Genomic DNA, 113543 nt, shown 5'->3' on the forward strand with positions numbered 1-113543 from the left:
TTTGCACCGCTTTGAGCGCGGGCGGAAGTTCATCGAAACGAGGCGTGGACATGGTGTTCACCTTGGAGGCTGGTCACGTTGAGAGCGGGTTTTGCAACGGCGCAACGAGCATCACGCCGCCGTCCGACCGCCGTTCACGCGCAGGATTTCGCCCGTCATGAAGCTGGCCTGGTCGGAGCCGACGAAGCGGATCGCGTCGGCGATTTCCTCGGGGTTGCCGGCGCGCTTGAGCGGCACGCCCGCGAGCGCGGCCGCCTTGCGCGCCGGGTCGGGCATGAAGCGGTCGAGCATGGCGGTCTGCACGGGGCCGGGCGCCACGGCGTTCACGCGCACGCCGAACGGCGCCGCTTCGAGCGCGGCCGACTTCGTGAGGCCTTCCACGGCGTGCTTGCTCGCCACGTAGAGCGCGACGTTGGGCGCGCCGCGCGAGCCCATGGTCGACGAAACGTTGACGATGCTGCCGCTGCCCTGCGCCGTCATGGCGAGCAGTTCGTGCTTCATCGCGAGCAGCGTGCCGAGCACGTTCGCGTCGAACACAGCCGCGTAGCGCTCGGGCGTTTGCTCGGTGACGGGGCCAGGCTCGCCTTCGAGGCCGGCTGAGTTGACGGCGATATCGATGCGGCCGAAACGTTCGATGGTGCGCTCGACCAGCGCGCGTACCTCGTCTTCCTTGCTGACGTCGGCGCGGATGTATTCGGCTTGCGCACCGAGTTCGCGAAGTTCGTCCGCCAGTGCGCGGCCGGGTTCGTCGCGGCGGCCGGAAACCACCACGCTTGCCTTGTCGCGCGCGTAGGCGAGCGCGGTGGCGCGGCCGATGCCGGTCAACGCGCCGGTAATCAAAACTACAGGTTGGGTGCTCGTGCTCATGGTATGGCTCCAGTAGACGTGTGCGGGTATGGTGGGGGTTCTGCGAGTTTGATGCTGTTCGTATTCACTTTGGATGCCTTATTATTTTGCATTATTTGGTGCGTTGATGTTCGAGCGCCGTCTCAGAGCCGCGAGCCGCCGTCCACGCGCAGCGTGTCACCGGTGATCCAGCGGGCCGCGTCGGAGGCGAGGAACGTGACGGCATCGGCAATGTCCTCCGGTTGCGCGATGCGCTTGAACGCCTGCATACCCAGCGCCGTCGCGCGGCCCGTTTCGGTTTTCGTGAAGCTCGACATGTCGGTGGCCACCACGCCTGGGGCGACAGCGTTCACGCGGATGCCGCGCGAACCGAGCGCGGCGGCGAAATGGGCGACGAGCGTATCGACCGCGCCCTTGCTCGCCGCATAGGCGGAAATCGCGCCAACGGCCGTGCGCGCGGCCAGCGAGGAAAGCAGCACGATGCTGCTGCCCTTGCACATGGTAGGCAGGAGTTGCTGGACCAGAAAGTACGGCGCCCGCACGTTCACGGCGAAAAGCTCGTCGAAGTCGTCGACGGTCGTGTCTTCGAGCGGCGCCGACTTCGAGATGCCCGCATTGGCGACGAGGATATCGAGCCGGTCGCCGATGATCGCCCGCACGCGTTTGGCCAGTTGATGCGGGCCATTGGCGTCGCGCAGGTTCGCGCCCACTTTCTGGGCCTTGCCACCCGCTGCGCGAATTTCAGCGACGACTGCGTCGGCGGCATCTTCGGCGTTGCCGTAGTGCACGAGCACCTGCGCGCCGGCGCTGGCGAGCGAGAGCGCGATGGAGCGGCCGATGCCGCGCGAGGCGCCCGTAACGAGCGCGGTCTTGCCGGTGAGCTGGGACATCGCGAATCTCCTGATCAATGGTTGGAGCCATACCCGCGAGCGATGACTCTCGGGCAGGCGATACTATGAGCCCGCGCCGGCTGTTGCTCGATTGCTGCCGTGCGCGCTGCCATGTGTCGAACTCTAGAGGGCGCTTGCGCGGCGGGAAAAGACTTTGTAGGCTTGCCGGCATACTTGCGAGGCATGGCCAGACTGGAGAGCGCGATGGAATTGCGGCATCTGCGGTATTTCGTGGCCGTGGCCGAAACGGGCAGCCTGACCGTGGCCGCGGAGCAGCGGCTCTTCACGTCGCAGCCGTCGCTAAGCCGCCAGATCCGCGATCTGGAGGACCAGGTGGGCGTGGAGCTGTTCATTCGCAGCGCGCGGGGCGTGGAGCTGACGACCGCGGGCAAGGCGTTTCTGGACCATGCGCGGCTCGCGCTCGCGCAGGTGGACGCCGCTGCCGAGGCAGCGCGCCGCGCGGCGCTGCCCGAGCGCAAGGTGTTCGCGCTGGGCTTTCTCACGGGCCAGGAAATGACGTGGCTGCCGCGCGCGATGAGCGTACTGCGCGACGAACTGCCCAATATCGACGTGACCGTCTCGAGCTACTACTCGCCGGACGTTGCCGACGCGCTCGCACGCGGCAAGCTCGATCTTGGCTTTCTGCGCGCGGAGCCCGGCTACGACCTCGAGTACCGCGTGGTGAACCGCGAGCGGCTCGTCGTGCTGATGCCTAGCGATCACCCGCTCACGGCGAAATCCGCCATCTGTGCGCATGACATTGCCGGCGAGCCGTTCGTCATGGCGTCCAACAAGGCGCGCGTGCTGCACGAGGTGATCGTGGGCTTTCTGCAGGCGCAAGGCGTGGAGGTGGCCACCGAGCACCGCGTGGACAACCTCGCGATGGCCATGTCGCTCGTGGCTTCCACGCGCGGCCTCGCACTCTTGCCCGAGTATGCGAACAACCTGCTGCCATGGTCTGTCGTGAGCCGGCCGTTGGAGGGAGAGGCGCCGACGGTCGACCTCGTGGTGGGGTACAGCCGCGCGAATGCGTCGCCTACCTTGCAGCTATTTCTTTCAAGGCTCGACGAGCTCGTCCTTCCCTGATCCCCAGGCGGCGAAAGCCGCCAAGGCACGCGCCTGCCAGTCATGCCCGCGAGGCATGCCCCCCTTCCCAGAAGGTCTTTTTACTTTGCGTCGCGAATCGCTAGATTGTCCATCAGACGGCGACGCGACGAAGCGGAGCTCCTGAAGGACGGTGCGGGATCGCGTATCCCCCATGCCTGGAGCCGATATCGACAGCTTGCGTGCCGGCCACTTTGTCACTCTCAAGGAAAGACCATGGCACACCTGTTCAACGCTACCAAGCTCGGCGCCTATTCCCTGTCGCATCGCGTCGTTCTGGCGCCGATGACCCGCCTGCGCACCACCCAGCCCGGCGATATTCCGAGCCCGATGATGGCCGACTTCTACGGCCAGCGCGCGTCCGCTGGCGGCCTCGAGATCGTGGAAGGCGTCAGCATTTCCGTGACGGCCCGTTCGTATCTCGGGGCGGCGAGTTTCTATCACGACGGCCAGGTCGCGGGCTGGAAAGCCATCGCCGATGCGGTTCACGCGAAGGGCGGCCGCGTGTTCATGCAACTGATCCACGGCGGCCGCCAAAGCCATGTCGAAATGACGGGGGGCGTCGCGCCGGTAGCACCTTCGGTCGTGCCCTTCGAAGGCGTAGCGTTGACGAAAGACGGTTTCGTGCCGGTCTCGCCCCACCGTGCGCTCGGGATCGAAGAGATTCCTGGCATCGTCGAGGAATTCCGCGTCGCGGCGCAACGCGCGCTCGATGCAGGATTCGATGGCGTCGAACTGCACGGCGCGAATGGCTATCTCGTCGACCAGTTCATCCAGGACGGCACCAACCAACGCACGGACGCCTACGGCGGCCCGATCGAAAATCGCGTGCGCTTCCTGCGCGAAGTGGTCGAAGCGCTGATTTCGGTGTGGGGCGCGGATCGCATCGGCGTACGCATCTCGCCGTCGGGCGAATGGGGCGGCATCTCCGACAGCAATCCGGAAGCAACGTTCAGCCACGTCGCCAAGGTGCTCGATGAATACAAGATCGCATACCTTCATGTGATCGAACCGCGCGTCAAAGGTGACGACACGCTTCACGAAGGGCACGCGCCCGTCGCAGTGAAATACCTGCGCGAGCACTTCACCGGGCCGATCATCGCCGCTGGCGGCTTCAACGGCGAAAGCGCGGAAGCGATCGTGGCGTCCGGCGACGCGGATCTCGTTGCGTTCGGCAGGCATTTCTCGTCGAACCCGGACTTGCCGTATCGTCTGAAGCACAAGTTGCCGCTTACGCCCTATGTGCGCGCAGCGTTCTGGGGCGGCGACGAAAAGCACTACTCGGATTTCCCGATTCATCAGTCGAACTCACAGACCGCAGCGGCCTTGTGAGACGTTCATTGCTTCATCATCAATCGAAACAGGAGTTAGTCATGTCACGGACTGTCAGGTTTGCAGAAGCAGGTGGCCCGGAAGTGCTGAAATTCGTGGACGAATCGGTACGCGCTCCCGGTCCCGGCGAGGTTCGCATCACGGTGAAAGCCATTGGTCTGAATCGCGCGGAATCGATGTGGCGCACTGATCAGTACATCGAGCCGGTCCGCTTTCCGGCGGGCCTCGGCTACGAAGCGGCCGGCATTGTCGACGCCGTGGGCGAGGGCGTAGCGGACTTCGCAGCGGGAGACGAAGTCAACGTGATCCCGTCGTTCTCGATGAATCAGTACTTCACCTACGGAGAAAGCATCGTCGTGCCTGACTACGCAGTCGTCAGGCATCCTGAATCACTTTCGTTTGCTGAGGCCGCATCGGTCTGGATGATGTTCGTCACCGCCTACGGCGCGCTGATCGAAGATGCAAAGGTGGGCGCTGGCGACTATGTCGTCGTGCCTGCGGCGTCGAGCAGTGTCGGACTTGCGGCAATCCAGATTGCGAACTACGCGGGTGCGACTTCGATCGCACTCACGCGCCACGCCGGGAAGAAGCAGCAGCTGCTCGATGCGGGCGCGGCGCACGTGGTCGTGACCGACGAGACGGACCTTGTCGACGAGATCATGCGGATCACCGGCGGCAAAGGGGCTCGCGTCGCTTTCGATCCGGTTGGCGGTCCTAACTTCGCGAAACTGATCTCGGCGCTGTCTTTCCAGGGGATCGCGTTTCTCTACGGCGCGCTCGATGAACGCGCCACGACGCTACCCGTGCTGGAGATGATCGCGAAGGTCATCAGCGTGAAGGCCCACAACATCTGGCTCACCAGCGGCGACCCCGAGCGCAGAAAGGCTGCGGTGGAATACGTGCTCAAGGGACTCGAAAGCGGCGCGCTCAAGCCCGTTATCGACCGTACCTTTACGTTCGAAGAAATGGTGGATGCGCACCGCTACCTCGAAACCAACGGGCAGTTCGGCAAGATCGTGGTGACCGTGTAATACGCCGATACGCGGCGCTCGACACCGGCAATCGCTATTAGCAATACCCGGTGCGGAGCGCCGCTTCCCAGTCGGGGCGGCCATTGGCGGCAGCGAGTTCGGCGGCTGCGTGCCAGTCGTACTCCACGGCGCGAAACGCTACCTCCCAGCCGTTTGTCCTTCTCGTGACGCTCGCGTAGCGGGCATGGGGAGTCCTCGCTTCCATGCGATGCGCAAAGGGGTGCTTGTCCTCGTACGCTGGCAGGCCGACACTGCCTGGGTTCACGATGAAGCGGCCGTCCGCGAGTTGCATCGAACGCGCGAGATGCGTATGGCCGCACAGAATCAACGTTGCCTCGACTTCGGCTGCGCGGCGTCTGACCTCGCCATGCGTCGCGGTTCGGCATCCATCTGCCGTGACGGTTTCGAGGAAATAGGAGAGGTCGTCCTGCGGCGTGCCGTGCACGAGCAGCACGTCGCTATCGAGCCATAGCGTGGCAGGCAATGCGCTGACCCACGCGAGGTGTGCTTCACTCAGGGCCTCGCGCGCGAAGCGGTCCGATGGCCCCATGCGGGTGCGATCCGCGCCAAGAAGCTGTCTTTCGTGATTGCCGCGAATCGTGGGCAAGCCGAGTTGCATCAACCGGTCCGCCGTTTGCGACGGATAAAGCGGGCCAGAGAGGATGTCGCCGAGATTGACGATGACATCCGCCCCTTGCCGCTCGATATCGTCGAGCACCGCTTCGAGAGCGGGCAAATTGCCGTGAATGTCGGAAAGCGCCGCGATTTTCATATGCGAACCCGGGCTGGCCGCGAAAGTCGTGAATTGGGCGATTCTGGACGATTCGTCGTCCGGTGTCCACGGCCGATCGTTCGTGTTTGCGTTTTGGGTCGATTGCTGCGAACACTTCGGAAAGCTTGACATCGCCGTTGTCAACGCGGGCATTCTCATGCTCGGCGATATCGCGACGGTGGGCGTCGAAGATCTCGAGCCTCACCATCGACGGCGGCATGGCGCTTTAAGTGCTGCGGCCGTGCGGCGCGTTCAAAGCTTCATGCGCTGCAGCACACGATCGTTGAGCACGAAACGATGAAAGAGCGCTGCGGCCACATGGAGGCAGATGAGCGCAAACAGCACCCACGCGAGCACGCTGTGAACGTCGCCCATGGCGTGCCCGAACGATGACCCCGCAGGGGAGAGCGCGGGCAGGGGGATGGCGCCGAACAGCGTGACATTCCACGCGCGCGACGAGGCGTTGATCCACCCGAGCACGGGCACCGCGATGAGCAGGGCGTACAGGCCGAGATGCGTGAGGGCCGCCACGGCGCGCATGAGCGGGGCCTGGTTGTCGGGCGGTGGGCGATGGGTCGCGCGCCAGACCAGACGGCAGGCCATCGCGGCAAGGAGCGCCGTGCCGACGCCCAGATGCCAGGCGATTTCGCCAACGGGGCGCGTGTCGCGGTGCACATCGGGCATCGTCCAGCCGATCACGAACTGCGCCGCCACGAGTGCGACGACGAGCCAGTGCAGCAGACGCGCAACGAGGTCGTAGCGCGAGTCGGCGGTGATTTGCATGGACGCTCCTTGTGCAGAAATGATCAGTTAAAGACCGCGATTCTAGATCGCCGAGATTAACGGATCATTAACTGCGCCGCTTGCGCGCGCCCTCAAAGCCACGTTCCGCCCTGCCGCTCGTTCGGCTCCTGCGCAAGCGCGTCGAAATCATGAATCCAGTCCAGATGATTCAGCACGCCGGCTCGCGAGCCGAGCCGGGCATTGCGCTCCTCGGCAGCGGGGCCATCGGGCAGATGCAGGACGTCCGCCGTGGTGATCGAAGCGTACTGCACCTTGCGCGTGCGGCCCCGGCGCAGGCGCTCGTAGGCTTCCTGCGCTTCGCGCCAGTTGCCCGGCCCCGCCTTCGCCAATTGGTCGGCCAACACCACGGCATCTTCGATCGACTGGTTCGCACCCTGGCCGTGGTGCGGCACGAGCGCATGCGCGGCGTCGCCGATCAGCGTGATGCGGCCCTTGCTCCAGCGGCCGAGCGGCGGACGGTGGAACAGACCCCAGCGCTGGCTGATCGGCACGGCAGTGATCATCTGTACGACGGCAGGGTGCCAGTTCCTGAAAAGGCGCAGTTGCTCGCCTTCCTCGGCAGGCATGACCCACTCGCGCGACGGCCACGGCGAAGGATGGCGCTCCACCAGCAGGAAGTTCTGGTCGCCCTTGTCGCCAATCGGGTAGTGCAGCAGATGGCCGCCCGGCCCGACCCAGAACTGGATGGTCTCGGGATCGGGCAACAGGTCCATGAGTCCGGCCGGCACCACGCCGCGAAAGCCGGAGCAGCCCGAATACAGCGCGTCGTCGTAGCCCAGCATCCAGCGTCGCGTGATTGAGCGCGCGCCATCGGCGCCGATCACGAGATCGGCATCGACGCGTTCACCGTTGGCGAACGTCAGGCTCACGCGATCGGGATGCTGCGCGAGATCGACGAGCCGATGGCTCAGCTTGATGCGCTCGAGCCCGACCGCGCTCGACAACACGGCTTGCAGGTCGGCGCGATGCACGCCCCAGTACGAGCCGCCGAATTGCCCGCGATAGTCTGGCGCGCCGCGATGGTGGCCGATCACATCGCCGCTGCGTCCGTCACGATAGACGAGCCCCGGCACTTCCGCGCACACTTTCTCGAAGGCCGGGCGCAGGCCCATGCGTTCGTAAAAGCGCGTGGCGTTGGCCGAGAGCGCGACGGCCGCGCCGACTTCGCGCAGTTCGTCGGTCTGCTCAAAGAGCTGCGCGTCGATGCCGTGCTCGCGCAGTGCGAGCGCAAGCGTGAGGCCGCCGATCCCGGCGCCGACAATCGCAATCTTCAGATCACGCTGTTTCATGACTATGTCTCCGATATTCAGATTTATGGGGTCGGCTAGCGTGGGTACGTCACGCACACACCGTGTCCGTATTCTCAGCAGTCGCTGCTCATTCCACAATAAAATGGAATGAATCTGCTTCATCACTGGATTGAATGAATGGAACTGGGCGATATCGACCTCAACCTGCTGTTGCTCTTTCATCGGCTCATGCGGGAGCGGCGCGTGGCGAGCGTGGCCGAGCAGATGAACATGAGCCAGCCCGGCGTGAGCAACGCGCTCGCCAAGCTGCGCCGCCTGCTGGGCGATCCGCTCTTCGTGCGGGGGCCCGGCGGCGTGGTGCCCACGCCGTTCGCGCTGCGTCTTGCGGACCCGGTCGCGCAGGCGCTCGCCACACTGCACGGCGCGCTCAATCCGGTGACCGGCTTCGATCCGTTGCGCGCCACGCGCACCATCACGATCGGCATGACCGATATCGGCGAGGTCGTGTTTCTGCCTGACCTGCTCGAGCGCCTTTCGCGTGTGGCGCCAGGCGTCGCGCTCAATACCGTGCGCAATACGGGCGTCAATCTGAGCGACGAGATGGCAGACGGCCGCGTCGATCTCGCCATCGGCTTGCTGCCGCAGCTCAAGGGCGGCTTCTACCAGCGGCGACTCTTCGATCAGCGCTATGTGTGCCTTTTCAGGCGCGGTCATCCGCTGGAGAGCGCGCCGCTCACGCTCGCGGCGTGGCGCGAGGCCGAGCATCTGGTGGTGGTGTCGGCCGGCACGGGGCATGGCCAGGTCGATGAATGGCTCAAGCGCCGCGGCGTGAAGCGCCAGGTGCGGCTCACCGTGCCGCACTTCATGAGCGTGGGCTATATCCTCGAACGCACTGACCTGATCGCCACGGTGCCGGAGCGGCTTGCACTGCAGCTCGCCAAGCCGTTTTCGCTGAGCTTGAGCGCGCTGCCCATGAAGCTGCCCGCCGCGCCCATTCATCTGCTCTGGCACGCGCGCGTGCAGCACGACGAAGGCAACCGCTGGCTGCGCGAACTCGTGATCGAACTCTTCGCCGATGGGGGCGGCAGAACGGCGCGCTCTTCTCCTTTGCCGACACGTGCACGCTGATCCCGGCATCACCAGTTACATCATAATGTGATATAAAGTGCAGAGGATGTTACTGACCGATCTTGAGCGGCAAGAGGAACCATGAGCAATCACAACGGCGACAGAGGCGATTTCGCAACCGATGTCCGGCTTCTGCGCATTAGCTTCATTGCAGCCGCTTGCGGCGCGCTGAGCACCGTCGCGGCAGACTTTCTCCTGCACCTCATCCGGTTTTTCACAAACCTCTTTTTCTTCCAGTCGTTTTCCACGGCGAATCATTCGCCGGCGCAGAACACGCTCGGCGTGCTCGTGGTCGCGATGCCCGTGATCGGCGGCCTGATCGTGGGGCTGATCGCGCGCTACGGCTCCGAACAGATTCGCGGCCACGGGATTCCCGAGGCAATCGAAGCCATTTTGTTCGGCAAAAGCAAGATGTCGCCGAAAGTGGCCGTGCTCAAGCCGCTCGCCTCCGCGATTGCGATCGGCAGCGGCGGCCCGTTCGGGGCCGAAGGCCCGATCATCATGACGGGCGGCGCGATCGGCTCGCTCATCGCGCAGTTTTTCCATCTCTCGGGGGCCGAGCGCAAGGCGCTGCTCGTGGCGGGCGCGGTGGCGGGCATGACGGCGGTGTTCGGCACGCCGGTCGCCGCCGTGCTGCTCGCCATCGAACTGCTGTTGTTCGAGTTGCGGCCCCGCAGCCTGCTTCCCGTTGCAATCGCCTGCGTCGTGGCGGGGTTCACGCGTCCGCTGCTGCTCGGCAGCGGACCGCTCTTCCCGCTGCAAACCATGCCGCTCGGGGCCGTCGGCATCGTGTCGTCCTGCATTGCCGGGGTCGTTGCGGGCACGTTGTCGTGGGGCCTTTCCACGTGGCTCTACAAGGTCGAGGACCTGTTCGGCAAGCTGCCGATCCACTGGATGTGGTGGCCCGCGCTCGGCGCCATCGCAGTGGGCGTTGGCGGCTATTTTCAGCCGCGCACACTCGGCGTGGGCTACGACGTGATCGGTGACCTGCTGCACAACCACCTCGCCATGCAGGCCGTGATCGGCATCGTGGTGGTCAAGGCCATCATCTGGGTCATTGCGCTCGCCTCCGGCACTTCGGGCGGCGTGCTCGCACCGTTGCTGATGATGGGCGCGGGCGTGGGCGCGCTAGTCGGCCCGTACATGCCTGGCCACGAGAGCGCGGTGTGGCCGCTCATTTTCATGGCGGCAGCGCTTGGCGGCATGATGCGCGCGCCGGTCATGGCCGCCGTGTTCGCGTTCGAACTCACGGGCGACGCCAACGCGTTGCTGCCACTTCTCGCTTCGGCGGCGGTCGCGTACGGATTTACGGTGCTGCTCATGCGTCGCTCGATTCTCACCGAGAAGATCGCGCGCCGCGGCTATCACATCTACCGCGAATACAGCATCGACCCGCTGGAGCGGCACTACGTGGAAGAAGTCATGACCAAGGGCGTGCAGTCGATCGACGCCCGCACGACGGTCGCCGACGTGCTGCGTACCCACTTCGGCGCGCAGCAGAAGTTCCGCGCGTTCCCGGTGGTCGACAACGGTGTGCTCGTCGGCATGGCCGATCGCGCATTGCTCGACCGTGCGTTGTCCAGTTCGGGGGATGCGCCCATTGGCGCGCTCTTCTGCGCTGCGCTGCCCGAAATCGCGCTGCCCGGCGAGACCTGCAGGAACGTGGCCGCGCGCCTGGCCATTACGGGCCTCGACCGCGTTCCGGTCGTGGCCGACGAAAACACCCGCCGTCTGCTCGGCATCGTTTCGCGGCACGATCTCGTCAAGCCTTCGCTTTCGGTGTTCACGGAAGAGCGCGAGCGCGAACGGTTCCGCCGCGTGTGGGTGCCGCGTAGCGAGCGCTTCGCACCCATCAGCAAGCGAGCGGGCATGACGGACGAGCGCGCCGAAGCCAAACACTGAGCGAGTCTGCAGAGTGACGAATAGCGCGCCGGCTTAGCCCGCTACCTGAATTTTCCCGCGCGCTGCGTAGCCGCAGGCAACTGCCGGGTTTCGCGCACCGAGCGCGGGTGCCACAAACGCGCGCCGCCCTCGATGCCGCGATCGTTCGGAACGGTCGCCACGTTCGGCGGCAGGTCGAACGTGAGGCGAGCCGCGTTGCCGCCGCCTATCCACAGCTTGTCGTAATGCACGAGCGATTCGAGTATGCCGATGATCTTCTCGACGCGCGCGTTCCATCGCTTGTTGCCCGCCTTGCTGCGCGCGGCGTCGCCGATGTACTCGTCGTATGCGCGCTTCTTGCTGACCGGATGATGCGCGAGTTCGAGGTGTGGCATCAATTCGCCGTCACGGAACATGGCCGTGCCCACGCCGGTGCCGAGCGTCATCACGAATTCGAGGCCTTGTCCTTCGATGGCGGCGAGGCCCTGCATTTCCGCGTCGTTGATCATGCGCACCGAGGCAATCGAGAGGCGCTCGCCCAGCATCTGCGCGAGCGGCACGTCGTTCCAGTCATCGAGGCCGAGATGCGGCGCCGTGATCACATGATTGTTGCGCACGAAACCAGGGAAGCCGATCGAAACGTGCGTTGACGGATACTGCTTGAGCAGCGGATCGACGAGCGTCGCGAGCGTATCGACCAGCAAGGCGGGCGGGCACGGATGCGGCGTCGCCACGCGCACGCGTTCCGTGCGCATGGTGCCGTCCGCGTCGACGATCGCCGCCTTCAGGCCCGTTCCGCCTACGTCGATGGCGAGAATGTTTTCGATGCCCTGCGAGGGGTGCGTCGCGGTTGCCGCGCGCTTCACAGGACTCTTCACAGGACTCTTCACAGCGCTTTTCTTGACCGTCTTTTCGATTTTGGCCATACGTTCTCCTTAGCTGTCTGGTTCACTTCTTCTTCGTTTGCGGCTGCGCGAGCGCGCGCCACGCGCGGCCGTCGCGCGCGAGCAGCGCATCGGCTTGTGCCGGGCCTTCGCTGCCTGCGGCGTAGTCGTACACGGCAAGCGCGGCGTCGAGTTCCGGGTGCAGCACACCATCCACCGTCGACCATGCCGACTCTATGCCGTCTGCGCGTTGAAAGAGCGTCTGGTCGCCGAGCATGCAATCGTAGAGCAGCGTTTCGTAGCCGACGTTGGCGCGTTCCGCGAAAAAGTCGTCGTAATCGAACGACGACTGCACCGGGCCGATCTGCACGAGCGGCCCCGGCGTTTTTACGTTGAAGTCGAAGCTCGTGCCATGCGACGGATCGATACGCAGCGTCAGCACGTTGGGCGTGAGCGTATCGACTGGCGTGTCGCGAAAGAGGAGAAACGGCACGCTCTTCAACTGCACCGAAATCTCCGTGCGCCGCGCGGCCAACCGCTTGCCGGTACGCAGATAAAACGGCACGCCCGCCCAGCGCCAATTGTCGATCTGCACGCGCGCGGCGGCATAGGTTTCGGTGCGGCTGTCTTTGGCCACGTCCGGTTCGTCGCGGTAGCCCACACCTGCCGGGCCTTTTGCGTATTGCCCGAACACCACGTCGTCGGGCGTGAGCGGCTTGAGCGCGTCGAAGATTTCGGCTTTCTTGTTGCGCACCGCTTCGGCGTCGAACGAATTGGGCGGCTCCATGGCGACCATGCCGAGCAGTTGAAAGAGGTGATTGGGCACCATGTCGCGAAATGCGCCGGTCTGCTCGTAGAACTTGCCGCGGCCTTCCACGCCGATCACTTCCGAAGCCGTGATCTGCACGCTGTCGATGTACTCGCGCCGCCAGACGGGCTCGAACATGGCATTGGCGAAACGCAGCGCGAGAATGCTCTGCACCGTGTCCTTGCCGAGGAAATGGTCGATGCGATAGATCTGCGATTCTTTCGCGACACTGAGCAGGTGCTGGTTCAAGTCGCGCGCCGAAGCGAGATCGGCGCCGAAGGGCTTTTCGATCACGATGCGGCGGAACGCGCCGTTGCCGTCGTCGCCCTCGTCGAGCAATCCGGCTTTGCCGAGACGCTCGATAATCGGCTTGAAGAAGCGCGCGCCGACCGCGAGATAGAACACGACGTTGCCGCGCGACTTGCCGTTCAGTTGCTGGGCGAGACGCTGAAATGCGGTGTCGTCCTCGAATTCGCCCGCCATGTACGTGAGGCGCTGCGCGACCCAGTCCCACGCTGTGTCGTCGAGCTTGCCGGCGTGGAAGGTGCTCGCCTTGTCGGCGGCGAATTTTTGCAGCGCGGCGTGCAGATCGTCGGACCATGCGCGGGTTTCGCGCTCGCCGTGATTCACGCCGATGATCTTCATGCCGTCGTCGAGCAGACGGTCGACGGCGAGGTTATAAAGCGCCGGCATCAAAAGGCGCTGGGTCAGATCGCCGCCCGCGCCGAAGATCACGAGCGTGCAGGGCGGCGCGGGCTGCTTGCCGGCAGGCGAGGCGGGGGCGGCCTGCGCGCCCTGCGGATGCGCAGGCACTTTTGCGCTGGGGGCCGCGCGGGAAGCTTCGCTGGAAGAATCGGGTTGGGTCTGTTTGGTCGACATGATTTCGCTTCAGTGGGCTGAAATGAACACGGCAAGCAAATCCGGTACCTTGACTGACCGAGTTTGCGCGCATTCGGTTCAATCCGCCATTGAAGGTGATTTGTAATATCGTGAGCGAAGGTCCGCGCTCCACCTCGCGCATTGCGCGATTCGCAGTACCCTTACCGGCGACCGCGCTTTGACCAATCTGAACCGACCCGAGGATGGTGGCTATGTCCGAGAAGCACTCCCCCGATGAAGAGAATGCCCCTGATCCCCAGGGCATGCGTGGCGGACTGACGAACTACGGCGACACGGGCTTCTCGCTATTCCTGCGCAAGGCCTTCATCAAGGGCGCCGGATATACCGACGATGCGCTGCAGCGTCCCGTAATCGGCATCACCAATACGGGCAGCGCGTACAACCCGTGCCATGGCAACGTGCCCCAACTGCTCGAGGCGCTCAAGCGCGGCATTCTGCTGGCGGGCGGACTGCCGATGGAATTCCCGACCATTTCCATCCACGAGAGCTTTTCGCAGCCAACGAGCATGTTCATGCGAAACCTCATGTCGATGGATACGGAGGAGATGATTCGCGCACAGCCCATGGACGCGGTCGTGCTCATCGGCGGCTGCGACAAGACGGTGCCCGCGCAGTTGATGGGCGCCGCATCGGCGGGCATTCCCGCCATTCAGCTGATTACCGGGTCCATGGTGACGGGCGTGCATCGCGGCGAACGCGTCGGCGCGTGCACGGATTGCCGCCGCTATTGGGGCAAGTTTCGCGCGGGCGAAGTCACGGAGCAGGAGATCGCCGAGGTGAATGACCGCCTCGTGGCGAGCGTCGGCACCTGTGCCGTCATGGGCACGGCCAGCACGATGGCTTGTGTGGCGGAAGCCATGGGCATGACGATGCCGGGCGGCGCCACGCCGCCTGCCGTGACGTCGGACCGCATGCGCGTGGCCGAGCAGACCGGCGCGCAGGCTGTGGAGATGGCGAGGCGTCGGCTCTCGATCGACCAGGTGCTCAGTGCCGCGTCGATCGAGAACGGCTTGCGGGTGCTGCTGGCCATTGGCGGATCGACGAACGGCATCGTGCATCTTGCCGCCATTGCCGGACGGCTCGGCTTCGACATCGATCTGGACGCAGTGGACCGTATGGGCCGCGAAACACCGGTACTGCTCGATCTGAAGCCGTCGGGCGAGCACTACATGGAAGATTTTCATCGGGCTGGCGGCATGGCCACGCTGCTTCATGAACTCAAGCCCTTGCTTCATCTCGACGCGATGACCGTGACTGGCCGCACGTTGGGCGAGGAAATGGAGCGCGCCGGGCCGCGCTTCGCGCAAGACGTGGTGAAACCGCTCAGCGCGCCCGTCTATCCGCAAGGGGGCCTGGCCGTTCTGCGCGGCAATCTTGCGCCGGGTGGCGCGATCATCAAGCAATCGGCGGCTTGCGCAGCGCTGATGGAGCACGAGGGCCGCGCGGTCGTGTTCGAAGACGCCAGCGATATGGCAAACCGCATCGACACCGACGACCTCGACGTGCACGCCGATGACGTCATCGTCCTCAAGCGCATTGGGCCGAAAGGTGCGCCGGGCATGCCCGAGGCCGGCTACATTCCCATCCCGAAGAAACTCGCCCGTGCAGGGGTGAAAGACATGGTGCGGATTTCGGATGGACGGATGAGCGGCACGGCATTCGGGACGATCGTGCTGCACGTCACGCCAGAAGCCGCCATCGGCGGCCCGCTTGCCCATGTGCGTAACGGCGACCGCATCCGCTTGAGCGTGGCCAACCGCGAGATCAACTTGCTCGTGGACGACGAAGAACTGCGGCGCCGGGCGCAGGCGGAGCCGGTTACCGTGCCCACGGCGAGCCGCGGTTATCACAAGCTGTTCCTGGACACCGTGACCCAGGCGGACAAGGGCGCCGACTTCGATTTCCTCAGGGCGACCGAATCGCGAGGCGCAGTCCCGAGGAAGTAGCGTGCGGGCCCGAAATCCGGGCACGAAGTTGCTGGCCCCGCACTTCTTGCCCGGCGGCCTGATTCCGGTATAATGAAAGCTCGTTCGGAATATCGAACAAGAGAATCAAGCATCCAGAGTCGGAGTGACCGACGCCAACCTGCCCTCCCGGGCAAGGTGGAAGCCCTAGAGGCGATGCGGCCGATTTACGGCAACGAAACGGGAGCAGCGTAGCTGGCACCGGTTCGATCAACCTTCATCCGGAGCCACTATGCGTCAAGATATCCCCGCTTCTTCGTCCTCGGTCTGTGAAGACTTTTCGCACTGTCTTCCCGGCTTCACGCTCACGCATACCGTTCATCTGGTGTCCGGCCTGGATCTCGGCGTCGTTTCGACAGCCGCTGGCGTGCTCGAAGGCGAACAGGTGGTCGTCGACCGATGGGCGGTTACCCGCTGCGGCGACGTGCTCGAGCAAAAAATCGTATTTGGCGAAATGACCGAAAGGCGAGCCGTGCGGCTGCGCGAACAACTCGCGGCCGTCGACGGCGTGGTGCGTGCAAAGATAGAGCATCATTTCGTTCGCGCCCGCTGAACCCGCAGGCTGGCGTCGCACAGGCACGGATAGAGGAGCCAGGGGTGCCAGACACCAGCGTTGATTCAGGGCCATACCCGCAACCCCCACGCGTCTTTGTCGCGGACATCGGCGGCTCATACGTCAGGCTCGGTGTATCCGACAGTCCGGGTAGCGTGCGCCTGCTCGAAAGCGTGCCGACGCCGGTCGACAGTTGGGAGGCGTTTGGCGCGACTCTCCAATCCCTCGCGGACCGTCATATTGGGCAGACCCGCTCGCCTCTCGTAATCTCGATGGCCGGTGCGATCGATCCCGCAAGCGGGGTGATTTGCTCGTCCAACGTCCCATGCGTCTCGGGCCGCGTGCTTGGCGCGGAGTTGACCGACCGGCTTCAGCGACGCGTGCGCATTGCCAACGACGCCGACTGCCTCGCATTGGCAGAGGCCGTCGAGGGCGCGGGTGCGGGCCACGATGTCGTGTTTTGCGTGGTCCTCGGCTCCGGTGTCGGCGGCGGGCTCGTGGTGGGGGGCCGCGTAGCCGGCGGCGCGCGCGGCATATCGGGAGAGTGGGGCCACGGGCTGCCTGTGAACACGCACGTCGACTTCAATGGCTCAGGCCACGCGGAGCCATTGAGCGCACTGCGTTGCGGTTGCGGCCGCATGGGCTGCGTCGACACCGTCGGCGGGGCACGTGGCATGGAACGGCTCAACGCGGTCCTGAACGGCGAACAGAAAGACAGCCACACAATTCTCGACGACTGGCGGCAAGGCCGCGATCGCGCGCAGCGCACCGTTTCCGCGTGGCTCGCCCTCGTATCGGAACCGCTCGCAGCTGTCATCAACATTACGGGCGCTTCAATCGTCCCGGCATGCGGCGGACTTTCCAATGTCTCCTCACTCATCGATGCGCTGGATGCCGCCGTGCGCAAGCGCACGCTGCGGGAATTTCGCGAACGCGTAGTCGTTCCCGGAGCGTTCCGGCGTGACGGCGGGCTTATTGGCGCGGCCATCATTGCGAGGCAGGACGATTGTCGGCAGCCGTAATGCGCCGTGAAACGCGCACAGGAAAAATGGGCTTGCGACGCCTAAACTGATCTATGTAGCCAACCGGCTATCGATGGTTATCGGTCAGCGGCTATCGGGGTGAGCATCATGAAAGGGCGTGAATTGTGCAGACTCCTGCTCGTGCTCGTGGCGCTATGCATCAGCGCCGGGGCGAGCGCGGGTAGAGGCGGCGGCTGGGTGCACGGCGGCGGCGGTTACGGCGGTGGCTGGGGCGGCGGCGGTGGCGGTGGTTACGGTGGCGGCTGGGGCGGCTACGGCGGCGTGAATCACAGCAGCGGCTGGAGCGGTGGCTACCACGGCAACTATAGCGGCGGCGGTTATTACCATGGCGGTTATTACCACGGCTATGGCTGGTATCGGGGCGGCTACTATCACGGCTACTATCACGGCTGGTATGGCTGCTGCGGTTCGGTCGGCTTCTACTACGGCCCTGGTTTCATCTACGGCTATCCGTTCTATCCGTACTACTATCCGACGTACATCGGGAGCGTCTATTACCCCTACGTTTCAGGCGACTTCTCGCAGCCCACGCAGTGGATCGAAGAGGGTCAGGGCCAAGCCCAGCAAGCGCCCCAGTACGGCGGCGCCAATATGTACGATCAAAGCGGGCAGTATGGGCAAGGCGGCGGCCAAGGTGGGCAGGGTGGCGAGGCCCCATACGGCGTCTGGTACTACTGCGTAGCGTCGCAGACTTATTATCCGTACGTGCAAACCTGCGCCGGCGGCTGGCAGCAGGTTCCCGCGCGGCCACCTGATAGTTGAATGACGGCGCGTTACCCCACCGCGTAGCGTTCGGCGTCGGCGTGCCGCGTCATTGAGCTAGTGAACGCCGGTGAAGCCGAACGCGCCGATCTCGACCACACCCTTCGCGCCTCTCAAGTGATTAGCGTGTAAGGGTCCGCTTCGAGCGCGACGCCCGCACCGCGAATCACCTGCAAGTAAGCAAACGTGTCGCCCACGGCAGCACTGGCCTGCTCGGCGAGACTGTGTGCGTTCGCCGATTTTTCGGCGCTCGCCATCATGGATTCGAGTGCGTCCGCATGCACGAACCCGTGAGCCGCCGCCGCACTGAGAACCGCATCCAGAACGCGCCGGGCTGCCGCCCGGGCATCGACCGAAGCGAGTGGGGCGCGGTAGGCGAGAAAGCCCGCCATCAGCAGGAATTCGGCCGGGCTGATATGGTGACCATTGCCAACCGGCACGCCTTCCGGCATGTCGTGATATCGCGACATACAGCGCCTCCCGCTTTGGAGTGCTATGAATGCTGCTACGGATGCCCCAGAAAATATAGTACAGAAAGCATCCCGCATGCCGATGAATGCGGCATCAACTGGCGCCGGCTTTTGTAATTGGGTGTTTCGATAGGCGGGCACAGACGCTTTTTTCGCCGTGCCACGACGGCAAGTCGTAGTATTCTTGACCCGGGCAAAGCAGCCCTCCAGCAAGTGTCATGTTTTTGTAGGCTTCGAGACAAATTCACGGTTTTTCTCCGAGGGCATTCATGAAAACGCTGTTTCTGCAGGCACCTTCCTTTGAGGGCTTCGATGGCGGCGCTGGCTCACGTTTCCAAACAAAGCGCGAGATCCGGTCGTTCTGGTATCCAACGTGGCTCGTCCAGCCCGCAGCGTTGGTCGAAGGCAGCCGCGTGGTAGATGCCCCCGCAGACGAGCTTTCACTGGAAGCGACCCTGGATATCGCTCAGGAATACGAACTGGTTATCATTCACACGAGTTCGCCCTCGTTCCAGAGTGACGTTCAGTTTGCCGGACATTTGAAGCGGCGCAAGAGCACGATCCTCATCGGCATGATCGGCGCGAAAGTGGCGGTCGATCCTCATGGTTCGCTTACCGCGAGTGACGCGCTCGATTTCGTATGCCGCGAAGAATTCGACTTCACGTGCCGCGAAATTGCACAGGGTCTTCCGTTCGAATCGATCCTGGGCCTGAGCTATCGCCTGCCCGACGGCGGGATCGTGCACAACGACGCCCGGCCGATTCTCGAGGACATGGACCAGCTTCCATTCGTCTCGCCGATCTACAAGCGCGACCTCACGCCCGAGCATTATTTCAGCGGCTATCTCAAGCATCCGTATCTCTCGCTCTACACGGGCCGCGGCTGCAAATCCCGCTGCACGTTCTGCCTTTGGCCGCATACGGTTGGGGGGCACCGCTATCGCACGCGCTCGGTCGAACATGTGCTGGAAGAAGTGAAGTGGATTCGGGACAACATGCCCGAAATCAAGGAGATCATGTTCGACGACGACACCTTCACGGACCTGAGGCCGCGAGCCGAGGAGATCGCGCGAGGGCTGGGCAAGCTAGGCGTGACGTGGTCGTGCAATGCCAAGGCGAACGTGCCGTACTCGACGCTCAAGGTGATGAAGGACAACGGATTGCGGCTCTTGCTCGTGGGCTACGAATCCGGCGACGACAAGATTCTCGTGAACGTCAAAAAGGGCTTGCGTACCGATATGGCGCGCCAGTTCAGTGAAGATTGCCACAAGCTTGGTATCAAGATCCACGGGACGTTCATCCTCGGTCTGCCGGGCGAGACGCACGAGACGATCCAGAAGACCATTCAGTACGCGAAAGAGATCAATCCCCATACCATTCAGGTGTCGCTCGCCGCGCCTTACCCGGGCACGGTGCTTCATAAACAGGCCGTTGAAAATGGGTGGCTGAACGATACCAAGGTCATCACGCTCATCAATTCGGCGGGCACGCAGGCTTCGACGATTGGCTATCCGCATCTCTCGCGCGAAGAGATTTACCTTGGCGTCGAAGAGTTCTACAAACGCTTTTATTTCCGGCCATCGAAGATCTGGGAAATCGTCCGCGAGATGTTGATGAGCTGGGAGATGATGAAGCGGCGCCTGCAGGAGGGCGCGGAGTTCTTCCGGTATCTCCGGGCACGCAAGGTCTGAGACGCCCGCCCTAAAGAAAAAGCCCGGGATTCCGGGCTTTTTTTCACTCTTTTTTCACTCACTTGTCACGCCTGTAACGCGCCCATGTTTGCCTCCTTCTCACATCAGGGCCGGCGCGTCGAGGCGAGCAGCTGGCAGGGTTCGTTACACAACAGCGCAGGCCGATCTGGTTGACGGTTCGAACCCTGTTGCGGTTGCGCTTATGCCAGCGCGATCACTCCAGATCGCGCGTTTCCAGTTCCACGGACTGGCCCCCGTTTTTCTCCAGCGCGTGGCGCGCGGCCAGCTCGATGCTTGGGCGGTTCGCCTCGAAGGCGCTCAATAGCGCATGCGCCGATGTGCCGGTATTGCCAAAGCGATCGTTCAGCGCGTCGAGCGACACGCTGCACCATACCGGCCGGTTGTCCACGTTGGCTTCGAACGCTACGCGCGCGGCAGCCACGGCGTGCCGGCGACTCGTGAATTCGATTCTCATTCTGATCCTCCGTGAGTTTCACTGTTACAGGGTAGAGCCTGGCGCGGCCGATGTTGAGTTCTTTTTGCAGCTATTTCGCTTGAGCGCCGCTCGCGGGGTCGCTGCGCATCATCTTGTCATGAGTGGCGGGCCCCTTGGGCTTTTTCACCGGCATGTTGTCGGGATTGGATGCGCTCGCGCCGCCTGGGGCCGCTGCCGGCGGCTTCACCATCGGCGGGGCAGGTGTATGCGCGGCCGTTTGTGCCTGCGCGCTGGCGGGCAGCCAGAAGGCCGCTAGCGGCACGCAGGCGATCGCGCCCCAGACGAGAGCATGAGGTGCCTTCATGGCTTCTCCGTTTGTTTTCGTCGACATGATTCTGCAAGTGTCGCGAATCGCATGCCCGCAAGCGTGCGCTTGCGGCCAACGTCCGCAGTGACACAGCGCCGATGTCGTCGCGGCGCGTAAAACTGACTGCAAGTAGCGCAAGGGGCGGCTTCACGCGGATGCGCTGTCATGACTCTCTTGCGAGCAGGGTCTTTCGCATCGGGCGTTCCTGCTTCGCGTTTCATGCGCTCCAGTTAAACACTCCCCATGCCAGGGTTATGACAGGAGTCCTAGAATGAAGTTGTGAGTGTAAAGGAGACCGTAATAACGTCATGGATACACAAGCGAAAACATTCGAGGAATTGCTGCGGCGGGAGTATCGGCACGGGTTCGTTTCGGACGTGCAGTCGGATACGTTGCCGCGCGGTTTATCCGAGGACGTGATCCGTCTTATCTCGGAGCGCAAAGAGGAGCCGGACTTCATGCTCGAATGGCGGCTCACCGCCTACCGGCATTGGCTCACGATGACCGAACCGCATTGGGCGAGCATCGTACACCCGCCGATCGACTTCCAGGACATTGCCTACTATTCGGCGCCGCACACGCAGACGGGGCGCCCGAAGAGCCTCGACGAAGTCGACCCGGAACTCCTTCGCACTTACGAAAAGCTCGGCGTGCCGCTGCAAGAGCGCGAGATGCTCGCGGGCGTGGCCGTGGACGCGGTATTCGACAGCGTGTCCGTTGCCACGACGTTTCGCCGGCAGTTGGGCGAGCTTGGCATTGTGTTCTGTTCGTTCTCGGAAGCGGTGCGCGACCATCCGGACCTCGTGCGTCAGTATCTCGGCTCGGTCGTGCCGTACACCGACAACTTCTTCGCAACGCTCAACTCTGCGGTATTCAGCGACGGTTCGTTTTGCTATATCCCGCCGGGCGTGCGCTGCCCGATGGAGTTGTCCACGTACTTCCGCATCAACGCACGCAACACGGGCCAGTTCGAGCGCACGCTCATCGTGGCTGACAAGGGCGCTTACGTGAGCTACCTGGAAGGCTGCACGGCGCCGATGCGTGACGAAAACCAACTGCACGCCGCCGTTGTGGAACTCGTAGCCCTGGAGGGCGCGCAAATCCGCTATTCGACGGTGCAGAACTGGTACCCGGGCGACGCGCAGGGACGCGGCGGCATCTACAACTTCGTGACGAAGCGCGGCGACTGCCGCGAGGCGAACGCCAGGATTTCGTGGACACAAGTCGAAACCGGCTCCGCGATTACGTGGAAATATCCGAGCGTCATTTTGCAGGGCGATAACTCGATCGGCGAGTTCTATTCGGCGGCGCTCACCAACCACTATCAGCAGGCCGATACCGGCACGAAGATGGTTCATATCGGGCGCAATACGCGCAGCACGATTCTCTCGAAGGGGATCTCGGCTGGCCGGGGCAAGAACGCTTATCGCGGGCTCGTGAAAATGGCGCGCTCGGCTGAGAACGCCCGCAATTACACCCAGTGCGATTCGCTCTTGCTCGGCGATCGATGCAGCGCCTTCACATTTCCCTATATCGAGGTGAAGAACCCGAGCGCGAAGGTCGAACACGAAGCCTCGACGTCGCGCATTGGCGAAGACCAGTTGTTCTATTGCCGGCAGCGCGGGCTAACTGAGGAGGACGCGGTGTCGATGATCGTCAACGGTTTTTGCAAGGACGTGCTCAAGGAATTGCCGATGGAATTCGCCGTGGAAGCGCAAAAGCTTCTGGGCGTGAGCCTGGAAGGCAGCGTAGGTTGAGAGGGAGAGCAGTATGCTGGAAATCCGCAATCTGAATGTCGAAGTAGAAAGCAAGCCGATTCTGCGCGGTGTGGATTTGCGCGTGAATACGGGCGAGGTTCACGCGATCATGGGGCCGAACGGCTCCGGCAAAAGCACGCTCGCCCATGTGCTGGCGGGGCGCGAGCAATACGTGGTCACGGGAGGCAGCGTGCAGTACGACGGCTGCGACCTGCTCGCGCTTGCGCCCGATGAGCGCGCGCGACGCGGGCTCTTTCTCGCGTTTCAGTATCCGGTGGAAATACCGGGCGTGAGCAATATCTATCTGCTCAAGGCCGCGCTCAATGCGCTGCGCAGACATCGTGGTGAGTCGGAACTCGACGCCATGGATTTTCTCGCGCTAGTGAAGCAGAAAATGGCGGCCATGGAGATGAAGGAGGACCTTTTGTACCGCGGCGTGAACGAAGGGTTTTCGGGCGGCGAGAAAAAGCGCAACGAGGTGCTGCAAATGACAGTGCTGGAACCGCGTCTCGCGATTCTCGACGAGACCGACTCCGGGCTCGATATCGACGCGCTGCAACTCGTCGCGCGCGGCGTGAACCAGATGCGCAGCGCGGACCGCGCGATCGTGCTGGTGACGCACTACCAGCGCCTGCTCGACTACATCGTGCCGGACCATGTGCACGTGCTTTCGCAGGGGCGCATCGTGCGATCGGGTTCGCATGAGCTCGCGCTCGAACTGGAGCGCAAGGGCTACGGTTGGCTCGGCGAGCCGGATAGCGACGGACCGGCAGGTGGGCCGGCCCCTGGCACGCAACACACGGCAGCCGTCAGGGAGCAACGATGAGCGAATCAATGCGCGAGCATTACCGCGACGCCTTCCGCACGATGGCGGGAACATTGGCCGGCGTCGAGCTGCCCTGGCTGCGCAAGGCGAGGCGGCACGCGTTCGAACGGTTCGAAACGTTGGGCTTTCCGGGCACGCAGCTGGAAGCGTGGAAATACACCAATGTGACGCCCATTGCGAAGCCGCTTTGGCATTTCATGCCTTCGGACGGTGAGCCAACGGACTATGCCCGCCTGATCGACGACCTCGTGCCCGCCGACGCTGGCGGCCGTATCGTGTTCGTGAACGGCCGGCACGCGCCGAAGCTCTCGTCACTGCCGCCTTTACCGGAAGGCGCGTTCGTTGGCACGCTCGCACAGGCGATGCGAAGGATTCCTGATCGGGTAGAGTCCATCATGGCGCGCCGCGCGCCCGAGGACGGCTTTGCGGCGCTCAACGGCGCATTTCGCAGCGACGGCTATGTGGTCGTACTGCCGCCAGGCTGCGCGCTGGACTGGCCGCTGCATGTGTTGTTCTTTAGCAGCGAGGCCGCGCTCGCCATGCATCCCTTCAACGCGGTGGTGGCGGAGCGAGGCGCGCGGTGCTCGATCGTCGAACAGTTCGCGGGCATTACCGACGAAGCCTATTTCGTCAACACCGTCACGGAGATCGTCGCCGATGAAGAGGCTGACGTTCAGCACTGCCGTATCCAGCAGGAGGCACGCAGCGCGTTTCATATCGCGCACGTAGGCGTTTCGCAGCGGCGCGCCAGTCACTTCACCTCGCACTCGTTTGCGTTTGGCGGCGCATTGTCACGCACGCAGATCGATACGCGGCTCGACGCGGAAGACGCCCAGGCCGATCTGAACGGCCTGTATTTCGTGAGCGCGAGGCAGCACGTGGATCATCACACGCGTATCGACCATGAGATGCCGCGCGGCACGAGTCGCGAATACTATCGCGGCGTGCTCGACGGCGCCTCGCATGGCGTGTTCGATGGCCGCGTGATCGTGCACCAGAATGCGCAGCAGACCAACGCACACCAGGGTAACGACAATCTGCTGCTCTCGCGCAACGCCGAGATCGACACGAAGCCGCAACTGGAAATTCACGCCGACGACGTGAAGTGCACGCACGGCGCGACCGTCGGCCAACTCGACGAGAGTCCGCTTTTTTACCTGCGCTCGCGCGGCATTGACGAGCGCATGGCGCGCGCGCTCCTCGTATGGTCGTTCGCGCGCGTGAGCGTGGATCGCGTGGAAAGCGCCGCGCTGCGCAGCCGGCTCACGCAACAACTGCTCGCGCGCTTGCCCGGCGGCGAATATCTGCGAGGACTGTCATGAATCTGATCGAACCGGTGAGTATTCCCGACGCCGAAACAGTGATGGGTTGGCGCCGCGACTTTCCGATTCTGCGCGAAAGCGTGCATGGCAAGCCGCTCGTGTATCTCGACAACGCCGCGACCACGCAGAAGCCCGCGAGCGTGATCGCCGCCGAGCAGGCCTATTACGAGCATGACAACGCCAACGTGCATCGCGGCGTGCATTTGCTGTCGCAACGCGCGACCGACGCCTATGAAGGCGCTCGCGCACGCATTGCGCGTTTCCTGCATGCGGCGCATGAGAACGAGATCGTGTACACGCGCGGCACGACGGAAGCGATCAATCTGGTGGCGCAAAGCTACGCGCGGCCGCGACTTCGGCCCGGTGACGAAGTGCTCATCACCGCGATGGAGCATCACTCGAACATCGTGCCCTGGCAACTCGTCTGTGCGCAGACGGGCGCTCTGCTGAAGGTGGTGCCGATCGACGACGACGGCACGCTCGACCTCGACGCCTACGAACGCCTGCTCGGCGCACGCACGCGTATGGTGGCCGTGGCGCATGCGTCGAACGCGCTGGGAACCGTCAATCCGGTTGCGCGGATGATCGAGCTTGCGCACGCGCGTGGCGTACCGGTGCTGGTGGATGGCGCGCAGGCGATTGCGCATCTTCCCGTGGACGTGGCCGCGATCGGTTGCGACTTCTATGCGTTCTCGGGTCACAAGATCTACGGCCCCACTGGCATTGGCGCGCTGTATGCAACATCTGCGTTGCTGGAGGCCATGCCGCCATGGCAGGGCGGTGGCGACATGATCCGCTCCGTGACGTTCGAGAAGACCGAGTACAACGTGATTCCGTGGCGGTTCGAAGCGGGCACGCCGAATATCGCGGGCGCGATCGGTCTGGCGGCAGCGCTCGACTACGTGAGCGCGATTGGCCTGGAAGTGGCACAGCGGCACGAGACTGATCTGCTCGCTTATGCGGACGCTGCCCTGCGTGGTATGTCCAACGTGAGAATGATTGGAACTGCGAAGGAAAAGCTGGGCATTGTCTCGTTCGTCATGGAGAATGCACACGCTCACGACATCGGCACGATCCTCGATCAGTGCGGCGTGGCGGTGCGTACGGGCCATCATTGTGCGATGCCGGTGATGGAGCGCTACGGCGTGCCGGCCACGGTGCGCGCTTCGTTTGCGCTGTACAACACACGTTCCGAAGTCGACGCGCTGATGGACGGTCTCGCGCGCGTAGAAGAGGTGTTTCCGCTATGAGCGACCTGCGCGACCTATACCAGGAAACGATCTTCGACCACTACAGGCGGCCGCGAAACTGTCACGCCTTGCCCGGTGCGACGCATAGCGCCGAAGGATATAACCCGTTGTGCGGCGACCGCGTCACGCTGTATCTGCGTATCGAAGACGGAGTGGTCAAGGACGCCGGCTTCGAGGGCGCGGGCTGCGCGATCGCAACGGCTTCGGCTTCGTTGATGACGGAGGCGCTCAAGGGCCGCACGCAAGCGGAAGTCGAAGCGCTGTTCGAACGCTTTCACGCGATGGCGACGGCGCCTTCGGATCGGCCGGTCTCGTCCGAAGGGCTCGGCAAACTCACGGTGCTCGCGGGCGTGCGCGAATTTCCGGCGCGCATCAAATGCGCGACGCTCGCGTGGCACACGCTGCACGCCGCGTTGCGCGACGAGCGCGGCACTGTTTCAACCGAATGAGGCTGCGCGTGCCTGGAGGCAAATGACAATGAATACGCAAACGGCGAGCAGCGACCTGCGCGAACGCGTGATCGACGCGCTACGCTCGGTGTTCGATCCGGAGATACCGGTCAACATCTACGATCTGGGGCTCGTCTATCAACTGGACGTGGACGCCGAAACGGGCCACGTGACGATTCACATGACGCTGACCGCGCCCGGTTGTCCGGTTGCGCAAACCTTCCCGGGCACGGTCGAAGAATGCGTGAATGATGTGGAGGGCGTGAGCGCGGCGCATGTGGAACTGGTCTGGGATCCCCCGTGGACGAGAGAGCGCATGTCCGAAGCGGCGCTCCTGCAACTGGGGATGCTTTGACATGGCCGATTGGGTGGACGTGGCGCCATACGGCGAGTTTCAACCGGGTTCCGTGCGCAGCGTCGACGTGGACGGCACGCAGGTCGCCGTATTCAATCTCGAAGGGACCTGCTATGCAATCGAGAACACCTGTCCGCACGATGGCGGCGTGCTCACGGGTGGCGACGTGGAGGGCGACGAGGTGATCTGCCCGCGGCACGGCGCGCGCTTTTGCATCAAGACCGGCAAAGTCCTCGCGCCGCCCGCCTATGAGGACCTCGCGGTGTTCGCGGTGCGTGTGGAAGCGGGCATGGTGCAAGTGCGGGATACGCGCTGGGACGAGGGCTTTTCCTGAGCGCGCAAACCACGCCGTCGCCTCTCGCGCAGTTGTCAGCGGCATAATGGATGCGCGGATTGGCGCAGTGGTGCCTTGTACCGTTCACGCCGGTCTTTGCGCTTTGCATGCGTTGCAACTATCGAGAGGCATCCATGAAGGCTCTGTTCCATCTTGCAGCGGCCGCCGCGGCAGGCACGCTCGTCATGTTCTACCTGGACCCGGTTTCCGGCCCCCGGCGCCGCGCGCGGCTGCGCACCACGCCGTTTTCGCGCCATGGCGGCCGCGCGAGCGTTCACGGCCACGCAACTGAGCTTGGCGTGGACGGCGAACTGGCGGGCCCGGGCGGCGGCATTGGCACCGCGCCGTGAGCGTGTCCGGCGGCCGCCTTGTGCGGAGAGCGGGCATGTAATGGGCGCATATGGCGAAGCGCATCGCAGAAGGAGTCCGCATGTCCGCACTTTTACCTGACCTGAATAACCGCGTTGCGCTCGTGACGGGCGGCTCGCGCGGAATCGGCCGCGCCATTGCCATTGCGCTCGCTTCGGCTGGCGCGGCGGTTGCCGTGAATTACCGGCAGCGCGCTGACGAAGCCGAGCAGGTCGTCGCGCAGATCGAAAACGCAGGTGGCCGCGCGCTCGCGGTGCGCGCCGACGTGTCGGCGGCCAGCGAGGTGACCGGCATGATCGGCGAGATCGAGCGCGGCCTCGGCGCGGTCGACGTGCTCGTGAACAACGCGGGTACGGGCACGTTCAGCGACATCGAGTCGCTTACGGAAGCTGAATTCGACCACACGCTCGCCGTCAACCTCAAGTCGGCGTTTCTCTGCACGCAAGCGGTGTTGCCCGGCATGCGCGCGCGGCGCTGGGGCCGCATCGTCAATCTTTCGTCGGCCGCCGCGCGCGGCGCAGGTCTCGTCGGCGTTCACTACAACGCTTCGAAAGCGGGCCTCGAAGGCTTGACACGCGGCTACGCCTCGCGCGTGGCGCGAGAAGGGGTGACCGTGAACGCCGTGGCGCCAGGGCCCATCGATACCGAAATGGCCGCGCCGCTGAAAGCCGCGAACGTTGCCGAACGGCTGCCCGTTGGTCGGCTGGGTGAAGCCAACGAGGTTGCACAGGTCGTGCTGATGGTGGTCGGCAATGGCTTCGTCACGGGGCAGACCATTGCTGTAAACGGCGGCGTCAGTTTCATCTAAGCCAGCTGTTCAATTCCAGGGCCGCCACGGCGCGGTCCATTTCCATTAGTTCACCTTGTTTGCTAACCGGCGCGTGAGTGCTGGTCAATCTTCATACCTGAATTCAAGGCAGATTTCGTCGATTCAGCGCCCATTCAGTGCCACGCCAGCCTCAAACTTACCAATCGAAAATATTTCGTAAGGAGTCTGACGCTGAGCATTCATACCCCGATGCTCTAATCCTCATGCCGTGTAGCCTCCGCATTCCGCTGGCATGAGCGCGACGATGCGGGCTGCATAACGCCTTTTACCCGGCTTCACGGTCATCCCGACAATACGAAACCAACCAGGAGCCGAATATGCAATGGCGTCACGTCGCAGTTGGTTCGCTCACAGCCGCAGCATTCGCATCGACAGTTGCGTGGAGTGCTGGTGACGATCACGACAAGAATCATCCGGAACACGGTCACACTGCCACCCCGATCAAGCACCTGGTCGTGATTTATGGCGAGAACGTTTCGTTCGACCATTACTTCGCGACTTATCCGCATGCGGCCAACCCGTCCGGCGAGCCTGCATTCAAGGCGCAACCCGGCACGCCCGAAGTGAACGGGCTGACTGGCACGCTGCTGACCAAAAACCCGAACTTCACGAATCCGGGCAATGGCGCGGGCGCGGCCAATCCGTTCCGTCTGGATCGCACGCAGGCGGCCACGGCCGACCAGAACCACGCCTATACGGCCGAGCAGCAAGCGTACGACGACGGCCGGGCCGACCTCTTCCCGGAGTACACGGGGAATGGTACGAGCGGCGGCGCCGGCGCGTTCGGCACGAAGGGCCAGGTGATGGGCTATTACGACGGCAACACGGTCACGGCGTTGTGGAACTACGCGCAGCACTTCGCGATGAGCGATAACGCGTATACGTCGACCTATGGTCCGTCGACGCCCGGCGCGCTCGAAGTGGTCTCGGGGCAGACCAACGGCATGAAGGTTGTGCTCACAACGAAGCAGCCTTCGACCGCCGGTTCATATTATGTGAACGACGGGCAGGGCGGCTTCACGATGATCAATGACGTCGATCCGGCCTACGACCTCTGTTCGAGCGCGACCGACACGGCGCAGATGACCGGCAAGAATATCGGCGACCTGCTGAATGCGCGCGATGTCTCGTGGGGCGGCTTCATGGGCGGCTTCAACCTCGCGACGACGAACAGCAACGGCACGACCGGCTGCAAGCGCAGCACGCTGTCGCCGGTGGTCGGCGCGGCGACGGCCGACTATATTCCGCACCACAACTGGTTCCAGTACTACGCTTCGACCTCGAACCCGCAGCATCTGCGTCCGGGTTCGCTCGCCGCAATCGGGCACACCGCGGGCAAGAATGGGAACCCCGACCCGGCGAATCACCAGTACGATACCGACGACTTCTTCAATGCTGTGAAAGCGGGCAATTTCCCTTCGGTGAGCTTCCTCAAGGCTCCGGCCTATCAGGATGGCCACGCGGGTTATTCGGATCCGCTCGACGAGCAGGCTTTCGTCGCGAAGGTCGTGAATTTCCTGCAGGAGCAGCATGACTGGGAAGATACGGCCGTTATCGTGGCGTGGGATGACTCGGACGGCTGGTACGACCATGCGTACACGCAGCCCACTAGCGCTTCGTACGATAGCGTTGCCGACCAGTTGACGGCGGCCGGCATCTGCGGCACGGGTTCGGCGCCGGCTGGCTTGAGCGGCAAGCCCGTGAACGGCCGCTGCGGTCCGGGCACGCGCACCCCGTTCGTCGTGATCTCGCCGTGGGCCAGGGAGAATTACGTCGACCATACGCTGATCGACCAGGCTTCCGTGGTGCGTTTCATCGAAGACAACTGGCTTGATGGTCAGCGCATCGGCGGCGGTTCGTTCGATGCGACGGCAGGCAGCGTCATGGGCATGTTCGACTTCGACCGTCGCGGTCGCGGCCACGAAGATCGCAGGGTGTTCCTCGACCCGACGACGGGCGTGGTGGTCGACAAGGCGCCGAAGATTTGACAGCTTAGGATAGCTGATCGTTGAGGCGTGAGAGAAGAAGCGCGCTCCTGCAAGATTCGTCAAGCAGGGGCGCGCCTGGTTTTTCAGCAGTTGATCAGGCGGGGTGAGAAGCGTGCCCGTGATCGCCAAGTCCGTGCTTATCGTCGTATTCGCGTGAAATATCCTTGTTCGTGTAATCGCCCATGCGCCAGGCGGCAAGCAGACTGATCACCGCGCACACGGCGATATAAATCGCAATCGCGTAGCCTGTGCGGTAATACGCGAATAGCGCAGTGGCGATCAACGGCGCCGGGCCGCCCGCAATCACGGAAGCCAGCTGATATCCGAGCGAGGCGCCGCTATAGCGCAGCCGCCCTGTGAACGATTCAGCGATGAACGCAGCCTGCGGACCGTAAAGCATGGCGTGCGGCACGAGCGAAAGCACCACGGCCGTGACAATCAACGCCGGGCTTCTCGTATCGACCATCCTGAAGTAGATAAAGCCGAAAATGCCCACGGCCACCGCGCCGATCATGTACATGCGCTTGCGCCCGATCAGGTCGGACACGTGCCCAAAGAGCGGAATGGTGACGAACTGCAGCACAGCCGCCGCCAGCACCGCGCTGAGCATGAGGTCGCGCGAAACGTGCAGCGTCTTCACGCCATACGTAAAGACGAAGGCCGTGTAGAGGTAGAACGGCGCCTGTTCGGCCATGCGCGCCAACGCCGAGAGGAGAATGTCCTTGGGCTGGCGGCGAATGACTTCGAGCATCGGCGTTTTCTCGATCCTGTTCTCGGCTAGCAGCTTCGCGAAGATCGGCGTTTCAAGAATGTTCAGGCGGATATACAGGCCGATCGCGACGAGCACGATGCTCAGCAAGAACGGCACTCGCCATCCCCACGTCATGAAGCTGTCTCCGGAGAACTGGCTGACGGCGAGCACCACGAGATTGGCGATAAAAAGTCCTGCCGGCACGCCGAATTGCGGCCAGGAAGCGACGAAGCCGCGGTGCGAATTGGTGCGCGCCCATTCCATCGACATCAGGACGGACCCGCCCCACTCGCCGCCCACGCCCACACCCTGGATGAAGCGCAGCACCGTGAGTAAAACGGCGCCCCAGATGCCGATCGACGCATAGGTCGGAACAAAGGCCACGGCGAACGTGGCGAGCCCCATGAGCAGCAAGGTGACGATCAGGGTGGCCTTGCGGCCGACGCGATCGCCGTAGTGGCCGAATATAGCCGCGCCAACCGGCCGGGCGATGAAGCCCACGGCATAGATGAGAAAGGCCTGCAGGGTGCCAACGAGCGGGTCGGATTCAGGAAAGTACAGCTTCGCGAAGATAAGACCGGTGACTGTACTGTAGAGAAAGAAGTCGTACCATTCGATCGTCGTGCCGATAGTGCTGGCAATCACAGCGCGGCGCAACTGGCGATGAGCGTCTTCCTCCGAAAGGGGCGTGGCGCCCGGTTGATCGGCATTCATTTCGCACCCCCAAGGCAAGCGCGATATGGCCCATGCAAAACGCATGGCCAGGGCTCCCGGTGGTGCGCAAAAAACGTACCCCAATTGACCGGGATGATGACTTCGCCGGATCAGGTGGAAGTGATACGTCCCTCGCTATCGCTCCATCCATGATTGGCATGGGTTTAGACGTTCTTATACAAGTGGATGGTATATCACGTTGTGAGGCAATGCGTGCGTTTTGAATAAAATCGCCATGCGGCAGTGCATCACACACGACGGAGACGCGATGACCTTTTATCTATCCTCGCAGGCGCTCAGCCCTTCGGACTATATTGCGCGGCATCTGCAGAATTTCGCCTCGTCTACGCCGACTTCGGCGATTGGGGGAGGACATCCGCAATGGATCGTGGGCAATGAGGGCGCATTCGTGGTCGCGGGCGCTCTGTTCGTTGTCCTCGCATGCATTGGCGCGCGCCGGGACAAGTGGGCGCTGTTTACGCTAATCCCAGGTGTGTCGTTCGGCCGGCGTCTTTACGTCTGGTGGTCCTGCGCCTGGCGTCAGTGGCTCGCGAGCACGCTGCTGTTCGTGGTGGGTTTCTTCGTGTTGCGTCTCTCGCTCGGGAAGATCGCGACGCCGCTCATGGCGTTCGCCGCGAATGGGGTTCCGCACGACATCGCGCAGTCATCGCCCGCATTTTCGCTTGCGATTGCCGGCATGCCTCTCATCGTGCCCGCGCTGGTTTATGTTCTGCTCAGCCTGCCGCTCGCGGGGTATATGGTGCGTCGCGGGTTGGCCGCGCACGCTATGCCCGCGCCCCGGCATTTCGGTTTCTGGCGCGCAACGCTGCTCGGCTTGACTACGTATGCGTGGACCTTGCCGGGTAGCCTGGCCATTGCCAATGTTGGGATTTCCTCTTCGCATCCACTCGCAGACGCACTGCGCGCGATCCTGCTCGTGGCCTGGGGCATGTATATCGTGCTGCCGCGCCAGGCGCGTAGCGTCGCGCGCCTGGCCTCCCTTGCGTAGCGGGCACTTCAGGCCGCCAGATCGACTACCGCTTTCAACGGTATCAGTCGCCATGCTTCGGCGGTCGCGAAAGCGATGATCTGCGAGAACGTGGCGGGCGCGTTTTTGAAAATTTCTGCGTCGAGCACAGGCGCGCTGCCGCTGCGATTGATGATCGAATCCGGGTCCTCGTCCAGCAGCCCGTAGAACACTTCGACGACGATGCGGCCACCCACTGGACCGAGACGCGTGAGTGCGCCGACGCCGGGCTTGTCGTCCTGCGTGCCGAGCATGGCGTCCTCGCTGAACGTCACGCCAATGGGCGCAAGCTTGAGCACCGGAAGTTGCGCTTCGGCGAGGATATAGAACCATAACGGCGTGTCATTCTTGAAGGTGTCGCCAAGCGCTGGGCTCTCGCCATCCGCATTGAGCGACGCGATGCGATCGAAGCGGTACGTCTTCGACGGATCACCCGAAACCTGCGTGCGGACCACGAGTTCGTCGGGCCCGAGCGGCGTTACGCCGAGGGCACTCGCCACCGTCTCGCCACTCGGCAGGCCATAGGCGTTGCCGCGCAACAAGTTGAGCATGGCCAGCGAACGATAGCCCTTTGCCGATGCGAGTTTGTTTGCCGCGTCGGGAATCGGCACATCGGACACGCTGTGCGGCAATTTCGAAAGGGGATCGACGAGCGATGGATCGAGCTTGTAGGCGTATTGCAAACGCTTGACGTCATTCGACGCATTGTCGGCAACACCGGCCGCGGCTTTGTTCGCGCCATCGAGTCCGGGGCCGCCTTTCTCACGCGGCAGCGGATGCTCGCTCGGGAAGAAGCGTTGCCAGTCGTCGATCACGTGTGTTTCGGGCAGCCGGTCGAAACCGACGAGGCTATGCTTGCTCGCATTCGTGCCGTCGAATATCGGTGCGCTGAAATTGTCGTTCAGCACATAGCCGTTGCGCACGCCCGAGTGGCCATACCGGTACGCGGCCCCGCTGAATTCGCGCGGCAGGTTGCGTCTCGCGGGACCTGGACCGTAGAGCTTGTAGGCATGCGCACGGTCCTGATCGTGGCCGCTCACGAATGCGTCGATAACGGACGAATCGACGATCCGATGCAGGAAGTCTTCGACCAGCACGCGCTGATACGCCCAGCGTACCTGCGCGCGTGCCGCGTCGAACAGATCGCTGCCGCGCAGCGTGTCGTCGGCTTTCGCGAGCCGCGCGACGACGCGGTTATGAAAGCGCAGGAAAAGCATCTGGATCTGGCAGACGATCGAATTTTCATCGTTGCGCTTGTCGCCGATTATCGCGCGAGCGTTGTAGGCATTCTCGGTTCGAGGCAGATCGTCGTGACCTTCGATCAACGAGGCACCCTGATAAATTCCCTTTTTCGGATGAGTTTCGTCCGCATACATGTAGGGCGCATCGTCGGGTCCGGGGCCGTACACGTTGTCCAGGTCGAAGCGCGGCGTGCGCAGGTTCGTCGGAATCTGGCCAGTCGCGCGCGCCTGGATCAAGGTCAGCTGCGACGTGGTGTCGAGCGTCAGGTCGTGATCGATGAACTGGCCGAAATACGTGTATCCGGCCGGTACATAAAGGTTCTCTTCCGGGTCGGGATCGTTCGACACGGTATCCGCCGCTGACTGCATGCCTCGCGCGAGTACGGCGAGGCTCCCGGGGTCGTAGTGGTTGAAGCGCGGCGGGAAAATCGAAGTCAACTCTTCGTTCAGGCGGCTCATTCCCGCATGTTCTTCGACGAGGTTGCGCGGTGTACCTTGGGGATTCATCATCGTTCTCCTAAGTGATTCATCGCAGAAAAGACACTTCGCAAGCTAGCTTGCGAAGGACCCCGTTCGATTTCAGACTGAATGGATTATTGTTAGGTGCTGGAGGAGACGATCGCCGCAGACGGAACGAGCGGATTGACAGGAAGCAGGTTTAATCTTTCTGAAAGCTTTGAATGTGCGGTAACGCACGCGTGGGCGGTGCTTCGATTTGCGAACGTTCGAAAACGCGTGTAGCCGGTTACGTCAATTGGGCCGAAGCAGCCCGGTCGACTTTTACGTTACGGTGTTCGCGTGTTGCGCGCCGAACTGCAGCGCCGCGAGCTGCGCATAAAGCGGCGAACTCTGCAGCAGTTCCGCGTGACGGCCTTGCGCCACGATACGGCCTTGTTCCATGACGACAATGCGGTCGGCTTGCTGCACGGTGGCGAGACGATGCGCGATGACGAGCGTCGTGCGGTTTTGCGCGGCGTTGTCCAGCGCCGTTTGCACGAGGCGCTCGCTTGCGGCGTCGAGCGCGCTGGTGGCTTCGTCGAGCAGCAGAATCGGCGGGTTCTTGAGGATCGCGCGCGCGATGGCAATGCGCTGACGTTGACCGCCTGAAAGGCGCACGCCACGTTCACCGAGAAAGGTGTCGTAGCCCTGCGGCAGTTGCTCGATAAAGCCGGCCGCAGCGGCCATTTCGGCGGCGTGCTGGACGGCTTCGAGCGTGGCGTCGGGCGAGCCATAGCGAATGTTGTCGAGCACGCTGCCCGAAAAGATCACGGACTCTTGCAGCACGACGCCGATCGCGTGGCGCAGCGCCGCGAGCGACACCTGCTGCGTTGGCACGCCGTTGATGCTGAGGCCGCCCGACTGCGGATCGTAAAAGCGCAGCAGCAATTGAAAGAGCGTGGTTTTGCCCGCGCCGGACGGACCGACGAGCGCGACATGTTCTCCGGGGCGCACGTCGAGCGAGAAGGCGTCGAGCGCAGCGATGCCGGGGCGCGAAGGGTAGGAGAAGCAAACGTTGTCGAACCGGATGCCTGTGCCGTGTGCCGGCAGCGGCACGGTTGCCGCCGCCTGCTCCACGGGCGAGCGCACGGCGAGCAATTGCAGCAGCCGTTCGGTGGCGCCCGCGGCCCGTTGCAGATCGCCCCACACTTCGGCAACGGCGCCCACGGCGCCAGCCGTGAACACCGCGTAGAGAATGAACTGGGAGAGCTGGCCGGCGCTCATCTGCCCGGCGAGTACCGCCTGCGCGCCGAGCCACAGCACGAACACGACAGCGGCGAACACGAAGACGATCACCACGGCCGTCAATCCGGCGCGCGCCCGAATGCGTTTGAGCGCCGTTTCAAAGGCCGTTTCCACCGCGCCGCCGAAGCGCCTCGCCTCGAACGACTCCTGCGCATACGACTGAACGGTGGGCATCGCATTGAGCACTTCTCCCGCCAAAGCGCTTGCGTTCGCAACCTTGTCCTGGCTCGCGCGCGAAAGCCGCCGCACACGCCGCCCGAAGACGACGATAGGTGCGACCACAACGACCAGTGTCGCGATGATGTAGCCGGACAGCACGGGGCTCGTCGTGACGAGCATTGCCACGCCACCGACCGTGAGCAGTAAATTGCGCAGGCCCAGTGAGAGGCTGGTGCCCACCACGGTCTGGATCAGGGTTGTGTCGGTGGTGAGCCGCGAGAGCACTTCGCCCGATTGCGTGGTCTCGAAGAACTGGGGGCTCATCCGTATCACGTGGTCGTACACGGCGCGCCGCAAGTCGGCCGTCACCCGTTCGCCCAGCCACGAGACCCAGTAGAAGCGCAGCGCCGTGGCGGCGGCCAGGACCAGCGAAACCACGAAGAGCGCGATGAAATAGCGATCGATATGCGTGCGATCGCCGCTCGCGAAGCCACGGTCGATCAGGTACTTGAACGCCACCGGCAGCGCGAGTGTTGCGCCCGCCGAGGTCAGCAGCGCGAGGAATGCGAGCGCCCAGCGCCCCGCATAGGGGCGCAGGAAGGGCAGAAGGGCGAAGAGGGGCGCGACGCGTGACGGTCGGGCGGCGGCATCTGGCATGGAACGTCCTGGCGGATCGACGATAGTTGAATTGTGCCAGCCCGCGGCGGGGCGAGGCTGGCCAAGGGCGGTTATGGCGAAGGCGGCGTCGCTCCCGGGGCTGCCCCGCGCCGGAATTGCTCGCGCTCTTCCGGCGTCATGTGTTGCCACTGTTGCCACTGGTGCCAGTGCATGCGTCTGCGGCAGCCGCCATGCCCACGGAATCCACCGAACAGAATCCGGCAAAGCACCAGCAGGCCTATTGCGCGCGGATAGTCGATGGCATGCGCACCCGCCACGATTGCCGGCGCGATCCAGTTCCACAGGCCCATGACGATTGCGCCCAGCAGCGCGATGACCGCCACCATCAGCAGCGCCTTGGCGAACATTTTGCGGCGAAACTTCATTTCATTCTCCTTCGGTTCAAATTTCGAAGTCGTCCCATGACGCGCGCAAACGTTCGCGCAGATGCAGCACCGCATAACGTTTGCGCGCCAGCAGCGTGTTCACGCCCACCCCGCTCGCGGCCGACATTTCCTTGAAACTGCGCCCGTCCAGTTCGTGCGCGATGAACACCTCGCGCTGGCTCGCCGGCAATTCGTCGAGCGCGGCGCGCAGTGCGTCGAGCATTGCCGCGCGCGCGTAGGCGGCCTCGGGGCCAGCATCCGGCGAGGGCAGTGCGAGGTCGAGGCGATACTCGCTCCCGGCCTCTTCCGGTTCGGTGAGCGGCACTTCCTTGCGTTTGCGAAACCGGTCGACGATGCGATTTCGCGCCACGCGAAAGAGCCACGCGCCCACTTGCTCGATGGGCTGAGGCAGCCGCCATGCTTGAACCAGTTCTTCGAATACGTCCTGAAGAATGTCCTCGGCTTCATCCTGGTCGATCACGCGGCGACGGATGAAATTGCGCAGCCTCGGGCGCTCGCGGGCGACGGTGTCGGCGATTTCGCGGTCCTGCGCGGTGAGCGGACTAGGGGTGGGCGGCGTTTCCATACCCGTGTAGACGATTCAGAAAGAGAAATATTGTGGCGCGTAATCTCCGGCTTTATGTGGCATGAATATTTCGTTAAACAAGGCCGGAGATAGGCGGCATTTTTTATTGACATCAGTCACTATATTTCGGTCACAATGCTGCCAACGAACAAAACCAACAAATTCACACGCTATCGGTCATGCACATTCACGAGCCTGGCAGCGGTACCGCGTCGAAAACTCTAGAACGCCTCGCGGACCCTGGGCAATTGCCTCTGGAAACACCACTGCCATTGGCGGTGTTTCACCATGACGGAACGATGCTGCTGCCGCAAGGCGGGGTGCTGAACTGCGAGCAGCGCGACTTCCTCTTCGCGCACTTCCAGCCTTATCGCAACACGGCAGAGGCGGCGAGTCTCACGAACGCGCAAGAAGGCCCTGGCGATCGTGCCGATCGGGGAAAAGTGCCGTTGACGCTGGACGACATGAATCTCGCCATTGGCGCGCTGCTAGGCATACGCAGCCAGGCGGGCACGGGGCGCGAGATGCTGCCGTGCCGGCTGATCGGTTTCCGGGCAGGCGGCGCGATGTTCGTTACGCCTCCCGCAGCCGCGAAGCCCGCATGGGAGCCGTTTCTGGGCGAACAGGTCGAGATCGTTGCGATCGCAACACAAGCCGTGTTCTGGCTCGTCTGCACCGTCGAGGCGGTCTGCGCGCATCCGTTCCGCTATCTCGTGCTCTCTGAGCCCGGCACGATACGCAGGCTGCGCGAACGCCGCGCCGTGCGCGTGCGCACGCAACTCGCAGTGCGCTATGGCGTCGATTTGACGGGCTCGCAACTGGACTGGCTCGGCATTGGCTGCGATATCAGCGTGCTGGGCATGTCGCTTGCCGCCGGGCGCAAGATCGGCGAACTGGGCGAGCGCATTTGCGTGGAATTTCCGATCGAGGCGGGGAATGGGGGGGCGACGTTCCAGGCTGTCGCTGTGATCCGCAATCTGCGCGCCGAATACCCACAGGAAGGACTGACCTTGCACGGACTCGAATTCGACGCGCTTTCTCCCGAGCGCCAGGTCGCCCTCAAGACCTTCGTGTTCGACCGGCAGGACGCCGTGTCTTACTGGGCTGGCATGCCGACCTGAACGCGTAGTCCGATAGCGCTTAATTGCGCTTACTCCGCTTTGCCGCTACCGCACCTTTTTTGGCCGCAGCGGCGCGCGCGTTGCCCGCAGCGTTGGCCGTGGTTTTCGCGGCGGCTTTGTTGGTCGACGCGGCGGTGGGCGTGGTGGTGGACTTCGTGGCGGATGTCGCGGTGGGGAGTGTGTAGCCCTGCGCCTTCGCCGTCATGTGTTCGGCGATCAGTTCGGTCTGAAACCGGTTGATCGTGTCCGGGTCCGTGAAGATGGTCTGTGTGTTGTTTTGCGCCAGGTAACCCGCGCCTCCCGGCACGCCCTTGATCACGAAGGTTCCCTCGCCGGCCGCCGACCAGTTCACCGATCCCTCGCCGCCCACTTTGCCGTCGGCTACGAATCCCTTCGTATGACTGATTTGATGGGTCGCCGATTCGCCGATCACGAAGAACGTGTTGAATTTGGTCGGGTCCTGCGCAATATCGGAATCGAGTAGCTTCTTTTCATGCACGCCGCCCGCCTGGCTCCTGTCGAGCGTGATCATCATGGTGATGGTCGGGTCCAGCGCTTGCTGCATGAGGATTTCGTTGAGTTCCTCGTCGTCGAATCCGAACATGTTCATGTAAAGCGAAACGCTGGCGCGGGAAAGGACGTACTTCAGGATGTCGTGAACGTCATCGCGTCCCACGTAGAAGAGATGGAAGTCCTTGCTAGCCGTGCTCGAATAGCTTTTTTCGCGCGTATATTGCTGCAGTTCGAGCACATCGAAGGTCTGCAGGGTTTGCGTGACATCGGATATGACGTTGCTCGCACTAACGTTTTCAGCCATTTCAGGTCTCCTCGTGCAGGTCAATGCAATGAGCGGATATTCGAACTCGAAGGCATGGGTGTGAACGTGCAATTCGGGTCTTTGTGCGCAGGGTCTTTGCAGCAGGCCAGCAAGGCATTGACCGACGCGATGTTTGCCTTGTCCCATTGCGCCGTGCTCATGGCGTTGTCGGTTGGCATCCAGTGGTTCAGTGGATAGCTGTTGGCGAGCCGGTCGTTTCCAGGCGCTTTCAGATTGCCCGCCGAGAGTCCGAGAAAAGCGGTGCAACTCTGCTCGCTGCCGATGCGGTGGCAGCCAATGCAGGTGTTACCGGGTGTGCTCATCGTCATGAGGTGATACGACGCGAAAGCCTGCCCGATACTCGAATACTTTCCCCATGGGTCGGTGGGCACCCGGTCCCACACCTGCCCGATATAAGGGCTGAAGATGAAGGGCCCCGCGTCGTGGCATTTGAGGCAGGTGGGGTTGCCCGCCGTGCTGGCGGCAACCCGTGCGGGTGTCGCCCAGAATTCGACTGCGGAGGGCCGTCCTGAAGGCGGTCTTCTCTCGTTTGGCGGTGGCACGCGTGTCGCGACGAACCCGCTACTCGCGGGCACATCGGCTTGCGATTGCGACGGCGGCGGCTTCGACGCAAACCAGCAAGTCTTGCCGTTGCCGGAGTGATGCATGACCACCACCACGAGGTCATAGAGCGGGTCCTTGTCGGGGCGCAGCACGTCGCGTCGGCAGTACGCGGAAATTTGCGTGCTGCCGCGCGACAGATTCAGGATCTTCGAAAACGGAATGCATTGACCTTTGGCTTCCGAGGTCGGGCTCAGCAATGAAGGCTTATCGCATCGCGTGGGAGACGCATTTGGCCCGGGAGGTTTCCCATCGACCGTAATGGGAATGTCCGTTCCGTCATTGCAGTTGAACGGCGGGATTTCGCCAATTTCCCTCACGCATTGATCGGCGTATTCGAGCAATGTCTGCTCGTGCGTAAAGGCAGCGAGCGGCACGGTGAACAAGAAACACAGAGCGAACAGGCGGATGCGCAAAGACATGGTCATCCTCCGTGCTTCATCTGCATTTGCGCGACTTTTCGAATCGCTTCCCGGTACTTGACGTAGCCTGTGCAGCGGCACAGGTTTCCTCCGACCCAGGTGTCGATTTCGGTTTCGAGCTGGTCTGCGCTAATGCGGTACGCCTTTACATGTTCGAGCATGGCGGTCGCAGCCATCAAGAAGCCAGGCGTGCAGTAGCCGCACTGAAATGCGAAAGATTCGAGGAAAGTCTGCTGCAGTGGCGAAAGCCTTTCGCCATCCGCGAGGCTCTCTACGGTATAGATATATTGATTCGCAACCGCGCTCACGGGCGTGACGCACGCCAGGGTCTTTTCCATCAACGCGTCCTGGCTGCTGCGCAGGCCCACGGTGCACGCACGGCATGAGCCAATGCCGCAGCACACTTTGGTTCCCGTCAGGTCCAGGCGCTCGTGAAGGAATTCAGCGAGGCTCATGTCGGTATCGGTGGCCGGCACCGTGACGGCGTGTCCGTTCACGTGAATCTTGACGTTGGCTTCGCTCACTTCAGGGCCTCGCGTATCTTGTCGGGCGTGACGGGGGTGTCCCTGAAGCGATGCCCGGTTGCCATGGCCAGTGCGTTCAGCAGCGCCGGTGCGATGGGGCACATCACGGCCTCGCCGATACCGCGCGCGCTGTGATGGTCTTTGCCCGCGGGCGGGGGCAGCGCGATGAGTTCCTGGCGCGGGACATCGGTCATGCGCGTGATGAGGTACCGGTCGAGATTCCATGTGCCGTTGCCGGGACCGAGATTGCCGAGCGGACACGATTCGCTCAGCACATTGCTCATCGCCATGGCTACCGCACCTTGCGATTGGCCTTGCACGATCTCAGGGCAAATCAGGCGTCCGGCGCTGAGCGTCGTGACGACATGTTCCACTTTCACGCGCCCGCTTTCGGGGCTCACGGACACCGCGACAAGCGCCGCTGAAGGCGCATAATTCGTGCGCCCGTAGTTAAACGTATCGAGTGGCGCCAGCAACTCTCCCTGAGGCAAGCTCTTGAGATTGTGCGTATCGTGGCCAATCGCTATGTAGTCGCAGTCCATCTCGACAACGCCCGTCGCGAACGTGTACTTGCTTCTCCAGAACCCGCCGGCGTAGGTCACATGGGCGGCGGCCACGGTAGGTAGCTGCAGGCGGTTGATCTCGTCGAGCAACGCGGGCCAGTTAATGGCCTCGTGACCGGCTGTCGTCAGTTTTCCATTAGTCCACCTGAGATCTTGCCGCTCGACATGCGGGTTGCGCCATAGTGTGCGTGCAGCAGGCAGTACGCTTTGCAACAACAACACCATCGCGGCGCGGTCTACAGCCTGAAAGTGGTGGAACGCACCGAGGCAGGCGCTCGAAGAACTAAAGGGACCAGAGATCGATTTGCTTCGGCTATCGCTCAGGATCCCCAGGATTTTGTAATTGAAATCCGGTATCTGAAACGCCTCGACTTCGTTCATGGTGATTATCTGCGCGTTCTGCCCCAGGCAAGCGGCAGGCGCGAGGGCCAGCGTGGTTGCTGCACCATTGCCCATGTCCGTGTAGTGGGTGAGCACACGCAGGCCGGCGTTCGCCTGAATCTGCACCATCGCGAATACGGCATCTTTGCCGGTACCGTATGCCTGATTCGACATCGCGAGCCCAACGCCATATCGCAAGCCGAGCGCGCGCCGTTGCGCGCGCACGATTTCCCTGCTGCGCCATAACTCGTGCGCTTCAAGTCGGTTCAGCAGGTCTGCGAGTTGCAGATCGAACAGAATGGGCGCGCCAGTGAGTGTTTTGCCGTGACCCTTGCCGAGCAGGTTGGTGTGCCGGATATCGAATGGACTTTTGTGCAGCGCCTGGGCGGCTTCGTCCATGAGCGTTTCGATGGCGAGGTAAGCCTGCGGACCGCCGAAGCCGCGCTGCGAGCCGCCGAACAAATCTGGCGTATAACTCACGGAGCTTTGCGCAATGGCGCGCGGAATATCGTAGCAACTCATGGCGCTCATGGCGGCGAGGTCGCCAACGGCGCCCGTGAGATTTTCCTTGCCGCCGCCATTGAAGCTGAAGGCGCTGTCGAGCGCCTGGAGCTTGCCGTTATTGTCGAGCCAGATGGTCTCGGTGAATGCGGTCTCCGCGCGTTTCAACCCAACCTGGAACTGCTCGTAGCGGGACTGTTGCCAGCGCAGGGCCCCCTTGGCGAAGGGTGCGGCGAGGGCGAGATAAATGGGAAAATTCGAATTATCGCGGCCGCCGAATCCACCGCCGGGGTAGCAGCTGATCACGTGTACGTGCTTGACGTTGATATTGCTATCGGAAAACACGTAGCCTACGGATATGCCGTCGCCGCGCGGCGATTGCGTGCCGAGAACCAGATGCAGACAACCCGTGTCCGCCTGAAACCACGCAAGGCCGGATTCCGGCTCCATGAAGACGGGATCGATCGCGGGCGTTTTGAAAGCGCCGTTGAACGGGTGCCAGGACTTGCTGTCGACCTTGGCGCCGGCCAGACTGAGAATTCCTTTACCTATTTTGTTGCATGTGTCCGTGAATGCCTGATCGGCGTGGCCGCTGCTCTGGAGGTTCGAAAACGCATTGTCGTCGTCGCGCACATAGAGCTTGGATGCGGACGCATACAAATCGGTCCTGGTGTTTTTCGATACCGTTGCGCCGTAGCGGATCACCGACTCGTTGAAATCGAGCAGCTTTTTTGCGCGGCGATACGTATCGAAGTTTTCGAAAATCAGTAAGGCGACGGGCTGGCCATAGCAATTGGCGGGTTGGCCTTTTTGCGCAAAGAGGTAGATATCCTCGTGCTTTAACGGATCAGCCTCTGAAGCGAGATAGATGCGATTGTCGTTCAGCGTCTGGTTGGATACCACGGCAATCGGGCGAAGAGGATGCGGCAATACGCTCAGGTCGAAATCTTCGAAATTCTTGTCGACGCAATTGCATCTCAGGGCATATAACCAGTTTTCTTCTTTCGGCCAGCCGTCGAAGTCGCGTGCCTTGTGATCGCGCGCGTAGATCTTCGCGCCTGTGACCTTGGGGACTCCATCGATTCGCCAGCGCGCCTTGCCCGGCTCCGGCGCCCAGTCGGGCGCGGCATTCGGTGCTTGCGGCGTGGGTTGGGCGTTCGCCGCGGCATTGGCGGCGGGGCCGATGGCCGGGCGCTGCGAAGAGCAGGCGGCTATGAAAGCGGAGACGGAACTGACCGAGATCGTGAATGCGCCACTCCCCATGGCCTTGAGGAATGTCCGGCGGGTGAACGGAACATCGCAAGCCATGTTGCGCCTCCACGTCTTCTTCGCTATTTCATGTCGCGCGCGACGCGAAAACCATTGGCTTCGTAGCGAACGCTGCTGTCGTATTTAAAGCGCGTGGCGGCGAGCATATAGCCCGCGCCATCGCGCCACGACCCGCCGCGGATCACGCGCGTCTGGCAGTTGGGCTCGTCCCATGAGTGACCGTCGTTCGGGGCGTTCTTGTACGAGTTGTGCCAGCAGTCGCTGGTCCATTCCCAAACGCCCCCGGCCATGTCGTAGAAGCCGAACGCATTGGCCGGAAAAGAGCCGACGTCGTTGGGCGCCTCGGCGTGCCACGGCGGCCCGCAATCCTTGCAGTTCGCCGTGCCCTTGCGCATATCGTTGCCCCACCAGTAGCGCGTTTCGGTGCCGGCGCGCGCCGCATATTCCCATTCCGCCTCTGTCGGCAAGCGGTAGGGCTTGCCGCTCACCTTCGAAAGCCATTTCACGTATTGCTGCGCGTCGTCCCAGCTCAGATCGCGCACGGGAGCGTTCGGTGAGGCGTTGTTCTCGTTCGACAAGCGCGGGCAGGCGCTGGCGGCGACGCACGCGTTCCACTGCGCCACCGTCACTGCATATTTCGCGAGCGCATAGCTATGGCTGATCGTTACACGGTGCGCGGGCCGCTCCGATGCGTCGTCGTTGTCGATGCCCATGGTGAAGTTGCCGGGCGTCACCGCGATCAGCACCGGGCAAGATGGGCAGTCCTGAATGTCGTGTGGACCCGGTTTCGAAATGGCGGGGTTGGCCTTCGCAGCCACCGCGGCTGCGGCTGCGGCCGTTGCCGTTGCCGTGGCCGCAGCGGGAGGTGCGGAGGCGGGCGCTGTTTTGGTCTGCGCGGCTGGCGGGGGAGGCGTTGTCTTTGCCTGAGGCGTGGGCGCCGGTGCGCTCGCCGGTGTGGGCGTTGGAGTGGGCGCGGCGGCAGCGGGACTGCTAGCCGCGTGCATGGTGGACGTAGCGGACGTAGCGGACGCGGCAGGCGATTTCGATGCCTCCGCACGCAAACGCGTAAGGCGGGCCTGTGCGAGCGGCGCGAAGCGTCCATTCGGATAGGCCTTGAGGTACGCCTCGTAGTCGCTGGCGTATTGACTGTCCTTGATCGAATTCCAGAACGTGATTTCGTATTCCTGGGAAGTGTCTTTCGGCATCAGGCCAACTCGCACGATCTCAACGCCATAGCGCTGCCGCGTTGCGCTGGCCGCTGTGATCCGCTCATGCGTGCGGTGGGCGCTTGCGTACCCACCAGGGTCTTGCGGCTCGAAACGCAGCTGTACGCGAACCGCAGCCGAACGTTCATGCGCAGCCTGCACGGCTGAACGCAGCGTGGAAGTCAGGCCGAGCGAGATCAACAGGCACACAGGCAACACTAGCCGCCTCATGTTCGTTCTCCCTATCAGGTGCCAGCAGGTGCCAGCCGAGGTGCAAACCCCAGGCGTCATCGTCTTTCAATGCCGACGGTGCGCTACCCCGCTGCAGTCGCCAGCCGCGCTCGCGTGAGAACGCGGGCCGCCGCCGGAACAAGCACTGCCTGCGCACAACTACAAAATAGCACGCACGCCGGGCGATGCAGTAACTCAGTGGCACGCGCGTGTGCCGCGCCGATTTATCTCCATCCGCTTGAATCCGACCTAAGCTGTAGAACACGCACCGAACTCCAAAGCCTTGCGCCGTCTGCCGAACAAGGAGCACGAAGATGCAACGAAGAGCTACTCTGTTGGCCCTGGCAGCGGCCGCTCTGATGCCGCGCCTCGCGTTTGCCGAGCGCACCCCTTCGCCGTCCGGCGCGGAGGTCTACATCATCTGGCCGCCGGATGGCGCGACGATCCCCACCGGCAAGTTCTGGGTTCGCATGGGCCTGCGCAACATGGGTGTCTGCCCTAAGGGGATCAACAAGCCGAATACTGGCCATCATCACTTGCTCATCGACACGGACCTTCCGCCGCTCGATCAGCCGATCCCGTCGGATCGCAATCATCTTCACTTCGGCGCGGGCGAAACGGAGGCCCGGATCGAACTGCCGCCCGGCAAGCACACGCTGCAGTTGCTGATGGGCGACTACAACCATGTGCCGCACGATCCGCCGGTCTACTCGAAGAAGATCACGGTCACGGTGAAATAGAGAAGGACATCCGTCTTTAGCCGCAGCGCAAAAGAAGCGGGAGTGCATGCCATGAACAGGTTCCTCGTTTTTGCTGCCAGCCTCGTGCTGCTCACGGGCGGTGCGGCGCATGCAGGCACGACGCCGGCCGATCCGAACGCACACGTATACATAGGCTGGCCCAACGACGGCCAGGTAATGCCGGCCGGGCGGCCATTTCGCGTGTGGTTCGGCCTGCGCAGCATGGGCGTGGCGCCTGCCGAAGTTGAGTTTCCCAACACGGGCCACCATCATTTGCTCGTCGACACGGACTTGCCGCCGATGGATCAGCCCATCCCATCCGATCGCAACCACCTGCACTTCGGCGCAGGCCAGACCGAGACCATGCTTCAGTTGCCACCGGGCAAACATACGCTGCAGTTGCTGATGGGCGACGCTCATCACGTGCCGCACAACCCGCCTGTGTACTCGAAGAAAATCACCATCTACGTTAAGTGATCCATACGATACGATCGTGCCCTTCACGATGAGGCATGAGACGTTTGCGACGCTTTGACATCACACTGACCCCCCGTGTTCGCAGCACGCCAACATAAGTCGCGCGACGAGTTGGCGCGCACCCATCACACCACACGTTCAGCGAGCGCCATTCACTGCGCGTGAGCCTTCGGAAATTCCAGAGCAGTCCTTATGCAGCGGGCGATGCGCGGCCGTGCGCTCGCGCGCTCGTGCACCTGGCACGCCTCATGCCTTGTTGGACCCGAGCCCGCAACCTTGCAGCTCAAAACTCAACACCGTTGCATTCCTTTTCTGGAGAACTGCCATGAGCAAGCTGATGATTGCAGACCTGAGCGTCGCCCAAGAACTCGACAGCCGTGAAATGAGCGCCGTGCGCGGCGGCAACCTGGGCTTTGGCCCGCTGCCCATCCTCTATCCGAGCATGCCGAGCGTGAAGGTCAGCACCACCAACTTCACCGCCGAGCAAGTGATCGGCCAGACCAACAGCATCGCCAGCAACACGGGCAACGACGTGGCGTTCGTGACGGGCATCACCTCGTCGACCAACCCGATGCAAACGGCGCACAACACGATCAACTTCTGATCGTGCTGCCAGCCGTGGAGGCTTACCGGCCTCCACGGCGCCGCCGTCCACCGCATCCGTTGCACACCGCTTTATCGTCGCGCCTTTTGCCACACTCGTCGCCGCCTTCCGCTCAAGGAGTCGATCGTGAACACACTGCTCTCGCCGTCCGCCGCACACGTACTCGGTGGCGCGTCGCGCTGGCTGACCCGCTTCGTCGGAACGGCTGGGTTGTGTGCCGTGGCGCTGTGCGGCTGCACGGATCTGAGTACGCCTGCGTACCGGCGCCCCGACATGCCTGCGAAGGACGCCTGGGCGCATACGAACCGCACGTTTTCTGCGGCCGATACGGTCAATCCGCAGTGGTGGAAAGCGTTCGACGATCCCTACCTGAATACGCTCATAGAAAAGGCGATTGCGGGCAATGTCGATATCCGGGTGCTGGCCGCGCGCATCGGCGTGGCCGGCGCGCAGATCGGGGAAGTGCAGGCCGGTGCACTGCCCACGGTCGACGCGGGCGCGGGTATCGACTATGAGAAGAGCACGGGGTTAGCGCTCTCGAAGACCTATAACGTCGCCACTCAGGTGAACTGGGATATCGATATCTGGGGCAAAGTGGAAAAAAGCGTGCAGGCCCAAAAGGCCGAGTATCACGCTACCGAAGCGGATTGGCGTGCAGGCTATTTGACGCTCGTTACGAACGTGGCGAGCACTTATTTCCAGATCCTCCAGTTCGACGACCAGATCCGGGACGAGCAAGACACGCTCAACAGAAACAAGCAGATTCTCACCATCTACCAGCAGATGTACGCAAACGATGTAGCGCCCAAAACCGAAGTGCTGCGTCAGAGCGCCGAAGTCAACGGCGTGGCGAACGAACTGCTGGAACTGCACCGCGAGCGCGATACCGCCGAAAACGCGCTTTCCACGCTGGTCGGTGTGCCGGCGGGCGAATTCAAAATGCCGGCGGGCCAGTTGCGCGAGCGCGTGAAGCTGCCGGACGTGCCCATGGGACTGCCCGCGCAGTTACTGGGGCGCCGCCCCGATGTGGTGGCCGCGCAGTACCGGATTCTCGAATCGTATGATCAAGTCGGTTCCGCGCGGCTCGCGCAATTGCCGACCATCAGTCTCACGGGCCGCGCCGGCACGGCCGCGTTTTCGCTTTCCGATCTCTTCAAGGTGTTCACGCTGAGCTTCATGCCGAGCATCGACTTCCCGATGTTCGACCCCAGCGTCCACGCCCACATCAAGACGACGGAGGCCGAGAGCAAGGTTGCCGAGGAGCAGTATCGCCAGGTGGTGTTCACGGCGTTCGAAGAGGTCGAGAACGCACTCGTCAATCTCGACGCGCATAAAAAGCAACGCATCGAACTGCTGCAGCAGAACGAGCGTCTGCGCACCGTCGCGGCGCAGGTCGAGGCGCAGTTGAAAGAAGGGCTCGTATCGCAGCTCGAAGTATTGGAGTCCGAACGTTCGCTAGCTTCCGCGGAACAGTCGCTTCTGGCCAACCATGAGCAGATCCTGAGCGACACTGTCACCCTCTATAAGACGATCGGCGGCGGCTGGCCCGACGTCGATGTGGCCAGCGTGGCCTCGAATTCCGCTGTGTCGGCAGCGCCCGTCAAGTGAGCGCGCTCGTTGCGGCAGGGCACGTCAGTTGTTTGACTCCAGCCAACAGTCGCCTACACTTTTCTAACACCCCGATCGCCCTGTGCAAGGCGCGCGGCTTCTCAAGGAGAGTCAGTGCGCACGCGGCGCTTGCGCCACGCGCGGCCTGGCTGACAACTGCTGATCGCTGGCGGAATCATGGTGCCTGACGCCGCTTCCATTGCCGAGAGCCAGACATCGCTCGACCGGACGTTCGATATCGTGTTGCGGCCGATATCGCATGCGGAACTGGGCGAGATCCGCATCGACAAGGATCTGTTCGCAGTGGGGCGAACACAACCGCCTTTTGCCGAGGCGCGGCCCGAGGTCGTCGTGGATGTCTCGCGCCGCCACGCGCGCATCTTCCGCGAGGGCGCGTCGGCCTATGTGGCCGACCTGGGCAGCAAGAACGGCACGGCGGTCAACGGCATCGAAGTCACCCAGAAGCCCCACGTGCTCAACGACGGCGATGAACTCAGCTTTGCCGGCGCGCTCGCGTTTCGCGTGAGCTTCGCGCCACGTGCGGCGCGCGCGGCCGTGCGGGCAACCGTGGTGACGCTCACGCCTGAGCGCGCCGATCTCGGCTTGCAGCAGATCGTCGTCACGAGTTTTCCGTTCCTGGTCAGCAAGGCCGACGAGACGTTCTCGCAGTATCACGACGCGTATCCGCATCAGGTGAACTATTTGTCGCGACGTCATGCGCACATCTATGCAGAAGACGACGCGATGTATGTCGAGGACCTGGGCAGCACCAACGGCACGTTCCTCGACGGGCAGCGGCTCGACGATCACGCGGTCAAGCTCGAAGACGGCCAGCGCATCGCATTTGGCGGCGAACACTTCGTCTACCGTGTTGGCCTCGACAGCACGAGTGGAAGCGATGCCACCGTGACGGCGACGCGCGAGCGCCGCGCGCAGGTGCTCGCGGAAGACGCCGACCGCACGACCTTCATTGGCAGCGCGCACTCGTTTCTCGACATTTTCTGCACGCCCCCCGCGCCCGCACAGGACGACGAGATCAATCCCGATGCGCCTCAACAAGCGCCAGAACCCGGCCACGACGCAAGACACCGGCGCGGCAAGATAGAGGTCTTCCTTAGCGAACTGAGCGAAGCGCTCGGCGGCAGCGGCAAGATCAACATGAGCGCGTTCGTGCGGTGGGGCGGCGGCGGGCTTGCCGTGATCGTTGCGCTCGTTGCGCTCACGTATTTCCAGGGCGCGCCGCAGCGCGACATGCAGGCCTTGCTGACGAGCGGCCAGTTCGAAAACGCGGCACGGATGGCCGACCAATATCTCACGCGCCACCCGAACGACACCACGTGGCGCGCGATGGGGACAGAAGCGCTCATCAAGGCGAACGTGCCCGACTGGGTTGCCGCGATCAACGCGCGGGCGTTCGATCGCGCGCGTGCCATCGTGGAAGACATGCGCACGCTCGCGCGCCACAATCCGGACGCCGCGCCGCTCGTGGAAAACATCGACTGGATCGGCGCGCTGCAATCGTTCGTGCAGGGGCGGGGCGGTCAACAAGCGCCGATTCGCATCTACCGCGACGAAGCGCCGATCCACGCGTTGACGAGCCGCTGGAGCGACGACCCCGGCGAGCATCAGCGCGCATTCGACCGCATCTCGGCTTATGTGCCGGCGTTTGCCGCGGTGTATGCGGATTCGCTCAGCCACTTGCGCAAGCTGCAGAGCGACGATTCGGTCTACGTGGCTGCGCTCGATCGCATCCAGCAGGCCATTGACAGCGCGCTCGCGAGCGACCGCTTCGACGCGCTCACCGCGATGCTGAGCGACTATGCGCAGCGCTATCCGCGCCTCGCCGGGCTCGACGCCGTGCGCGCCGACGTCGACCAGTATCAGCAGATCGACAGCGAGGCGCATGCGGGCCATGTGCAGGCCGTGCACGACCGTCTGGCCGCCGCGCACTTCTCCACGCCGCCGTTCGCAGCCCATGCGGGCGCGCTCGAAAAGCTCGCGCTAGCCGGAGGGCACGGTGAATCCGTCCCGGCTCATTGAGCGCCTGCGCAAGGCGTTCGGCATGCATGGACTGCATGCCGCGCCCGAGGCGCCGCGGCCGCTTGGCGAGGCATTGGGCGACCACAGCGAAGAGGGCGTCGCGATCCTCACCGCGCGCCCCTGGCGTCTCATCGAAGCCACGATCATCACGATGGTTGCGCTCGTGGTGTGCGCGCTCTTATGGTCGTTCGTCGGGCGTGCCGATGTGATCGTCAGCGCGCCGGGGGCACTTGCTCCGGAGTCCGAAGTGCGCCGCATCTACGCACCGGTGGACGGCGAGCTCGTAGATATCTATATCGCCGAAGGTCAGCCCGTGGAGAAGGACGACGTGATTGGACGTCTCAACGCGCGCGGGGCGATCCAGGCGGCGACCAATGCGCTCGACGCGCGTCTGAAGCTCGACGACGCCGAACGCGACTGGAAGGAGTTCCCGGAGAAGAAGGCGCTCATGGAGCGTAAGGCCGAGGCCCTCAAGGCGCAGATGGACGTTGAAGAACACATGCATGAAACGCGCGTGGCGGAAGGCACGAGCAAGCTTCAGCAGGCCGAGAACGCCCAGCTCGACGAAGCGCGCGGCAATATCGACAACGCGCGCCACGTGCGCGACCTCGCGAAGGAAGACCAGGACAAATACGAGCGCCTGTTCGCGCTGCCGGGCGGCGGCGGCGTGTCGCAAAGCCAGGTCGAGGAAAAGCGCAGTGCGTTCGTGCAGGCGGACAATAATTACCGGATCGCGCAAGCGCGGCTCACCGAACTGCAGGCGCAAACGAGCCACGAGTTCGGGCAGGCGAAGGCGCAACTCGAAGGCAGCGCCCAGCAGCTCACATCGCTGCGGATCGAATACGACGCGACGGAGCGCGAAATCGCCAATACCGAGGACAAGCTGCGCCTGCAGGTGCAAACCGCGCGCCTTGCCGCCGACGCCGCGGCGCGCATCCGCTTCGAGAACATCGACAAGGACAACTTCCTGCTCGTGCTCGCGCCGGTCTCGGGTGTGATTACGGACGTGACGACGACGCAGCCCGGCGACAAGATTCAGGCGAACACGCCGCTCGGGGCCATTGCGCCAGCGAATGCGCGCCCGGTCGTGAAGGTGGCGATTGCGGAGCAGGACCGCGCGTTCCTGCACGAGGGCTTGCCCGTCAAGCTGAAATTCAACGCGTTCCCGTTTCAGCGCTATGGCGTGGTGGACGGCACGCTCGAATATATTTCGCCGACCACGAAGCCGCAGGCGCAGACGAAGGAGCCGGTGTACGAAGGACGCGTGCGTCTTTCGCGCGATCATTTTTCGATTGGCGGCGCGACGTATCCGCTGCGCTACGGCATGACGGCGACCGCCGAAATCGTGGTGCGCGAGCGGCGCCTGATCGATTTCGCGCTGGACCCGTTCCGGCAAGTCGCGGGTTGAAGACGCTAATCCATTCAGAATTCGGGAATCAGAAATCAGGGGAACGAAATGACGACAATCGTACGGATCGACGATGAAGCGATCGCCACGGAAGATTTCATCCGCGTGCTGAAACTCACGGGGCAGTTCGAAAGCCTGGTCGAACAGCAGGTGCGCGACCGGCTCACGGTCATCGCCGCGAAGAAAATGGGCGTGCAGGTCGGGCCCGACGATATCCAGGAGCGCGCCGACCAGTTTCGCCGCGTGCGGGGGTTGCACCGCGCGGCGGACATGAACCGCTACCTGGATGTGTTCGGTATCAGCCTCGACGAATTCGAGCGCTTCATTACCGACACGCTCTATCAGGAGAAGACATTTAACCTGATCTGCAACGAAGAGGCGGTTGAAAGCTATTTCAAGCTCAATTCGCCGAAGTTCGACAGCATCGAAGTGAGCCACATCGTGGTGGACTCGGAAGGCAAGGCGCGCGAGGTCATGTCGATTCTGGAGGACGAACCGCAGGCGTTCGGTGAAATGGCGCGCGAGCATTCGATCGCGGACACGAGCGAGCGCGGTGGCGTGATCGGCAAGGTGCTGCGCGGGTCCTTGAAAACGGACATCGAGGCAAAGGTGTTCAATGCGCAAGTTGGCGACCTGCTCGGCCCGTTTCCCGCGCCGGACGGCTCGTTCTTCGAGATTTTCTGCGTGACGGCGAAGCATCCGGCGGTGCTCGAAGCGGACGTTTCCTCCGAAGTGCGGCGGCTTCTGCGCGAAGAGTGGCTCGCGGAGCGCGCGCAAGAACATATTATCGACGCGCACTGAGCGCGCAGAGCCAAGCAGATGGACACTCAGGCGCCCGCACCGGCCAGCGCACCTTCGCTGGCGGATTTTCTCGCATCGGTCGAACCGCTTTCGCTTTTTTCGCGCGAAGAACTCGACCGCCTCGCCGCGCAGGTGGAAACGCGCAGCTACGCATTCGGCGACACGCTCTGCAAGCGCGGCGAACCTGCCGCCGGACTCTACGTGATCCGTTCGGGCTCGGTGCGCCTGATCGCCGAAGAGCGCGGCAAGGAAATGAGCCTCGGTGTGCGCAAGGAACGCGAAGTCTTTGGCGAGATCGCCATGCTGCGCGATTACTGGCACGAAGTGTCGGTGCGTGCTTCGGCGAAAACCGACGTGCTGTGCATCCCGCGTGCGGCGCTCGAACCGTTGCTCGCCGCCAATCCGGCCGCGCAGTCGTTCGTGACGAGCTATGTGGCGATCAGCTCCGCGGGCGGTTTCGTCTCGCGGCTTTTCGACCTGCGCGGCAAGCTTTCTCGCGCCGAGCTGGAAGAATATGTGTCGAGCGTGGGCGTCAAGCGCGTGAGCGCGGGCAAGGAGATCATCCATCAAGGCGCGGGCGGCGATATGCGCCTGTATGTCGTGCGTCAGGGCGAGGTCAGCATTGCGCGCGAGGAAGACGGCAGCGTCTATCAGATCGCGAAGCTTGGCGCGGGCGAGATCTTCGGCGAACGCGCGTGCCTGCTCCGCCAGGATCAGCCCGCGAGCGTCACGGCGCTCACCGATGTACGGCTGCTGGTGATTCCCGAGAAGACCGTGCACTTCATGCTGGAGCGCAACCCCAAGTTGCGCGAGGTGTTGGAAGAGCGCGTGCGCTTCACCGAACGCGAATTGCAGCGGCAGAAGAAGCTCGCCGAGCGCCGCAGCCGGCCAGTTGCCGTGGACAGCGGCGCGGATGCGAAATTCAGCGAACGCGTGGTCAAGCGCTTCGTGCTGGTCGAGCAGGCCGAGGAGATGGACTGCGGCGCGGCGTGCCTCGCGATGATCTGCCGGCACTACGGCATTCCCATGACGCTCGGCAAGCTGCGCGACCTCGCGAACGTGACGACCCAGGGCGCGACGCTGGAAAGTCTCGCACGCACCGGCGAGGCACTCGGCTTCGCCACGCGTGGCGTGCAGTGCACATACGAAGCGCTGCAAGGCTTTGAGCTGCCCTTTATCGCGCACTGGGAGGGCTACCACTATATCGTCGTGTATGGCGTTTCGAAGCAATGGGTGAGGGTGGCAGACCCGGCGCTCGGCTTTCGCAAACTGAGCGTCGAAGCATTCGAGCGCGGCTGGAACGGCACGTGCCTGTTGTTCACAGCGGGCGAAACCACCGGCGCGCAGGCAGCGACGCGCTCGGCGTGGGTGCGCTTCATCGGTTATCTGCTGCCTTACCGGAAAATACTCGCGCACCTGTTTCTCGCGACCTTCGTGATCCAGATGCTGGGCGTGGTGCCGCCGCTCATCATCCAGAACATTCTCGACAGCGTGATCGTCCACCAGAACGTGAGTCTGCTGCACCTGTTGATCGTCGGGCTCATTATCTCGCACGTGTTTACGCAACTCATGGCGACGATACGCGCGCATCTGTCGAATTTCATGGTACGCAGTCTCGACTTCGCGATGATGTCGCAGTTCTTCAAGCACACCATGTCGCTGCCGTTCTCGTTTTTCGCGCGCCGTAAAACGGGCGATATCTTCGCACGCTTTCAGGAGAACCAAACGATACGCGCGTTCCTCACTGAATCGACGGTGACCACGGCGCTCAACCTCCTGATGATCTTCATCTACTTCACGATCATGTTCCTCTACAACGTGAAGCTGACGCTGCTGCTCATCGCGTTCGTGATTCCCATTATGGCGCTCACCGCCATTGCCACACCGCGCATCAAGCGCTATGCGCGCGAGGTCTTTTCTGTGTCCACGGACGCGCGCTCCATGCTGATGGAGACGCTGGGCGGCGCCGAAACCGTGAAGGGCATGGGCATAGAAAGAGCGGTGCGTCTGAAGTGGGAGCGCAAGTATGCGAAGTCGCTCGAAGTGCAGTATCGCGCGCAGGCGTTCAACATTCTGGTGGGTCTCGGCAGCCAGTTGCTCAATGCCGCGACCACGATCGTGATCCTGTGGGCGGGCGCCACGCTCGTGCTCAATCAGGAGTTGAGCATCGGGCAGCTCATCGCGTTCAATGCGTTCATGGGCAGCGTGCTTGCGCCGCTCATGGGTCTGGTCGGGCTATGGAGCCTCATGAACGACGCGGCGGTCGCGATGGAGCGGCTAGGCGACGTGCTCGACATCGAGCCGGAGCAGAAGCCCGCCGACCTCGGCTCGCGCGTGCTGCTTCCCGACCTGCAGGGCGATATTGAGTTCGACGGTGTGTATTTCCGCTATGGCGGCAACGAAACGCCTTACGTGCTGGAAAACATCAGCTTCTCGGTGGGACGCGGCCAGATGGTGGCGATCGTGGGGCGCAGCGGCTCCGGCAAGACGACGCTCGCCAAGCTGCTAGTGGGCTTCTACGCGCCGACCGAAGGCAAGATCAACGTGGACGGCTACGACATGAGCGCGATCGACCACGCGTACTTTCGCGCCCAGGTGGGCTACGTGATGCAGACGAACCTCGTGTTTTCCGGCACGATCGCCGAGAACATCGCCTGCGGCGATGCCACGCCGGACTGGCGGCGCATGGAGGAAGTCGCGCGCATGGCCGACGCGCACGCGTTCATCAGCAAAATGCCGCTCGGCTACGAGCAGATGGTGGGCGAGCGCGGCGTGGGCCTTTCGGGCGGGCAGATACAGCGCCTTTGCATTGCGCGCGCGCTATATCACGACCCGCGCCTGCTTGTGTTCGACGAAGCCACCTCGTCGCTCGACACGCAGTCGGAAAGCAACATCCTCTCGAACATGCACGACATTCTTCAGGGCCGCACGGCGCTCATCATCGCGCACCGGCTGAGCACCATCATGCGGGCAGACAAGATTCTTGTGCTCTACGAAGGCGCTATCGTGGAGCAGGGGCGGCACGAAGAACTCGTCGAGCGCAAGGGCATGTATTACCAGCTCGTTCAAAAGCAGCTTGGGCCATCATGAAACTCTTCGACCCGCATGGATTCGGCAGCTCCGTTGTGTCTTATGCGGGGCTGCTCGAGAAGATCGAGATCCTTCGCTCCACGCTGCGCTGGGCGCCGCGGCTCGAGCGCACCGATATCGAAAAGCTTTTGAACCAGTCGAACGCGTTGCGCGAGGAAGTCATGCAGCTCTCGCGCAAGGAGCGGTTCGTCGAAGCGGCTGCCGAGGCGCCCGAGGCGCTCGATGCGCTGGAAAGGCCGGATGCCATGGCGCCTTCCGCGCACCGGCGGCGCGAGGCGCTCATCGAGCGCAGCTTCATATTCGAAGGCATATTCGGCGACAACCCGAAGTTGCTGGCCGCACTGGAGATCGCGGAAAAGGCGGCGCCCACCGACCTGCCCGTGTTGATCGACGGCGAAAGCGGCACGGGCAAGGAGCTGATGGCGAAGGTGATTCACGCCAACGGCGCGCGCGCCGACCGCCCGTACATCTCGGTCAACTGTGGGGCGATACCCGAGAACCTGCTCGAATCGGAGTTGTTCGGCCATCGCAGAGGGGCGTTCACGGGCGCGTCGAGCGATCGCAAAGGGAAGTTCGAAAGCGCGCATACGGGAACGATCTTTCTGGACGAGATCGGCGAGTTGCCGCTCCAGGGGCAGGTGAAACTGCTGCGTGTGCTCGAAGCGCACGAAATCCAGCGGGTGGGCTCCGATGAAACCATTGGTGTGGACACGCGTATTGTTGCGGCGACGAACCGCAACCTGCGCGAACTCGCGGCGCAAGGGCAATTTCGCGAGGATCTCTTTTACCGGCTGAGCGTCATTCATGTCACGCTGCCTGCGCTGCGCGAACGCAACGATGAAATTCCGCTGCTCATTGCGTATTTCGGCGACGAGGCGGCTGGGCAGCTTAAACGCCGGCCCTTGAAGCTCACGCCCAAGCTGCGTGACTTTTTGCTGACGTATGCCTACCCGGGGAATATTCGCGAGCTGCGCAATCTCGTGTATCGGTTGTCGTGTCTTGCCGGCGATACGGCAGATGTCGAGCACTTGCCCGACGATATTCGGCCTAAGCCCGCGGCGCTGGCGCTACGCGCGATGGAAGCCGAGACGGCTGGCATGCCACTTTCGCTTAGCGATGCGAAGCGCGCTGCGAGCGATGAGGCCGAGCGGGCGTTTCTCGAGCGGGGGTTGCAGGAAACTGGTGGCACCGTGGCCGAGCTTGCGCGGCGCTGTGATATGAATCGGTCGCACTTGCAGATGCTGCTCAAGAAGCACGGTATTCATTCGAAGGACTTTCGGCATGCCGAGAAGATGAATCACGTGAAAGAATCGTGAGTTTGTTTGGGGGGGTGTCGTGGTTCTGGTTGTTTTTGGCCTTTCCTTGTGTTCGTGTCGGTATGCCGGTGTTGCCCCTGTGCGGGGCGGCACCTACTTTCTTTGCAGCGGCAAAGAAAGTAGGCAAAGAAAGCCGCTCACACCGCCAGCGCCAGCCACAGTTCATCTCTGGCCGTACATGCCAGTGGCTCCGGAGCGTCTGTCACCACTCGCCCACAATCGGAGTGACAAGGCGCTCATACCTCCGGCGGCGCTACGCGCGCCGAAGGGCATAACCCAAAACCATTCGGGCGCATGATTTCTCGCTAATGCCCGTTCGTACCATTTGGTTTCCCTTGCAGACCCGGCCGCTGCACGCGTAGCGAGCAGCGGGATGAATGAGCCCTTTGTCACTAAGTTCAGTGGTGCGAGGCGACAGACGCTCCGGAGCCACTAACTGTGGTGGCGCGAGATGAACCGTGGCAGGCACTAGCGGTGTAAGCGGCTTTCTTTGCCTACTTTCTTTGCCGCTGCAAAGAAAGTAGGTGCCGCCCCGCACAGGGGCAACGCTGGCATACCGACGCGAACACAAGGAAAGGCCAAAACAGCCAGAACGACCACCACCACGAACAAACCACGCTCTCAGCGCCCCACAGCAGGATTCACCAGCGTCCGATCCGACGCAACAGGATCATCCACCCTGACGACCACCGCCGTGATGTTATCGCGCCCGCCCGCCTGCAAGGCCATCTCCACGAGTGTTTCGGTTGCCTGCTGGCAGTCGCCGGCCTCTAGCGCGCGCACGATCTCGGGTGCCTGCACTTCATTGCTCAGGCCGTCGCTGCACAGCAAAAAAAGGTCTCCGTCGCGCACGACGATGCGGCCTTCGTCTAGATCAAGCCAGTCTGCCGCACCGACGGCCCGTGTTATCAAATGCTGCGAGGGATGGTGGCGCGCCGCTTCGGCGCTCAAATGCCCCTGCGCCTGAAGCTCCGCCACGTAACTGTGGTCGGTCGTGAGCGGTTCGAGCTGCGCATCGCGGTACAGATAGATGCGGCTGTCGCCCGCCCATAGCCAGCCGAATTCGCGCCCCCTCGCCATCAGCGCGGCAACGGTGCTGCCGATCATGCGAACCCCGCGCCGCGCCGCTTCTTCGCGCAACTGGTGATTCACGGTCTGCAGCGTGCCACGCGCGGCGGTCGAAAAGCTGGTGAGCGTGTTGGGGATGGCGAGGCCTCCGAGCGCGCGCACGATCATGCCGCTGGCAAGATCGCCCGCCGTGTGCCCGCCCATGCCGTCCGCCACTGCCCATAGGCCCTTCTGGGGCAGATCGAGACATGCATCTTCGTTGAGCGCCCGTACACGGCCTACGTCCGTGCGCGATGCCGAGCTCCATAACAATCCGCCTGCCACGATCGAGCCTCCATAGGCTACGCGACGAGTCCGTTATTCTTGCCGTTCTGGCCCACGCCTACCGTCACGTTCGAATTGGATGCGGAGTTGGTCACGTCGAGCGTCTGGTACTGATTGACGACCTGATTCGCGTAGAACGTGTTGTTGGTCTGGTAGAGATTGATGATGGATCCGAGCGGGGAAGGCTGTGCGGGCTCGTAGGGCTGTATCCAGCCGAATACCCACGGCGCGCCTGCGCCCCGGATGAACGACATGGCCTTGCGGTCGAGATCGCATTGCAGGTGAAGGTCGGTGATGGCGAGCGAAGTCATGACAGGTCTCCGTCAAGATATGGCCGCGGGCGCGCGGCGTTCCGACCATACCTTGCAAGCAGCATGCCATTTTTCGGCGAAACGCGGCGCTCGCGCGCCCTGGCCCGGTGAGGCTTGCTCCATATGACGTTGCACTCGCCCTGCGCGTTTTGTGCGCGCCCATGCCTCATCGGTCTGCGGCGCAATCGTCGTGTGCTCACCAACACGCAGGATGCCCGTCGTCATCAGGACTCCGACACTTAGGCAATCCCGCTTTGTGTACCCGGTTGGCGGCGAACTGATGGTTTATCGCCGACACAACCGAAGCGTTCGAGTTGGCGCGCGGCCGACACACTGGCGCCTCCCGCACGCACGCTCTCCCGCTACGCCTTATAGAACCGTGATCGCTCGCCTGGCATGTCTGATGCAGGTTAGTTGGCAACCGGCAAACCGTTGAACAGCACGCGATGCCAGCAACCAGCCAGACGGATGCAGCCATGAGCCCCGATCTTCAACCGACGTTGCACAGAGAGGAACCGCCGCTCGGCGCGCATCTCGTGTCGCGTCGCGCGGGCTACAACCATCACGGTATCTATGTCGGTGCTGGGCGCGTCGTCCACTACGCCGGGTTGTGCGTATCGCTGCATCGCGGTCCGATTGAAGAGGTCACGCTCGAACGTTTCGCGGCTGGCTGCGAAGTCGACATCGTCGCGCATCCGTGCGCGGCCTTCGCGGGCCGAGAAGCCGTGGCGCGTGCGCGCTCGCGTCTGGGCGAAGACCGCTACCGCCTGCTCAGCAACAACTGCGAACACTTCTGTACCTGGTGCGTGGACGGCAAGGGCCGCAGCGAACAAGTCCGTACCTGCATTGCCCATCCACTTGCCGGCCTGCGCGTGGTTCGCGCGCTGGTTCGCGCACGCCGCGTGCAAGCCCACTACGCGTACGCCGTGCAGGCGGCGTGAACGCCATTTCCTGTCGACGCCGATACACCGCGCTTCGCCACTTGCTTCGGAGACCATCATGAATTCCGCCGAAACCTCGCTGCGCACCCTCGTCGACAAGTGGCTCGCACCCAATGCGCGTGTGCCGGCCCGCGTGGTGCGTTTTAGCCGCACGCAGGAGCAACGGCTGCGTTATGTTTGCGTAGAGGCGGTCCATCCTGCGCGCACGATTGCAATCTTCTTCTTCCGTCACGACGACGGCACGTGGTGCGTATTTCCGCCTGCCAGCACGCGTCCGGCCATGACCGCGCGCGCTGCGTGAATTCAACGCAACAGCGTGGGGCGGGGTCGCGCCGTGGCGATGGTTGCCGGCCCCCGCTGCGCAGGTGAGCCTTCGATCTCCACACGTACCCCGATGAACGGCCGCGGCACGAGAAGCGTGCGCTGCGAGGCGACGCGGGCGCCGCCCATGATCGCGGCCATGGCCTGCCGGTCCAGTTCCACGCTTTCCGGAAGATCCTTGATGACGATAATGCTCATGGTCTGCTCCACGAGAGCGGATTGGGTTTGATGGGTTTCGTTTGAGTATAGGCGGTGGTGCGCGGCGCACGTAAACAAGCAGGCGGCGCCTCGCGGCGCCGTCTGCATTTTCGCTTCGCGGCAACGGCTAAAACAGCACGCCGGTGTTTGCGTATTGCGAGGGATTGACCTTGAGATTCAGTGGTCCGAAACCCGCGCCGATATAACCGATGTTGTTGAGCGCGGCGACGTCGACGACCTGAACCTGCGAAATGTTCTGCACGATGTTGGGCGACACGTTGATATTGGCAATCGGGCCATAGCCACCGTACGCGCTGTTGGTGCCGCCGCGTACGGCTGTCATGGCGCGGCGGTCGAGTTCCGTTCCGGGAGCCAGCTCGCGGATAACGAGAGAAGTCATGATGAGCCTCCAGTTGCTGATAAATGGGGCGGATGAATCCAGGCGGGCGCGGCACACGAAGAAAAGCAGGGGTGTGGTCGCGCCGCTGCCGGGACGATCAGAAGTTGATCGTGTTATGCGCCGTCTGCACCGGGTTGACCGTTGCGTGGATGTTCGACGCGAATGCAACGTCGTTGCCCACATTGTTCGCGATGCTGTTCGTCTGGCCGATGACTTGTTCGGCGGTGAAGTTCGTCGAGTCGTACTTGAAGGTCGGCATCGACGGGTAGTAGCCGGGCCAGAGGCTCAGGCCGCCACCGCCGCGCACGGCGCTCATTTCGCTGCGGTCGAGTTCTTGCGCGACGCTCAGGTCGGCGATCATCAGCTTGCTCATGACAGTTCTCCAGAAGGGCAGTACAGGGTAGTTGGCGAATGAGCTGCAGTATCTTGCGGGCTCGCTCTTCTTAATGCACAGGTTGTGCCAGCGACGTCACCGTCAACTCACTTGCCGCTCAACGCCTTGTGCGGCGGGGTTTTACGCCAGTCCGCCACGCGTGCGCAGGGCAGGCGGCAGCGCTCGCGCGCGAAAACGCTGATGGCGCGAGCCCAACAGCGCGCGGCGAAGCCGTTGGATTCGGGGCAACACGCGTGAGCCAGAGGCCAGGTTCAGGCACCGATTGCACTGCGTGCGGCGGCAGACTAATCTTTCATCAGACCTTGCTGTATGGTGACTGGCGCGGGCCGTCCGAGATCACGGTGAGCGCAGATTCGGCGGCGACTCTGTATGCTTTAAGGATGACGAGGCCACGTTGCAGCGGGCTCGACGGAGAATCGGGGCACGCAGCCAGATGCGGCGCGATCGTGCGCCGGGAGCATGTGACGGAAAGCGCCTCGGCCATCCTGAAGCTGAGTTGAAGGCATACGAATGATGAGCCTTGCGCAGCTGATCCAGACATTCCAGAGCGGGGCGCTCTCACGTGAGGCGTTCTTCGCCGAGATCGACCACGTGCTCGCGGTCGACGCGGCCAATTGCGCTCGCCTGCGCGAAGTGGTGGACGCGACGCAGACCGTCCATCCGCTGCCGGATGCCGTGTATGCCGAGCTTCTGCGCCGCATCGAACATCGCCAGGACAATACGGGGGCCGTGGACGACTCCACTCGCATCCACGAAGCGCTTGCCGCTGCGCGCTCTGCCTCTGCGGGCGACGACGCGGAACATGTGAAGGGCATTGGCGACACGCTCAACGGACGCTTCGTGCTTGAAGAATGCTTAGGCGTGGGCGGCATGGGCACCGTCTACAAGGCGCTCGATTTACGCAAGCTGGAAGCTTCGGACCGCAAACCTTATATCGCGATCAAGGTGCTGAACGTGCAGTTCCGCGGCCAGCCCACTTCGCTGATCGCGCTGCAACGCGAGGCACGCAAGGCGCAGACGCTCGCACACCGCAATATCGTCACGGTGTACGACTTCGACCGCGACGGGCCGCTCGTCTACCTCACGATGGAATATCTGTCCGGCAAGCCGCTCAGCAAGCTGTTGCGTGCGCAGGGTTTCGCGGGCATGCCGTTCGAGCAGGCGCGGCCGGTCATTGCCGGCATGGGACAGGCGCTGGCTTATGCGCATGAGCGCGGTTTCGTGCATTGCGACTTCAAGCCCGCCAATGTTTTCCTCACCGATGGCGGCGATGTGAAAGTGATTGACTTCGGCATTGCGCGCGTATTCCAGCGGCCCGAAGAAGATCCCGACGTCACCGTGTTCGATCCCGCGACGCTTGGCGGTATCACGCCAGCCTATGCGAGCCCGGAGATGTTCGAGCATCGCGAGCCTGACCCGCGTGACGATATCTACGCGCTCGCCTGTGTGACCTACGAACTGTTGACGGGAAAGCATCCCTTCAACCGAAAATCGGCCACACAGGCTCGTAGCGAAAAGATGCGCGCCGAGCGAGCGCCGGGGCTCGATCGCGGCCAATGGCGCACCTTGAGCGCGGCGCTTTCGTTTGACCGCGCTTCGCGCACGGCGAGCGTCAATCAGTTTCTCGAGGGCATGGGCGTGCTCGCGTATGCGTCGGCGTTCTCGGGCGCGCGGGTCGGCGCCGTTGGCGTGGGGGTTATTGTCGTCGCTGCGGGGTTGTGGGTGGGGTATCGTGTGCTTTCAGAACACGGGCAAACGGGCGCAAAGCCCTCCGAGGCCGCCATCGCCACCACCGCTCCCGCTAGCGCAACGAAGACGGCCTCGGAAGCGGCGGCCTCGCCAGTGCTTGCTGCTACGCCTGCGGCTGTGGTCGCCAGCGTGCCTGCCGTGAGCACGGTTGCAGCGGTTCCCGTGTCGAGCGCTCCGGTGCCCGACGCGGCGTCGCTCGCCGCGTTGAATGCGACGCTTGCGCGCATCCCGTGCTCGGCGCTTGCGGCGTCGCTGCCCGGGCAAGTGATCCAGGTGCGTGGCTTTGCCAATGTGGGCGAGGCGCACGTGCACAACGCGCTCGCGCAAACGCCGGGCGGGCAGGCCGCGAAACTCGACGTGACCGCGGTGGAAAACCACAACTGCGAAGTCGTGAGCGCATTCGCGCCGTACTGGCGCGCCAATCATCTGGCGGGCAGCGGCGCGACGATCCATACCCAGCCGCTCGATGCGCACCTCACGCAGGGCATGCCGCTCATCGTCGATATCACCACGCCGCATTACGACTCATACGTCAACGTGGATTATTTCGCGCTCGACGGCAGTGTCGTGCATCTTGTTCCCAGCAATGTCGAGCGCGACAACCAGGCGCCGCCCGGGTTCTCGGCGACGGTCGGAGGGTCGGGCTACTGGCTCGTGGACAAGCCATTCGGTACGGAGATGATCGTTTTGCTGATTACGCCCGCGCCGTTGTTTGATGGGCTGCGTCCTGCTTCCGAGTCTCGCTCGGCCTACCTTGCGGCGGTTGGGCAGCAGTTGAAACAGATGGAAGCGCGGTATGGCGCCGGGCATATCGTTGCGGATTTCGTGCAGATCACGACGCACGCGCGAAATGATTGATGCATGGAAGCGTCATTTTCTCTTGCCCGATCCGAGTGAAAAATATAGCAATCCGAACGAATAATGGGATTGCAAGAAAAGGCCGGCGCGTGCCGGCCTTTTCCGCCTTACATCACCCGCACTCCGCAGTCTCCAACCAGCATCACAGCCTGATCGATGGAGAGTATCGTGCCTTTCAGATGCTGCAGCACGTCGGAGAGACGAAAACCACTTAGGTCTACAGAGCGTAGGTCGGCGCCATCGAAGCGGCTGTTTCGCAGCTGTGCGTTGCTAAGGCTGCCGCCTTCGAACACAGCGTCGCGGAAGTCGCAGTCAGACAGATCCGCGTCGGAAAAATTCAACGCCTCAAGGGTTTGCTTCCGAAACGAGAGCCCCCGCAGATCTGCGCCAACAAGCAGAGAATCGTGAAAGCTAAGCCCCAGCGTGCGGGCATCGACAAAGCGGGCGCCCGTGAGCTTGACCTCGGTAAATGCCGCTGACGCGAGTCTCGAGCCTGTCCAATCGGTATTGTTGAGATCGCTCCGGCAGAAACGCGCGTCACTCAAATTGGCGTAGCGAAACCCCGCCGCTGCGCACTTGCACGCCAACCAGCGGGTTCTTGTGAGTTCGCAGTGCGCCATGAGGGCGTGCTCGAAGTTGCACTGTGAGAATCGGGCGGCTCGCAGATCAAGATTGGAAAGATCTTCGCCGCTAAAACTGCAGTGCTCGAACGTCGGCCCGTCACCACACTCTCGAAGCAGGCGGGTCAGCGCCTCGCGGTCGAAGGTCAATCCGCTGAACAGCGCTCCTTCTCCCGCTTTTTCTCGATTTGACGGCTCATTTGTGTTGCTGCGCATCTGGGCAGGCTCCTCGTCTAGAGGGGCGCGCAGCGTCCTGTCCACAGCGCGTCCCCTCAACTTGGTGAAAGTAAGGTTGACGCCGCGGCATATATAGAACCCAGCAATTGGGCGCAGGAGATACCAACCTGCTACTCTATTTTCGGCGGACAGGATTTTATCGTCTCCGCCGTTACATGCACAAGGTCACCGGCAATCTGCCCGACCTGCCCACGCGCGAATCTGATCGATGGTAGCCGTCGCGCCGCCGCATACGACAACCAGAATCTTCTTGTAATTGGCCAACGCCGGATGCCTGTCGTAAGCGACAGACAACGCCGCGCCGCAAGCCGGCTCAACCAGAATGCGGTGATCCGCGAGAAAGCGCTCGCAGGCAGCGAGTGCGCTGAAGTCCGACACGACGAGGCTGCGTATGGGGTGCTCGTGCACGCAATGCAGCGCCTGTTCGCACACCCGCTTGGCGCCGAGCGACGTGGCGACGCTGGAAATATGCGGCAACTCCACCGTATGACCCGCCTCGACCGCTGCATGGAACGAAGCGGCGCCTTCGGTTTCGACAGCCAACACCGGCACATCGTGCCAATGATTGCGCTGCAGGCCTTCCACCACGCCGGAAAGCAGACCGCCGCCACCGACGGAAAGCACCACGGCGTCCGGCTTGAACCGGGCTTGGGCAACTTCGTCGATCATCGAGGCATGGCCGTGCCATAGCAGCGGATCGTCGAAGGGATGCAGAAAGGCGTCTGTTGCTCCGAGCAAAGTCTGCGCGAACTGGTTCGCCTCTTGCCAGGAACTGCCGTGCACCACGACCTCGGCACCTTCCAGGTGGAGCAGTTCTTTGGCGCGCTCCGTCGTCGTTTCCGGTACTACCACGACAACAGGAATACCCAGGCGCCGACCCGCATAGGCAACGGCAAGACCCGCATTGCCCCCGGAGGAGGAAACGAAACGCTGTGCGCCACGGCTTCGATGTACGGCGCACGCGTGGCCAATGCCCCGGATCTTGAACGATCCACACGGCTGCAACGCGTCGAGCTTGAGCCACACGGATTGATTGCCGAGGACGCTCAAGGCGCGCGATTCCATTAAAGGAGTTTCAAAATGCAGATTCATTGAGATGAGTTTCCGGATTTGCGATCGGAACAACAAGTCGTCGAGGATTTTTCTGGTGTGGCACGACGAGTATATGTCAACGCTTGAGTGGGCGGCATTTTGGTAATCGACAATCTGCCGAACTCACTCGACATTGAAATGGACGCGGATGTCCTGTTCGCTTTCGACCGGATGTCCTTCTTTCATTGCCGGGAAAAAATGCCAGTTTCGAAGTGTTTCCAGTAGCAACTGGTTCAGACGTGGGTTCTGTGTCGGCTTGACAAGCGCGACGTCGACCGAGCCGTCCGAATGAATGGTGAAGCGGGCTAACGCCACGGACTGATACGCGTACTCGCGCAGGTCATCGGGAAGCACGGGTAGCGGCTGGACGACCGGACGCGCGGTGGTATCGCCGGACGATGCCGAGGGAGGACCCGAAGACGCGGGCGTCGCCGCTGCGTTCTCGGCGCTGACGTGAGTCGTCGTCGTGGCGGGCGGCGCGGCGGCAGCCGCAGGCAACGGGGATTCGGTATGCGCGGGCAAGCGCGCGGGAGCCGCTACCATCGGCCGATTGAACGGCCGAACCACGCGCTCGGGTCGGGACGGCGCTGCGACGGTCGGAGCAAGGCGCGCGACCACGGCCGGCGCTGGGGGCGGCGCTCGCGGAATGATTTCTACCAGACGCGCGTCGAGCGTCAACGGCCGCACAGGTTCCGCATTTTCCGAAAGACCGACGACGAAGACGCTGACGAACGCAGACCACAGCGCGAGCGCCACAACGCATCCGGCCACGACTCTCAGGCCGCGTGTGTCAAGCAGCATCACGAAGCGCAAGATCCTACGGTTGGTCACGGTGGACCGCAATGAGGAAATGGCCGGCCCCGCCCAAACGGGCCTGGAGCATGGCTTGGACCACCATCCCGTTCGGAGCCCCGGCGTCCGCGGCGACAACCACGTTTGCATCGGCGGCGAGCAGGTGTTTCACCGTTCCCGCCACTTCGCTTAGCTGCACATTCTGGCGGTTCACCGCGATCTGGCCGCTGCGGCTCACGCTGAGCGTGAGTGGCTGTTGCTCGGCCAGCGGTTGCGCCGTGCCGCGCGGTAGTTCCAGTTTGACTGCGTCGAGCCGCTGCATCGTAAGTGACGCGAGCATAAAAGTGGCGAGCAGGAAGAACATCACATCGATCATCGGAATGATCTCGATGCGACCGCGCTTCGATGCGCGGGAACGGCGCAGTTTCATGACGTCTGCGCCTCGTGTTCCTGTGCCAGTCTCACGTTGCTGAGCCACGTGCTGGCGATCGCTTCGAGTTCGTCCATGAGGCCGTCGATGCGCCTTGAAAAGTAGTTGAAGGCGAACAGCGAGACGAGTGCGATCACGAGGCCGATGGCTGTTGCCACCAGCGCCTGCGCCACACCGCCGGTCACACCGCCTGGATTGACCAGGCCGTTATTTCCGATCAACCGGAACGCGTGCATCATGCCGACGATCGTCCCTAGCAGGCCGAGAAGCGGTGCGGCCGTCACGATCGTCTCGAGTACCCACAGGCCTCTAGACATGTCGCGCTGCACGTCGAGGGCTAGCGCGCCCGCCCTGGCTTCGATCCACCATGCGGGTCTCGCTGGGTGACCGATCAACGGTTCGAGCAGTCGGCGCAGTGCGTGCTGCCGGGGCAGTTGCACAAGCGCCGCGGTGAGAGCGGCCTCACCCGCTGCATCGGCTTGCTTGTGCGCAGCGGCGGGAATGAGCGCGAAGCGCCAGAACACCCAGCCGCGATCGAGCGTGATCACGAGCGCAACGATGGCTAGCAACGTCAGCGGATAGACGACCCATCCGCCAATTCGCGCGGCCTGCACGATTCCTGTCCAGTCTTGCATGGGGACACCCGGTTATGAGGTTCTGTCAAAAATATTTGGTTAGACCTGCATAGAAAGCGCGATAGGGGCCGTACTGAGGCGCGAACACGCCGATGCCTGAACCGTCGCGCAGCGCATAGGTCCTGCCGAATGCGTTGATCACCACGACGCGCCCATCCATCTTGCCGACCACAGGCAAGTCGAAATGCTCGATGACGGCCAGATTGACCTGCGCATAGAACGGCATCTTGCCGGTGTTGGCAAAGCCGTTGCGCAGGCCGCTGCCTGCCGTGCCGTCCATCGTGAAGGTGGTGCGATGCCAGTTGTAGGCGCCGCCGAACGATGCTGTCACCCGCTGGTCGTGATCGAGGAATACCCAGTTATTGCTGATGAACGCCAATTCGTCCGCGCCGAAATTGAATTGGGCTGAATTGACGTTTTTGCCCATCGCACGGCTGTAGGCGAGGTTCAGATACGCCGACACGTTTTCGTGCTTGTAGTTGGCCGTGAATTCGACGCCATAAACGCGCCCGTACTGGTAGTTGAACGGCGTGTAGATGAGCGCCGCGCCAAACTGGCCGAGGTCGAGCAGGTTGTGCGCCTTCTTGTAGTACGCGTCCAGCCCCAGCGTGAGATCCGAGCCGATTTGCTGCGTTACGCCAAGATCGAAGTAATCGGCGCGTTCGGGCTGTACCGGATCGTTCTGCGTAACCTCGCTTTGATTAGTAGTGCCATTGAATCGGCTGATGGTGGAACTGGATACCAGTTCGAACGAAGGCGGCGTGAAGTAACGGGCGTAGCCAGCATGAAATGTCGTGGTCGGCGTCAGCTTGAAAACGGCGCCAATGCGCGGACTCAACTGGTTCGCCTGCACGTATTCGTCCATGCCGTCATAGCGCAGTCCGTAATTCAGGGTCAGCCGGCTGTTGATCTTCCACTCGTCCTGGATATACGCACTGTACAGGTATCCCGTCTTGCTGCTCGAATCGGACAGCGTGAAGGGCACATCGGAAGTCTGGTTGCCGTTGGCATCGGCGGGAAAGACGGATACGTTGTCCCAGAAGGTCGCATGCTCCTGCTGGAAGAGCACGCCGGCGCGTAGCGTGTGGTGATCGTTCAGCCGGTACGTGGTGTCGGCCTGCAGGCCGTTGGCGGTATCGCTGTGGAAGTCCTGTGAGGCGACGCCGTTGAAGATCAGGTCGCCGACCGGGTCCGGATTGAACTGGGTGCGCGTATAGCGCGTGAAAAGCGCCACCTGATAGTCGAGTGCCCCGCCGTTGGTCCCTTGCAGCGCGACGACAGCGAAGTTGTTCAACTCCGACTGGGTTTCGTTCAGGTTAGCGGAATCGAACGACGGCACGCCTGCGAGCATGAAGTTGGGCGTGAGGCCCGGCGTATTCGGAATCTGGAACTGGTTGGCTGTTGTGCCGAACATCACGCTCACGCGCGTGAGCGGATTGATGATGTAGGACATATACCCGAAGGCATTGCCTTGGCGCGTGTGATCATGGATCGGGCTTGGCGACGCGGTGGGCGCCTCGATGCCCAGATTGTTTTCACCCAGTGAGCCGCTGAAGAAATAGCTGAAATCGCCCTTGCTGCCGTAGACATCGGCGCTCGTCTGGATGGTCTGATGGCTGCCGCCATAGACATCGATCGAACCACCATTGCCGAGGTCGCCCGATTTGGTGCGGATATCCACGATGCCGGCAGTGCGGTAGCCATACTCGGCCGGCAGCGCGCCGGTCAGAAGGTTGACCTGCTCGATGATGCGCGTGTCGAGCGATTGGCCGAAGCCGCTGATCGGCTCGGGAATCAGAATGCCGTTGATGCGGTATTGCAGGTCGGCGTGGTCGCCCCGTACATGCAACTGACCGTATGAGTCGTCCGCGACGCCGGGGGCCTGCAGCAGCACCTGATTCAGCGGTGTGTTTTGACCTTGCGGCATGGCCGCTATGTCGGCCTGGGTGATCCGGTAGATGCTGCTACCGGTTTCCGGGAGCAACCCGTTGCGTGCCTCGGCGAGCCGCTTCGCATTGACCTGCACGTCGAGCGTATCGCCCTTGTTCAGAACCACTGCGACGCTGGTTGGCCTGGCGGGCGCGGTGGTCGCGATTTGCGAGGCAGCGGCGAAACCGGGCGCCGTTACGGTCACCGCGTAAGTACCGGTCGCAACGTGAAGGAGTTCGAAGTGTCCGTCCGCATCGGTCGTGGTATGTCCCGCCGCCGCGCCGTGCGCGTCCTGGAGCACAACGGCGGCGTGGCCCACCGGCTTGCCCGCCATGTCCTTCACGGTCCCGTTGAGCGTGGTGTCGGCGTCTGCGGCCCGCGCCTGGCTGGCCGTGATCATGGCGAAGGAGACAAGCGCCGCGTGGGCGATGAGTGAGCGGTGGATCATCATGCGGTTGGGAAGAGTTGTTGTTTTCCGGACGTTCTTACGAGGCAGCCGCGTCCGCGGTCCTGGGCTCCCTGGACTTCGGCCGCTGGTTGGATCGGCTCACCTCGAAATTGAAATGCAATGATATAACATTGCAATTGACTTCCGCCATGGCAGATCGAATAAAAAAGAACGGCCCAAAAGTGAAATCAATATGAAAGCTAGGCGTCGGATATTTTAAACACTCGACGGGGGAGTACCGACGAAACGTGGGCGAGGTTGTTGCGTCGGAGCCGGCGTGGCACGATATCGCGTCTGTCTAGTGCACGGTTTCGCGACCGCACTAAGGGAACCTCCCGCAACGCTACGCGTCCCGGCAATCCGTCTTGCTCAGCATCATGTTGGCTGCGATGTGGGTCGCTGTCGTGCAGCGCGCCTGGCAATTGTTCATTTGATCCACTCCACCATGCTTCGATTCGAAAACCTCAGCAAACGCTATGGCGAGCGCGTTATCTTCCAGGGACTGCATCACCTCTGCGGCGCCGGATGCGTGGCGCTATGCGATGAAAACGGCAGTGGCAAGTCCACGTTGCTCGGCATCCTTGCCGGCGCGATCGACGCCGATGCTGGGGAGGTGTGGGTCAACGGCCATTCGCTGCGTAGCGCTACGCTCGAGGCGAAGTCCGCCTTGGCGTATGTGCCCGACGACTGCATGGCATATCCGTTCCAAACCGGCCGGGCGTTTCTCGAACTCGTGGCGTCGACAAAGAAGACAGCCGTCGGCGCTCGTACGCTCGATCTCGCGGACCGCTTTGGCCTCACGTCGCATCTTGAGAAACGCTTCGAGCAGATGTCGCTCGGCACCCGCAAGAAAATCTTCCTGACGGCGACGACGCTGGGCGAGCCAGCCGTCGTTATCGCGGACGAACCGGGCAACGGGCTCGACGCCGCTGCGCGCGCCGTTCTCATCGATCTATTCAAGAATCTGGCGAAACATAGCGCGGTCTTTTTTTCGAGTCACGATTTGAAGCTTGCGCGAGCTTGTGAGGCAAAAGTCGCCAGTTTTGCCGATCTTGGTGCGGGCGTGTGAGCATGAACGGTTGCGCGACGGCGGCGGTCGCAGTCCCAGTCTGCGTGGAATGCGGCACGGCGCAGCCAAATGCCGATATGCGATTGGCGCAACGGGTCGCGTGCACGGGCTGTGGCGCACTCGGCGCGCGAACGCAAGTGCCGGAAGGTCGAAGCGCTCAGGCCCGGCGCCAATAAATCACCGACCACGCCACTCGGCTTGCCAGAACTGATACGCAGTCCAAAGGATGGCGAGGTTGCGCCGTATCGGCTAAACGTGCAGCCGTAGCTCGCAAGCCCGCCGTTCCCAGCAGGCTTCTATTCGAGCATCGACAGCGTATCGTCCGGCAGTACGGCGCGCGCGGGCTAGTTAGTGCCCATGCGCCTCGCGGAATCCGGCGTCCTTTTCGAGTCGGCGACCGTGAGTGCCGACATGGAATCCTGCTGAAATCACAAAGAGGACTCCGGCGAAAGGCCAGATATAGATTGCCAGCGAGAAGGAAAGCCAACAGGCTTCTTGTGGCGGATATGCCTGGAGGGCCCAGACAAGACAGGCAACTGGCAACAGCATCAGACACAGTGCCGACCGGGTGAGAAAAGTGGCGGCCCTTGCTTTCTTTAGCGTCTCTGCTTGCATGCCTGGCTCCATAGGGAATGGCATTGGGACATAGAGTCGCACGGCGACCATTTGTCGCATACTTAGTAATATCCCTGACAGGTGCCATTTTGCGCACTGCAATTTCCCAAAAGGATTCGCGATGCTGCATAGCCTTTCCGAATCGATCGTAGTTCTGATCGACTTGCAAACGAGACTGATGCCTGCGATTCACGACGGCGCATCCGTTGTCGCTCAAGCCGCTCGGCTCGGGCGGATCGCTAGGGGGCTCGATGTTCCCGTTATCGGGACAGAGCAAAATCCAGAGTCACTTGGCGAGAACGCGAAGGAAATAAAGGATCTGAGCTCGATTACTGTTGCAAAGCACCATTTCGACGCCACTGCCGATGGCCTGATAGACGCGCTGCCTCAAGGGCGAACCCGAGCCATCGTCGCGGGATGCGAGGCGCATGTCTGCGTGCTGCAGACGGCGATCGGTTTGCTCCATCGCGGCCTATCGGTCACTGTCGTTATCGATGCGATAGGTTCGCGAAAAATCGTCGATAAAGACGCGGCAGTTGCGCGGCTGAACAAAGCGGGCGCCGACGTGGCTACGGTCGAGATGGTCGCGTTCGAGTGGTTGCGCTCCAGCCAGCACCCGCAATTCCGCGACATACTGCAGCTGATCAAGTGAGTTGCGATACGCCGCACGATCATTGGCAAAACGCGGCGCCAGTGAGCAAGGCAAGCATCGTCGACGGCGACAGATATTCGACGAACGTCCAGGCAATTAGCGCTGCGAACGAAACAGCCAGCATGATTTGCAGCACGGCCAATCTCCCGCTCACGAGGGTTGGCCCGCGATCACGACGCGCTGCACAACCCGCTCGTCGTCGATTGGCAAGTGCATGACGCCGGCCATGATGCCGAGCGCAATCGAGCCTTGCCAAAGCAGGTCGTAGCTATGTGTCGCGTCGAACACCACGCCGCCGAGCCAGACGCCAAAGAAACTCCCGATTTGATGCCCGAGAAACACGAAGCCGAAGAGCGTCGAGATGTAGCGCACGCCGAACATCTGCGAAACGATCCCGTTCGTCAGCGGTACGGTGCCGAGCCACATGAACCCCATCGCGAACGCGAACACATAAAGCGTAAGGGGCGAGAGTGGCAGGGCGAGGAACAGCGCCATCACACCTGAGCGCGCGAAGTAGATTCCAGAGAGCAGATATTTGCGGCGCAGAAAGCCGCCTGAGTAGCCGCATAAAAACGTGCCCGCTGTATTAGCCAGCGCGATCAGTGCGAGCGCCAGGCTCGCTTCGCGCGCGCTCATGCCCTTGTCGAGCAAATAAGCGGGCAGGTGCGCGCCGATGAATGCGAGCTGGAAGCCGCACGACAAAAAGCCCAGATTGAGCAGCCAGAACCCGCGATGCGAAAACGCTTCTCTCATCGCGCGGCGCAGTGTGTCGTGCGAATCGGTCGCGCCGATGCGTTCCGCCGGCCGATCGCGCAGCCATGTCGCGAGCGGCGCGCTTGCGAGCATCATGGCGGCGAGCACGAGAATGGCCGCGACCCAGCCGAATCTGCCGATCATTCCTTGCGTGAGCGGCACGACGCAGAACTGGCCAAGGCCGCCGAACATGCCCGCCACGCTCAGCGCCCAGCTACGCTGATCGGCTGCGAAGAGCCGGGAGAGCGCGCCATAGACCGCGCCGAACGCCGTTCCCGACAATGCAACGCCAAGTACCACGCCCACGCCGAACGTGTAGACGCCAGGCGTCGCGCTCAGCGCCATCATCGCGAGGCCGAGCGCATAGAGCACGGCGCCCGCGAAGATCACGCGCGCGGAGCCGAAGCGGTCCGAGATCATGCCGGTGAGTGGCTGTGCAACGCCCCACAGCAAGTTTTGCAGCGCGAGCGCGAGGCCGAACGTCTCACGCGACCAGCCGCGATCGAGCGTGACGGGCAACAGAAAAAGCCCTTGCACGTTGCGCACGCCTAGCGCCGCGCCCATCACCACTCCACCCGCAATCACGAGCAGCCAGCGGCGGCGCCATGCATCGTCCATTCCGGTCATCGTTCGCCTCCTCGCACTGTGCGCTTCGCTGTTGCGTAGCGTCGCGCCTAGTAGAGCGCGGGGAGGCTAGTTGGCTCAAGCGAGTTTTTGGCACTCTTCGCATGCGCGTTGCTCATGCGATCTGGCTTTGGCGAGCCTGTTCGACGATCCAGTCGATGACGGCGCGCACGTCGTCGCGCGGGGTATCGTCGGCCTGATGCAGCCAGTAGGCGTAGCCGGTCGGGCCCACGGCGCGCGCATTGCCGATGGCGGCGAGCCTCCCGTCGGCAAGCAGCGGCTGAACGAGCGCAAGGCGCCCGAGTGCGATGCCGCGGCCGGCAGTGGCGGCCTGAATGACCTGATCGTACTGGTTGAAACGCAGCACGCCGCGAAGCGGCGCGCTGTCGAGGCCGCGCGCGCCCAGATGATCTGCCCAGCGAAGCAGCGGGCGGCGCACCCCTTCGAACTCGAGCAGCACGTGGCGCGCGAGCGTGGCCGCGTCGAGCTTCTTGACGTTCAACGAGGGATGCGCGACTGGCAGTACGTACTCGTCATATAAGTGCATCGCGCGACTCGACGCCTCCGGCGCAATGCGCTCGGGAGCATAGCGCAACGCCAGATCGATGCCTTCGGCGCGCAGATCGAGCACCTTCTCGGACGTCGCGATACGCAGATCGATATCGGGAAGCAGGCGTTGCAGTTCACCGATACGCGGCAGCAGCCAAAGCCCGGCAATGCCGATGCTGGCAGTGATCGTCACCGGCTGGCGTGTCTGCGGCGCCGCCAGCGCGCCGACGATTTCCTGCATCTGCTGTACCGCGCTGTCCGAAACGCGCAGCAGGCGCTCGCCTTCCGCTGTGAGTGAGATCGAACGGTAGCCACGGTTGAAGAGGCGCACGCCCAGCGCCTCTTCGAGCGCAGCGATCTGGCGGCTCACGGCGGATTGCGTCACGCACAGGTCGTCGGCGGCGAGCGTGATGCTCATGCGCCGGCCCACTGCCACGAAGCCGCGAATGAGGTCGAGCGGAGGGAGTTTCACGAGCGGCACTGACATGCGGTTTCCTCATGCGAAAGCTGCTGAAAGATTGATTGAAGTGGCGGGCAAGGTCAAGTGAAATCGACGCTCCGGGTTTCTTCATGGAGCACGTTCATGCACACTGCCGATCCAGGCGAGACGCGTCCTCTCGCCGTCGCCATTACCGCCGCCGACGGCTTCACGCTCCGCGCTTATGTGTGGCGCCGCCACGCATGGCTGAACACGGGCGATCCGCGTCCGGTCGTCATCGTCAATTCGGCCACGTCGGTGCGCTGCCAATACTATTTCCGCTTTGGCGCGTGGCTGCACCAGCAGGGCTTCGACGTGCTGGTCTACGACTACCGTGGCATTGGTGCTTCCCAGACAGTTGCGCTAGCAACGATCGATGCGAGCTGGCTGGAGTGGGGCGAACGCGATTTCGAAGCGGTGATGCGTTATGTGCGGAGCACGTTCCCCGGGCAGCCGATCGATGTCGTGGGACATAGCATCGGCGGCTTTCTGATCGGGCTCGCGCCGTCGAATCATCTCATTCGGCGCGTCTTCACCGTCAGCACGCAGTACGCTTATTGGCGCGATTACGCGCTGCGCAGCATGCCCCTAATGCTCTGGAAATGGCATGTCGTCATGCCCGTTTTGACGTGCCTGAAGGGCTATTTCCCGGCATCGTGGTTCGGCTGGATGGAGGACACGCCGCGCGGCGTCGTGAGCATCTGGAGCCGGGGCCGCGCCCGCTTTGAAGATACGCTTCGCAAGGGATCGCTCGCGCGCACGCCGCAGCAGCGCGCTGAGATCGTTGCTCGCTTTGGCGCTATGCATGCGCCCATTCTTGCCGTCAGTTTCCCCGACGACCCGTTCGGCACGATCCGGGCGATCGAACGCACGCTGCACTATTTCACACATAGCGACTCGACGCATCTGCGCATCACGCCCGCTTCGGTTGGCGAGCGCAGCATCGGGCACTTCGCATTTTTTCACTCGCGATTCGAGCGCAGCCTGTGGCCCGTCGCGCGCCATTGGCTGACCGATGGCAACGTCATCGCGGCGACCCCGGCGACTACGCAGCCGAGTCCCAGCCATGCCGAGGGCGAGAGCGATTCACCGAGCCACGCAATGCCGATTGCCACGCCGATTGGCACACGCAAATAGGCTTGCGCCGTTGTGCCAACCGAGCCGAGCGTCTGTACGAGCCGGAAGTAAATGACAAACGCGATCGCTGTCGAAAAAACGGCGAGCGCGATCAGCGCCATCATCGATTGCAATGACGGATGCAGGGTCCACGGGCGGTCAACGACCAGGCTCACGGGGACAAGCACGATTGCGCCCACCATGAGCGATCCCGCAGCGGGAGTGACCGGCGACAGTCCCTCGAACGATCGACCGTAGATCGCCGCGCCTGCGTAGCAAATCGTCGCGGCGACGATCGCCAGTTGCGCAACGAGCTGCCTGCCGAGTCCTTCGAACGCGCTCACGCCAACCACGAGGCAGATACCGGCGAGGCCAGCGGCGATACCGAATAGCTTGCGCGCGCTGACCCGCTCGTGGCGAGTAATCAGCCATGTTCCGAGGAATGCCATGACAGGTGACGTGGAATTGAGGATCGTCGCCAAACCGGCTTCCACCGAACGCTCGGCCCATGCGATCAAGGTAAAAGGAATCACGCTATTGAGCAGGGCCTGCACGGCGAAACGACGCCATACGGCAGGGTCTCGCGGGATAGGAACGCGCTGCGCCAGCATCCAGAGCAGAAGGAGTGTTCCGGCAATCAACGTTCTCGCTGCGATGAGCGTGAATGGCGGGATCGTCGCCACGCCGATTCTAATGAACGTATAGGACGCTCCCCAAAGGGTGGAAAGTGCGAGGAGCCAAAGCAGGTCGAGCCCGGTCGATTTGCTCGCAGTCGTCGTTTGCATGCTGGGCGATTGATTTCGCGAAAGTCGCGGTGAGATTGCATGGCCACGCGCCGGGCATGTAAAGCGCGTACCGGACAGATTATGCGGGTGTCGTTGCTCCGAACATTTCGGCCTGAAGCGAAATGTGGAATGCCGACGTCGCGAAGCGAACGATTCGGATCGTCTCGCGACGCGGGAACCTTTGACTATAGAAAGCGATCGTGAACACGGCAAATGACCGATTCGTCAATGCAACCCACGCGTGCGCTGAAGAGCGTCCGTCAATTGCTTCGTTGCATGCGTAGCGGAGCCGATGGTTTGATGTTCTCCACCCTTGACCACGGAGAACGCAATGAGCACGGTACTGGAGCAGCCCCAATCGCAAGCCGGCGCCCATCAGGAACTGCGCGTACGTCGTTACAAACCACTGATCGGCGCGGTGATCGAGAACGTCGACCTATCGAAACCGTTGAGCGAAGCGAACCGGCAAACGCTGCGTCAGGCGCTCGTCGATCATGGGGTGGTCTTCTTTCGCGAGCAGACCCTCACGCCCGAGCAGCACGTCGCGCTTGCGCGCATTTTCGGCAACCCTATCCGCAAGAACGTCTATTTGCCTGCTGTGGCGGGCTTTCCCGAAATTGAAGTCATCGCGCACAGCGACAAGACGCGTTCGGGCGGCACGGACAACTGGCACGTCGACGTTTCCTGGCAGCATCAGCCGCCCAAAGCCACTGTCCTCCACGCGCAGGAGATTCCCGAAGGGGGCGGCGGCGACACGATCTGGTCCTCGTCGGCGGCAGTCTACGACTTGCTGGATGCCGATCTGGCCCGCTACTTCGAGAAGCTGACCGCGGTGAACACCTTCATCGCCTCGCCGAAAAAGGCTGCGCTGGCCGAGCTGCTGAGCGGTTACGACATTCCGGAAGGCACCGAGGAAAATAGTGTGGAAGCAGGACTTGCACGCGTGCGCGACGCCGCGCAAAAGTATCCGCCTATCGAAGTGCCGGTGATCAAGACCCACCCTGAAAACGGCCGCAAGCTCGTGTTCGTGAACGAAGGCCACACGAGTCATTTGCTCGGCGTTTCCAAAACCGCGAGCCAGAGCCTGCTCAATTATCTATACGACCTCATCAAGACGCCCGAGGTCCAGGCGCGATTCGAATGGCGTCAGGGCGATGTCGCGATTTGGGACAACCGTCAGGTGCAGCATTACGCGGCACGCGACTACGGCTCTGCGCGGCGGCGCATTCATCGCGTCACGCTCGAGCACGACGGCGTCTTCTAAAGCGGAAATTCCGCCTCTACTACGGAACATCACATGAAACGCCGTCTCCTTAGCCACTCAAAACGTTTCGTCATCCTTCATATTGCGGCGATATTAGCCGCGGCTGCGTCGATGCCGGCGTTCGCGCAGACGCCGGAGAAGCAGGAGCTGCGCTATCAGGGCTGGGCGAGCAAGGTGCTGTACCCCGAGCTGGCCGAAGACCTCGGCTATCTCGCGCCTCTGAAGCTCCAATGGGTGGGTAACACGACGAGCGGGCCGCAGGATATTCAGGCGGCCGTGACTGGCGACGTCGATTTCGGCGGCGCGTTCAACGGCTCGATCGTCAAGCTCGTGGCCGCCCATGCGCCCGTGAAAGCCGTGATTTCCTATGTCGGCACGGACAAAGAGACCAACGGCGGGCTGTTCGTGCGCGACGACAGCCCGATCAAGGGGCCGCGCGATCTGATCGGGCGTCGCGTCGGCGTGAATACACCCGGTGCGTATGAGCAGTACGTCGTGACCGCCTGGCTGCAGAAGGCGGGTGTTTCGCAGGCCGATATCGACAAGGTGGTGTTCGTCGCGGCGCCGCCCGTGAATCTCGCGCAATTGCTCAAGCAAAAGCAGCTCGACGCCGTGTTTCTGGAAGACATCGTGAAGGACAAGCAACTCGCGCTGGGCGGGGCGAGGCTCCTCACGACCGACTACCAGCTGTTTGGTTCGTTCGGCTACGCGAGTTATCTTTTCACCGATCGCTTCATCGCGCGGAACCCGAATACGGTGCGCAAATTCGTCGAAGGCACGGCGCGCGCGATCGAATGGACACGCACCACGCCACGCGCGGAAGTCGTGGCCCGGCTGCACAAGATCATCGAGGCGCGCCACCGCAATGAAGACGCCACCATCGTCGAATACTGGAAATCGCCGGGTGTAGGCGGCAAGGGCGGCTTGATCGCCACCGACGATTTCACGACCTATTTCGACTGGTACGTGAACAACGGCGTGCTGAAAGCGGGTCAGGTGAAGCCCGGCGATGTCTATTCGAATCAGTTCAATCCGTTCAACCAGAGAGTCGCGAGCCAGTGAAGCGGCGTCATCACGCGAGGAAAGCGCAATGAGTGCATCGATCAGCGTGCGCAATGTGGTCAAAGGGTTTCATTTGAATCGGCGGGGGCATTTTGTTGTGCTCGAAGACATTTCCTTCGATGTGGCGGCCGGTGAGTTCGTCGCGCTGGTGGGGCCGAGCGGCTGCGGCAAGACCACGTTGCTGGACCTGATCGGCGGACTCACTCAGGCGGATCGCGGCAAGATACTGATCGGCGGGCACGAAATAGAAGGGCCCGGACTCGATCGGGGCATCGTCTTTCAGCAATACGCGCTCTTTCCCTGGAAGACGGCGCTCGGCAATATCGAGTTCGGGCTCGAAGCGAAAGGGATCGCGAGGCGTGAGCGCGCCGAGCGCGCGCGGCGTTTTCTCGATCTCGTCGGTCTCGGTGCGTTCGCCGATCGCTACCCGCATGAGCTTTCGGGCGGCATGAAGCAGCGCGTGGCAATTGCGCGGGCGCTGTCCTATGAGCCCGACGTACTGCTGATGGACGAACCGTTCGCGGCGCTCGACGCGCAAACACGCGAAAGTCTGCAAGACGAGTTGTTGCGCATCTGGCAGCGCACGGGCACGACGGTGGTGTTCATTACGCATTCGATAGACGAAGCCATTTACCTGGGCCAACGCGTGCTGGTGATGGCCGCCGGACCCGGCCGTGTCACGCATACGCTGCCGGTGCACGTGCCGCGTGGCGACCTCTCGGATGACATACGTTCGACGCCGGAATTCGTGCGCTTGCGCCATGAAATCTGGCAACTGATTCGTCAACGCCGCGGCAACGCGCATTTGCAGGTCGCGCACGCGGCATGAGGAGAATGGCGATGAGTACGTTGTCTGTTGAATCGAAGCGCGGCTTTTCTGCCGCGTCTTTTGCGGCGGCGGCCTGGCGCGCGGCGCGCGGCAGCATTGCCGTGATTGCGTTTCTTGCGCTCTGGGAAGTATTGCCGCGCGCGGGCTGGGTGGACGCCACGTTCCTGCCGCCTTTCTCCGCAGTGCTCCACGCATTGTTCGAGATGAGTGTGTCGGGCGAACTCGGTGCGAACTTGCTGGCGAGCGCCGCACGCGCAGCGAGTGGGTTTGCAATCGCGGTGGCGATCGGCGTGCCGTTGGGCCTCTTTCTCGGCTGGTATCGCACGCTCGCGGACTTGCTCAATCCCTTGCTGGAGATTTTTCGCAATACGGCGCCGCTCGCATTGCTGCCCGTGTTCGTGCTAGTGCTGGGGATGGGGGAGACGTCGAAAGTCTCGATGGTCGTATATTCGTGCCTCTGGCCTGTCGTGCTCAATACGGTGAGCGGTGTGCGCAACGTCGATCCGCTGCTGGTTCGCTCGGCGCGTTCAATGGGCCTGGGCCCGTTGCGCCTGTTCGTGAAGGTCGTGCTGCCGGCTTCCGTGCCAGCCGTGTTCACGGGCATTCGCGTGGCGGGCGCGTACTCGATACTCGTGCTGATCGCCGCCGAAATGGTGGGCGCGAAAGCGGGGCTCGGCTATCTTGTGAATTATTCGCAATATACGTTCGAAATTCCGAAGATGTACGCGGGCATCGTCACGCTAGCCGTTCTCGGGCTCGCGTTCAATCACGCCGTGGTGATCGTCGAGCGGCGTCTCACCGCATGGCAAGGTAATCGATAAGGAATCCGACATGACGAACCAAAGAACGGGGGTAACGGCATCGTCTGCGCAGGCGTGGTACGACGCCGACGTCCTCGTGATCGGCGGCGGCCCGGCGGGCGCGTGGGCGGCTATTGGCGCGTCGGCGCGCGGCGCGAAGGTCGTGCTCGTCGACAAGGGTTTTTGCGGCACGTCGGGGGCTACCGCGCCATCGGGAACCGGCGTCTGGTACGTCGCTCCGGAAAAGGGCGCGCGCGAGCTCGCGAAAGCAAGCCGCTTCAAGCTGGGTGGCGAGCTTGCCGAGCCGGCGTGGATGGACCGTGTGCTCGAACAAACGTGGGCCCATTGCGAGCAGCTCGCGCAGTGGGGCTATCCATTTCCGCTCGACGAAACAGGGCTCGCGCGCCGCACTTCCTTGCAGGGCCCCGAATATATGCGCTTGCTGCGCAAGCAGGTGAAAGTCAGCGGCGCGCGCATTCTCGACCATAGTCCCGCGCTCGAATTGCTGATCGACGCGCGCGGCGTGGTGGCGGGTGCGAAAGGCGTGCATCGTCAGGCGGACGAAACGTGGATCGCGAAGGCGGGCAGCGTGATCATCGCCACCGGCGGTTGCGCATTCCTGAGCAACGCGCTCGGCTGCAATGTATTGACCGGCGACGGGCAGTTGATGGCGGCGGAAGCCGGCGCGGCGTTTTCCGGCATGGAATTCTCGAATGCTTATGGTTTGGGGCCAGCGTTCGGATCGGTGACGAAATCGTTGTTCTATACATGGGCAACGTTTTATGACGAAGCGGGCAGCGTGATCGAAGGCGCGGGCTCGTCGCATGGCCGCGGCGTGATCGCGAAGACGCTGGAAACGCAACCTGTGTATGCCTGTCTCGACCGCGCCGACGAAGACATTCGCGCGTGGATGCGCCGTGCCCAGCCCAACTTCTTCCTGCCGTTCGACCGGCGCGGCATCGATCCCTTCACGCAACACTTTCCCGTGACGTTGCGGCTTGAAGGCACGGTGCGGGGCACGGGCGGTCTGCATCTCGTGGACGAAACGTGCGCCACGTCTGTCGAAGGCCTCTACGCAGCGGGCGACGCGGCGACGCGCGAACTGATCTGCGGTGGCTTTACGGGCGGCGGCAGCCACAATGCGGCGTGGGCCATGTCCTCGGGATTCTGGGCCGGAGCAGGCGCTGCCGATTACGCGCGCGGGCAACGTTCAGCGCGCGCCTCGCGTCGACTCTATCAAGCGGGCACCGTCGCCTTGCGCGATGGCGCGAGCCCGGTGACCTTCGATAGCGACGCCGTGATTCGCGCTGTGCAGCAAGAGGTATTTCCGACGCAACGCAACTGGACGCGACGCGCTGATCTGCTCGAAGACTCGCTCACGCGCCTCGACGCATTGTGGCGCCATGTGAGCGGCGCCCGCGCGGCGCCTGGCGCGCGCGAGGCCGTGCGTGCGCGCGAAGCGGCCGCGATGCTCGCGAATTCGCGCTGGATGTATCGGAGTGCGTTGCAACGCAAGGAAACGCGCGGCATGCATCGGCGGCGCGAATATACGGGCGCCGATCCCGCGCAGCGGCATCGGCTGTTGAGCGGCGGGCTCGATGAGGTGTGGGTCGAGCGCTTGTACGGGCAAGCCAGCTTGGGAATCGCCGCATGATCGAGATTGTCGATACGTCGCTTTGCACGGGCTGCAATATCTGCGTGCGTGCTTGCCCGACCAATGTATTCGATGCCGCACCAGATGGCGCGCCACATATCGCGCGGCAGCAGGATTGCCAGACCTGCTTCATGTGCGAACTCTATTGCCCTGAAGATGCACTCTTCGTCGCGCCGGAGCCAGCGCCTTGCCCGGAACACAGTGTGGATCGGGCGCTGGTGGGGAGCTATCGCCGTGCGGTGGGTTGGGGCCGCGATCGACAACCCACGGCGGCAGACGATGCGAGTTACGAACTATTGATGCGCGCGCATTGAACGCTGCACGACACGCAACGCTTATGCGTTGCGTGTCGATCAACAGAATCAGGAAGCGACACGCAAGGCGTCTTCCTGTTGCGTGGCGAAGCGGTTCGCGGGACGGGGCAAGCCAAGATGCTCGCGCAACGTGCGCCCCGTATATTCGGTGCGAAAGAGTCCGCGTCGCTGCAATTCCGGCACCACGGACTGCGCGAATTCATTGAGGCCGCCCGGCAGCCACGGCGACATGATATTGAAGCCGTCCGCGCCTTCCTCCTCGTACCATTGCTGAAGCTGGTCGGCAATGCTTTGCGGTGTTCCGATCACCTGTTGATGCCCGCGCGCTCCCGCAATGCGCAGATAAAGATCGCGTATGGTGAGGTTGTCGCGCCGCGCGAGATCGAGCAGCAAACGTTGACGGCTCTTGCCGCCGTTGGTTTCTGGCAGTTCGGGCACGGGGCCATCCACGGGATATTGCGAGAGGTCGAGGCCGCCCGACATGTTCGAAAGCAGTTGAAGCCCCACGCTCGGATGGATCAGCGCCTGCAACGCGTCGAACTTCTCCTGCGCTTCCTCCTGGGTGCGGCCAATCACGGGGAAAATACCCGGCATGATCTTGAGATGCTCGGGGCGGCGGCCATAACGCGCGAGCCGCCCCTTCACGTCGCGATAGAACTGCTTCGCTTCATCGAGCGTTTGATGCGCAACGAAGATCACCTCGGCGGTCTGCGCCGCGAGTTCCCTGCCGGCTTCGGAAGCGCCCGCCTGCACCACAACGGGCCAGCCTTGCGGCGAACGCGCGACGTTCAGCGGTCCGCGCACCTTGAAATGCTTGCCGCGATAGTCCAGCGTGTGCAGCTTCTCGGGGTCGAAGTAGATGCCGCTCGCCTTGTCGCGGATGAAGGCATCGTCTTCCCAGCTATCCCAAAGCCCGGAGACGACATCGTAGAACTCCTTCGCGCGCTCGTAGCGCAGGGCGTGATCGAGATGCTTATCGAGGCTGAAGTTGTGCGCTTCGGTTTCGGTGCTCGAGGTCACGAGATTCCAGCCCGAGCGCCCGCCGCTCAGATAGTCGAGCGAGGCGAATTTGCGGGCCACGTTGTAGGGCTCGTTAAACGAGGTCGACACCGTGGCGATGAGCCCGATGTGCTTCGTGACGACCGATAGCGCGGAGAGCAACGTGATCGGCTCGAAATGATTGGCGCGCGCAGTGCGCGAGAGCGAAGGCACATGGGTATCGCGCACGCTCACGCTATCGGCGAAAAAGATGGCATCGAATTTGGCGCGCTCGGCCGTTTGCGCCAAGTCGGCGTAGTGCGCGAAATCGAGGCCGCCGCCTGCGTGTGCATCGGGATGGCGCCATGCGGCGATATGGTGACCCGTCTCCATCAGGAAGGCGCCGAGGCTCAATTGGCCAGGGCGTCGCGGTGCTGCGCTCATGTGTGCTCCTCGGATCGTGGTTGGCGTTCGCTACGAAAATGGACTGCAAGGATTCAATGCGCGAGCGGCTTGTGCGCCGTGGCGAAAATCATGCGCCGGGTGAGTTCGTAGCCGCGTGCGCTGCGATGCGGTTCGAGTGCTTTCACGAGCCGTGCGCGTACGAGCGCAATGTCCTCGGGCGTGAGCGAGGAAAGGAAATTGCCGAACGAACTCGACTGGCTAAAAGCGAGCACGTCGTCGACGTGTTCGAAGGTGTCGCCGAAGGCGCGAATCTCGTTGTGCGTCACCTCGAAGCCAGCGTCTCGGAGCAGGGCTGCCGAGCGCTCGCGCGTGAGCTTGTTCGGCGCGCCGACTCCCGCGCTTCGCCATTCAGGCTCGCGCGTGAATAGCGCCTGCAGCACGACATGCAGGTCGTGGGGCGCTTCTTCCGGCATGGTCGTGAAGCCAATCCGGGCACCAGGCTTCAGCACGCGCCAGGCCTCGCGCAGCGCCTGCGCCTGATCGGGAATCCAGTGAATCACGCTGTTGAGATACACCACGTCGTAGTGTGCATCGGGCACTGTTTCCAGCGTTTCGGCGCGGCCAACGCGCGCGGCAAATCGGCCTTGCGCGCGTTCGAGCGCGCGTTGCACGCGCAGCGGCAGCGGATCGAGCCCGAGCACTTCACCGTGTGCCCGCACGCGCTGTGCCGCGGATTCGGTGAGTCGACCCGTTCCGCAGCCGACGTCGAGCACGCGTTCGCCTTCGCGCAAGCCGAGCACGTCGAGCAGTTGCAGACCGTGATGAAACTGGCGAATGCCAAGCCGGTCGTATTCTTCGACGAGCGTGGCGGAATCGAGTTCAAGGCTGGGCGCATTCGACATATCGTGGTCCTGACCAAAGTTTGGCAGGGCCATTCTTGCCGATCGGTTTTCTCACCACAAACAAGCAATTGAGCTATTCATAGTTGCGCGAGTGCGTTCGCGCGTCTAAGCATTCCAGAAATGCTTGCTTGGCCGGGCGGAATCGGCAGACTAGATTGGAATATCTCCCTTGCTGTGAGGTATGCCATGTCTAACGCGACGATTGCGCTGCTACAGCGGATTTTCAAACGTCGAGTACGCGTGCCGGAGTATGTGGACGTCAACAGCGCGACTCAAGCCGAGCGCCTCGCGCACATTGCGGTTTGCGCACGCCACGGGTATTTCAGCATGGGCTATACGCCGCTCATGTTCCCGTTCGTGGCGGAGATGCGGTTCGAGTGAATGCGCAAGAGGCGCGCTCAATCCGCAATCGAACGAATGACGCGTGCCGGATTGCCACCGACAAGCGTATTCGGAGGAACGTCTTTCGTGACCACCGATCCCGCCGCCACGACCGAGTTTTCGCCGACCGTTACGCCGCCGATAACGGTCGCGCCCGCGGCGATCCAGACGTTCCTCTCGATCACGATGGGCTTTGCGATGACGCCGTCGCGCCGCCGGGAAGGTTCGATGGGATGACCGGACGTGATGAGGCTCACATTCGGGCCGATCATCACGTCGTCGGCAATGTCGAGGCCGCCCAGGTCATAGAACGTGCAATTCTGGTTGATGAAGACATGGCGCCCGACGCGGATATCGACCCCGCCGGTCGTGTAGAACGGTGGAATCAATAGAACGCTGTCGTCGACCTTCTTGCCGATGAGCTCACCGAACAAGGCCCGGACTTCGTCGGCATCGTTGAAGGTCAACCGGTTCATCGTGGCGGTAATCGCCATCGCGCGTTTGAGGTTTGCGGTCATGGCCGCGGATTCCGGCGTTCTCCTGGGAATTATCGTGGTGCGGTCATCATTCGCCATGCGTTTGTTTTCTCCAGTGATACGCCCGATCGCACGCCTTAGAGATTGATCTGTCCACCCATCTCGACAACGCGGTTCGCGGGCAGGCTGTAATACTCGGCCGCTTGCGCCGCGTTGCGCGCCATGAACGCGAAAAGCTTCTCGCGCCATAACGACATGCCCTTGCTCTGTGCGGTTGCGAGGATCGTGTCGCGCGCCAGGAAGAACGATGTTGCTGCGCTCTCGTACTGCCATGCGGGTATCTGCTTCTGCACGAGCAGAAGGAGTGCCGGGACGTTGGGCATTTCCATGAAACCATGGCGTGCCGCGACCGCGTAGCATCCGTGCCCCAGATCGCTAACCGAGACTTTCTCGCTTTCGGGTACGTGCGGAACGTTCTCTGTTGTGCCGGCCAAAAAGATATTGGTCTCGTGCATCACGCCGTTGTGCTTGAGATTGTGCATGAACGCGCTCGGCGTCATGCCGGGCACACCGCCGGGAAACACGGCTGTTCCGGCCACGCGGGGAGGCGGGTGGGATCCGTCACACAACGAGTGAATGAATGCCGGCAGCGGCAGGTTGTCGCTTTTCACGCGCTCGACGACCATTTCCCGCCCGCGATGCCACGTTGTCATGACGGTGAACAGCACGCCGCCTGCCAGCAGCGGAAACCATCCGCCATCGAGGATCTTGCCCGCATTACTCGCGACGAATATCGCATCGACCACGGCCAGCGGTCCGATCACAGCCGCCGTTGCGACCGGTTTCCAGTTCCACAGGCAGTGGGTGATGAAGTACATGAGCAGCGTCGTCAGCAGCATCGTCGAGGCGACGGCGATGCCATAGGCGGCCGCGAGATTATCGGAAGACCGGAAGAACACGACGAGGAATACGACCGCGGCATAGAGCGATATGTTGATGAACGGGACATAGACCTGACCGACTTCGTGCGTCGACGTGTGTATGACGGGGATGCGGGGCAGCAAGCCCAACTGGACTGCCTGCTTCGTCATGGAAAACGCGCCGGAAATGACGGCCTGCGACGCGATGATCGTCGCTGCCGTTGCCAGCAGCACCAGCGGAAGCAGTGCCCAACCCGGCGCCTGGGAAAAGAATGGCTGCGTGAGCGCCGAAGGCGTCGAGAGCACGAGCGCGGCCTGGCCAAAGTAGTTGAGAATGAGGCTTGGCAGGACGAGCAGCAGCCACGCGAGCCGGATGGGTGTCTTGCCGAAGTGCCCCATGTCCGCATAGAGCGCTTCGCCCCCCGTCAAGGCGAGGAACACGGAGCCGAGGACGACGAACGCCGTACCGGGTGCGTGCGCAACGAAGTTCAACGCATAAGACGGCAATGCGCCTCGCAATATGCCGGGGTTGCGTGCGATATTGGAAAGGCCGAGTACGGCAAGGGTCAAGAACCAGACGATCATGACCGGTCCGAAAACTTTTCCGACCGTGCCTGTGCCGCGTTTTTGAAGCTTGAACAGACCGGTCAGAATAACGAGTGCAATGGGCACGACCCACGTGGCCAGATGAGGGTCCACGAGTTCGACGCCTTCCACTGCCGAGATGACCGAAATCGCGGGTGTGATCATCGAATCGCCGTAAAACATCGCTGCGCCGAAGACGCCGAGCGTCAGAAGCACGGTGCGCAGCCGCACCGGCGCCACGCGCGCGGCCAACGCCGTCAGCGCCAGAATGCCGCCTTCGCCGTCATTATCCGCACGCATGACGAAGCTCACGTACTTGAGCGTCACGACGATGATGATCGACCAGAGGATCAGCGACACGATCCCGAATACGTTGGTCTGGCTAATTCCGCCGGCGGCTTTCAGGCATTCGCGCAACGTGTAGAGCGGGCTGGTTCCGATGTCGCCGAAAACCACGCCTATGGCGCCCAGAATAAGGGCGGGGGGAACGTCTGTAGTTTGACTGGAAGAACGCGCGGGAATAAAGGCCATGAGTAAGGAAAATGAAATTCAACGTCCCTCGGGACGGGGCGTGGAGCGCAAACGTCGGGCCTGGTCTCGCGGCGGGTGCGGGCAACGCGGCGTCACGAAGGTTGCGATCGGGAGACAGGCGTCTCGTGTGCAACGTCCTCTTGATTCGAGTGGGCGTCCGGTTGCCTGAGACTCCATATTCCCCAGATTGCAATCAGCAGGCCCCCACCAAAGCCACAACCCAGAAGGAGCCAGGTCATCGTCATGTCGTATCCCCAAAGTCTGGTCGAATGCGGCGGCGGGACGGCGCGTCCTGACTCGCACGCTACAATCGCTCGACAGATACTACAGGCGCATCCTTTCAGAACGCATGACCCGTCTCCCGACGCTCAAGGAAACTGTTTCGCGAGGGCTGCGCCGGCTCGCCCTATGGGGCCCCGGCCTCCTCGTGATGCTTGCCGACTGCGACGCCGGAAACGTCGTGACGGCCGCACAGGCCGGCGCGCAAACGGGGCTGCGGCTCTTGCCCGTGCTGCTTGCGCTCGTCCCGCTGCTCTACATGGTTCAGGAACTGACGGTGCGCCTCGGCATATTCACCGGACGCGGGTATGGCGAACTCATCCGCTTGCGCTTCGGACCGGTGTGGGCGGCGCTGGCCGCGGCCGGACTGGTCGTGGCCGTCCTCGGGTCGCTCGTGACGGAGTTCACTGGCGTCGCTGGCGTGGGGGAAATGTATGGCGTATCGCGTTCCGTCACGCTGCCGCTCGCCGTCATCCTGTTGACAGGTATCGTGCTCACGGGCTCGCACAAGCGCGTAGACCGGATCGCCATTGCCATCGGCGCATTCGATCTGACGTTTTTCGCCGTCGCATGGAGTGCGCGCCACAAACTTCAGGTCATGGTCCCGCAGATGACCCAGTTGGCCGGCGGCGGCCGGGAAGCCGGCTATCTGGCCGCGGCGCTGATTGGCGCGACGTTCAATCCGTGGATGGTGTTCTATCAGCAAGCCGCCGTCGCGGACAGCCTGACAGCCAGAGACTTCACATCAGCGAGGGTCGAGACCGCAGTCGGCGCGGTCCTCACGCAATTGCTCACGGCAGCGGTGCTCGTCGCCGCGGCCGCGACGTTGTCGGTGCATGGTGAGCCGCGCGCCCTCGACAGTATTGGCGAAATCAGCAATGCGCTCGTTGCCGTAACGGGCCCGTTTGCAGGCCGCCTGCTATTTGGCGCGGGTGTGCTCGGTGCGGCGCTGGTGGCCGCCATCGTGAGTTCTCTCGCGCTGGCATGGGGGCTCGGCGATGTGTTCGGATATAGGGCATCGCTCGAGGACCGTCCCGACCGTTCGCCCTGGTTCTTTGGCGCGTACGCACTGGCCGTTGCAGGCAGTGCGGGCGCTGTCTGGCTCGCGCCCAATCTCGTTTCCCTGAACGTTGCGGCGCAGGTGGTCAACACGCTGATGTTGCCGCTCGTGTTGGGGCTGCTCGTCGCCCTCAGCGTCACCGCTTTGCCGCAACGCTATCGGCCTCGGGGAATTTATCTGTGGCTCGTCGTTTTTATCGGGGCGGTCGTGTGTGCGGCAGGTGCCTGGGGCGCTATGCAGGGGCTGCGTCCTTCACCTGCGATGCCAGGCTTACATATCATTTAATAGTCCGAAGTAGACGGCGGCAAATACAAGGACAATGCCGATGTTCACGGCCAGCCGTAGCCAGAACAGATTCTTGAGGAAAATAAAATCCACGCCGACGACAACGGCGATCAACAACAGAATGTAAATCGCAACATACACGTTTCTCATCACGTCAATCGCCGGTCAAACGGTCCTGGTTGCTAGCTGCCAGAAGTCAGGATACGCCCAGACCAGGCGCCTCCAGGCATCGCGAACGTTTCCATTCATTCTGCCGTCTGGTGCGGCGCATCAGCCAACGTTCCCCGACGCTGCCTTGCGTGTGTTTCCAGGTTTTTATTGTTTTGTTGCTATCTTGCTGAAATCGACATTACGAAAGGCTTTTCTCGCTATAGTTAAAGTGCTTTCTCAAGCACTTGACGCGGCGCGGTAAAAATTGCGCTATGCATCAAGGGCGCCGGTTTGCGCAGGGTGTTTTCGCCACTTTGGGTGAAAGGCCGCAAAACCAACCGATGTCTGGGAGGACCAGATGAGACGCACGAAGACGCAGTCACTGCGTTATCAGGTCGAAAAATGGCTCGCACCCACCACGCCGGTGCATGTCACCGCGTTCGGCCACACCCCCTCGGGCAAGGCACGCTATGTGTGCGTGGAGACGCGCCAGACAACGGGATTTCACGCGCTGTTCTTCTTTCAGCACGACGACGGTTACTGGAACGTGTTTCCTCCCGTGGGTGAAGAGGTGCTGTGATGCGATTAATATAGTTAGGTATCCAATGTAACGCAAAGCGCTTCATTGCATGGCCGCTTGCTCGACGCAGGCGAGAAAGCGCGAGGCCGCCGTGGTGAGCGGACGCTCCCGCCTTTGCACGACGTAGACGTCCATGTCGGGAAACTGCTCGTGGATCTTCACCTCGCGGATCCTGCGGCGCTTCATCTCGAGCTGGAACGTCGGCAGTGTCGCCACGCAAATCACATCGGTCTTCGCGATCAAGGCGACGGACGGCGCCAATGCCTGGCAGCGCATGATCCTGCTGGGCGCGGACAGACCCAGCGAGTGGAAGTAGGCGCTGAACCCCTTGTCGATTTCGTCGCCAGGCTCGCAAGGCACGAGCCATTCCGCTGCGTGCAGCATCGACATCGAGCGAGCCTGCGCGAGAGGATGGCCCTGGCGCGCCACGACCAGCAACGGCATCGACATGATTTTTCGTCGCTCGACGAAATCGGGCCATTGCGTGTCCGCGACTGCCGTGATGACCGCAAAATCGGTGTCCCCGTCACGCAGCGCATGGAGCGCGGCGGGCAGCGCCAATTCGCGCACGGTCACTGACGTATCGGGATTCTGTGCGCGAAACTGCCCAAACGCCTGGGGCAGCAAAGCACACGCAACGGCCGATGACACGGACACCGCAACCTCGCCGCCCGCTCCATTGAGCATGACCGACAGTTCTTCGTGAATGTGCCGCACGTCGTTGACCAGCATGCGTGCGCGGCGCTGAAACACGACGCCATATTCGGTGAGCGCAATGCCGTTGACCGAGCGCACGACGAGTGGCACGCCCAGCGTCCTTTCCAGTTCGCGGATCGTGACCGTGACGGCGGGTTGCGTCAAACGCAGTGCGCGCGCGGCGCCATGCAAGCTGCCCTGCTCGGCGACACTCAGGAATACCCGCAATTGACGAAGTTTCATTGTGCTCCATGGGATAAAAAAACGTTATCAAGGCCATTTTTTTATTGCCTTGTGCGCCGGTACGTTAGTCATGATGATTGTGACCGAACGCACGCCTCGCGTGCATCTCCTCGGGGTCACTGCATGGTAATAAAAAAATATTTCTCCGCTTCGTATGCGCAGGCGCGCGAGCGATTCACGCAGGCGGCACGCGCTGGCGGGTTCGAACTGGGGCAGGTCGTGCACCCCACGGCTGTCGGCCCCGATGGTGGGAGCCTGTCGATCGATCTCGCGATTCACGCGCCCGCCGGCGCGCGTTCGCTGCTCATCATCACGTCTGGCACACATGGTGTTGAGGGCTTCTGCGGATCGGGTTGTCAGGTCGGATTGCTCGAGGACGCGGCCTTCCTGGCCGAGACGAAGCGGCGCGGCGTCGCGCTGTTGATGATTCACGGCGTAAACCCGTACGGATTTGCGCATCTGCGCCGGGTGAACGAAGACAACGTCGATCTGAACCGCAATAGCGCGGACTATTCGACGCTCGCCGATTCGAATCCCGGGTACGTGGCGCTCGATCCCTTGTTGTTGCCGGAGGTTTGGCCGCCTGACGCGGCCAATCAGGCCGCTCTCGGCGCTTATATCCAGACGCATGGCGAAGAGGCGTTGCGCAATACGGTGTCGAAGGGGCAGTACGTGGTACCGGACGGGATGTTCTACGGCGGAGCGCAAACGAGTTGGAGCACGCAGGCCGTCCACTCAATCCTGCGCGCGCACGCGAGCGGCTATCGGCGCCTCGCGTGGATCGATCTTCACACGGGACTGGGCCCATATGGTCACGGTGAAAAGATCTTCATGAGCACGGATTGCGCCGAACTGGAAAGAGCGCGCCGTTGGTGGGGCAACGATGTGAAGCCGATCCATGAACCGGGTTCGATTTCGGCCGACGTGCAAGGCCCGATCATCACGTTTTCGTACGACGAATTCCCGGGCGTCGAAAAGACGACGCTAGGCCTGGAATTCGGCACTTACGAACCCTTGCATGTGTTGCAGGCGCTGCGCGCCGATCACTGGCTGCACCGTCATCCAGAATGCGAGGCCGCCACCGCCGCGCAGATCCGGCAAAACCTGAAGGACGCGTTCTATTGCGACAACGACGAATGGAAGGGCCTGATTTTCGGGCAGATGCGCGTCGTCGCCTCGCAGGCCGTTGCTGGGCTCTGCGAAAGTGATTCGGATGTAACCGTCTAGAGACGACGCCGGCTTTCCTCCGGGAATCGGAGCGGGAACATGAAGCGTCGGGGTTCCATCGAATCTTGAATGCTAGATGTTATGGAATCCGAAATTAATGTGACGGAACAATCATCAGCAAGACAACGCATAACTATTTTAAAAACCATCTCTAAAGATAGGAGACTCATGAAGATGGCGAAGCAACGGAAGTGGCCACTCAAGGCATGCGTGGCCGCCGCGGCGCTCGGTGCAGCCAGCGCGGCGTATGCGGACGGGAGCGTGACGCTGTATGGTATCGCCGACGTCGGCGTGATGTATCTGAGTCATTCGACACCGGAATTCAATGGCAGCACGGGCACGGGCCACGTGTTCCAGCTCACGAACTCGGGCTATTCGCCTTCGCTGTGGGGTTTGTCAGGCAAGGAAGATCTGGGCGGCGGCCTCCAGGCGGAATTCAAGCTCGAAAGCGGTATCAACCTCGCCAATGGCGGCTTCGATAACCCGGGCGGCAACAACGGGCTGTTCAACCGTATCGCCGAGGTCGGTGTGTCGGGAGGCTTTGGTACGGTCAAGGCGGGCCTGCAGATCTCGCCATTCTTCAACATCATTTACGCACTCGATCCGCGCGGTGCGGGCGAATTCGGCAGCATTCTCACTCCCGTCAGCGACAACAGTCTGATCGCCGCTGTCTTCATGCCCAATGCGGTGTCGTATACGTCGCCCGACATAGGCGGATTCCAGGCGGCGGGCCTGTTCGCGCTCGGCGGCGTCGCGGGTTCCTTCCAGACCGGCCGTGCATGGTCGGTCAGCGGGCGGTACACCAACGGCACATTCCTCGCCGCGGCGGCGTACATCAGCACCAACAACGCAGCCGACAGTGCGCTCGCGAGCATTGGCCAACTCTATCCAATCAACGTACGCGCTTATACCGCGGGCATGAGCTACAAATTCGGCGGACTGATTGCCAAGGCGGCGTTCGCCAATTTCAAGGCGAACAGCGTGCCGGTCTCGGTGAATCCGTCGCTGATGTATTCGACCAATACCAGTGTGAACATCTATAGCGGCGGCTTCGACTATTTCCCGCTGCCGTATCTCGATCTGAACGCCGGCGTGTACTACCAGCAGGACCGCGTGAACTCCGGCGGTCATTCGGTGATGGGCGCGATCGGCTCGCAATTCTTCCTGTCCAAGCGCACGTCACTGTATGCGCAGGTCGGCCTCGTGAACAACACTTGCGCGCACAACGGTGTATGCCTCGGTTCGGGTCTGACGGTGGACAGCGCCGGCAGTGGCGTGGGGGGGCTGCAAGGTCTCGGACTGGCTGCAGCAGGCCTGGGCCTGCCGCCGGGCACGACGGTCGGCGCCAACGTCGGCATTCGAACGACCTTCTGATCGTGGCAACGCCCACCAACCAAAACGGAGCAACATGACCATGGGTATTCAAAAGCTCGCCGTCATTGTCGGCGCTGTCGCGGCGCTGGCTGCGTTCAATGCACAGGCACAGCCCGCTGATTCCTCGGTTCCCTTAGCCGCCGCATCATCAGCCAGAGCCGCCCGCAAGGCGGACCACATGCTTGAAAAGACGGTGCGCAAGGCGCTGGGCAAGGACAAGGCCGTGGACGTGACCAACGTCAGTGTCCGAGCGCGCAACGGCGCAGTGACGTTGCTTGGCACGGTGCCCGAACAGGGCCAGGTGGACGCTGCCGCGCAGGCCGCGCAAGGCGTGGCCGGCGTGTCGTCGGTCAACAACGCGCTGACGGTCAAGGCCGTCGCCCATTAGGAGCGGGACTGCCGACTTCTCGCCGGCGCTCCTTTCCCCCAACACATCAAGGCCGCTTCCCCAGGGAAGCGGCCTTGATGCTTTGCGGCCTAAGTCGTGAAAAGCGGCATGCGATCCCGCTCGCCGTTGTCCACCCATTACCGTGTGCGTGGCCCATCTGCATGCGTGCGTCGATGCAGCGGTCCGAGCGCGCTCGAGAGCAGCGCGCAAGGCAGCAGGATCGCGACGAGCGCGAACATCGTGGTCCTGAATGCCTGCGCGTACTCGAGCGCGCCGGGCGCGGCGCCGAGCTTCGAGAAGAACAGGCCGCCCAGCGTTGCCGCGCCAACGGCGGCGCCGATCTGCAGCGTTGCCGTGACCATGCCCGAGGCGATACCCGCGCGCTCGGGCTCCACTTCGGCAAGCACGATGCGCACGACGGAGGGCAGAACGAGCCCCTGGCCGATGCCGATTGCTCCGAGGCCGAGATAAAACCCGGCGCCTGGTTGCGCCACTCCCGCGAGCGCAGCCGCAATGGCGAGCCCAAGCGCGAGCATCACGAAGCCCAGCGTCAGAGCGTGATAGCCGCCGAACCGGTGCACGAGGCGCGGCATCAGCAACGGGCTCGAAAGAAACCCGAGGCCGAACGGCAGGATCGCGAGTCCCGATGCGAGCGGCGTCCAATGCAGGCCGCCTTGCAGATAGATGCCGTAGGTCAGGAAAAACGCGCTCATCGTATAGAAGAGGAACGCCAGCACGAGGCCGAGCGCGATGACCGGATTGCGGAAGAGGCGTACGTCGAGCAGGGGATCCTTGCCGTCGACGAGGCTGCGCCACTCCACGCGCAACAGCAGGCCTAGCATGGGCGGCGAACCGATCAGGCAGGCGAGCATCCACAACGGCCAGCCGGACTCGCGCCCGCGCGTGAGCGGATAAACGAGCATTAGGAGAAACAGCGAAAGCAGCAGGGTGCCTGGCACGTCGATGCGCTTGCCGCGCGGCGGCCGGCTTTCCGGAATGAAGCGCCAACTGCCGATGAGCGCGAACACGCCTATGGGCAGGTTGACAAGAAAGATCGCGCGCCAGCCCAGACCGAATGGGTGCAGGCTGATGAGCGCGCCACCGCCAAGCTGGCCGATCACTGCCGCAACGCCGAAAACGAACGCATAAAGGCCCATCACGCGCACCTGCTCATGCGGCGTGAATACGCTGCGGATGGTGGCGAGCACCTGCGGCGCGAGGGTCGCGGCGAACAGGCCCTGCAAGATGCGGCCGGCAACGAGCGCCGTGCCGCTGGTGGCGAGGCCGCAGAACGTGGAGGCGACGACGAAGCCCGCCATGCCGATCATGAAGATGCGCTTGCGGCCGTACAGGTCGCCGAGGCGCCCGCCGGTGATCAGCATGACGGCGTTCGCGCACGCGTAGGCCGAGACGACCAGCTGGAGTTCGGACGCATTCGCGCCGAGTCCGTCGCGGATGGCGGGCAGCGCCAGGTTCACGATGAAGTAGTCGAGCGGCGGCAGGATGGCGCCCACCAGTAAAACGACCAGCGCCCAGCCGTGATGACCATGGCCGGCTTCGACGGCGGCGCGGGGCGCCACGGCGCAGGCGGCATACGTATTGTCAGACATGAGTGTGCTCAGCGATAAAGGGCCGGATTATGGTCAGACTGCTTCGCCGGGGGCGCGCAGTCTGGCTATCGAATCGACATTCTGACGACACCGGAAGGTCCGGAAAAGCGGGAATAAATGGTACTATCCATCGACTTATTCGATGGGTTGGGGATGTCATGCGCGGTTTCGAATTCGACCAGTTGAAGACGTTCGCGGCCGTGGCGAACGTGGGCAGCCTTTCGGCGGCGGCGCCGCTGCTGCATCTTTCGCAATCGACGATCAGCGAGCAGGTGCGCAAGCTCGAGGTGCGCGCGGGCGTGCCGCTTTTCCTGCGCAGCAAGCGCGGCGTCGAGCTGACGCCCGCGGGCACGCGGCTGCTAGAGCACGCGCGGCGCCTCGTGGCGCTAAACGAAGCGGCTTTCGACGAGGTGCGTGGCCAGGCCATCAAGGGAGAGCTGCGCGTCGCGATTACCGAGTACTTCCGCACCAACGAGGTGGCGGGTTTGCTTGTGAGGCTGCGCGACTGCTATCCGCAACTGAGTTTGCACGTGAGCGCGATGAAGAGCGCCGACATCGAAGTCGCGTATGCGAAGCGGCAGATCGATCTCGGCGTGGTCATGCACCTGTCGAGCGGCCCGTTCCGGCCCGCCGCCGCCGACGCGGACACACGCTGGGAGTTGCTGCGCGAGCCGCTCTACTGGGTCGCGTCGCCCACGCTCGCCGAGCAGTTGCCGCAAGCGCTGCCGCTCGTGCTGCTGCCGGGCGACTGCATGATGCACCAGGTCGCGGTGCGCTCTCTCGAAGAAAACGACATACCGTACGTGCTCGTTCACAGCGCGTCGGGCGTGGCCGGGCTGCAGTCCATGCTCGCAGCCGGTCTCGGTGTGGGTTGCCTGTGCGCATCCGCAATCGGCGAGGGCCTCGTGCGTCTCGGCCCGAAACATCGGCTGCCGGTCTTGCCCGACGCTGTGTTCTCGCTCATGCCGCCTCATCCCGGCGAAGGGGACACCGTGACACAGGCGAGGGAAGTGTTGGCGCGGCAACTGCTGGTGTGATGCGGCCACCGCGCCAACCGCCTTCGCGCCTCAATGCGGCACGTTCACGACGCCATCGTTCGCGCGAATCGCATTGCTGCCCGGATTCTCCACGATGGCCGGCAGGTTCGCGAGACCCAGCGGCGGTGCGGCGCCCGGACTGCCGCCGCGTGGGATCGTGCGGATGACCTGCGACGGCGGCAGCGGCGTGCCGTTCTTCAGGTGACTCCACATCAGATTGAGCGCTGCGATGTTGTAGTAATGAACCGGCACGAAGCGCGTATCGAAGCCCGGCACGGCGAGGAAGGCATCGAAGTGCTGCCCGTTCATCACCTCGTAAAGCGACACGTGGCTGCGCGAGCCTTCTCGTTCGCTGTTTGCCGCGAGATACGCGCGCGAAGCATGGTTGATCGGCACGAGCGCATCGCTGCGGCCTTGCACGATGATCGCAGGCTTGCCGTGCAGGTTCGCATTGACGCTGATCGCCTGGACGCTTTGGCGCATGCGCGGATTTCCCTTCGTCCACAGCGCACGCAGGCAGGCCGCGCCCGCGAAGCTGGCATCGGGCGTCGCGAGCCGATGATCGGCGCCGCCCGGCGGCGTGACGTTGTAGACGAGACTGACGCCATTGGTCGGCGGCACACCGTTACCCACGCCGAAGATCGTGAGCAGGGGCGAGACGGCGGGCGCAACGCCCGCAGCGCCCGTCGAAGCGTTCGTCGTGCCGAAGCTGAAGCCGCACAGGTTGTCTACCACGCTCGACCTCGTGTAGGCATCGGCGTAAGTCACGGCGACGGCTGGCACGGCTTGCGAATCCCACATCGGCGCGTGTAGCAGATCGGAGTCCGCTTCATAGCCGGCTTCGTGCAGGCGTGCGAGCGCATCGTTTGCCTGCGCTTGCGTATCGCCGCCGTGTATGTAGCCTGCCGCCGCGAGCGACGTGCAGCGCGCCTCGCGAATAGCGGTTGTGGTCGCAACGGGCAGCGCCGTGAGGTAGGGCGCGCCAGTGGCGGCGTCAGCGAGCGCGGCGCAGGGTTGCAGCAGGTTCGCGAGCGTCGTGTAGTCGGCCAGCGGTTTGCCGGCCGCAGCAATACGCTGACCGCCTTCCCTGACTTGCGCGTCGCCGGGCATGCGCACGTTGATCTGCGGCTCCCCAACGACGACAGCCGTGATCCACTTGCCCGTGTCCTGTTCGGCCGCCGCGAGCGACGCGCCGCCGCCGTTGCTCACGGAAGCCGCGATCGTCGTGATGTCGCCGCTCGCGTAGCGCACGCCGTGATTCGATGCATCGACGCGCGGCGCGAACTGCTGGTTGAGCACCCAGTACGCGAACTGGACTGCCTCGAGGGTGTCCTTGCCCCAGTCCGCCTCGGGGTTCAACTGGGAATGCGCATGCTTGAACGCATAGCGGTTCGGAAACTTCTGGTTGTACGCGGCGAGCGCTCCCGCCGGCACGTTCGCGGTGAACAGGCTCGCGCGTCCCGCCGTTGCGGCATCGGCGGTGCGGCCATCGATCAGCGTGACGAGACCGCTCATCAGTTCTTCTGCGCCGTTGCCCGTGCCCTTGTCGGTATAGGCAACCGCGCAGCCGCGCTTGAGTCCCCACTCGCCGGCCGCCGAGATTGCGCCGTACACGCCGCGCGAGCCCGACGACGTGGCGGTCACGATGCACGGGTTCGCCGGATCGAAACTGGCTGGCACTTGTACGAGCAGGCTGACGTTCTGGCGGCCGCTGCCGTCGTCGGCGAATGCGAGATATTCGGTGCCGGCGATTTTGCCTTCGCCCAGTGTGTCGTTGCCATAGAGATCGACGTTAGGCCCCCAGAAGCGGCCATAGCCGCCGTTCGCACTGATGTCGACGAGCGCGCGATAGTTCGACCAGATCGCAAGCCTGCGCAGTTCGGCTGCCGTCGGGGCCGCAGGATTCGCGATGGTCGGCTGCGCGCCGGCAAGCCCGGTTTTGCCGAGGCCGGCGGTCAGCAGATCGTCACTGACGCCGTCGTAGCTGGTGGTTTGCAGGCTGCTCGCCACCACGAATGGCGGCAGTCTGTTCAGTGCTGCGTGATTGGCGTTGTTGTCGGCAGCGCGCGCGCCAGGCACGAGCGCCGCGCCTGCCATGGCGATCGCGGCACCGAGCCGTGCCGTTTTACACCGGACTGCTAACGGAGTATCTCTCATGGGTGTTTCCTTGTTTGTTGTTAGGGTAGGACGCACTGCATCGGGAAGGCCGTCGCGACGTGCCGGCATCGCGGCACTCATGGACATTAGGACATCCTGAAAGCAGATACCAGGAGAGATTGTGTGCGCGCGCAAGGGGATCCGCTTCCACGTCGTACTGACGTTGGAAGGCGGGACTTGCGCGGCCGATTACGCGATTTGGGGATCGCGTTCCCGTGACGGGTGACTGGCGGCGTTATTTGCACAGCAGGAGCAAGCGCTCCTGATCCGAGCATGGCCGTCCATCGGCTCGTTGCGTGGCGGGGGCGCCTTGTGCCGCCGCCGGGGCTTTTGCGGCCTGCGCTGCGGCGTGATGGGCGAAACACGCCTTCAGGCGTCGCTCGACGGGCTGATAGTATTGCCAGCCTTTGCCGAGGCCAGGTAGTTCAAGCTTCACTTGCTTCCACTTCGGATGGCCGTGCTCCTGCAGGTTGTCGAAGTTCTCGCAGAGCGAATCGGCAAAGCGCTTCAGGTTGCCGACCGTGTCGCGCAGGTTGTAGTCGTAGGTGACGAGAAAGGCCTTGACTGTCCAGGTCGACACGTCTTCTTTCAGCCAGTTCGGGTAGCTCGAAACGTGAATGGTCGCGGGATAATAGGTTTGCTTCGCGCGCGCCGTTTCTGGCGCGTTTGGATCGACGTGCAGGAAGCGGATCTGCTGCAGCAGTTCGGGGTTCATGTCCGTAAAGAGCTTGGCGGGCTGCCCGGCGACGATGATCGCCACGTCGATCTTCTTGACGATGAGCGCGGCGAGCGCGTCTTCGTTGCTCAGGTGCTGCGCGTTCTGCTCGGGAATGGGCTGACCGAACATGAGGCGGTATAGCGTCGTTGCCGACTGAGCGGTGCCGCTGCCGATCAGGCCGACGCTGATTACCTTGTCCTTGATCTCGTTGATCGCCTTCATTGGCGAGTCGTTACGCACGACAAAGTAAATCTCTTCGTCATAGAGCGGCATGATGAGCCGCAGCGGCCGTATCAGTGTGCCGGCATCTTCATTGCCGGAATTGGCCATGTCGACGTAGGCCTGGTAGACGTCGGACTGCACGAGCGCGAGCTTCACGCCGGGCTCGAAACGCATGCGCTGCACGTTTTCCGCCGAGCCTTTCGATGGAATCACTTCGAGGTCGATGCCGGCCGGCGGCGCTACCCATTTCGCCAGGTCCTGACCGATCTGAATGTATGTGCCGCGCTCTGGGCCGGTCACGATCCGGTAGTGCGCATCTGCCTCGGCAGCGACGGCGAGCGTTGAGAAAAGCAGGGCGATCAGCGCCGCCACTCCCGCTAGAATCGTTTTCAACATGGTCTCTCTCCCGCTCTGTTTGTGATGTACGGCAGACTTCGTTATGTTAGGGAATCCTTTTCAATGCGTGGCGCCTGGTGGCGCGGTGTGCGTCCAGCCGTTTTGCACGATCGCGCGCTGCCGTGCGTCGGCACTGTTGTCGTTGCTGGCGGGACTGGCAGCCGTCGCCGCGTTCGTCATATTCGTTGCATTCGTTGCGTTCGTTGCGTTCGTCGCGTTCGTCGTATCAGGCAGCGGTGGCGGCGATGGGTTCGTGTTCCAATCCTGCGACGACGGCAGTCGCACGGTGTTCGCTGCGTGCGGCATGGGTGCTGCCGCGTTCGCTTGCGGGGCGCCATTGGGCGAGCTGAGCGGTTTCCAGGCAGACGATACGATGGCGCGCTCCATAAACGATTGCGCGGCTTGACTGCTCGAATCGATCGCCAGTGCCTCCGAAGCTTGTTGCTGCACGCAGCCCCAGACACGCTGTGCGGCACAGCGGTCCGCGTTTTGCAACGCGATATCGCGCCGTTGCTCGCGCGCCGCGATATCTCTTTGTAGCGCGTGTGCCTCTTCGTTGTTCGGGTCGCGTGCGAGCACGGCATTGGCCGCGGCGCTCGCGTCGAACAGGTTGTTTTGAGCAAGACTGGTACGCGCGACACGCAGGCCGTCGGCCACATCCGCGATTTGCGGCGCGGCGTGTGCATTCGGCGCGGGCGATTGAGGCTCGACGCGGGTCTCCGTGCTCGCAGCAGCGGGCGTTTCATCCGTCTGTTGCCGAGGCGCATTGATCGAAACCGATCCGCCCGAAGAATGCAGGGTCGCTTCGCTCGCTGTGTCCTCCCGCTGGCGGTTGGTGCCGAGCAGCAGATACGTGCCGTATGCGAAAGCAAGAATGAATGCGATGACGAATAGGCCCTTGGGAAAGATCCACTGCCCCATCTGCGAAAACCGCAAGTTCTGCGCGAGTTGCATGGCGTGCTGCGCGGCGTGCTGCACGCCGTTCTGTTCAGTGTGCGGGTAGCTGGGGTCCAGCGATGGCCCATCGGACGGGGGCACGCCCGCCGGCGCCATCTTCGCGGCCGAGGGTGCGGGGGGCGCCGCCGTAGTGGCGCCGAGGGGTGTCATCGTGGCTTTCGGATGGGTGCCTAGCGAAACTTTGTCGAGCGGAGAATCCGTGCCGCAGTAAGGACAGAATTCGAAGTTCTCATACAGCAGCCCGCCGCAGCGCTTGCACGCGGAGGGGAAGTTATGGTCGCGACCAATCTGAGCGGACATGATGTCGTCCCACCGTTATGGCGATGCCATTTCGGCATGCTCAGAATCGTCGTTGAAGCGAAGCGCGATGCCCCGCGGAACTCACGATCTGCATGCGCAGGAAAGCGGCGTGGCCGACCGAGCGCAGCCGCGTTAAGAAAATATGGTTGATTTCCCACAGCGCGTCAATCTCCGCTGTTGCCTGGCGCACATATGCGTGGTGGCTTAATTCTGGTGAAGATTGAGGTGCGGAACGTTTTACCGCGCAATTCAGGTTTCGTGTGCGTGCTGCTTTTATTTATAAGGGTAGCGAAATGACCGAGCGTGCTTCTTTACGGTCCTGCACCGAACGAGAAATGTGGCCCCAATTGAACACGCTGGCCGATGGCCGCCAACCACGGATTGCAATCATTCAGACAAACGCTGAGGCCTTGTCGAGCATGCAATTCGTCATTCGCTCACGGCCGCGTTGCAACGAGATCTCGCATCGCCGGCACGCATGCACCTGTTGGTTTCGTGCTTGCTGGAATTGCTGCGTGCGCATCGAATCAGCACGCATAGCTTGCGAAACTATCCCTTGACAAAGTACCGCGGCGCCTCCTATTTTTCCTCTGCCATCTTTCATTACAAAATATTTCCCGCGAAATCATGTCGGCGAAACTCAATGTATTCGCCTCATGCGCTATGGGTTATTTAGTTATCCATAGTAAATAAATAACGCTCAAATTGAATCGACTTTGTCAGGAATGGAAAGTTAAATGTCAGCCGCTGTATGCCGTTAGTGCATTTGAATTTCGATGCTTTTTTCAAGGCTTCATTTCCGGCGAAGGCGGTCCCCGCGTAGTGTGACGTCATCATTCGAAGGGGTATAACAATGCATCCGGACAGTAGACCCAGCGTGGGTTGTAGCCGTAGTTGGAGCCAGCTGCGCCATGCAGGCGCGATGGCTATTGGTGTGCTGATGCTTGCGGGATGCGGAGGCGGCGATAGCAGCCCGTCCTCGTCTGCCGCGAGCGCGCTGAACCAGGTTTCGGCGAGTGCTAAGGCAGCCGCGCAGACGCCAAATTCATCAAACGCAAACCAGCCCTACACGGACCCGATCGCGTACTCGGCAAATGCCAACGATGGCCTTGCCGTGTCGCAGGTCGCCGAAAAAGCCGCAATCATGCATTACCAGTGGAGTTCGGGGAAAACGACCATCAACTACACGACGACAACCGGCCATTTGACCGCTTCTGACGCGAACGGCAATCCGGAAGCGACGATGTCGTATGTCGCTTATACCGCGCCGAGCACAAACGGTTCGCCGCGGCCGGTGACGTTCATCTATAACGGTGGTCCGGGTTCGTCATCGATCTGGTTGCGTCTCGGCTCGTTTGCGCCAACGCGTGTCGCCACGCCCGATCCGCTGCTCACCAACTGGCCGAACTTTCCACTCGTCGACAATGCGGAGAGCCTGATCGACACCACGGACATGGTGTTCATCGACCCGCCGGGCACGGGGCTTTCGGAGGCCATCCTGCCGAACACGAACCAGAAGTTCTGGGGCTGCGATCCAGACGTGGACGTGATGCGCGATTTCATCAAGCGCTATCTGGCGGTGAATAATCGCGGCAGTTCACCGATCTATCTCTACGGCGAATCGTATGGCACGCCGCGCACCGACATGCTTGCGCTCGCGCTCGAAGCGGCGGGCGTGCAACTGACCGGCATCGTGCTTCAGTCGTCCATCCTGAATTACTTTGCCGACGCGATCGAGGCGACGGCGATCACGGATTCAACGGCAGGTTTGCAGCTCGACACCGATACGCTCGCGGGCTATTACCCCGGCTATGCCGAAGTGGCGGCCTACTTCAATCTGGTTTCGCCGCCATTGATCGATCAAGGACTCTTTGCGCTGCAGTCGGAGATCTTCGCGACAGGTCAGTACCAGCATTTCAGGAAATACGCGCAATCGTGGGTGCTGAGTCAACTCGGCATTCCCGACGCGCTCGGCAATCCTGTCTTTCCGCCCGAGAAAACGCTGGATTCGTGGCGCTGGCCTTCGAGCCTCACGTTGCAGGCGCTCAATGGCTATTTCAACGTGAATCCCTTCAATAACGAACTGATTCCGGGCACGACGATCGGGCGTTACGATGGGCGCGTGTCGTTGCCGGATTCGGATCCGCGTTTGCAGAGCGACGGCGACCCATCGGACATCCTCATCTCGCAGCCGTTCACGACCGCACTCGCCACGCAGATGCCGGATTATCTCGGCTACACGGCGCCGAATGCGACGTACATGCCGCTGAACGACAACATCATCGAGGTCTGGGACTTCTCGCACGACGGCCAGCCACTGCCCGATACGCTACCCGACCTGCTCGGCGCGATTCAGCTCAATCCGCAGCTCAAGGTGCTTTCGGAGAACGGTTATCACGATCTCGCAACGCCGTTCTTCAATACAGAGAAGCAGCTTGCTCGCCTGCAAACGGTGGCGGGTTTGCGCCCGAACCTGCAGGTCAACTTCTTCCAGGGCGGCCATATGATTTATCTGGACAACGTCGCGCGCCCGAAGATGAAGGCCGATCTCGTGAGCTACTATGGTGGCCAACCCATACCATTGGCGCTTTCGCTCTGGACGCTTCCGCAGCCGTGGCCCGACGAGAGTCCCGCGGGCACGCCGACTTCCACTGCAGTCGCGGCAGCGGGCCAATAACGTCACAGATCGGGGTTTGCGTCGAGCGTCGATATTCGATATTCGATGTGGTGACCCCGCTCCTCACTCATTGAAGGCGAGCGATCATGTCTACATTCAAAAAGCTATGGTGCATTACGCCGCTCATGGTTTGCGCGGTTGCTGCCGTCACACTGGCCAACGCCCAGGCCGCAACGCAGGCGGTGGCGCCCGTTCAACTCCCGAAGGGCGGCCACGGTGTGGATGGCCCATTTTTCCCGTCTAACCGGCCAGCGCCGCTCACGCCCTCCACGGGTACGCAATTGCAGCAGCAGGCGCAGCAGCGAGTGGCGGCTCGACTAGGCGCGAATTCCGCGTTGAGCAACGGCGCTTCGATTACGAAAGCTCAGGCGCAAAGCAGCGGGCTGGGGTACATCGCGCAGCATTTCGATCAGATCGACACGGCGCATACCGGCCGTGTGTCGATGGGCGACGTGCAGCAATATCTGCAGAAGCAGGGCCAATGAGGGCACATGTGCGTCGCGCCGCAGCGATCGGCGTCGTGTGCGTGCTGGCGGCGGGGCCGGGCGCCCCGTCGAGCTTCGCGCTCGACGCCGCTTCCATTGTGCTGCCTCAGGACGCGCCGCACTACACGGTCGGGGACAACTGGACCTTCGAGCGGTCCGACCCGCTGTCCGGTAAGAGTCGAACCTTCACGCAAACCGTGACGTCCGTCGATGCAGACGGCAGTGCATCGCTTCTGGTCGGCCCGGGCGGCGGGCGTCTGGAACTCACCTCCGAAGCCAATGTGATTCCCAATGGCGCCGACGCGCGTGCCTGCGGGATCGCCCTGCATTTTCCGCTGCGAGCCGGTGAGCGCTATGAGGCCGACTGCATAGCGAGGACCCCTTCAGGCATGAGGGTGCAGCGCCGAGCCCAATGTGAAGTGCAAGGCGTGGAGACGGTCAGGACGAAGGCGGGCGCTTTCTCCGCGATCAAGATCACGATGAGCGGTGTCTGGCAGCCGCAGTACGGCCCGGGCGGCGGCCCGATGGAGGAGACGCTCTGGTATGCCCCGAGCGTCAAGCGCGTGGTGCGTGAAGAGTTTCAAGGGCGTCTCGCCGGCAGGGGCGCGCCCGCGACGAACGCGATCGAACTGGTGCATTACGCGGTGAAGCCGTAACACGCTCGCACGTTTGTCCTCCAACTAGTCTGCACACGAAATCTCCCGCTGTCTCGTTCTCATTTACGGATTCCGCTAAGCGCGCCTCTCGTTGTCGGAAGGGCCACGTTGCACATATTCGCTTCGTGCAACGTGGCCCTTCCATCATCGCGATTCTTCGCTTCGTTTCTCGACGCTATCGCCGGCGCTTAGCGCAGGGAATAGCCTCGGCCCTGCATGCAAGCACCCCATGCACGGTGAAAACTTGCGAGCGCCTGTTGCTGCGCCGATTCCGTCTGTGCGTTTTGCGCCTCTGCGGCACGCTCCTGCCGCCGGTGCGCTATGCCGCCCGCAACCTCGCCGGACACGGCGCCGATGGCCGCGCCGCGACCGGCGTTGCCCGCGATCGCGCCAGCGGCGGCACCCACGGCCGCGCCTCCGGCGGCGCCCCTGACGCGTTGGCCGTTCTGCGCTTGCGCTTGCGGCGCGCCGTTTGCCACTTTCGCCGGGTCAATGCCCGTTTGCTGTTTTGCCCACGTATAGCAAGCACTTTCATCGGCGCTTTGCTGTTGAGCGCTTTGACCTCTCGACGGATACACAGCTGTTTGTTGGGCAAGCGCCGGAAGTGCAGTACCTGCAATCAGAATTGCGGCAGGAATAAATGCGATGCGATTGATTCTCATGGAGTTCTTCTCATAGTGGCGTGAACAAGCCGGCAGAGAATATCGTGTGATCGTTCGATAGCGTAGATGGATGAATCAAGAAGCGCTTCACTCCCGTTGATAGGTGTCAATGGAAGTTGAGACAAACCGGGAGATCACGGAGTGTGGTTGTATTTATTTGATTTGCTTTTGCATAACGCAAAAAAAACGGCATTCGACAGAAATTTTGGTTCTGGCCAAATTCAATGCGCTTAATGATTTTGAAATAGGCAAGCAAGGCACCTGCGCAGCTCCGCGCGACGGTGGTGGGGCCAATGGTACGCTTGGGCTTCAAAATCACGTGGCTGGAGATTGCCTATCATGAAGCGCTTGCGCTGCGCAGCGTTCCTCGCCTTGCTGGTTGCCGGTTGTGCTTCATCGCCTCCGCCCGCCGCGGACACGGAAACCTACATGCTGCACACGCCCGAGGGTGCGAAGCCCGGCGCGCCCGCCTCGAAGCCGCCGAGGCTCACCGTGGGCGTTAGCGATCCCGACACGCAATTGATTCTTCCGTGGTTCCTCAACGACATCATCAACTTCGTGAACTACCGCTAGTTTTCGCGCTTTCTCCGGCGCCCCGGTAAAACCCTCCCTTGAAGCCTGAAAATCCATTTCCTACTCTATGAAACGTTTCAGTTCAGACGGATAGCAACGGGCGGATAACCTCAGGCGGACAGACCAGCATGGACGACCGCAAGAAGAGTGCCAGTACGCTCAAGGACGTTGCGCACGCGGCGGGTGTCTCGCTGGGCACGGCATCGAAGGTGCTCGCGGGGGCCGCGAACGTGAGCGAAGCGCGGCAGCGGCAGGTCTGGGAAGCGGCCCGCAAGCTCGGCTACCGGCGCAACAGTCTGGCCGCCGAATTGCGCAGTTGCCGCTCCACGTCCATCGGTTTTGTCGTGCCCGACCTGACCAATTCGTTTTTCATCGAACTGGTCTGCGCGCTCGAAGATCACGCACTCGAATCCGGTTATCGGCTCATCCTCGCGCACGCCCAGGAGGACCCGGAACGCGAAGCGGAGCGCGTCCGCTTCGTCCTCTCGCGTCAGGTGGCGGGCATGATCATCATTCCGTGCCACGGTTACGAGCACGCGATCAGCGAGCTGCGCGAATGCGACGTGCCGCTCGTGATGGCCGATCGCGTGGACAACAGCTTTCCTGCCAACACCGTCACGACCGACAGCCATCGCGCGGCGATGGACGGCACCGGGCATCTCATCGCGCTCGGTCACCGCCGCATCACGTTCATCGTCAATGCGCTCGACCTCGTCAACAGCCGCGAGCGGGCCCAGGGCTACCAGGACGCGATGCAGCGTGCCGGGCTGGCGCAATACGCCAACGTCGTGGTGTGCGGCATGAGCGATACCGAAAGCCACGCGACGACGCTCGGCGTGCTCGCCGCGCGCGAGCGCCCCACGGCGCTTTTCACCGGCGCCAACGTCGCGACGCTCGGCGCGCTGCGAGCGATAAGCGACGCGGGCTTGCGCTTGCCCGACGACGTCTCGCTGCTTTCCTTCGACGACGCGCCGTGGATGTCGGTGCTGCGTCCCGGCATCAGTTCGATTCGTCAGCCCGCCGAGGCGATAGCCCGCGGCATCTGGCACCTCCTGCACAAACAGCTGCAGGGCGAGAACCCGGAGATCGTGCACTTGCGCATGCGTGCCGACTTGCGCGTGCGCGACAGCACGGGCCCGATGCGGTATGACGAATGGGGCGAAGCGGTGAGCGCATCCGCCGCGCCGCCGCTATAACGTTTTATTTTTTGTAGCACCCGAGGCCGGTCACTCGCGCCGCCCGGTTCAGACAACAAAGGAGACAGGGCAATGGACAGTCAACGACGCATTCTGATTGCGGGTTTGGTCGCCGTGCCGCTTGCCGGTGCAGCGGGTCTTCTCGGGACGCTCAGCGCCCCCGCGTTCGGGCAGCAGAAGAAATACCGCTTCGGCTTCTCGCAGGTGACCACGGTCGAGCCCTGGCGCGTGCAGTTCAACAAGGACATGAAAGCCGAGGCCGCGAAGCATCCGGAGGTCGATCTGATCATTGCCGACGCCGGCGACCGCACCGACAAGCAGAATGCCGACATGGAGAATTTCATCGCGCAGAAAATGGATGCGATCTTCATTTCGCCCAAGGAGTCGGCGGGGCTGACGGGCGTGGTGGAAAAAGCCTATAAAGCAGGTATTCCCGTGTTCGTGCTCGACCGCGAGGTGAACGGCGAATCCTATACGCAGTTTATTGGCGGCGACAACGTGCAGATCGGCCGCGAAGCCGGCGCATTCATCGTCAAGCTGATGGGCGGCCCGGGACATGCACAGGGCAATCTCGTCGAGGTGTGGGGCGGCTTCGGCGCACAACCGGCGCACGATCGCCACGACGGCGCAGTGAGCGTGACCGGCAAGGAGCCGGGCATCAAGCTCGTAGGCGAGCGCGTGGATTGCGACTGGAAGCAGGACAAGGCCTACGAGTACATGAAGACGGTGTTGCGCGTGAATCCAAAAATCGATGTTGTCTACGGGCACAACGATCCCATGGCCTATGGCGCCTATCTTGCGGCCAAGGATGCGGGGCGCGACAAGAGCATCAAGTTCGTGGGCATCGACGGCTTGCCGCAGGAGGGCGCGACCTGGGTGTCGCAAGGTTTGCTTGCCGGCACGTTCATGTACCCCACGCCCGGCGCCGAAGGCATACGCCAGGCGCTCAAGCTGCTCCACGGCGAAAAGATCCCGAAGAAGGTCACGTTGCCGACGCAGGGCATTTTTGCGGACAACGCCAAGGCGTATATTGCTAGCCACTCCTGAATGAATGCCGCTGCCACCGCGCCGCTGATCGAGGCGGCAGGCCTGTCGATATCGTTCAACGGCAGCGCCGTGTTGTCGAGCGTCGACTTCGATGTCGTGGCGGGCGAGGTGCATGCGCTCGTCGGCGAGAACGGCGCGGGGAAATCGAGCCTCATGAAGATGCTGGGCGGGCTCTATACGCCGGACAGCGGCACGATACGCGTGCGGGGCGTGCCCACACGCCTTGCGAGCGTGAACGACGCGATTGACGCAGGAATTGCGGTCATTCATCAGGAGCTGAATCTCGTCGATACGCTTTCGGCTGTCGACAACATATTTCTCGGCAAGGAACCGCGCACACGCTGGGGTTTTCCGGACCGGCGTGCCATGCGCACGGCTGCGCGCAACGTACTTGGACAATTGGGCTTTCGCGAGAGCCCCGACACGCTGGTCGGCGCGCTGCGGGTGGGCGAAAAGCAACTGGTGGAGATCGCCAAGTCGTTGCTGGCCGAAGCGCGGGTGCTGATCATGGACGAGCCCACCTCGGCGCTCTCCGACGCCGAGACCCACGCGCTCCTCACACTCACGCGGCAACTGCGCGAGCGCGGCATGGGAATCGTGCTGATCAGCCACCGGCTGGGTGAGGTCTTCGCCGTGGCCGACCGCGTGACCGTGCTGCGCGACGGCCGGCGCATCTCGACACTGCCGGTCGCGCAGGTGGAGTCCTCGACGGCGCTCGTCTCGATGATGATCGGCAAGGACTTCGCGCCGCCCGAGCGCGGCGCGGACGAGGCGCCGCGCGCTCGCAGCACGAGTGTCGAGGTGCGCAATCTTTCGCTGTGGGGGCCGGCGCGCGCGATGGTGCGCGACGTGTCGTTTTCGGTGCGCGAGGGCGAAGTGTTCGGCCTTTCGGGTTTGCTCGGCGCGGGCAAGACCGAAGTGCTCGAAGCCATCTACGGAATCTCGGCCTACCGGCTGGAGGGTGCTATTGCCATCGCGGGGCAGCGGCGGTCATTCAGGTCTCCGAATGAAGCCGCGGAATCGGGTCTTGCCTTCGTGACCGAAGACCGCAAGAAGGATGGCCTCGTGCTCGACCAATCGCTGGAAGCGAATCTCGTGCTGCCGTCGTTGCCGCGCGTGCCCGGCTTTCCGTTCTACAGGCGGCGCAGGTTGTGCAACTGGGCCGCTGAGCAGGCGCGCGCCTCGCGGGTCAAGCATCGCAGCCTCGCGCAGAGCGCCAATAGCTTGTCGGGCGGCAATCAGCAAAAGCTCATCATCGGCAAATGGCTGATGACGAAGCCGCGCATCCTGCTGCTCGACGAGCCGACACGAGGCGTGGACGTGGCTGCAAAAGCGGAGATTTACCGCCAGATACTCGACGCGGCGCGCTCGGGCGTGACCGTGCTGATCGCAAGCTCCGAAATCGACGAATTGACCTTGCTGTGCGACCGCATTCTCGTGCTGTGCGAAGGGCGCGCCAAACAGATCGTGCCGCGCAGCGATTTTTCCGGCGACCTGCTGATCGACCTCGCTTCGCCCTGAATTGCCCCTGACTGGAGACTGACCATGCTGCATGTGCAGGACCATGTCGCCGAGCCGGACGCGCCAACGCGCAGGCGTCAACTCAGCATGCTCATGACACACCTGAAATACTACGTGGGGCTGATCGTGCTGCTCGTGGTGGGCGCGTTCACCTCGCCTCACTCGACCGATGGCGGCAACATCTTTCTTTCCAGCGCCAATATCTCCGATGTGTTTCGCGAAGTCGCGAACGTCGGCGTGATGTCGATCGGCATGACGCTCGTGATCATCACCGCGGGCATCGACCTGTCCGTCGGGGCGATCATGGGCCTCGGCAGCGTGCTGACCGCGATGCTGCTCACCACGGAAGGGTGGAGCCGGGCGACTTATGCGTCGCTCGCGCTCAACGCGATTGCCGTGTTCTCGATCGTATTGATCGTGCTGGGTGCATGGCGCAGGCCGCAACGCTTGCCGGGCGCCCACACGGGAACTGCACGCGCGGTGCGCGGTGGCGTAGCGCTGCTGTGCGCGGCGCTGGCGTGCCTGTATATCGTGTCGCGCGCGGCGCACCGCATGCCGCTGGCAGGTGTGCTCTGGATCGTACCGCTCGCGGGCTTCACGGTGGGCAGCATCAACGGATGGATTATCACGCGCGGGCGCATGCAGCCATTCATCGTCACGCTCGCGGCAATGGTCGGCGTGCTTGGGGCCGCGCGGCTGATCGCCGGGCAGGACACCGCCGTTTATTCGATTTACAGCGGCACGAATGCCACGGCGGATATCGAGAGTCTGCGAGCGCTGCTGTTCAATCTGATTCCGGTACCCGCGCTTTTCTTTCTCGTGATTGCGCTTGTTTTTAGCTTCGTGATGAACCGTACTGTGTTCGGAAAATATCTGTACGCAATCGGAGGAAACGAGAAATGCGCCGTTGTTTCAGGGCTCGACGTCAAGCGCTACAAGATGATGGCCTACGCCATTTCCGGCCTGCTCTCGGCGCTGGTTGGCGTGCTCTATGCGGCGCAGTACCGCCAGGGGAAGGCCGATGCCGGGACCGGCTGGGAACTCGATGCGATTGCCGCCGTGGTAATTGGCGGGACGAGTCTTTCCGGCGGCGTTGGACGCATATCGGGCACCGTGGCGGGCGTGCTCATATTCGGCTTCCTTGGCAATATCCTGTTGCTCAACGACATCGACAGCAATACCCAGCTAGTCCTCAAAGGCCTGATCATCGTGATCGCCGTGTTTCTGCAGCAGACCGACTATGGGCGGGGCGGCTGGTTCAAACGGATCAGACGTGCCAAAAATGCCGAAAATGCTAAAAGTGCGATTGCGCGGCGCGATCAATAAATAGAGAGCAGCGCGCGGACGATACGGGCCGTGTCCGCGCGCGGCGTTCCATTCAATCTCACCGACTTCAGCGTCCACGCGCAAGCCAGCTGTCCACCGATTGCACACCCGCGACACCAGCCGCAGTGCGTTCGGCCAGTGCGACCTGTTCGTGCTCTGGTACAAATCCTAGCAGCGTGACCGTGCCTCCCCGGGCAAATACAAAGACATGAGAATTGCTCACGCCGTTGCGCGCGAGACTGACCCGGACGTCGTGTGCGAGTTGCGAGTCGCTTGACCCCGAATCGGTTTGAGCCTGAACGGCCGGCACCATGGCGCTGGAAATCAGTAATGCGAGAGTGGAAGTGATGATGGCTTTCACGATACCTCCTTGCAGTGTGGCAGAAGTGCCGGTCAACTCCGGCAGCAAGCCTTCCGGCCCGCTTCAACGCAGGGCCGCGGAAGTCAGAGGGCAGACCACCTCGTGCGGCGTGCGGCACAGTGGTCACCGCAATGGCGCGTCGAGGGTTTTGCCAGTCGGGCAAGGAACGGCTGCGCCGTTGCCCGGCGAAAGTTACGCTGGTGCGTGCTGGTGCATTGCGTTCGGACGGGACGTCGCGCGCGCGACGTGGCGGGGGAACAGCGGGAGTCGAGGCGCAGGGTTTTACGTGGCGCGATCGTGTGAAGCCGGCAAGCCCGCGGGATTCATGCACACAGTCCCGCGCTGAGGGTGCTTACCGGCAAGTCTCAACTCGTTGCCCGGCAGGGTATACCTTGATCATAGTCGCTATCGCCCGCGCGTGCTGGTGACAGCGCTGTCAATCCCCTGCAGGGAAAGCTGCAGATGCAACGGGCAAGAATTTTCGTATCGTCGTTGCAACTTCACAACATCGATGCGCGGCGTTTGAAAGCGCTGTCAAGCGTGTTTTGGCCGATGTAGCACGGGTGTTCGGAACATTTCCCACGCCGCGCATATTTTCCCTCACGACCGCAAATGGATTTGCGAGGCTTGTGACCATAACGCGATGGTCACAAAGCAGGGGCCTACTCCGGGACATGGCGGCGTGCAACTGTTATCGGTAACAGAGTTTTCCCTAACGTGCCGGTTCGATACACGGGGCGGGGGCGTCCCTATAATCGCCTCGAAATGTGATTCGGGACATTTCAGTGAGGCAGCCTGGTAGGTAACGTGTAAGAGCGCACGCGACCTGCGCGGTTTGGAGACGCTAAAATATATATAGGATAGCTAATGAAGAAGAAGCTTATTGCTTTGTCGGTGATGGCAGCTGCGACGACGATGGCGCACGCGCAGAGCAGCGTCACACTGTATGGCCGTATCGACAACGGCGTGCAGTATGAAACCGGCCTGCCGGGCGGTAACAAGTTCTCGGCACAGAGTGGCGACTGGGGTTGCTCCTGGTTTGGCCTGCTGGGTTCGGAAGATCTCGGCGGCGGCACGAAGGCAGTCTTCCAGTTGGAAGGCCAGCTCAATACGCAGACGGGCGCTTCGGCGGGCAATCTGTTCGGCCGTCACGCCACGGTGGGCTTCTCCAACGACCGCTTCGGTCTGTTCAAGGTGGGTAACCTCGGCGCCGGCGAACTTTCGCAGGACAGCTGGGGCGCGGACCCGCAGCTGATGCAGCGTTACGCCATCTCGACGCTGGTGCGCGGCCGTAACTGGGCGAGCACGAGCAACGGCGCCGAATATGACTCGCCTACGCTGTTCGGCGGTCTCGTGTTCAAGGGCCAGTATTCGCTGACCAACAACACGAGCTGGAACTCGGCGCCGGTCAACGCGCAAGGCGTGCCGACTGGCCAGGGCCGTACGAACGCGATTGAAGGTATCTACACGTGG

General features: G+C 62.6%; 107 protein-coding genes, 1 pseudogene and 1 riboswitch (2 of these 109 only partly in view). Of the genes and pseudogenes, 60 read left to right on the forward strand and 48 right to left on the reverse strand.

Features of this window, described 5'->3' with window-relative positions; translation table 11 throughout:
* The 3 genes from JMY28_RS06475 to JMY28_RS06485 all read right to left on the reverse strand — a co-directional run.
* On the reverse strand, positions 1 to 52 hold the start of the coding sequence (locus tag JMY28_RS06475) for a DUF3237 domain-containing protein (RefSeq protein ID WP_201695051.1). The gene continues 443 nt to the left of window position 1, outside the view; 52 of the gene's 495 nt are visible here — the first part of the coding sequence; its start codon is at positions 50 to 52; its stop codon lies beyond the left edge, outside the window.
* 59 nt (positions 53 to 111) lie between these two features.
* A complete protein-coding gene (locus JMY28_RS06480) occupies positions 112 to 867 on the reverse strand; it encodes an SDR family NAD(P)-dependent oxidoreductase (RefSeq protein WP_201695052.1) in 756 nt (251 codons plus the stop codon).
* Between the two features lie 122 nt (positions 868 to 989).
* Entirely contained in the window at positions 990 to 1736 is a 747-nt protein-coding gene (locus JMY28_RS06485) for an SDR family NAD(P)-dependent oxidoreductase (protein ID WP_201695053.1), read from the reverse strand.
* Positions 1737 to 1940: 204 nt separating this feature from the next.
* Between JMY28_RS06485 and JMY28_RS06490 the strand changes: the two genes are divergently transcribed.
* The 3 genes from JMY28_RS06490 to JMY28_RS06500 all read left to right on the forward strand — a co-directional run bounded on the left by JMY28_RS06490 (position 1941) and on the right by JMY28_RS06500 (position 5203).
* Positions 1941 to 2822: a LysR family transcriptional regulator gene (locus JMY28_RS06490; RefSeq protein WP_201695054.1), complete on the forward strand. Its 882-nt coding sequence runs from the start codon at positions 1941 to 1943 to the stop codon at positions 2820 to 2822.
* A 234-nt stretch (positions 2823 to 3056) separates the two neighbouring features.
* Positions 3057 to 4172: an alkene reductase gene (locus tag JMY28_RS06495; RefSeq protein WP_201695055.1), complete on the forward strand. Its 1116-nt coding sequence runs from the start codon at positions 3057 to 3059 to the stop codon at positions 4170 to 4172.
* Between the two features lie 41 nt (positions 4173 to 4213).
* On the forward strand, positions 4214 to 5203 hold the full coding sequence (locus JMY28_RS06500) for a zinc-dependent alcohol dehydrogenase family protein (protein ID WP_201695056.1): 990 nt from the start codon (positions 4214 to 4216) through the stop codon (positions 5201 to 5203).
* Between the two features lie 37 nt (positions 5204 to 5240).
* Here JMY28_RS06500 and JMY28_RS06505 read toward each other — a convergent pair whose 3' ends face one another.
* The 3 genes from JMY28_RS06505 to JMY28_RS06515 all read right to left on the reverse strand — a co-directional run bounded on the left by JMY28_RS06505 (position 5241) and on the right by JMY28_RS06515 (position 8068).
* Positions 5241 to 5975 (reverse strand): metallophosphoesterase family protein, encoded by a 735-nt coding sequence (locus tag JMY28_RS06505; RefSeq protein ID WP_201695057.1) that lies wholly within the window; start codon positions 5973 to 5975, stop codon positions 5241 to 5243.
* A 252-nt stretch (positions 5976 to 6227) separates the two neighbouring features.
* On the reverse strand, positions 6228 to 6758 hold the full coding sequence (locus JMY28_RS06510; RefSeq protein ID WP_407945471.1) for a cytochrome b: 531 nt from the start codon (positions 6756 to 6758) through the stop codon (positions 6228 to 6230).
* 92 nt (positions 6759 to 6850) lie between these two features.
* The gene (locus JMY28_RS06515; RefSeq protein ID WP_201695058.1) at positions 6851 to 8068 is read right to left on the reverse strand and encodes an FAD-dependent monooxygenase; all 1218 of its coding nucleotides are present in this window, start codon (positions 8066 to 8068) and stop codon (positions 6851 to 6853) included.
* Between the two features lie 138 nt (positions 8069 to 8206).
* Here JMY28_RS06515 and JMY28_RS06520 point away from each other — a divergent pair, with 138 nt between their 5' ends.
* Together JMY28_RS06520 and JMY28_RS06525 are read left to right on the forward strand one after the other, a co-directional pair.
* On the forward strand, positions 8207 to 9157 hold the full coding sequence (locus JMY28_RS06520; protein WP_201695059.1) for a LysR family transcriptional regulator: 951 nt from the start codon (positions 8207 to 8209) through the stop codon (positions 9155 to 9157).
* Between the two features lie 81 nt (positions 9158 to 9238).
* Complete coding sequence (locus JMY28_RS06525; protein ID WP_201695060.1) at positions 9239 to 11059, forward strand: chloride channel protein; 1821 nt, start codon at positions 9239 to 9241, stop codon at positions 11057 to 11059.
* Between the two features lie 41 nt (positions 11060 to 11100).
* Here the strand turns inward: JMY28_RS06525 and JMY28_RS06530 are convergent, their stop codons facing one another.
* The gene (locus tag JMY28_RS06530) at positions 11101 to 11964 is read right to left on the reverse strand and encodes an ROK family protein (RefSeq protein ID WP_201695061.1); all 864 of its coding nucleotides are present in this window, start codon (positions 11962 to 11964) and stop codon (positions 11101 to 11103) included.
* Positions 11965 to 11986: 22 nt separating this feature from the next.
* Entirely contained in the window at positions 11987 to 13609 is a 1623-nt protein-coding gene (zwf, locus tag JMY28_RS06535) for a glucose-6-phosphate dehydrogenase (protein ID WP_201695062.1), read from the reverse strand.
* Positions 13610 to 13821: 212 nt separating this feature from the next.
* Here zwf and JMY28_RS06540 point away from each other — a divergent pair, with 212 nt between their 5' ends.
* The 4 genes from JMY28_RS06540 to JMY28_RS38870 all read left to right on the forward strand — a co-directional run bounded on the left by JMY28_RS06540 (position 13822) and on the right by JMY28_RS38870 (position 17952).
* Positions 13822 to 15576 (forward strand): IlvD/Edd family dehydratase, encoded by a 1755-nt coding sequence (locus JMY28_RS06540; RefSeq protein WP_201695063.1) that lies wholly within the window; start codon positions 13822 to 13824, stop codon positions 15574 to 15576.
* A gap of 104 nt (positions 15577 to 15680) precedes the next feature.
* Positions 15681 to 15784, forward strand: a riboswitch (SAM-I-IV-variant riboswitch).
* 42 nt (positions 15785 to 15826) lie between these two features.
* Complete coding sequence (locus JMY28_RS06545) at positions 15827 to 16147, forward strand: hypothetical protein (protein ID WP_201695064.1); 321 nt, start codon at positions 15827 to 15829, stop codon at positions 16145 to 16147.
* Positions 16148 to 16191: 44 nt separating this feature from the next.
* Positions 16192 to 17169: an ROK family protein gene (locus JMY28_RS06550; protein WP_201695065.1), complete on the forward strand. Its 978-nt coding sequence runs from the start codon at positions 16192 to 16194 to the stop codon at positions 17167 to 17169.
* A 108-nt stretch (positions 17170 to 17277) separates the two neighbouring features.
* The gene (locus tag JMY28_RS38870) at positions 17278 to 17952 is read left to right on the forward strand and encodes a hypothetical protein (RefSeq protein ID WP_236596727.1); all 675 of its coding nucleotides are present in this window, start codon (positions 17278 to 17280) and stop codon (positions 17950 to 17952) included.
* A gap of 113 nt (positions 17953 to 18065) precedes the next feature.
* Here the strand turns inward: JMY28_RS38870 and JMY28_RS06560 are convergent, their stop codons facing one another.
* On the reverse strand, positions 18066 to 18422 hold the full coding sequence (locus JMY28_RS06560; protein ID WP_201695066.1) for a hypothetical protein: 357 nt from the start codon (positions 18420 to 18422) through the stop codon (positions 18066 to 18068).
* 269 nt (positions 18423 to 18691) lie between these two features.
* On the opposite strand from JMY28_RS06560, the gene hpnJ reads away from it, so the two are divergent.
* Positions 18692 to 20113, forward strand: coding sequence for a hopanoid biosynthesis associated radical SAM protein HpnJ (gene hpnJ, locus JMY28_RS06565; protein WP_201695067.1), 1422 nt, complete (start codon positions 18692 to 18694; stop codon positions 20111 to 20113).
* Between the two features lie 214 nt (positions 20114 to 20327).
* Here the strand turns inward: hpnJ and JMY28_RS06570 are convergent, their stop codons facing one another.
* Both JMY28_RS06570 and JMY28_RS06575 read right to left on the reverse strand, forming a co-directional pair.
* Entirely contained in the window at positions 20328 to 20588 is a 261-nt protein-coding gene (locus JMY28_RS06570; RefSeq protein WP_028204289.1) for a DUF1488 family protein, read from the reverse strand.
* 70 nt (positions 20589 to 20658) lie between these two features.
* Positions 20659 to 20913, reverse strand: a complete 255-nt coding sequence (locus JMY28_RS06575) for a hypothetical protein (RefSeq protein WP_201695068.1) — start codon at positions 20911 to 20913, stop codon at positions 20659 to 20661.
* A gap of 311 nt (positions 20914 to 21224) precedes the next feature.
* Between JMY28_RS06575 and sufB the strand changes: the two genes are divergently transcribed.
* The 10 genes from sufB (at position 21225) to JMY28_RS06625 (ending at position 30395) form a co-directional block, all read left to right on the forward strand.
* A complete protein-coding gene (gene sufB, locus JMY28_RS06580) occupies positions 21225 to 22673 on the forward strand; it encodes a Fe-S cluster assembly protein SufB (protein WP_201695069.1) in 1449 nt (482 codons plus the stop codon).
* Positions 22674 to 22686: 13 nt separating this feature from the next.
* Positions 22687 to 23499, forward strand: a complete 813-nt coding sequence (sufC, locus tag JMY28_RS06585) for a Fe-S cluster assembly ATPase SufC (protein ID WP_201695070.1) — start codon at positions 22687 to 22689, stop codon at positions 23497 to 23499.
* The gene (gene sufD, locus JMY28_RS06590; RefSeq protein ID WP_201695071.1) at positions 23496 to 24821 is read left to right on the forward strand and encodes a Fe-S cluster assembly protein SufD; all 1326 of its coding nucleotides are present in this window, start codon (positions 23496 to 23498) and stop codon (positions 24819 to 24821) included. Before sufC ends, sufD begins: the two co-directional genes overlap by 4 nt.
* Positions 24818 to 26071: a cysteine desulfurase gene (locus tag JMY28_RS06595; protein WP_201695072.1), complete on the forward strand. Its 1254-nt coding sequence runs from the start codon at positions 24818 to 24820 to the stop codon at positions 26069 to 26071. Before sufD ends, JMY28_RS06595 begins: the two co-directional genes overlap by 4 nt.
* Positions 26068 to 26520 (forward strand): Fe-S cluster assembly sulfur transfer protein SufU, encoded by a 453-nt coding sequence (sufU, locus tag JMY28_RS06600; RefSeq protein WP_201695073.1) that lies wholly within the window; start codon positions 26068 to 26070, stop codon positions 26518 to 26520. The genes JMY28_RS06595 and sufU overlap by 4 nt, the downstream gene beginning before the upstream one ends.
* A gap of 28 nt (positions 26521 to 26548) precedes the next feature.
* Positions 26549 to 26875 carry an SUF system Fe-S cluster assembly protein gene (locus tag JMY28_RS06605; protein ID WP_236596728.1) on the forward strand — a complete coding sequence of 109 codons (327 nt, stop codon included), beginning with the start codon at positions 26549 to 26551 and terminating at the stop codon, positions 26873 to 26875.
* 1 nt (position 26876) lies between these two features.
* Positions 26877 to 27209, forward strand: a complete 333-nt coding sequence (locus JMY28_RS06610) for a non-heme iron oxygenase ferredoxin subunit (protein ID WP_201695075.1) — start codon at positions 26877 to 26879, stop codon at positions 27207 to 27209.
* 134 nt (positions 27210 to 27343) lie between these two features.
* Positions 27344 to 27559, forward strand: a complete 216-nt coding sequence (locus JMY28_RS06615) for a hypothetical protein (protein WP_201695076.1) — start codon at positions 27344 to 27346, stop codon at positions 27557 to 27559.
* Between the two features lie 80 nt (positions 27560 to 27639).
* On the forward strand, positions 27640 to 28386 hold the full coding sequence (locus JMY28_RS06620) for an SDR family NAD(P)-dependent oxidoreductase (RefSeq protein ID WP_201695077.1): 747 nt from the start codon (positions 27640 to 27642) through the stop codon (positions 28384 to 28386).
* A 338-nt stretch (positions 28387 to 28724) separates the two neighbouring features.
* The gene (locus tag JMY28_RS06625; protein ID WP_201695078.1) at positions 28725 to 30395 is read left to right on the forward strand and encodes a phospholipase C; all 1671 of its coding nucleotides are present in this window, start codon (positions 28725 to 28727) and stop codon (positions 30393 to 30395) included.
* Positions 30396 to 30489: 94 nt separating this feature from the next.
* Here JMY28_RS06625 and JMY28_RS06630 read toward each other — a convergent pair whose 3' ends face one another.
* On the reverse strand, positions 30490 to 31860 hold the full coding sequence (locus tag JMY28_RS06630; RefSeq protein ID WP_201695079.1) for an MFS transporter: 1371 nt from the start codon (positions 31858 to 31860) through the stop codon (positions 30490 to 30492).
* A 268-nt stretch (positions 31861 to 32128) separates the two neighbouring features.
* Here JMY28_RS06630 and JMY28_RS06635 point away from each other — a divergent pair, with 268 nt between their 5' ends.
* Complete coding sequence (locus JMY28_RS06635) at positions 32129 to 32869, forward strand: hypothetical protein (RefSeq protein WP_201695080.1); 741 nt, start codon at positions 32129 to 32131, stop codon at positions 32867 to 32869.
* 8 nt (positions 32870 to 32877) lie between these two features.
* Here the strand turns inward: JMY28_RS06635 and JMY28_RS06640 are convergent, their stop codons facing one another.
* From JMY28_RS06640 to JMY28_RS06655, 4 genes are all read right to left on the reverse strand, one after another.
* Positions 32878 to 34638, reverse strand: coding sequence for a peroxidase family protein (locus JMY28_RS06640; RefSeq protein ID WP_201695081.1), 1761 nt, complete (start codon positions 34636 to 34638; stop codon positions 32878 to 32880).
* Positions 34639 to 34908: 270 nt separating this feature from the next.
* Entirely contained in the window at positions 34909 to 36687 is a 1779-nt protein-coding gene (locus tag JMY28_RS06645) for an ABC transporter transmembrane domain-containing protein (protein WP_201695082.1), read from the reverse strand.
* A gap of 71 nt (positions 36688 to 36758) precedes the next feature.
* Positions 36759 to 37073: a hypothetical protein gene (locus JMY28_RS06650; protein ID WP_201695083.1), complete on the reverse strand. Its 315-nt coding sequence runs from the start codon at positions 37071 to 37073 to the stop codon at positions 36759 to 36761.
* 16 nt (positions 37074 to 37089) lie between these two features.
* Positions 37090 to 37659, reverse strand: coding sequence for an RNA polymerase sigma factor (locus tag JMY28_RS06655; RefSeq protein WP_201695084.1), 570 nt, complete (start codon positions 37657 to 37659; stop codon positions 37090 to 37092).
* Positions 37660 to 37958: 299 nt separating this feature from the next.
* Between JMY28_RS06655 and JMY28_RS06660 the strand changes: the two genes are divergently transcribed.
* A complete protein-coding gene (locus JMY28_RS06660) occupies positions 37959 to 38780 on the forward strand; it encodes a PilZ domain-containing protein (protein ID WP_201695085.1) in 822 nt (273 codons plus the stop codon).
* A 19-nt stretch (positions 38781 to 38799) separates the two neighbouring features.
* Here JMY28_RS06660 and JMY28_RS38875 read toward each other — a convergent pair whose 3' ends face one another.
* From JMY28_RS38875 to JMY28_RS06685, 5 genes are read right to left on the reverse strand one after another with little or no spacing between them, the layout of a single operon-like run.
* Positions 38800 to 39597 (reverse strand): phospholipase D-like domain-containing protein, encoded by a 798-nt coding sequence (locus tag JMY28_RS38875; protein ID WP_236596729.1) that lies wholly within the window; start codon positions 39595 to 39597, stop codon positions 38800 to 38802.
* Positions 39598 to 39617: 20 nt separating this feature from the next.
* Complete coding sequence (locus JMY28_RS06670; protein ID WP_201695086.1) at positions 39618 to 40640, reverse strand: hypothetical protein; 1023 nt, start codon at positions 40638 to 40640, stop codon at positions 39618 to 39620.
* Between the two features lie 2 nt (positions 40641 to 40642).
* Positions 40643 to 41164, reverse strand: a complete 522-nt coding sequence (locus tag JMY28_RS06675; RefSeq protein WP_236596730.1) for a (2Fe-2S)-binding protein — start codon at positions 41162 to 41164, stop codon at positions 40643 to 40645.
* Complete coding sequence (locus JMY28_RS06680; protein ID WP_201695087.1) at positions 41161 to 43917, reverse strand: xanthine dehydrogenase family protein molybdopterin-binding subunit; 2757 nt, start codon at positions 43915 to 43917, stop codon at positions 41161 to 41163. Before JMY28_RS06680 ends, JMY28_RS06675 begins: the two co-directional genes overlap by 4 nt.
* Positions 43918 to 43940: 23 nt before the next feature.
* Positions 43941 to 45314: a formylglycine-generating enzyme family protein gene (locus JMY28_RS06685; RefSeq protein ID WP_407945472.1), complete on the reverse strand. Its 1374-nt coding sequence runs from the start codon at positions 45312 to 45314 to the stop codon at positions 43941 to 43943.
* A gap of 314 nt (positions 45315 to 45628) precedes the next feature.
* Here JMY28_RS06685 and JMY28_RS06690 point away from each other — a divergent pair, with 314 nt between their 5' ends.
* The 9 genes from JMY28_RS06690 to JMY28_RS06730 all read left to right on the forward strand — a co-directional run bounded on the left by JMY28_RS06690 (position 45629) and on the right by JMY28_RS06730 (position 57398).
* A complete protein-coding gene (locus tag JMY28_RS06690) occupies positions 45629 to 46054 on the forward strand; it encodes a DUF4399 domain-containing protein (protein ID WP_201695089.1) in 426 nt (141 codons plus the stop codon).
* Between the two features lie 51 nt (positions 46055 to 46105).
* Positions 46106 to 46531 (forward strand): DUF4399 domain-containing protein, encoded by a 426-nt coding sequence (locus tag JMY28_RS06695; protein ID WP_201695090.1) that lies wholly within the window; start codon positions 46106 to 46108, stop codon positions 46529 to 46531.
* A gap of 325 nt (positions 46532 to 46856) precedes the next feature.
* A complete protein-coding gene (locus tag JMY28_RS06700) occupies positions 46857 to 47135 on the forward strand; it encodes a hypothetical protein (protein ID WP_201695091.1) in 279 nt (92 codons plus the stop codon).
* Between the two features lie 183 nt (positions 47136 to 47318).
* The gene (locus tag JMY28_RS06705) at positions 47319 to 48743 is read left to right on the forward strand and encodes an efflux transporter outer membrane subunit (RefSeq protein ID WP_407945478.1); all 1425 of its coding nucleotides are present in this window, start codon (positions 47319 to 47321) and stop codon (positions 48741 to 48743) included.
* Between the two features lie 177 nt (positions 48744 to 48920).
* Positions 48921 to 50783, forward strand: a complete 1863-nt coding sequence (locus tag JMY28_RS06710; RefSeq protein WP_201695092.1) for an FHA domain-containing protein — start codon at positions 48921 to 48923, stop codon at positions 50781 to 50783.
* Between the two features lie 22 nt (positions 50784 to 50805).
* Entirely contained in the window at positions 50806 to 52191 is a 1386-nt protein-coding gene (locus JMY28_RS06715) for an HlyD family efflux transporter periplasmic adaptor subunit (protein WP_201695215.1), read from the forward strand.
* 48 nt (positions 52192 to 52239) lie between these two features.
* Positions 52240 to 52992 (forward strand): peptidylprolyl isomerase, encoded by a 753-nt coding sequence (locus tag JMY28_RS06720; protein WP_201695093.1) that lies wholly within the window; start codon positions 52240 to 52242, stop codon positions 52990 to 52992.
* An 18-nt stretch (positions 52993 to 53010) separates the two neighbouring features.
* Positions 53011 to 56082, forward strand: coding sequence for a peptidase domain-containing ABC transporter (locus tag JMY28_RS06725; protein WP_201695094.1), 3072 nt, complete (start codon positions 53011 to 53013; stop codon positions 56080 to 56082).
* On the forward strand, positions 56079 to 57398 hold the full coding sequence (locus JMY28_RS06730; RefSeq protein ID WP_201695095.1) for a sigma-54 interaction domain-containing protein: 1320 nt from the start codon (positions 56079 to 56081) through the stop codon (positions 57396 to 57398). Before JMY28_RS06725 ends, JMY28_RS06730 begins: the two co-directional genes overlap by 4 nt.
* A 621-nt stretch (positions 57399 to 58019) precedes the next feature.
* On the opposite strand, the gene JMY28_RS06735 is transcribed toward JMY28_RS06730, so the two are convergent.
* Positions 58020 to 58790 (reverse strand): PP2C family protein-serine/threonine phosphatase, encoded by a 771-nt coding sequence (locus JMY28_RS06735; protein ID WP_201695096.1) that lies wholly within the window; start codon positions 58788 to 58790, stop codon positions 58020 to 58022.
* Between the two features lie 17 nt (positions 58791 to 58807).
* Positions 58808 to 59101: a hypothetical protein gene (locus JMY28_RS06740; protein WP_201695097.1), complete on the reverse strand. Its 294-nt coding sequence runs from the start codon at positions 59099 to 59101 to the stop codon at positions 58808 to 58810.
* Positions 59102 to 59577: 476 nt separating this feature from the next.
* Here JMY28_RS06740 and JMY28_RS06745 point away from each other — a divergent pair, with 476 nt between their 5' ends.
* Positions 59578 to 60042: a lecithin retinol acyltransferase family protein gene (locus tag JMY28_RS06745; RefSeq protein ID WP_236596731.1), complete on the forward strand. Its 465-nt coding sequence runs from the start codon at positions 59578 to 59580 to the stop codon at positions 60040 to 60042.
* A gap of 58 nt (positions 60043 to 60100) precedes the next feature.
* Positions 60101 to 60343 carry a hypothetical protein gene (locus JMY28_RS06750; protein WP_028204751.1) on the forward strand — a complete coding sequence of 81 codons (243 nt, stop codon included), beginning with the start codon at positions 60101 to 60103 and terminating at the stop codon, positions 60341 to 60343.
* A gap of 2 nt (positions 60344 to 60345) precedes the next feature.
* On the opposite strand, the gene JMY28_RS06755 is transcribed toward JMY28_RS06750, so the two are convergent.
* The 3 genes from JMY28_RS06755 to JMY28_RS06765 all read right to left on the reverse strand — a co-directional run bounded on the left by JMY28_RS06755 (position 60346) and on the right by JMY28_RS06765 (position 61334).
* Positions 60346 to 60561, reverse strand: coding sequence for a hypothetical protein (locus tag JMY28_RS06755; RefSeq protein ID WP_201695099.1), 216 nt, complete (start codon positions 60559 to 60561; stop codon positions 60346 to 60348).
* Positions 60562 to 60688: 127 nt separating this feature from the next.
* Positions 60689 to 60961 carry a hypothetical protein gene (locus JMY28_RS06760; RefSeq protein ID WP_201695100.1) on the reverse strand — a complete coding sequence of 91 codons (273 nt, stop codon included), beginning with the start codon at positions 60959 to 60961 and terminating at the stop codon, positions 60689 to 60691.
* A gap of 97 nt (positions 60962 to 61058) precedes the next feature.
* Positions 61059 to 61334: a hypothetical protein gene (locus JMY28_RS06765; protein WP_201695101.1), complete on the reverse strand. Its 276-nt coding sequence runs from the start codon at positions 61332 to 61334 to the stop codon at positions 61059 to 61061.
* Between the two features lie 531 nt (positions 61335 to 61865).
* Between JMY28_RS06765 and JMY28_RS06770 the strand changes: the two genes are divergently transcribed.
* Positions 61866 to 63962, forward strand: coding sequence for a serine/threonine protein kinase (locus JMY28_RS06770; RefSeq protein ID WP_201695102.1), 2097 nt, complete (start codon positions 61866 to 61868; stop codon positions 63960 to 63962).
* 107 nt (positions 63963 to 64069) lie between these two features.
* On the opposite strand, the gene JMY28_RS06775 is transcribed toward JMY28_RS06770, so the two are convergent.
* The 6 genes from JMY28_RS06775 to JMY28_RS06800 all read right to left on the reverse strand — a co-directional run bounded on the left by JMY28_RS06775 (position 64070) and on the right by JMY28_RS06800 (position 70145).
* A complete protein-coding gene (locus tag JMY28_RS06775; RefSeq protein WP_201695103.1) occupies positions 64070 to 64798 on the reverse strand; it encodes a pentapeptide repeat-containing protein in 729 nt (242 codons plus the stop codon).
* A 186-nt stretch (positions 64799 to 64984) separates the two neighbouring features.
* On the reverse strand, positions 64985 to 65911 hold the full coding sequence (locus JMY28_RS06780; protein ID WP_201695104.1) for a pyridoxal-phosphate dependent enzyme: 927 nt from the start codon (positions 65909 to 65911) through the stop codon (positions 64985 to 64987).
* Positions 65912 to 66034: 123 nt separating this feature from the next.
* Positions 66035 to 66667: an energy transducer TonB gene (locus JMY28_RS06785; RefSeq protein WP_236596732.1), complete on the reverse strand. Its 633-nt coding sequence runs from the start codon at positions 66665 to 66667 to the stop codon at positions 66035 to 66037.
* A 61-nt stretch (positions 66668 to 66728) separates the two neighbouring features.
* The gene (locus JMY28_RS06790; protein ID WP_201695105.1) at positions 66729 to 67133 is read right to left on the reverse strand and encodes an ExbD/TolR family protein; all 405 of its coding nucleotides are present in this window, start codon (positions 67131 to 67133) and stop codon (positions 66729 to 66731) included.
* Positions 67130 to 67768, reverse strand: a complete 639-nt coding sequence (locus JMY28_RS06795; RefSeq protein ID WP_201695106.1) for a MotA/TolQ/ExbB proton channel family protein — start codon at positions 67766 to 67768, stop codon at positions 67130 to 67132. Before JMY28_RS06795 ends, JMY28_RS06790 begins: the two co-directional genes overlap by 4 nt.
* 25 nt (positions 67769 to 67793) lie before the next feature.
* The gene (locus JMY28_RS06800) at positions 67794 to 70145 is read right to left on the reverse strand and encodes a TonB-dependent receptor (protein WP_201695217.1); all 2352 of its coding nucleotides are present in this window, start codon (positions 70143 to 70145) and stop codon (positions 67794 to 67796) included.
* A gap of 445 nt (positions 70146 to 70590) precedes the next feature.
* Between JMY28_RS06800 and JMY28_RS06805 the strand changes: the two genes are divergently transcribed.
* Entirely contained in the window at positions 70591 to 71214 is a 624-nt protein-coding gene (locus JMY28_RS06805; RefSeq protein WP_201695218.1) for an ABC transporter ATP-binding protein, read from the forward strand.
* A 348-nt stretch (positions 71215 to 71562) separates the two neighbouring features.
* Here the strand turns inward: JMY28_RS06805 and JMY28_RS06810 are convergent, their stop codons facing one another.
* Positions 71563 to 71829: a hypothetical protein gene (locus JMY28_RS06810; protein WP_201695107.1), complete on the reverse strand. Its 267-nt coding sequence runs from the start codon at positions 71827 to 71829 to the stop codon at positions 71563 to 71565.
* 121 nt (positions 71830 to 71950) lie between these two features.
* Between JMY28_RS06810 and JMY28_RS06815 the strand changes: the two genes are divergently transcribed.
* Complete coding sequence (locus JMY28_RS06815; protein ID WP_201695108.1) at positions 71951 to 72481, forward strand: isochorismatase family protein; 531 nt, start codon at positions 71951 to 71953, stop codon at positions 72479 to 72481.
* Between the two features lie 150 nt (positions 72482 to 72631).
* Here JMY28_RS06815 and JMY28_RS06820 read toward each other — a convergent pair whose 3' ends face one another.
* Together JMY28_RS06820 and JMY28_RS06825 are read right to left on the reverse strand one after the other, a co-directional pair.
* Positions 72632 to 73861 (reverse strand): MFS transporter, encoded by a 1230-nt coding sequence (locus tag JMY28_RS06820; protein ID WP_201695109.1) that lies wholly within the window; start codon positions 73859 to 73861, stop codon positions 72632 to 72634.
* A gap of 112 nt (positions 73862 to 73973) precedes the next feature.
* Entirely contained in the window at positions 73974 to 74894 is a 921-nt protein-coding gene (locus JMY28_RS06825) for a LysR substrate-binding domain-containing protein (protein WP_201695110.1), read from the reverse strand.
* 96 nt (positions 74895 to 74990) lie between these two features.
* Here JMY28_RS06825 and JMY28_RS06830 point away from each other — a divergent pair.
* Positions 74991 to 75725, forward strand: a pseudogene (locus tag JMY28_RS06830) (alpha/beta hydrolase family protein); the annotation flags it as partial.
* 122 nt (positions 75726 to 75847) lie between these two features.
* Here JMY28_RS06830 and JMY28_RS06835 read toward each other — a convergent pair.
* On the reverse strand, positions 75848 to 76786 hold the full coding sequence (locus JMY28_RS06835; protein WP_201695111.1) for a DMT family transporter: 939 nt from the start codon (positions 76784 to 76786) through the stop codon (positions 75848 to 75850).
* Between the two features lie 331 nt (positions 76787 to 77117).
* Between JMY28_RS06835 and JMY28_RS06840 the strand changes: the two genes are divergently transcribed.
* Genes JMY28_RS06840 through JMY28_RS06865 form a run of 6 tightly spaced genes read left to right on the forward strand, consistent with a single transcriptional unit; the run spans position 77118 to position 82709 of the window.
* Entirely contained in the window at positions 77118 to 78050 is a 933-nt protein-coding gene (locus JMY28_RS06840; protein WP_201695112.1) for a TauD/TfdA dioxygenase family protein, read from the forward strand.
* Between the two features lie 33 nt (positions 78051 to 78083).
* Positions 78084 to 79112: an ABC transporter substrate-binding protein gene (locus JMY28_RS06845; protein ID WP_201695113.1), complete on the forward strand. Its 1029-nt coding sequence runs from the start codon at positions 78084 to 78086 to the stop codon at positions 79110 to 79112.
* Positions 79113 to 79140: 28 nt separating this feature from the next.
* Positions 79141 to 79941 carry an ABC transporter ATP-binding protein gene (locus JMY28_RS06850; protein WP_201695114.1) on the forward strand — a complete coding sequence of 267 codons (801 nt, stop codon included), beginning with the start codon at positions 79141 to 79143 and terminating at the stop codon, positions 79939 to 79941.
* 11 nt (positions 79942 to 79952) lie between these two features.
* The gene (locus JMY28_RS06855) at positions 79953 to 80762 is read left to right on the forward strand and encodes an ABC transporter permease (protein WP_201695115.1); all 810 of its coding nucleotides are present in this window, start codon (positions 79953 to 79955) and stop codon (positions 80760 to 80762) included.
* A 10-nt stretch (positions 80763 to 80772) separates the two neighbouring features.
* On the forward strand, positions 80773 to 82395 hold the full coding sequence (locus JMY28_RS06860; protein ID WP_201695116.1) for an FAD-dependent oxidoreductase: 1623 nt from the start codon (positions 80773 to 80775) through the stop codon (positions 82393 to 82395).
* A complete protein-coding gene (locus JMY28_RS06865; protein ID WP_201695117.1) occupies positions 82392 to 82709 on the forward strand; it encodes a 4Fe-4S dicluster domain-containing protein in 318 nt (105 codons plus the stop codon). The genes JMY28_RS06860 and JMY28_RS06865 overlap by 4 nt, the downstream gene beginning before the upstream one ends.
* Positions 82710 to 82757: 48 nt before the next feature.
* Here JMY28_RS06865 and JMY28_RS06870 read toward each other — a convergent pair whose 3' ends face one another.
* Positions 82758 to 84131, reverse strand: a complete 1374-nt coding sequence (locus JMY28_RS06870; protein ID WP_201695118.1) for an LLM class flavin-dependent oxidoreductase — start codon at positions 84129 to 84131, stop codon at positions 82758 to 82760.
* Between the two features lie 53 nt (positions 84132 to 84184).
* A complete protein-coding gene (locus JMY28_RS06875; protein WP_201695119.1) occupies positions 84185 to 84994 on the reverse strand; it encodes a class I SAM-dependent methyltransferase in 810 nt (269 codons plus the stop codon).
* Positions 84995 to 85180: 186 nt separating this feature from the next.
* Between JMY28_RS06875 and JMY28_RS06880 the strand changes: the two genes are divergently transcribed.
* Positions 85181 to 85375, forward strand: coding sequence for a hypothetical protein (locus tag JMY28_RS06880; RefSeq protein ID WP_201695120.1), 195 nt, complete (start codon positions 85181 to 85183; stop codon positions 85373 to 85375).
* A 17-nt stretch (positions 85376 to 85392) separates the two neighbouring features.
* On the opposite strand, the gene JMY28_RS06885 is transcribed toward JMY28_RS06880, so the two are convergent.
* Positions 85393 to 85950 carry a sugar O-acetyltransferase gene (locus JMY28_RS06885; protein ID WP_201695121.1) on the reverse strand — a complete coding sequence of 186 codons (558 nt, stop codon included), beginning with the start codon at positions 85948 to 85950 and terminating at the stop codon, positions 85393 to 85395.
* Positions 85951 to 85988: 38 nt separating this feature from the next.
* Positions 85989 to 87887: a potassium transporter Kup gene (locus JMY28_RS06890; RefSeq protein WP_201695122.1), complete on the reverse strand. Its 1899-nt coding sequence runs from the start codon at positions 87885 to 87887 to the stop codon at positions 85989 to 85991.
* Positions 87888 to 88236: 349 nt separating this feature from the next.
* Here JMY28_RS06890 and JMY28_RS06895 point away from each other — a divergent pair, with 349 nt between their 5' ends.
* On the forward strand, positions 88237 to 89511 hold the full coding sequence (locus JMY28_RS06895; RefSeq protein WP_201695123.1) for an NRAMP family divalent metal transporter: 1275 nt from the start codon (positions 88237 to 88239) through the stop codon (positions 89509 to 89511).
* Here the strand turns inward: JMY28_RS06895 and JMY28_RS06900 are convergent.
* Positions 89497 to 89664: a hypothetical protein gene (locus JMY28_RS06900; protein WP_201695224.1), complete on the reverse strand. Its 168-nt coding sequence runs from the start codon at positions 89662 to 89664 to the stop codon at positions 89497 to 89499. The genes JMY28_RS06895 and JMY28_RS06900 overlap by 15 nt on opposite strands.
* Before the next feature lie 355 nt (positions 89665 to 90019).
* Between JMY28_RS06900 and JMY28_RS06905 the strand changes: the two genes are divergently transcribed.
* Positions 90020 to 90241: a hypothetical protein gene (locus tag JMY28_RS06905; protein WP_201695124.1), complete on the forward strand. Its 222-nt coding sequence runs from the start codon at positions 90020 to 90022 to the stop codon at positions 90239 to 90241.
* Between the two features lie 42 nt (positions 90242 to 90283).
* Here the strand turns inward: JMY28_RS06905 and JMY28_RS06910 are convergent, their stop codons facing one another.
* Positions 90284 to 91180 carry a LysR family transcriptional regulator gene (locus JMY28_RS06910; protein ID WP_201695125.1) on the reverse strand — a complete coding sequence of 299 codons (897 nt, stop codon included), beginning with the start codon at positions 91178 to 91180 and terminating at the stop codon, positions 90284 to 90286.
* Between the two features lie 123 nt (positions 91181 to 91303).
* On the opposite strand from JMY28_RS06910, the gene JMY28_RS06915 reads away from it, so the two are divergent.
* The 3 genes from JMY28_RS06915 (at position 91304) to JMY28_RS06925 (ending at position 94169) form a co-directional block, all read left to right on the forward strand.
* A complete protein-coding gene (locus JMY28_RS06915) occupies positions 91304 to 92407 on the forward strand; it encodes a M14 family metallopeptidase (RefSeq protein ID WP_201695126.1) in 1104 nt (367 codons plus the stop codon).
* 174 nt (positions 92408 to 92581) lie between these two features.
* Positions 92582 to 93781: a porin gene (locus JMY28_RS06920; protein ID WP_236596733.1), complete on the forward strand. Its 1200-nt coding sequence runs from the start codon at positions 92582 to 92584 to the stop codon at positions 93779 to 93781.
* Between the two features lie 34 nt (positions 93782 to 93815).
* Positions 93816 to 94169 carry a BON domain-containing protein gene (locus JMY28_RS06925; protein ID WP_236596734.1) on the forward strand — a complete coding sequence of 118 codons (354 nt, stop codon included), beginning with the start codon at positions 93816 to 93818 and terminating at the stop codon, positions 94167 to 94169.
* Between the two features lie 137 nt (positions 94170 to 94306).
* Here the strand turns inward: JMY28_RS06925 and JMY28_RS06930 are convergent, their stop codons facing one another.
* Positions 94307 to 95779 (reverse strand): MFS transporter, encoded by a 1473-nt coding sequence (locus JMY28_RS06930; RefSeq protein WP_201695128.1) that lies wholly within the window; start codon positions 95777 to 95779, stop codon positions 94307 to 94309.
* A gap of 158 nt (positions 95780 to 95937) precedes the next feature.
* On the opposite strand from JMY28_RS06930, the gene JMY28_RS06935 reads away from it, so the two are divergent.
* Entirely contained in the window at positions 95938 to 96816 is an 879-nt protein-coding gene (locus tag JMY28_RS06935; protein WP_201695129.1) for a LysR family transcriptional regulator, read from the forward strand.
* A 30-nt stretch (positions 96817 to 96846) separates the two neighbouring features.
* On the opposite strand, the gene JMY28_RS06940 is transcribed toward JMY28_RS06935, so the two are convergent.
* The 3 genes from JMY28_RS06940 to JMY28_RS06950 all read right to left on the reverse strand — a co-directional run bounded on the left by JMY28_RS06940 (position 96847) and on the right by JMY28_RS06950 (position 101566).
* Complete coding sequence (locus JMY28_RS06940) at positions 96847 to 98973, reverse strand: D-(-)-3-hydroxybutyrate oligomer hydrolase (protein WP_201695130.1); 2127 nt, start codon at positions 98971 to 98973, stop codon at positions 96847 to 96849.
* A gap of 235 nt (positions 98974 to 99208) precedes the next feature.
* Positions 99209 to 100309, reverse strand: coding sequence for a TAXI family TRAP transporter solute-binding subunit (locus tag JMY28_RS06945; protein WP_201695131.1), 1101 nt, complete (start codon positions 100307 to 100309; stop codon positions 99209 to 99211).
* A gap of 60 nt (positions 100310 to 100369) precedes the next feature.
* Entirely contained in the window at positions 100370 to 101566 is a 1197-nt protein-coding gene (locus tag JMY28_RS06950; RefSeq protein WP_201695132.1) for a zinc ribbon domain-containing protein, read from the reverse strand.
* An 853-nt stretch (positions 101567 to 102419) separates the two neighbouring features.
* On the opposite strand from JMY28_RS06950, the gene JMY28_RS06955 reads away from it, so the two are divergent.
* The 3 genes from JMY28_RS06955 (at position 102420) to JMY28_RS06965 (ending at position 105384) form a co-directional block, all read left to right on the forward strand.
* On the forward strand, positions 102420 to 104243 hold the full coding sequence (locus tag JMY28_RS06955; protein ID WP_201695133.1) for a S10 family serine carboxypeptidase-like protein: 1824 nt from the start codon (positions 102420 to 102422) through the stop codon (positions 104241 to 104243).
* Between the two features lie 125 nt (positions 104244 to 104368).
* On the forward strand, positions 104369 to 104728 hold the full coding sequence (locus JMY28_RS06960) for a 2-oxoglutarate dehydrogenase (protein WP_407945479.1): 360 nt from the start codon (positions 104369 to 104371) through the stop codon (positions 104726 to 104728).
* Complete coding sequence (locus JMY28_RS06965; RefSeq protein WP_201695135.1) at positions 104725 to 105384, forward strand: hypothetical protein; 660 nt, start codon at positions 104725 to 104727, stop codon at positions 105382 to 105384. The genes JMY28_RS06960 and JMY28_RS06965 overlap by 4 nt, the downstream gene beginning before the upstream one ends.
* 188 nt (positions 105385 to 105572) lie before the next feature.
* On the opposite strand, the gene JMY28_RS06970 is transcribed toward JMY28_RS06965, so the two are convergent.
* On the reverse strand, positions 105573 to 106046 hold the full coding sequence (locus JMY28_RS06970) for a YMGG-like glycine zipper-containing protein (protein WP_201695136.1): 474 nt from the start codon (positions 106044 to 106046) through the stop codon (positions 105573 to 105575).
* Positions 106047 to 106155: 109 nt separating this feature from the next.
* Here JMY28_RS06970 and JMY28_RS06975 point away from each other — a divergent pair, with 109 nt between their 5' ends.
* From JMY28_RS06975 to JMY28_RS07000, 6 genes are all read left to right on the forward strand, one after another.
* Positions 106156 to 106389, forward strand: coding sequence for a hypothetical protein (locus tag JMY28_RS06975; protein ID WP_201695137.1), 234 nt, complete (start codon positions 106156 to 106158; stop codon positions 106387 to 106389).
* Positions 106386 to 106619 carry a hypothetical protein gene (locus tag JMY28_RS06980; protein ID WP_201695138.1) on the forward strand — a complete coding sequence of 78 codons (234 nt, stop codon included), beginning with the start codon at positions 106386 to 106388 and terminating at the stop codon, positions 106617 to 106619. Before JMY28_RS06975 ends, JMY28_RS06980 begins: the two co-directional genes overlap by 4 nt.
* A 128-nt stretch (positions 106620 to 106747) precedes the next feature.
* Positions 106748 to 107815 carry a LacI family DNA-binding transcriptional regulator gene (locus JMY28_RS06985; RefSeq protein WP_201695139.1) on the forward strand — a complete coding sequence of 356 codons (1068 nt, stop codon included), beginning with the start codon at positions 106748 to 106750 and terminating at the stop codon, positions 107813 to 107815.
* Positions 107816 to 107887: 72 nt separating this feature from the next.
* The gene (locus JMY28_RS06990) at positions 107888 to 108862 is read left to right on the forward strand and encodes a substrate-binding domain-containing protein (RefSeq protein ID WP_201695140.1); all 975 of its coding nucleotides are present in this window, start codon (positions 107888 to 107890) and stop codon (positions 108860 to 108862) included.
* Positions 108863 to 110383: a sugar ABC transporter ATP-binding protein gene (locus JMY28_RS06995; protein ID WP_201695141.1), complete on the forward strand. Its 1521-nt coding sequence runs from the start codon at positions 108863 to 108865 to the stop codon at positions 110381 to 110383.
* Positions 110384 to 110407: 24 nt separating this feature from the next.
* On the forward strand, positions 110408 to 111709 hold the full coding sequence (locus JMY28_RS07000; RefSeq protein ID WP_201695142.1) for an ABC transporter permease: 1302 nt from the start codon (positions 110408 to 110410) through the stop codon (positions 111707 to 111709).
* A gap of 67 nt (positions 111710 to 111776) precedes the next feature.
* Here JMY28_RS07000 and JMY28_RS07005 read toward each other — a convergent pair whose 3' ends face one another.
* Positions 111777 to 112070: a BON domain-containing protein gene (locus JMY28_RS07005; protein ID WP_201695143.1), complete on the reverse strand. Its 294-nt coding sequence runs from the start codon at positions 112068 to 112070 to the stop codon at positions 111777 to 111779.
* Between the two features lie 867 nt (positions 112071 to 112937).
* Here JMY28_RS07005 and JMY28_RS07010 point away from each other — a divergent pair.
* Positions 112938 to 113543, forward strand: partial view of a porin gene (locus JMY28_RS07010; protein ID WP_201695144.1) — the 5' portion only. It continues 546 nt past the right edge of the window; the window shows 606 of its 1152 coding nt (coding positions 1-606); it begins with the start codon at positions 112938 to 112940; the stop codon falls past the right edge of the window.

Source organism: Paraburkholderia hiiakae (assembly GCF_904848665.1).
Taxonomy (GTDB): domain Bacteria; phylum Pseudomonadota; class Gammaproteobacteria; order Burkholderiales; family Burkholderiaceae; genus Paraburkholderia; species Paraburkholderia hiiakae.

Coding starts and splice junctions, on each gene's coding strand:
- JMY28_RS06905 (WP_201695124.1), top strand. CDS start 90,020: ATGAGACGCACGAAGACGCAGTCACTGCGTTATCAGGTCGAAAAATGG.
- JMY28_RS06695 (WP_201695090.1), top strand. CDS start 46,106: ATGAACAGGTTCCTCGTTTTTGCTGCCAGCCTCGTGCTGCTCACGGGC.
- JMY28_RS06995 (WP_201695141.1), top strand. CDS start 108,863: ATGAATGCCGCTGCCACCGCGCCGCTGATCGAGGCGGCAGGCCTGTCG.
- JMY28_RS06965 (WP_201695135.1), top strand. CDS start 104,725: ATGAGGGCACATGTGCGTCGCGCCGCAGCGATCGGCGTCGTGTGCGTG.
- JMY28_RS07000 (WP_201695142.1), top strand. CDS start 110,408: ATGCTGCATGTGCAGGACCATGTCGCCGAGCCGGACGCGCCAACGCGC.
- JMY28_RS06775 (WP_201695103.1), bottom strand. CDS start 64,798: ATGCGCAGCAACACAAATGAGCCGTCAAATCGAGAAAAAGCGGGAGAA.
- JMY28_RS06595 (WP_201695072.1), top strand. CDS start 24,818: ATGAATCTGATCGAACCGGTGAGTATTCCCGACGCCGAAACAGTGATG.
- JMY28_RS06485 (WP_201695053.1), bottom strand. CDS start 1,736: ATGTCCCAGCTCACCGGCAAGACCGCGCTCGTTACGGGCGCCTCGCGC.
- JMY28_RS06910 (WP_201695125.1), bottom strand. CDS start 91,180: ATGAAACTTCGTCAATTGCGGGTATTCCTGAGTGTCGCCGAGCAGGGC.
- JMY28_RS06755 (WP_201695099.1), bottom strand. CDS start 60,561: ATGAGCATTATCGTCATCAAGGATCTTCCGGAAAGCGTGGAACTGGAC.
- JMY28_RS06650 (WP_201695083.1), bottom strand. CDS start 37,073: ATGAAGTTTCGCCGCAAAATGTTCGCCAAGGCGCTGCTGATGGTGGCG.
- JMY28_RS06655 (WP_201695084.1), bottom strand. CDS start 37,659: ATGGAAACGCCGCCCACCCCTAGTCCGCTCACCGCGCAGGACCGCGAA.
- JMY28_RS06870 (WP_201695118.1), bottom strand. CDS start 84,131: ATGAGCGCAGCACCGCGACGCCCTGGCCAATTGAGCCTCGGCGCCTTC.
- JMY28_RS06810 (WP_201695107.1), bottom strand. CDS start 71,829: ATGCAAGCAGAGACGCTAAAGAAAGCAAGGGCCGCCACTTTTCTCACC.
- JMY28_RS06765 (WP_201695101.1), bottom strand. CDS start 61,334: ATGAGCAAGCTGATGATCGCCGACCTGAGCGTCGCGCAAGAACTCGAC.
- JMY28_RS06885 (WP_201695121.1), bottom strand. CDS start 85,950: ATGGCGAATGATGACCGCACCACGATAATTCCCAGGAGAACGCCGGAA.
- JMY28_RS06505 (WP_201695057.1), bottom strand. CDS start 5,975: ATGAAAATCGCGGCGCTTTCCGACATTCACGGCAATTTGCCCGCTCTC.
- JMY28_RS38875 (WP_236596729.1), bottom strand. CDS start 39,597: ATGGCTGAAAACGTTAGTGCGAGCAACGTCATATCCGATGTCACGCAA.
- JMY28_RS06605 (WP_236596728.1), top strand. CDS start 26,549: ATGAATACGCAAACGGCGAGCAGCGACCTGCGCGAACGCGTGATCGAC.
- JMY28_RS06805 (WP_201695218.1), top strand. CDS start 70,591: ATGCTTCGATTCGAAAACCTCAGCAAACGCTATGGCGAGCGCGTTATC.
- JMY28_RS06490 (WP_201695054.1), top strand. CDS start 1,941: ATGGAATTGCGGCATCTGCGGTATTTCGTGGCCGTGGCCGAAACGGGC.
- JMY28_RS06875 (WP_201695119.1), bottom strand. CDS start 84,994: ATGTCGAATGCGCCCAGCCTTGAACTCGATTCCGCCACGCTCGTCGAA.
- JMY28_RS06740 (WP_201695097.1), bottom strand. CDS start 59,101: ATGACTTCGCTCGCCATCACCGACCTTCACCTGCAATGCGATCTCGAC.
- JMY28_RS06625 (WP_201695078.1), top strand. CDS start 28,725: ATGCAATGGCGTCACGTCGCAGTTGGTTCGCTCACAGCCGCAGCATTC.
- JMY28_RS06780 (WP_201695104.1), bottom strand. CDS start 65,911: ATGAATCTGCATTTTGAAACTCCTTTAATGGAATCGCGCGCCTTGAGC.
- JMY28_RS06620 (WP_201695077.1), top strand. CDS start 27,640: ATGTCCGCACTTTTACCTGACCTGAATAACCGCGTTGCGCTCGTGACG.
- JMY28_RS06845 (WP_201695113.1), top strand. CDS start 78,084: ATGAAACGCCGTCTCCTTAGCCACTCAAAACGTTTCGTCATCCTTCAT.
- JMY28_RS06890 (WP_201695122.1), bottom strand. CDS start 87,887: ATGGCCTTTATTCCCGCGCGTTCTTCCAGTCAAACTACAGACGTTCCC.
- JMY28_RS06745 (WP_236596731.1), top strand. CDS start 59,578: ATGAGCCCCGATCTTCAACCGACGTTGCACAGAGAGGAACCGCCGCTC.
- JMY28_RS06630 (WP_201695079.1), bottom strand. CDS start 31,860: ATGAATGCCGATCAACCGGGCGCCACGCCCCTTTCGGAGGAAGACGCT.
- JMY28_RS06700 (WP_201695091.1), top strand. CDS start 46,857: ATGAGCAAGCTGATGATTGCAGACCTGAGCGTCGCCCAAGAACTCGAC.
- JMY28_RS06935 (WP_201695129.1), top strand. CDS start 95,938: ATGCGCGGTTTCGAATTCGACCAGTTGAAGACGTTCGCGGCCGTGGCG.
- JMY28_RS06510 (WP_407945471.1), bottom strand. CDS start 6,758: ATGCAAATCACCGCCGACTCGCGCTACGACCTCGTTGCGCGTCTGCTG.
- JMY28_RS06730 (WP_201695095.1), top strand. CDS start 56,079: ATGAAACTCTTCGACCCGCATGGATTCGGCAGCTCCGTTGTGTCTTAT.
- JMY28_RS06560 (WP_201695066.1), bottom strand. CDS start 18,422: ATGTCGCGATATCACGACATGCCGGAAGGCGTGCCGGTTGGCAATGGT.
- JMY28_RS06725 (WP_201695094.1), top strand. CDS start 53,011: ATGGACACTCAGGCGCCCGCACCGGCCAGCGCACCTTCGCTGGCGGAT.
- JMY28_RS06500 (WP_201695056.1), top strand. CDS start 4,214: ATGTCACGGACTGTCAGGTTTGCAGAAGCAGGTGGCCCGGAAGTGCTG.
- JMY28_RS06895 (WP_201695123.1), top strand. CDS start 88,237: ATGACCCGTCTCCCGACGCTCAAGGAAACTGTTTCGCGAGGGCTGCGC.
- JMY28_RS06825 (WP_201695110.1), bottom strand. CDS start 74,894: ATGTCAGTGCCGCTCGTGAAACTCCCTCCGCTCGACCTCATTCGCGGC.
- JMY28_RS06515 (WP_201695058.1), bottom strand. CDS start 8,068: ATGAAACAGCGTGATCTGAAGATTGCGATTGTCGGCGCCGGGATCGGC.
- JMY28_RS06790 (WP_201695105.1), bottom strand. CDS start 67,133: ATGAAACTGCGCCGTTCCCGCGCATCGAAGCGCGGTCGCATCGAGATC.
- sufC (WP_201695070.1), top strand. CDS start 22,687: ATGCTGGAAATCCGCAATCTGAATGTCGAAGTAGAAAGCAAGCCGATT.
- JMY28_RS06840 (WP_201695112.1), top strand. CDS start 77,118: ATGAGCACGGTACTGGAGCAGCCCCAATCGCAAGCCGGCGCCCATCAG.
- JMY28_RS06540 (WP_201695063.1), top strand. CDS start 13,822: ATGTCCGAGAAGCACTCCCCCGATGAAGAGAATGCCCCTGATCCCCAG.
- JMY28_RS06960 (WP_407945479.1), top strand. CDS start 104,369: ATGGTTTGCGCGGTTGCTGCCGTCACACTGGCCAACGCCCAGGCCGCA.
- JMY28_RS06525 (WP_201695060.1), top strand. CDS start 9,239: ATGAGCAATCACAACGGCGACAGAGGCGATTTCGCAACCGATGTCCGG.
- JMY28_RS06985 (WP_201695139.1), top strand. CDS start 106,748: ATGGACGACCGCAAGAAGAGTGCCAGTACGCTCAAGGACGTTGCGCAC.
- JMY28_RS06855 (WP_201695115.1), top strand. CDS start 79,953: ATGAGTACGTTGTCTGTTGAATCGAAGCGCGGCTTTTCTGCCGCGTCT.
- JMY28_RS06930 (WP_201695128.1), bottom strand. CDS start 95,779: ATGTCTGACAATACGTATGCCGCCTGCGCCGTGGCGCCCCGCGCCGCC.
- JMY28_RS06645 (WP_201695082.1), bottom strand. CDS start 36,687: ATGCCAGATGCCGCCGCCCGACCGTCACGCGTCGCGCCCCTCTTCGCC.
- JMY28_RS06970 (WP_201695136.1), bottom strand. CDS start 106,046: ATGAGAATCAATCGCATCGCATTTATTCCTGCCGCAATTCTGATTGCA.
- JMY28_RS06950 (WP_201695132.1), bottom strand. CDS start 101,566: ATGTCCGCTCAGATTGGTCGCGACCATAACTTCCCCTCCGCGTGCAAG.
- sufU (WP_201695073.1), top strand. CDS start 26,068: ATGAGCGACCTGCGCGACCTATACCAGGAAACGATCTTCGACCACTAC.
- JMY28_RS06635 (WP_201695080.1), top strand. CDS start 32,129: ATGACCTTTTATCTATCCTCGCAGGCGCTCAGCCCTTCGGACTATATT.
- JMY28_RS06815 (WP_201695108.1), top strand. CDS start 71,951: ATGCTGCATAGCCTTTCCGAATCGATCGTAGTTCTGATCGACTTGCAA.
- JMY28_RS06610 (WP_201695075.1), top strand. CDS start 26,877: ATGGCCGATTGGGTGGACGTGGCGCCATACGGCGAGTTTCAACCGGGT.
- sufB (WP_201695069.1), top strand. CDS start 21,225: ATGGATACACAAGCGAAAACATTCGAGGAATTGCTGCGGCGGGAGTAT.
- JMY28_RS06680 (WP_201695087.1), bottom strand. CDS start 43,917: ATGGCTTGCGATGTTCCGTTCACCCGCCGGACATTCCTCAAGGCCATG.
- JMY28_RS06940 (WP_201695130.1), bottom strand. CDS start 98,973: ATGAGAGATACTCCGTTAGCAGTCCGGTGTAAAACGGCACGGCTCGGT.
- JMY28_RS06800 (WP_201695217.1), bottom strand. CDS start 70,145: ATGATCCACCGCTCACTCATCGCCCACGCGGCGCTTGTCTCCTTCGCC.
- JMY28_RS06955 (WP_201695133.1), top strand. CDS start 102,420: ATGCATCCGGACAGTAGACCCAGCGTGGGTTGTAGCCGTAGTTGGAGC.
- JMY28_RS06795 (WP_201695106.1), bottom strand. CDS start 67,768: ATGCAAGACTGGACAGGAATCGTGCAGGCCGCGCGAATTGGCGGATGG.
- JMY28_RS06770 (WP_201695102.1), top strand. CDS start 61,866: ATGATGAGCCTTGCGCAGCTGATCCAGACATTCCAGAGCGGGGCGCTC.
- JMY28_RS06990 (WP_201695140.1), top strand. CDS start 107,888: ATGGACAGTCAACGACGCATTCTGATTGCGGGTTTGGTCGCCGTGCCG.
- JMY28_RS06710 (WP_201695092.1), top strand. CDS start 48,921: ATGGTGCCTGACGCCGCTTCCATTGCCGAGAGCCAGACATCGCTCGAC.
- JMY28_RS06575 (WP_201695068.1), bottom strand. CDS start 20,913: ATGAAGGCACCTCATGCTCTCGTCTGGGGCGCGATCGCCTGCGTGCCG.
- JMY28_RS06480 (WP_201695052.1), bottom strand. CDS start 867: ATGAGCACGAGCACCCAACCTGTAGTTTTGATTACCGGCGCGTTGACC.
- JMY28_RS06660 (WP_201695085.1), top strand. CDS start 37,959: ATGCTGCTGCCGCAAGGCGGGGTGCTGAACTGCGAGCAGCGCGACTTC.
- zwf (WP_201695062.1), bottom strand. CDS start 13,609: ATGTCGACCAAACAGACCCAACCCGATTCTTCCAGCGAAGCTTCCCGC.
- JMY28_RS06915 (WP_201695126.1), top strand. CDS start 91,304: ATGGTAATAAAAAAATATTTCTCCGCTTCGTATGCGCAGGCGCGCGAG.
- JMY28_RS06925 (WP_236596734.1), top strand. CDS start 93,816: ATGACCATGGGTATTCAAAAGCTCGCCGTCATTGTCGGCGCTGTCGCG.
- JMY28_RS06690 (WP_201695089.1), top strand. CDS start 45,629: ATGCAACGAAGAGCTACTCTGTTGGCCCTGGCAGCGGCCGCTCTGATG.
- JMY28_RS06865 (WP_201695117.1), top strand. CDS start 82,392: ATGATCGAGATTGTCGATACGTCGCTTTGCACGGGCTGCAATATCTGC.
- JMY28_RS06945 (WP_201695131.1), bottom strand. CDS start 100,309: ATGTTGAAAACGATTCTAGCGGGAGTGGCGGCGCTGATCGCCCTGCTT.
- JMY28_RS06670 (WP_201695086.1), bottom strand. CDS start 40,640: ATGTCTTTGCGCATCCGCCTGTTCGCTCTGTGTTTCTTGTTCACCGTG.
- JMY28_RS06685 (WP_407945472.1), bottom strand. CDS start 45,314: ATGAGGCGGCTAGTGTTGCCTGTGTGCCTGTTGATCTCGCTCGGCCTG.
- JMY28_RS06975 (WP_201695137.1), top strand. CDS start 106,156: ATGGAAGTTGAGACAAACCGGGAGATCACGGAGTGTGGTTGTATTTAT.
- JMY28_RS06980 (WP_201695138.1), top strand. CDS start 106,386: ATGAAGCGCTTGCGCTGCGCAGCGTTCCTCGCCTTGCTGGTTGCCGGT.
- sufD (WP_201695071.1), top strand. CDS start 23,496: ATGAGCGAATCAATGCGCGAGCATTACCGCGACGCCTTCCGCACGATG.
- JMY28_RS06640 (WP_201695081.1), bottom strand. CDS start 34,638: ATGATGAATCCCCAAGGTACACCGCGCAACCTCGTCGAAGAACATGCG.
- JMY28_RS06820 (WP_201695109.1), bottom strand. CDS start 73,861: ATGACCGGAATGGACGATGCATGGCGCCGCCGCTGGCTGCTCGTGATT.
- JMY28_RS06545 (WP_201695064.1), top strand. CDS start 15,827: ATGCGTCAAGATATCCCCGCTTCTTCGTCCTCGGTCTGTGAAGACTTT.
- JMY28_RS06530 (WP_201695061.1), bottom strand. CDS start 11,964: ATGGCCAAAATCGAAAAGACGGTCAAGAAAAGCGCTGTGAAGAGTCCT.
- JMY28_RS06850 (WP_201695114.1), top strand. CDS start 79,141: ATGAGTGCATCGATCAGCGTGCGCAATGTGGTCAAAGGGTTTCATTTG.
- JMY28_RS06760 (WP_201695100.1), bottom strand. CDS start 60,961: ATGACTTCTCTCGTTATCCGCGAGCTGGCTCCCGGAACGGAACTCGAC.
- JMY28_RS06715 (WP_201695215.1), top strand. CDS start 50,806: ATGCATGGACTGCATGCCGCGCCCGAGGCGCCGCGGCCGCTTGGCGAG.
- hpnJ (WP_201695067.1), top strand. CDS start 18,692: ATGAAAACGCTGTTTCTGCAGGCACCTTCCTTTGAGGGCTTCGATGGC.
- JMY28_RS06495 (WP_201695055.1), top strand. CDS start 3,057: ATGGCACACCTGTTCAACGCTACCAAGCTCGGCGCCTATTCCCTGTCG.
- JMY28_RS06835 (WP_201695111.1), bottom strand. CDS start 76,786: ATGCAAACGACGACTGCGAGCAAATCGACCGGGCTCGACCTGCTTTGG.
- JMY28_RS06615 (WP_201695076.1), top strand. CDS start 27,344: ATGAAGGCTCTGTTCCATCTTGCAGCGGCCGCCGCGGCAGGCACGCTC.
- JMY28_RS06720 (WP_201695093.1), top strand. CDS start 52,240: ATGACGACAATCGTACGGATCGACGATGAAGCGATCGCCACGGAAGAT.
- JMY28_RS06920 (WP_236596733.1), top strand. CDS start 92,582: ATGGCGAAGCAACGGAAGTGGCCACTCAAGGCATGCGTGGCCGCCGCG.
- JMY28_RS06860 (WP_201695116.1), top strand. CDS start 80,773: ATGACGAACCAAAGAACGGGGGTAACGGCATCGTCTGCGCAGGCGTGG.
- JMY28_RS06880 (WP_201695120.1), top strand. CDS start 85,181: ATGTCTAACGCGACGATTGCGCTGCTACAGCGGATTTTCAAACGTCGA.
- JMY28_RS06750 (WP_028204751.1), top strand. CDS start 60,101: ATGAATTCCGCCGAAACCTCGCTGCGCACCCTCGTCGACAAGTGGCTC.
- JMY28_RS38870 (WP_236596727.1), top strand. CDS start 17,278: ATGAAAGGGCGTGAATTGTGCAGACTCCTGCTCGTGCTCGTGGCGCTA.
- JMY28_RS06570 (WP_028204289.1), bottom strand. CDS start 20,588: ATGAGAATCGAATTCACGAGTCGCCGGCACGCCGTGGCTGCCGCGCGC.
- JMY28_RS06520 (WP_201695059.1), top strand. CDS start 8,207: ATGGAACTGGGCGATATCGACCTCAACCTGCTGTTGCTCTTTCATCGG.